Here is a 112,432-nt window from a genome sequence, read left to right on the forward strand (position 1 = left end):
GGATCCGGCTCTTTATAAGGGTCTCGAACTAAAAAAATCGCGGTGCCCCGGCGCCGGATCGGAGTGCGGGCGACGCTGATCGCCGCCCGCCCGGATGGTCTGTCGACCGGCTCAGGACGTCGCCTGATCGCCTATGCGGCCGAGGCTTTCCGTGCGTCCGAGCACGATCAGCACGTCGAAGATCCCGGGCGACGTCGATCGGCCGGTGAGCGCGGCGCGCAATGGCTGCGCAACCTTGCCGAGCTTCAATCCGCGTGCCTCTGCGAAGGCCTTGACCGCGTCTTCCGTCGCTTCGACGGTCCATTCGGAAACGCCGGCGAGAACGCCGGCGATATCGCGCAGCAGGCGACGCGCGTCCGGATCGAGGATCGAGGACGCCTTCTCGTCGAGGGCGAGCGGCCGCTCGGCGAACAGGAACATTGCGCCGTCCTTGAGTTCGACGAGCGTCTTGGCACGCTCTTTGAGCCCGGGGATCGCGGCCTTGAGCTGATCCTCCTTCTCGGGCGTCATCTTGGCACGAAGTGCCTCGCCGCCCGGCAGATAGGGCAGGGTGCTGACAAAGGCGTCGAAGAGCGCCTCGTTGCTCAGCGCCCGCATGTAATGGCCGTTGAGGTTTTCGAGCTTGGCGAAATCGAAGCGCGACGCCGAGCGGCCGACATCGGCGATGTCGAACCACTCGATCATCTGCTCCGTCGACATGATCTCGTCGTCACCATGCGCCCAGCCGAGCCGGACGAGATAGTTCCGCATCGCTTCCGGCAGATAACCCATGGCGCGATAGGCATCGACCCCGAGCGCGCCATGGCGCTTCGAGAGCTTCGCACCATCGGGGCCATGGATGAGAGGAATATGAGCCATGATCGGCACCTCCCATCCCATCGCCTCATAGATGATCATCTGCCGCGCGGCGTTGGTCAGGTGATCGTCGCCGCGGATGATGTTGGTGACGCCCATGTCGTGATCGTCGACGACGACTGAAAGCATATAGGTCGGGTTACCGTCCGAGCGGAGCAGGACCATGTCGTCGAGGTCCTTGTTCGGGATCACGACATCGCCCTGGACCTTGTCGTGAATCACCGTCTCGCCATCGAGCGGCGCCTTGATGCGTATTGCCGGCTTGACGCCGGGAGGCGCCTCGGACGGGTCACGATCACGCCAGGTGCCGTCATAGCGCGGCGCGCGGCCCTCGGCCCGTGCCTTCTCGCGCATCTGCTCGAGCTCCTGCGGCGTGCAGTAGCAGCGATAGGCCTTGCCGGCCGCAAGGAGCTCCTCGACCACCTCGCGATGACGCGGCGCGCGGGCGAACTGGAAGACGGTCTGTCCCTCCCAATCGAGGCCAAGCCATTCCAGCCCGTCGATGATCGCGCCGATCGCGGCATCGGTCGAACGTTCTCGGTCGGTATCCTCGATGCGCAGCAGCATCGTGCCGCCGGTGTGCTTGGCATAGAGCCAATTGAACAAGGCGGTGCGTCCGCCGCCAATATGCAGGAAGCCGGTAGGCGAGGGAGCGAAGCGAGTTACGACCGGTTTTGACATGCAATCTTCTCGGGCAAGGCGTGGAACGGCGAAGCGGAACGTTCGCCGCTCGGCGATGTGCGGCGCGTCATGTAGCATGGAGCGGCGCCGAGACGAAAGGCTGGGGAATGGCCGGGGGCGGTTCGCGCGAAAGATTACGCTGGGGGACGACCCCAGGCGGCAATGAGGCTGGCGAAACGCGCTTTCGGCAACGCGTCGCGGCGGCCGCGCTGGCGCTTGGACGCGTCGAACGCCTCGGCCTCTGGCTCGGTGCCAGCCTCGAACGCGAGATTGACGCCGGGATCGGCTTTCTCTGGTTACCGGTCGGCTTCGCCCTCGGTGTTCTGCTCTATTTCGCGGCACCCTCCGAGCCGTTTGGCCCGGCGCTCTTCGCCCTGTCGCTAGGCGCCTGGGGCATTTCGTGGCGCGCGCGTCATGCTCGGGCTGGCCTTCTCTACACCGCGCTCGGTGTCGCGATGATCGCATCGGGCATGGCGGCGATGAAGTTACGAACCGATCGGCTCGCGACGCCAATGATCGAACGCCAGGTCACCGGCACGCTTTCGGGCTGGGTCGAGCATCGCGATGCCCGGCGCGGTGGCTATCGCCTGACCGTGCGGGTCGCCGCCTTCGAAGGTAGGCGCAGCGTAACCATGCCGGAGCGGGTCACGGTCACTGTCCGGGGCAGGGCGGCTCCCATGGTCGGCGACGGGATATCGGCGCTGGTGCAGTTGCGCCCTCCGTCGGGACCGGCACTCCCCGGCAGTTATGATTTTGGTCGCAACGCGTTCTTCGAGGGGATCGGTGCCACCGGCTTCGCCTATGGCGCGCCGAAGCGCGCGGAGATCGGGCCGGCGCCGTTCGCCATTCGCCTGATGCGGCCGCTCGAGGATCTGCGCGAGGCGATCCGCGCCGAAATCCTCGACACACTACAGGGCGATACCGCGCGGATCGCGACAGCGCTCATCATCGGCGACGCCGGCGGCATCAGCGAGGCGGCCGAGGATGACCTCCGCCAATCGGGCCTCGCCCATATCCTCTCGGTATCGGGGCTGCACATGGTGCTGGTCGCAGGGGCTGTCTTCTGGAGCGTGCGGGCGCTGCTGGCGTTCGTGCCGGGACTTGCGCTTCGGCGGCCGATCAAGAAATGGGCCGCGCTCGCAGCACTCGCCGTGACGGGGTTCTACCTCCTGATCTCGGGGCTCGACGTCGCCGCACAACGCTCCTTCATCATGACGGCGGTTGCCTTCCTTGCGATCCTGCTCGATCGGCGGGCGATCTCGATGCGCAATGTCGCGATCGCCGCACTGATCGTACTCGCGATCGCCCCAGAGAGCATCCTGTCGGCGAGCTTCCAGATGTCCTTTGCGGCCACCATGGCGCTGGTGGCGGGCTTCGAAGCGCTTGCTGCGGCGCGCAGCAAGCGCGTGCTGCCGCGTCCGGAGATGTCGACCATCGGCCGAGGCTTCCGCTGGGCCATCGTTCTCGTCGGAGGGCTCGCGTTGACATCGCTGCTCGGCGGTCTCGGATCGACGCCGTTCGCCCTCTATCATTTCCAGCGCATGGCCCCGCTCTCGATTGTCGCCAATGTGCTCGCCATGCCGCTGACCGACTTTCTCGTCATGCCGATGGCATTGATCTCGGTGATCGTCATGCCATTCGGCTTTGCCGCGCCGCTGCTGCAACTGATGGGTGTCGGCATTGATGGCATGCTGGGCGTCGCGCGCTTGGTCAGCGAATGGTCCGCCGGCTCGGGCGGGGCAGCGATGCCGTCAGCGGTTGCATTGATGATCTTCGTCGCAGGCTTCCTGTGGCTGAGCCTGATGCGACAGCGCTGGCGCCTCGTGGGCCTCGCTCCGATGCTGGTCGGGGGCGCGCTCGCTTTGACGCCGGAGCGGCCGGAGGTCTTGGTCGCCGCCGACGGGCGGATGGTTGGGCTGCGCGACGAGGAGGGCCGCTACCGCCTGGTCGCGAGGAAGGTGGACGATTTCATCGCTGATATCTGGCTGCGATCGGATGGCGATCCGCGCGACCCCAAGGCTCCCACATTAATGCAAGGCACGACCTGCGATGGGCTCGGCTGCGTGGGTCGGCTCGCCGATGGTCGCATCCTGGCACTCACGCTCGATCGTGCGGCGTTCGAGGAAGATTGCCGGCGCGCCCAGCTCTTGGTGACACCGCTGGTCGCACCCGCCGCCTGCTACCAGCGGATCGTGGTCATAGACCGACCCATGCTGGAGAGGACGGGGTCACTGGCTCTCTTGGCCCGCCAAGTTGCTGCAGCGCCAGACGCAGCACGGGAAGCCGATGCCGCGGCTGTAACCGGTGCTTTCGATACCCCGGCAGACGGACCGCCCATCGATATCACCGATCTCGCGGTGAACGATCGCACGCCGCTTGATGAAGACAGGGGCGATGACGCGACGCGCTACGAAGCCCTGGAAACGCCATTACTCGCTCGGCGCACGCCTAATGATGAAGATCTTCCTCCCGTCATGCAGCTGAACCAAGAGGCGCAGCATCAGGACGATCCGGAAACCACACGTCCCGCCATGCAAGCGGCCGAACGAGATTTCATCGGCCGCACCGCCTATCCGGCGACACGAAGACCCTGGATGCCGCCTGTGCCGCAAAGACCTGAGGCGGTCAGTAGCGGCGGATGAGACCGACCAGACGGCCCTGGATGCGGACACGGTCCGGGCCGAAGATCCGCGTTTCGTAAGCCGGATTCGCAGCCTCGAGCGCAATCGATGCGCCGCGACGGCGCAGACGCTTCAGCGTCGCCTCTTCCTCGTCGACCAAAGCCACGACGATGTCACCCGTATCGGCCGTGTCGGTGCGGCGGACGAGAATGGTATCGCCATCGAGAATACCGGCCTCGATCATCGAATCGCCGCGCACTTCGAGTGCGAAATGCTCGCCTGCACGCAGCATCTCCGGCGGCACTGTGATCGAGTGGCTCTGCTGCTGGATCGCGGAAATCGGAACACCGGCCGCGATCCGCCCCATCACCGGAATGACCACCGGCTCGCTAACGTCGTCGGCGCCTTCGACCGGACGCATGCGGCCGAGGCTGCCTTCGATCACGCTGGGCGAGAAGGCCTGCTTCTTCGGCCGCTGCAGCGTGGTCGTCATCGTCTCGGGCAGACGAACCACCTCCAGCGCGCGGGCCCGGTTGGGCAGCCGACGGATGAAGCCACGCTCTTCCAGAGCCTTGATCAGGCGGTGAATGCCCGACTTCGAGCGCAGATCGAGCGCGTCCTTCATTTCGTCGAAAGAGGGGGGAACACCAGCCTCCTTCAGCCGCTCATTGATGAACATCAGCAGTTCATATTGCTTCCGCGTGAGCATGAATGTGTCCGCGCCCCAGACCAACCAACAGAATCATCGGTACAAAACACGAACAAATTACCTGTTCTGTTTGTGTTCCGCAAGGCGCTCGCGGTTCCCGCCCTTGGCTTCCGGGCAAAAACACTGGCCGCCGGACTGTTCGGTCCGGCGGCCATGAAGCTCGAACTTTGGTGGTCGGGTGCGATGCGTCAGCGAAGGGGCGGGGCGTATTGGATGCCGCCCTTGCTCCAGAGTTGGTTGAGGCCGCGCGGAATGCCGAGCTTGGAATTGACGCCCAGATTGCGTTCGTAGATCTCGCCGTAATTGCCGACACTGCCGACAATCTTGATAACCCAGTCATTCGAGAGGCCGAGCTTTTCGCCGAAGCTGCCGTCCGTGCCAACAATGCGCATCACTTCCGGCTTCTTGGAGGCTTTGGCCTCGTCCAGTCGGTCGGAGGAGATGCCGTATTCCTCGGCATTGATCAGTGCGAAGTTGACCCACTCCACGATCTTGCGCCATTGCGCATCGTCGTCGCGTACGGCCGGGGCGAGCGGCTCCTTGGAGATCACGTCCGGCAGGATCAGGCTCTCGCCCGGATCGGGCAATGTGGCGCGCTCGGCATAGAGCTGGGAGACGTCGCTCGTGAGTACGTCGCAACGGCCCGCCTTGTAGTTCTCGACCGATTCGTCTGGCGTCGTGGCGGCGACGACCGTGTATTTCATATTGTTGGTCGTGAAGAAGTCGATGAAGTTCGGCTCGGTGGTGGTGCCGGTCTGGACACAGACCGCCGCGCCGTCGAGGTCGAGTGCCGATTCCTTGCCGCTTGAGCGCTTCACCATGAAGCCCTGGCCGTCATAGTAGGTGACGCCGACGAAGGAGATGCCTAGCTCCGCCTCGCGCTGAAGCGTCCAGGTCGAGTTGCGCGCGAGCACGTCGATCTTGCCGGCCTTGAGCGCCTCGAAACGGTCTGTCGCCGAAACGGGCACATATGTGACCTTCTCCGCGTCGCCGAGGACGGCTGCCGCTACCGCCTTGCAGAAGTCGACGTCGAAGCCCGCCCACTTGCCGGCCTCGTCCGCAAGCGCGAAGCCGAGCAGGCCCTGGTTCACGCCGCAGGCGACCGAGCCGCGCGTCTTGACGGTATCGAGCGTGCCGGCGCTGGCGGCACCGGCGGCGAGCATCGCCGCCACAGAGGCCAGGCCGATGAAGGCAAGGCCGGAAGTCCGGCGTCCGGAACGGAGCGTCATGGGTGGTTCCCCCCGATAGAGACCATGTCCGACCGCGCGCGAGGCAACGATCGTCGAGCCTTTCCGGCTCAGAGCTTGGCGCGTTGCTGCACGATGACCTTCGTCCCGACGGGCACGCGGGCATAAAGATCGATCACGTCGTCATTGACCATCCGGAAGCAGCCCGATGACAGCGCGTGGCCGATCGTCTGCGGCTGGTTGGTGCCGTGGATGCGGTAGACCGTATCGCCGAGATAGAGGGCGCGCGCGCCGAGGGGATTGCCTTCGCCGCCCGCCATGAAGCGGGGCAGGTAAGGTTGGCGCTGGATCATTTCGGGCGGCGGACGCCAATCCGGCCATTCCTGCTTGCGGGAGATCTTCAGCAGGCCCGACCATTGGAAGCCGTCGCGACCGACGCCGACTCCGTAGCGAATGGCGCGGCTGTCGCCCTGCACGAGATAGAGAAACCGCTCATCCGTATTGATGATGATCGTGCCGGGCTTCTCGTTGGTGCGGAAATAGACCGGCTGTGGCTGAAACTCCGGCGGCAGCAGCGAGTCCTGCTTCGTGGGCACGAGGCCGGGCTGGTCGCCGATCGCGAGCGGCGCACGGACATCGGCCGGCGGCGTGGGGGTGGGGGCTGCGGCAGTCGGGCCGACGGCGAGCGCCAGGATGGCGAGCGACGACGAAACGAGCGCCAGCAGTCTTTTCGCTTGGTTGCGCATGAGAGCCTCGTACTTCAAGAGCCTGTTCCGTTTAGGTCTGATGGGGGCGTCAGCCGGTAGCGGGCTTGGCGGCAGGGGCCGGAGTGGCGGTCGTCTTCGTCGTGCCATCCGGGCAGCGGACGAAGACCATGGTGCCATAGCGGGCCGTCACGGTCGGATCGACCCAGGCGGCGACCATGACGCCGTTCTGGAACGAGGTGATCTGGCGGTCCTTGATGACACCGGCGGGGCCGGGCGGTCCGATATAGACACGGCCGGCAGCCGTCTTGACGAAGACTTCCGATGGCTGGGTCTGGTCGGCGAGATACATCATGACACCGCCCGTCGGGCCTTTGGTGATGATGTAGGGATTGTTGCAGAAGCGCCGTGCTTCCTCCGTTGTCCGCGCGAGGTCCGCCTCGTTGCGGAAGGAGCCGAGACCCCATTTGCCGACCAGTTCGTCGGAGGTGATGACGGGGACAGGGGGCGCGGCCGGCACGAGTTGCGGGGTGGCGAGATCGTTCACGCCGGATGTGCACGCTGCGAGCGCCAGAAGCACCGCAAAGCCAGCCGGCGCCACGATGCGCCTGAGCACGGTGGTCTTCGTCCGAATGAGTTCCTCGGCCGCCGAGACAGTTCGTTCCATCCGTTTCCCTCCCGCGGGTACATCACGCTTGACGCGCGATCCCGTACGGCTCGTTGGCCGTCAGCGGATTGCGATACCGGGGCGCATGATGAAGAGGGGCGCGCGCAAACGCAACTGTCTCACGCGAGCTGGAGAGCGGCCGCCTCCCTGGCGCGCATTCCCCCTCTCTGCGGCAGCGTGGTAGGCTACAGCATGATGTCGCCTGCCTCCGCCCTGTTTGATACGGCCATCGGAGCCTGCGCCCTTGCCTGGCGGGGCGATGCCGTGATCGCCGTGCAACTTCCCGAATCAAGCCCCGCCGCGACGCTGGCCTTGCTCGGCGAACGCTGCGGGGCGAAAGAGGGTCTGCCGCCGGATCCGGTTGCCGAGGCGACCATGGCGATGCGCGCCCTGCTCGACGGCGAGCCGGTCGATCTCTCCTTCATCAGGATCGATCTCGGCGACGCGCCAGACTTTGCCCGTGCTGTCTACAGCGTGACGCAGGCCATTCCGCCGGGCGAAACGATGACTTATGGCCAGATCGCGAAGCAGATCGGCCATGCGGGCGAGGCACGCGCGGTCGGCCAGGCGCTCGGTCGCAATCCCGTGCCCATCATCGTGCCGTGTCACCGTGTTCTCGGCAGCAATGGCAAGGTCGGCGGGTTCTCGGCCAATGGCGGCGTCGCAACCAAGCTCCGCATGCTCACCCTCGAACGCGCCCGCACGAGCAACCAGCCGACGCTGTTCGCCGGCGCCGACTGGCCGCTGCAATCGGGGCAAGTGCGCCGTTAGGCGAGCGGGCCGAGCGCGGCTTCGATCTCGGCGCGGCGCGGTTCCAGGAAGGCCGGCAGCTTCAGCGCCTCGCCAAGCGTCGCGCGTGGCTCGTCGACGTCAAAGCCGGGAACATCGGTGGCGATTTCGAACAGGACATGGCCGGGCTCGCGGAAATAGACCGAACGGAAATAGTTGCGGTCCTTCTGTTCCGTGGTGCGGATGCCGTGGTCGCGAACCAGCTTTTCGACCATCGCCGCCTCAGCCGCATCGTCTGCGGCGCGAAAGGCGAGGTGGTGGATCGAGCCGGTGCCGAACTTGCCGGGCGGAAAGTCTCCGACGGTCCTGATATCAACGACGCCACCGATCGTCGTGCCTTTGGCGCGATAACGAACGGTCGTGTCCTCGCGACCGTCTTCGGCAAAGCCGAGCACGTCGGTCAGGATGGCGCCTGTGGGTCCGCCGTCGCGTTCCAGAAGCGTGACGCTGTGGAGCCCGCGCACTGCGTGATCCACGGCGATGTCATTGCCCGCCCAGGCTGGCTCTGCCTCGATGCCGGGGACGCCGATGAGTGCCAGGTGCATGCCGTCGGGATCGCGAAAGGTGAGAACGGTCTCGCCGAAGCGCTTGCTGAGGCCGTCATGATCGACACCCTTTTCCAGGAACCGATGGGCCCAGAAACCGATAGCAGCCGCCGGCGCGCGTAGAGCGATTTCCTGCGTCTCGCCGGGTCCAACCCGGCCCTGCGCCGCATGCGCCCAGGGAAAGAACGTGACGATCGTTCCGGGTTGACCCACTTCGTCTCCGTAATACAGGTGATAAGTCCCTGGATCGTCGAAGTTGACGGTCTTCTTCACGAGACGAAGTCCCAGCACGGCGCTGTAGAAATCGAGGTTGCGGGGCGCGGGACCAGAGACCGCGGTGACGTGGTGAATTCCGGCGTGCGACATTGGATCGTCCCCTTCGCGCATTGATCGTCAAGTACGCAAAGCTAGCCAATGTGGGCCTGCCCGTCTTGCTCGATTCCACGGTCGATTGCACCAACCGAAACGAGCGTCACTCCGTTGTCGCCGGTACCACAAGGGTGTCGCAGGTGAGATCGGTGACGAGTGCCTCGCCGGTGCCGCCGATCAGAAGATCGAGAACGAAGCCGCGACTCTGCGCGCCGATGACGACCAAATCCACATTCCGGGCCTCGGCAAAAGCCGGGATGAGTTCGCTCGGTGGCCCGTATTCCGTCATGACGCCTATGCGCCTGTCGTTCAGCGCGCTTGCGGCGACAAAATGAGCTGTGTCGGCGTCGGCTTGCGTCCGATAGGCCTCGCGAAGGCGGCGCGCGTCGTCCGACAGGCCGGCAAAAGGCACGTCATAGGCGTTGAACAGCGTAAGCGGCGCATCGAACCAGTCGGCCGCGAGCCGCAGGGCCGTACGCGAAGCTTCCGATAGATTGGTGCCGACCACGATGTTGCGATAGGTGCCACGCGGGCGCGCCTTGACGATCAGCACGGGCAGCGATGAACGCCTCATCAGGCGCTGCACCGTATCGCCGACGAATACGCGGCCGAGCGGTTCGTCACGCGCAACGCCGAGAACGATGAGGTCGGCACGGAACGACTGGGCGACTTGAAGGATCGTCTCGGTCGGGTCGCCTTCCTGGACAAGGATCGTGATGTCGAGATCGCTAGCATCGTCTCCGAGTGCCTCGTGCAGCCTCTGCCGCGCGACGCGGAGGGGGTCGAGCGGCTTGTGCCACTCCGGCAGGTGGCGCGCCGCATACCAGCCCCGGATCATCTCCGCGGATTCGATGACATGCAGAACGGCGAGTTCGGCATGCCATGTGCGTGCGAGACCGACGGCGCGATCAAGCGCCCGATCGCAGCGCGCACTGAGGTCGGTCGCGATCAGGATCCGCTTCGGCGTGACGATGCTGTCGTTCATGGCTTCACACTCCCAAGGTTTGTCTCTCCCTGGCGCAGGCTGGAACGGCTCTGGCCGAGCAGGTCGAAGCGTCGCAGCAGCGCCTTTTCGGTTTCGAGGATCACCATCAGCACCACACCCACCGCGATGATCACGACACCATCGAGCAGGGCGATCGGCCGTGTGTCGAAGATCTGGTTCATGATCGGGAGATAGGTGAAGGCCAGCTGCGCAAGGACTACGATCGACACGGCCAACAGGACGGCCGGTGTGCCCAGGACTCCGCGCCAGGTGATCGACGTCATGTGCAGGTAGCGCACGTTGAAGAGGTAGAAAATCTCCAGCACCACGATCGTGTTGACCACGATCGTGCGGGCTGTCGCGAGATCATACCCTCGCCAGAAGGCGTAGCTGAACATGGCGAGCGACGCGCCGAGGAAGAGAACCGAGACGAAGCCGATCCGCCAGAGCATGAAGGGGGTCAGCAGCGCGGCGTCAGACCGGCGGGGAGGGCGGCTCATGACGCCGGGCTCTGATGGCTCAAAGGCGAGGACCAGGCCGAGCGTGATGGTCAGAAGCAGGTTGATCCAGAGAATCTGCACGGGTGACATCGGCATGGTGAAGCCGACGATGATCGCTGCGATCACCGCGAGCACCTCGCCGCCATTGGTCGGCAGCGTCCATGCGATCATCTTGCGAATGTTGTCATAGACGGTCCGGCCTTCCTGCACGGCGGCGACGATCGAGGCGAAATTGTCGTCGAGCAGAACGATCTCGGACGCCTCCTTGGCAGCCTCCGTGCCCTTTCTGCCCATGGCGATACCGACATCGGCCTGGCGCAGCGACGGGGCGTCGTTGACGCCGTCGCCGGTCATGGCAACGACCGCACCGCTGCTCTGCAGCGCGCGCACGATCCTCAGCTTGTGCTCCGGGCTCGTGCGCGCAAAGACGCTCGTTCGCTCGGCCAGCGGGATGAGGTCGGCATCCGAGAGGGTATCCAGCATCGCTCCCGTGACGACCGTGGGATTGTCGGCGAGATTGAGCTGGCGGGCGATTGCGCCGGCGGTCGCGCCGTGATCGCCTGTGATCATTTTCACCGCGATCCCGGCGCTATGGCATTCGGCAATCGCCGCGATGGCCTCCGCACGCGGGGGATCGATGAAGCTCACCAGGCCGACAAGGTTCAATCCTCCGTCGAGATCCGCGAAGGAAAGTTGGTGCGTTGCGGGCACATCGACGCGTTTGGTGGCAAAGCCGAGGAGCCGTTCGCCCTGCGAGGCGGCAGCTGAAATTCGTTCAAGCCAGCGTCCGGCTTCTCCGGTTGCATGCTCCGTCGCGTCGATGCCGCACATGGCGAGGACACGCTCGGGCGCACCCTTGACGATGATGATGGAACGGCCTTCCGGATCGCGGTGAAGCGTTGCCATGAAGCGGTGAGCGGCATCGAACGGGATCTCGTCGAGCCGCGGCCATTCCGAGCGGAGCGCCAGAGAGTCGAGCCCGGCCTTCATGGCGAGCGTGATCAGGGCGCCTTCCATCGGATCGCCTTCGACGCGCCAGTGGCCGTCCGTATCGTGCAGATGGGCGTCGTTGCAAAGCAACCCTGACCGGACGAGCATCAAGGCATCGTCGCCGATAGCATGGCTCGGCGATTCCGCATCGCCTATCCGGCGGATTGCTCCCGCCGGCGCGTAACCGGCGCCGTCTACGGAGAAGTCGGCTTCCGGCGTGATGAGACGCCTTGCCGTCATCTCGTTGCGCGTCAAAGTGCCGGTCTTGTCGGAGCAGATCACCGAGGTCGCGCCCAATGTCTCGACGGCCGGCAGCCTGCGGACGATCGCGTTCCGCCGGGCCATGCGGCGAACACCGATGGCGAGCGTGATGGTGATGACCGCCGGCAGGCCTTCGGGAACGACGCCGACCGCAAGCGCGACCACGACCATCAAGGCCTCGGTCCAACCATAGTCACGCAGAAGCACGGCGAAGGCGAAAAGCAGGACCGATGCGATGATCGCGGTCCAGGTGAAGCGGCGACCGAACTCGTTGATCTGACGCAGGAGCGGTGTTGCCAGCGGTTCTATGCTTGAGAGCATGCGGCCGATCCGGCCGATCTCGGTGTGGGTGCCGGTGGCAACGACGAGGCCCGATCCCTGACCCGTCGAGACCATGGTGCCGGAGAAGGCCATGGAATGTCGGTCGCCGAGCGGCGCATCGGGCCGCACCGGATCCTCATTCTTCTCGGACGCGACGGATTCGCCCGTCAGCGCGGCTTCGTCGATGTGAAGATTGCGGGCCCGATTGAGGCGGAGATCGGCGGGGACACGGTCGCCCGCTTCAAGCAGCACGAGGTCGCCCGGCACGAGATTCTCGGCGGTCACGCTGCTGCGCCGTCCGTCCCGGATGACGTTGGCGCGCGGCGAGATCATGTTGCGGATGGCTGAGAGAGCCTCCTCCGCCTTGCCTTCCTGCACGAAGCCGACGATCGCATTGATGAGGACCACGGCCACGATCACCGCCGCATCGACGTGATGACCGAGCAGAAGAGCCGCCAGGGCGCCGGCGAGCAGGAAATAGATGATGGTGCTGTCAAACTGAGCGAGGAAGCGCAGGAGAGGGTGCTGCTGAACGGCCTGCGGCAGGGCATTGGGACCGTGACGTCTCAGCCGCTCCTCGGCTTCGGAGCTCGTGAGGCCCGCTTCCGTTACATGGAGGCGCCGCGCCACGTCTTGAGGCGGATGGGCATGCCAGTCGTCGGCAACAGGATACGGGTCGACGCGAGGCGTCGGCTGTCGATTGCTCGTCATCAGTCCTCTCGGGCGGTAAAGGATACACCTCGGTTCTGGAGCGCTCGGCTCCTTTGCGCGGCACAATGCGGTCGGCCGTCGAAAGCGCCGGAGCGCAGGTCATCACCAAGCCTGAAGCCGGTGGCGGCCCGCGTTCGGCAATCCCGGTGCGGCCGACCAGCCTGCACCCGTGGCACGCAGCCTGCGTTCAGGCGTTCAGATCGAGGACGACGCGGCCTTCGATCTGGCCCTTGTGCATGCGGCTGAAGATGTCGTTGATGTTCTCGAGCTTGTCCGCCGTGACGGTCGCCTTGACCTTGCCTGCAGCGGCGAAGTCGAGCGCTTCCTGCAGATCGAGGCGCGTTCCGACGATCGATCCGCGAACCGTGACGCCGGAAAGGACCATGTCGAAGATCGGCAGCGGGAAGGAACCAGGAGGCAGGCCGTTCAGCGAGACGGTGCCGCCGCGGCCGACCATGCCGAGCGCCTGTTCGAAGGCCTTGGTCGATACGGCGGTGACCAGCACGCCATTGGCGCCGCCGATCTCCTTCTTGACCACGGCGGCTGGGTCTTCCTTCAGCGCGTTGATCGTGAAATCGGCGCCGAGACGGCGGGCGAGTTCGAGCTTGTCGTCGCCGACATCGACGGCCACGACATTGAGACCCATGGCCTTCGCATATTGGACAGCGACATGGCCGAGGCCGCCAATGCCTGAGATCACCACCCAGTCGCCGGGCTTGGTATCCGTGACCTTGAGGCCCTTATAGACGGTCACGCCGGCGCACAGGATCGGTGCAATGTCGAGGAAGCTGACATTGTCCGGCAGGTGCCCGACGAAATTTGGATCGGCGACGACGTACTGGGCAAAGCCGCCATTCACCGAATAGCCGGTGTTCTGCTGCGATTCGCACAGCGTTTCCCATCCGCCCAGGCAGTGCTTGCAATGGCCGCAGGCGGTGTAGAGCCACGGCACGCCAACGCGGTCGCCTTCCTTGACATGCTTGACGCCAGCACCGACGCCCGAAACGTAGCCCACGCCTTCATGGCCCGGGATGAAGGGGGGATTGGGCTTGACCGGCCAGTCGCCTTCGGCTGCATGCAGATCGGTATGGCAGACACCTGATGCCTCGATCTTGACCTGGATCTGGCCATAGCCTGGCTCGGGCACCGGGACTTCATCGATGGTGAGCTTCTCGCCGAACGCGCGTACGACCGCAGCCTTCATCGTCTTCGCCATTACCGTCTCCATTTCCCGGATTGAGGCTGTCCCGACATAGCCGCGCTGTGCACGTCGACGAGAAAAGCCGCGTTTGCCAAACCAGATGTCTCGCTCCGTGCCTGCTCGCGACCGAAGGAGACTGCCTTGTTTCAAGGTGACCTGCCGGCGCGTCATTCGCCTTGACGTGGATCAAGGGTGGAACTGCTCCAGCGATCTGGCCTGTTTCCGGGGCTTCAGACGTAGAGAGCCGCCATCTTTCGCCAAGCACCGGCGCGATGGGCGCGGCCGTCCCAGACGTGCAGTTGATGGCGGATATTCTTCTCTTCGAGGAGGCGACTGAGATGGCGATTATTGTCGAGGAAGGGATCGGCCTTCCCGATCACCAGGACGATGTCCGTTCGGCGCAGCTCATCGAGCCGCCATGGGCAGTTCAGCTTGGGCAGGAAATGCGTCGGAGTATGGAAATAGACGTCGTCGCCGTAGTAGCCGTCCAGCAGATCATCGAAGCATTCCACCCGCATCGTCAGGTCATAGCGTCCGGAGAAGGCGACGAGCTTCTGGAACAGATGCGGATGTCTGAAGACGAGGCTGGCGGCCTGGAAGGCGCCGAGGCTGCAGCCCATCGCGATCGTGCAGTCATGTGGGTTGGTTTTCGCCATCAGCGGGAGCACCTCGTTGAGGATGTACTCCTCGAACGCGGCGTGGCGGCGGATGCGATCGGCCGGATGGCGACCCTTGTTGTAGAAGGTCTCCCGGGCGAGGCCTTCGATGCAATAGAGCTGCAATTGGCCGGCATCGACCTTTTCGCCGAGGTTCGCGACGATGTCGAGCTTCTCATATTCCCAGAACCCGCCATCGCGGGTCGGGAACATCAGCACCTTGGCGCCGGCATGGCCGAAGATCAGCAGCTCCATGTCCCGATGGAGCCGAGGACTGTGCCAGCTTCGATGATCCCGCCTCATGTCACCCCGAAAAACTGCCTGACCCTTTCTGTGAGGAACGCTTGCTGTTCCTCACTTCCCGGATATTCGAAGTGGCCTGCATCGAGGATGACGGTTTCATGATGAGTTGATGTCGGCAGGGCATTGGCGATCGAAAACTGGCAGGGTGGCGCCACCGCAGGATCAAACTGGGCGACGGCCATGAGCATGGGTATCCGGATGCGCCGCGCCGCCGTTGCTGCATCGAAGAAGCGGAGTGTCTCGATCACGCCCGGATGCGTTTTCAGATAGGCTTGGACTGAATGGCCGCTGCCCAGCGTCGGCAGCGAAAGCCAGAGCGGCACGTTGCCGAAGGTCGGCACGACCAGATTGCCGCGATCGATGCGTGCGTCGTAGGGGATGGCGAGCGCGCCGATGCCGCCGCCGAAGCTCGCGCCGCTATAGCCGATCCGTCCGTCGATCTCGGGATAGAGCTCGGTCAGGACGGAAACGGCCAGCCACAGATCCTCGACGCATCCACCCAGAATGTACCGGTCGAGCTTGTCGATGTCATACAGGACATGCCCGGCGGCTTCGCTGGGGATCGGCGGGCGCTGGCTGCGCGAAAGCCCACGGAAGCAGGGAAACAGCACGGCCGTCTCCGCGACCGGAATGCTGAAATCGGGCGTGTCGCGCCCGCCATAGCCATGACCGACGACAAGGCCACGCTTGATCGTCCCGTTGCGCGGCAACAGGAGCCACCCGCCGATGGCGAAATCGTCGGTCGAGCGATAGCTGATGTCGTAGGTCTCCCAGTCCGGATGGCTGGACTGGCTTGCGGAGAGCTTTGGCTGTGGGTCTAGGCTGCGGCCGGCGACATAGCGCGTGCGCCAGAAATCATCGAATCCGGGCGGTCCTTCGGGTGGTCTGATCGCCAGGAGCTCCTCGACGCCGAAACCATAGGTCGGATCGAAATCGAAGGGGTATTCGGTCGGAATTGACATGGCGCACGTCTCTCGGACGGGGAGGATCGGCAAAGCCGGCACTGCATCCGTCGGGGAATCGCAATCCAGCTGCCGCCCATCCTAGTGCGTTTCCGAGCGAAGCGGGCACCGGCTCGCGTGAAGGAAGCGCGACAAATCAAATAGATAGATCATCTCGTCGTTTCCATGAAACGATGAAATGATCCAGCTGTTTCCACCGACGGCGCTGCGCCAAGCCGGGCGCATTCTTTCGCGGAAAAGGGCAGGATATTGCCGGTTGCCGGCCATTGAGAGTTGGCGGCACACCGAGGCGCCATGCCGAACAGCCTGAGCTGCTGGCGGCCGCGCATCGAGGGCAGCGGACAAGACGATCCTCACCTGGCTGTTCTCCAGGATCTCGGTTCTTGCCGGCGCTGAACGAAAAGGAAGATGGCGCGCCCTAGGGGAATCGAACCCCTCTCTCCACCGTGAAAGGGTGGCGTCCTGACCGATAGACGAAGGGCGCGGCGGGGCGGTTTATAGATGCGATTCCCGGAAGGCACAAGGCCGGTTTGCATCATTGTCACAAGGCTGTGGATGAGCCGCCTGCGACCCGCGCGGCCACGTCGAAATGGCCGCGCGGAAGATCAGGCTACCACTTGCCGGTATTGGGCATGGAAGCCCAGGGTTCCTTCGGCGGCAACGGATCGCCGGCCTGGATCAGCTCGATGGAGATGTTGTCGGGCGAGCGGATGAAGGCCATGTGGCCGTCGCGAGGCGGACGGTTGATCGTCACGCCGGCCTTCTGCAATTTGTCGCAGAGGGCGTAGATGTCGTCGACGCGGTAGGCGAGGTGACCGAAATTGCGACCTTCGCCATATACCTCGGGGTCCCAATTATAGGTGAGCTCGACCTGCGCGCTTTCGTCCCCCGGAGCGGCGAGGAAGATGAGGGTATAGCGGCCTTTTTCGTTGTCGATGCGGCGCAACTCCTTCAGGCCGAACTTGTTGCAGTAGAAGTCCAGTGACTCCTCCACATTCGTGACGCGGACCATGGTGTGCAGATATTTCATGGCGTAGCTGTCCTTTCGGGATTCTATTGAATTTGTTGGCGTGAGACTGCGAGAGCAGGCCGCTGCGGGCCTGGATGGCGGCGACACCATAAGCCGCTGTCGGCCCGAGGCCAATTCAACGGAACGATATTGGTTGGATTTCGCGGAAAGGCTGGATTGTGGCGCGCAAGACACTGGTCAGAGAGAGTTGCGGTGCTATTGTGGCTTCGGGATTCGATCGTGGGCTGCCACTTTGTGGCGGGGGCGAAATTACATCTTGTATGGCCGTTTGAAGGCTGATCTGGGGGCCGTGGATATGGGGTCCAAGAATAACGTCGGCTCGTCGTCGTCTGTCGCCTCCGGCGAAGATGGTGGTGGGTTGGACCTCGTCGAAGTGGTCGGAGCCATCAAATGGTTCGACGCTTCGAAGGGCTATGGCTTCATCATTCCCGATGACGGCTCGCCCGACGTTCTCCTGCATGTGACCTGCCTGCGCCGTGACGGCTTCCAGACGGCATATGAGGGAGCGCGCATTGTTTGCGAGGCGTCGCAGGGGCCGCGTGGCCTCCAGGCGTTCCGCGTGATCAGCATGGACGAGACCACGGCCATTCATCCGGCCCAGGCCGGTCCGCCGCGGACGCACACGGTCATCACGCCGACCAGCGGCCTCGAACGTTGCGTCGTGAAGTGGTTCAACCGCGTCAAGGGCTATGGCTTCGTCACGCGCGGCGAGGGGACGGAGGATATCTTTGTCCATATGGAAACGCTACGCCGCTACGGACTGATGGAGCTCAGGCCCGGCCAGGTCGTGCTCGTCCGTTTCGGACCGGGCGACAAGGGCCTGATGGCGGCGGAAATCCGGCCGGACGGCGCCGCCGGCGGTCCGTCTTCATCACATTGAGCGTGATCGCACAGTCTCGCGGTGGCGCAAGGCAATACTGGCCGCTGCTTGTTGCCGCTATCGTTGCCTTGGGTCTCGGTCTGTTTGCGTTTCAGAGCATGGCGCAAGGGCCGAACGAGCTGGTCGTCACGACCAGCACCGGCAAGCACCGCATCTCCATCGAATGGGCGCGGACGATGGCCGAGCGCGAGCACGGCCTGATGGGCCGCACCAGCATGGCCGATGATCACGGCATGCTGTTCGATTTCGGCGTCGAGCAGCCGGTGATGTTCTGGATGAAGGACACGCCGCTCTCGCTGGACATGGTCTTCATCACGGACGACGGCACGGTCTACCGGATCGAGAAGCGCACGACGCCCTATTCGGAAACCGTGATTCCGGGCGGTGCGCCGGTCCGCTATGTGCTGGAACTGGTGGGTGGCGCGTCGGACAAGATCGGCCTCGTGCCGGGCGATCGTTTCAAGATCCCCCGTGAATAGAGGGTGCACTGCGGCGAAAAGGCTGTTTGCCGCGGCGGATCATCGCCTCGCGGCCTTGATGGCAGTGGTGCGAACGTGTAATTCACGACCATCGATCGTCGGGGCATAGCGCAGTCTGGTAGCGCATCTGGTTTGGGACCAGAGGGTCGCAAGTTCGAATCTTGCTGCCCCGACCACGATCGATATGGGTTTTATCGGAGCCTGGGCGAACAACGATGGTTGCACGTATCTTCAAGCCGGCGCAGAACGCAATGCAGTCTGGCCAGGCGAAAACCGATCGCTGGATGCTGACCTATGAGCCGGAGAGCCCGGTTCTGGTCGAGCCTTTGATGGGCTATTCGTCCTCGGGCGACATGAAGCGCCAGATCAAGCTCTTCTTCGATACGCAGGAAGAGGCTGTGGCCTATGCCGAGAAGAACGGCATCCCCTATCAGCTCTTCGCCGCGCACGAGAATGTCCGCAAGAAGATATCCTATTCGGACAATTTCAAGTTCGGCCGCCTGCAGTCCTGGACGCACTGAGCCGCTGTTTCGTATCGGGACTCGTGGCCCCGTAGCTCAACCGGATAGAGCACCCGCCTTCTAAGCGGGTGGTTGCGTGTTCGAGTCACGCCGGGGTCACCATTCTCCTTCTGGCCATGCGGGCGCGTTTCGCTTTCAGGAGTGCGCGGCATGGTCTCCGGCATCGATCATCTCGTCATCGCGGTCCATGATCTCGACGCGGCGCGGGCCCGGTTCGACCAGCTCGGATTCACCGTTACGCCGCGCGCCCTGCATCCCTTCGGAACGGCCAATGCGCTCGTCCAGATGGGCGGGAGCTATATTGAGCTGCTGGCGCTCAACGACGTCTCGCGCATTCCCGAGCCGACCGAAGCCACCTTCTCCTTCGCCGCGTTCAACCGCGATTTTCTGGCGCGTCGGGAAGGGCTCTCCATGCTGGTCCTCAAGAGCTACGACGCGGAGGCAGACCGGCAGCGAATGGCGGCTTCGGGGCTTCGCACCTACGATATCGCCCATTTCGAGCGGCTTGCGCGCGGTCCGGACGGGGTGGAGCGCAAGGTCGCGTTTTCGTTGGCCTTCACCAGCAGCCCGATGATCGACGATGCCGGCTTTTTCTCCTGTCAGCATCACTTTCCCGAGAATTTCTGGCGGCCCGAATATCAGTGCCACGCGAACGGCGCTGCGCGCGTGGCTGGCGTCCGAATGGTCGCCCAGCATCCCGAAGAGGTTGCGCCATTTCTGTGTGACTTTGCCGGAGCCAATGAGGCCAGGATCGCCGGTGAGTCTCTCTCGATCGCCATCGGCGACGACGAGCTGATCGTTCTGCCGACCGCCGATCAAACGACGCCGCATTTCGCAGCGATCGAGATTGCCGTTGCCGACCTCGACCAGACGGAGCGGCACTTGCTGACCGCCCATATGCCGTTCGAGAGGGTTGGTCAGACGCTGGTCGTGCCCGCCTCCGCTAGCCATGGCGTCGACCTCGTTTTTTCAGATCGAGGCCGCTGACCCGGATGAGCCGCCGGGAGGCGGCGCTTTCAGTTCGCCTCCGCGGTCGCGACGCTGTAAGAAGTGGCCGCAACGACCAGCGAGGCCCAGTTCCATGACGACACTGCCCAACGCCCATGTCCAGGCCGGCAATGCCCTGTTCGGCAATGCCCTGCCGCTGACCCTGATCGCGGGCCCGTGCCAGCTCGAAAGCCGCGATCATGCCTTCGATATGGCGGGCCGGCTGAAGGAGATCACGGGCAAGCTCGGCATGGGTTTCGTCTACAAATCCTCCTTCGACAAGGCGAATCGCACCAGCCTGACGGGCAAGCGCGGCGCTGGCCTCGAGCGCGCCCTGCCGATCTTCGCCGATATCCGCAAGGAATTCGGCGTGCCGGTGCTGACCGATGTGCACGAGCGCGAACAATGCGCGATCGTGGCCGAGGCCGTCGACATCCTCCAGATCCCGGCCTTCCTGAGCCGCCAGACCGATTTGCTGATTGCCGCTGCCGAGACGGGCAGGGTGGTGAACGTCAAGAAGGGCCAGTTCCTGGCGCCTTGGGACATGAAGAACGTGCTCGCCAAGATCACCGAGAGCGGCAATCCGAATGTGCTGCTGACCGAGCGTGGCGCGAGCTTCGGCTATAATACGCTCGTGACCGATTTCCGCGCGCTGCCGATCATGGCGGCGATGGGCGCGCCCGTCGTGTTCGATGCGACCCATTCCGTGCAGCAGCCGGGCGGGCAGGGCAGTTCATCCGGCGGGCAGCGCGAGTTCGTCGCCGTGCTGGCGCGGGCGGCCGTCGCTGTCGGCGTCGCCGGTGTCTTCATCGAGACGCATCAGGATCCCGACAATGCCCCGTCGGACGGGCCGAACATGGTCAAGATCGACGACATGCCGGCGCTGCTCGAAAGACTGCTGGCCTTCGACCGGATCGCCAAGGCAGGCTGAGCGCAACGCGGCCCGTCATCAGGCCGTCGCCTCTCCCGGCTAAGCCGCGACACACGGCCCGGCTGCACAGTTTTCATGTGGCCGGCCTTTCGTCCCGCCCTTCGGCGCGCTAGAAGCGGCAGGATAATCACGCCTCTCCCGCGCGCCACAGAAGGACGTCTTCATGACCGCCATCATCGACATCATCGCCCGCCAGATTCTCGACAGCCGCGGCAATCCGACGGTCGAGGTCGATGTGCTGCTCGAGGACGGATCGCTCGGCCGCGCCGCCGTTCCCTCGGGCGCCTCGACGGGCGCGCATGAGGCGGTCGAGCTGCGCGATGGCGACAAGTCGGTCTATCAGGGCAAGGGCGTCCTGAAAGCCGTCGAGGCGGTCAACACCGAGATCTTCGACGCGATCGGCGGCATGGAAGCCGAAGACCAGAGCCTGATCGATACGACCATGATCGAGCTCGACGGTACGCCGAACAAGGCCCGCCTCGGCGCCAACGCGATTCTCGGCGTGTCGCTGGCTCTCGCCAAGGCCGCGGCCCTCTCGGCTGACCAGCCACTCTACAAATATGTCGGCGGCGTCAACGCCAAGATCCTGCCGGTGCCGATGATGAACATCATCAATGGCGGCGTGCATGCCGACAATCCGATCGATTTCCAGGAATTCATGATCCTCCCGGTCGGCGCGCCGACGCTGGCCGAGGCCGTCCGCTGGGGCTCGGAAGTCTTCCACACGCTGAAGAAGGCCCTGAAGGACGCCGGCCACAACACCAATGTCGGTGATGAAGGCGGCTTCGCGCCGAACCTGCCCTCGGCCGTCGCCGCGCTCGATTTCGTCGCCAAGTCGATCGAGAAGGCCGGCTACAAGCTGGGCGAGGACATCTATCTCGGCCTCGATTGCGCCGCGACCGAGTTCTTCAAGGACGGCAAGTACCATTATGAAGGTGAGGGCGTCGTGCGCTCGATCGACGAGCAGATCGACTATCTGGCCGACCTCGCCTCGAAGTTCCCGATCATCTCGATCGAGGACGGCATGAGCGAGGATGACTGGACCGGCTGGAAGGGCCTGACCGACAAGATCGGCGGCAAGGTCCAACTCGTCGGCGACGATCTCTTCGTCACCAACACGACCCGCCTGTCGCGTGGCATCAAGTCCGGCACGGCTAACTCGATCCTCGTCAAGGTCAACCAGATCGGCTCGCTCACCGAGACGCTGGACGCCGTCGCGATGGCCCACAAGGCCGCCTACACCGCCGTCATGTCGCATCGTTCGGGCGAGACCGAGGATTCGACGATTGCCGATCTCGCGGTCGCGACGAACTGCGGTCAGATCAAGACCGGCTCGCTCGCCCGCTCCGACCGGACCGCAAAGTACAACCAGCTGATCCGCATCGAGGAGCAGCTCGGTATCCAGGGCCAGTATGCCGGCCGCAGCATCCTGAAGGGCTGAGCCCTTTCAAGGCTGGGGCGGGCGCTCGCAAGGCGTTCCCGCCCCATCGCGATTGTGGTCGGCGCGCTGCGCCGGCCAATGTCCTGCCCGGGCGACGAGCGGCCTTGCCCCATCGGCGCCCCTAGACCGGAACCCGTCCATGCCGCTTCGCGCCATTCTCTTCGACAAGGACGGAACATTCCTCGATTTCGCCCGGACGTGGGATACGGCGACGGCCGATGTGATCCGCCTGCTCGCGGCTGGGGATGAAATCATCGCCGCGCGGCTCGCCTCCATCATCCATTTCGACGATGCGACGCAGCGCCTGCTGCCGACCTCGCCTTTCGTGGGCGGCTCGCTCGAGGATATCGGCCCGGATTGGGCTGCAGCGCTCGGCCAAGCGCCGGGTCCGGTCTTCGACGCCCGGCTCATCGATCTCTATTACGAGGCGGCACTCGACGCTGCCGTGCCGATCGGCGATCCCTCGCTGGTCTTTGCGGCGCTGAAAGAGGCCGGTTATCGCCTCGGCGTCATCACCAATGATTCAGAACGCGGGGCGCGCGCCCATTGCGCCAAGCTCGGCTTGACGCATTGGTTCGATGACATCATCGGCTATGATTCAGGCCATGGCCGGAAGCCGGAGGCCGGCCAGATCCTCGCCTTCCTCGATCGCTTCGGCATTCGTCCCGAGGAGGCGGCGCTGGTGGGCGACACGATGCATGATGTCGATGCCGCCCGAGCCGCAGGCGTCACCGCGATCAGCGTCGCGACCGGCTATCTGACGGAAGAACAGCTCACGCCATGGGCGGACTATGTTCTCAGTGATATCATGGCCTTGCCGGCGCTTCTTGAGAAATTGCGCGAGCCATAGGCGTCTGTCTTCTGAATATTGGGCGCGACGACGCCCTCGAAATCCATCTCGAATGCGACCGTGATCGGCGGCGGCGCGTCGCCTGGCAGTCGGCGTTCTGGACTGCGCATGTCCGGGTATGCGGAAGGCCCGATGACGCCATGGATGGCGATATGGGCCTCTGCGCGCTATCTTGACGTTCTGCCGACGGAACGGCCGCAAGCGGCTGCGTTGGCGCGAAGAGACCGTCGAGGACGAAGCCCATGGACACGCCGACCATCACCAAGCTCAAGCTGATCGATCCGACCCTGCTCAAGGATCAGTGCTATGTCGATGGCGCCTGGATCGGGAGCCCGCAGACGGATGTGACCAATCCGGCGACGGGCGCCATCATCGGCCGCGTCCCGCATTTCGGCGCCGACGAGACACAGGCGGCGGTCGACGCCGCCGCTGCCGCCTTCAAGGCCTGGGCCGCCAAGACGGCCAAGGAGCGCTCCAAACTCGTCCGGCAATGGTTCGAGCGGATCATGGCCCATCGCGACGATCTGGCTCTGATCCTTACCGCCGAGCAGGGCAAGCCACTCGCCGAGGCCAAGGGCGAGATCGACTATGCGGCGTCCTATATCGAATTTTATGCCGAGGAGGCGAAGCGGATCGCCGGCGAAACCCTGCCGAGCCACCGCGCCGATGCGCGTATTCTCGTGCTGCGCCAGCCGACGGGGGTCATCGCGGCGATCACGCCATGGAACTTCCCGGCCGCCATGATCACGCGCAAGGCCGGCCCGGCGCTCGCCGCAGGCTGCACCATGGTGCTGAAGCCCGCTGGCGAGACGCCGCTGACGGCGCTCGCGCTGGCCGAGCTGGCCGATCGCGCCGGCATTCCCAAGGGTGTGTTCAACGTCGTGACGGGCGGCGCCAGGGAGATCGGCGGCGTGCTGACCTCGCATCCCGCCATCCGCATGGTGAATTTCACGGGTTCGACCGAGGTCGGCAAGCTGCTGATGCGTCAGGCCTCGACGACCGTGAAGAAGATGGCGCTGGAGCTCGGCGGCAATGCGCCGTTCATCGTCTTCGACGATGCCGATCTCGACGCGGCCGTCGAGGGCGCCATGGTCTCGAAGTTCCGCAACATGGGCCAGACATGCGTCTGCGCCAATCGCCTCTATGCGCAATCGGGCATCTATGACGCCTTTGTCGAGAAGCTGACCGCGGCGGTGGAGAAGCTGAAAGTCGGAAACGGCGTCGAGGCCGGCGTGACGCAGGGTCCGCTGATCAACGACAAGGCGATCACGAAGGTCGAGGAACATCTGAAGGATGCGACGACCAAGGGCGCGAAGATCGTGCTCGGCGGTCATCGCCACGCGCTGGGTGGCACGTTCTTCGAACCGACGGTCCTTTCCGGCGTGACGGCCGACATGCTGGTTGCGCGCGAGGAGACGTTTGGACCGATCGCCCCGGTGTTCAAGTTCGAGACCGAGGAAGAGGTGATCGCGGCCGCGAACGATACCGAGTTCGGCCTCGCCGCCTATTTCTACTCGCGCGATATCGGCCGCATCTTCCGGGTCGGCGAGGGGCTTGAATACGGCATGGTCGGCATCAATTCGGGCCTGATCTCGACCGAACTAGCACCCTTTGGCGGCGTCAAGGAAAGCGGCAATGGCCGTGAAGGCTCGCATCACGGCATCGACGAATTCGTCGAGAAGAAATATCTGCTCGTTGCCGGCCTGGACCGGTAGCCGCCATGTCCCGCGCGGTGCGATGGCAGAGCTGGGATGGGGAAGGGCTGGAACACATGGTGTTCAGCGTCCGGCCGTCCGGCCTGGTCGCCGATGGCGCCATTCTTTCGGGCGGCGAGGCGCACTTTGCGGCCAGCTATCATCTGAGCTGCCATCCCGATGACCGCGTGGCCGAGGCGCGCGTCCATGTCGTGGGTGGGCCATCGATCGTGCTGCAATCGGATGGTGATGGTCTATGGCGCAACAGCGAGGGCAAGCGCGTGCCGTCGCTCGTGGGCGCGATCGATGTCGATTTCTCGGCCAGTCCGCTCACCAACACGCTGCCGATCCGGCGTCTCGGCCTGCAGGCGGGGGAGGCGGCCGAGATCGCCGTCGCCTATATCCGCTTTCCCGATCTCGACGTGACGATCGACCGCCAGCGCTATAGCTGCCTGGAAGTCGGTCGACGCTATCTCTACGAGGCGGTGGACGGGAGCTTCGCAGCCGAAATCGAGACCGACGAATTCGGTATCGTCGAGCAGTATGAAGGCCTGTTCCGACGGGTGCTGTGAGGCTGGTCGCTGCTGCCCGATGACGTAGCCTCTCCGAAATCGGGCCTCACCCGTCATTCGTTTACGTCAGCCGAAGGTCCGCGCCATGTCCCGTGGCGCCAACCCCCTCTTCTCAGCGATAGTCATCGCCGCGGCCGCTCAGCTGTTCTCGGTGCCCGCCAGGAAGGGATCATAGGTGCCGAAGTGCCACTCATAGCCCTCGATGTCGCGGCAGCCATATTCGCGTGAGCCATAGGCCGTATCGGCGAGGGGGCGGGTGACGACCGCGCCGGCGGCGACGGCGCGGTCGTGATGGCCGTCGACGAAGGGCACGGAGGCATAGATGCTCGACAGTCCGCCGCTGACCGTGCGGCCGGTGGCACCGATTTCCGCATCGACCGGACCCAGCATGACCATGCTCTCGCCGAGCTTCAACTCGGCATGAACGATCGCGCCTTCCTGATCGGCATGGACAGCATGCGTGCTGAAGCCGAAGGCCTCGACCAGGAAGTTGATCGCCGCCTTGGGGTCGCGATAGCGCAGGACGGGAAAGAGCCGGGATTGCACTGTCATGGGGCTTACCTCCTCGTCGCCGGTCGAGCGAGGTCGATCTGGTTCAGGCGCCGACGGTCGCGGTCGTGGCCAAAGCCTGCGTGATCGTCCTCTCGAACACATCTTCGGGCTGACAGCCCGAGAGTGCAAGCCTGCGATCGAAAACGAAGAATGGCACGCCGCCGATCCCGCTTCCCGCAGTGCCGGACGCCGCGCGCCGGGTCAGTTCGAGTTCGGCCGGATCGGTGACGAAACGTCGGGCGGCCTCGCCGTCCAGGCCCTGGTCGATCGCGACATCGACGAGCACATCCGGGTCCGCGACATTGCGCGAGGCCAAGAAATGGGCCTTGAAGAGAGCCATGGCGACCGCTTCCTGCCGGCCGGTCTCGCCCGCCATGCGCACGAGCGTGTGCGCCGCTGTCGTCGGCCGCTGGCGCGGCTGCTTCGACAGATCGAGCGGAATACCGCTCTTGCGGGCTTCGGCCTCGACGCGCGCAAACATGGTGGAAGGGTCGCCGCCATACTTCCGACGGAGCATCTCGGCCACGTCCACGCCCTCGGGCGGCAGGTTTGGATCGAGGAAGAAGGGGTGATGGGTAATCGCGGCTTCGACGCCCAGTGCCGCCAGGACCTTCTCGAGGCGCGTCACGCCGATGAAGCACCAGGGACAGACGATGTCGGTCACGACGTCGATGACGAGCTTGGCCATCGGGCCTCCGCTGAACTGGCGGCGCGCGCCGCTCGGGATTCGGTTTTTTCGCCTTGAAGCGCTGGTGACCGTGATCACTGGCAAGAAGGCAACCGAGTGTTACCACTAAGTTAACGAGAAAGAACAGCCAAGTTAACCAGGGGTCCATATCATGCGCACCACTTTTGCTCTGCTCTTCGCCCTCATGTTCGGCAGCCTCGTCGGCACGACGCTGGCAGCCGGCGCGATGATCCTGATCTGATCCGAAGACCACGCTCACCTCTCGGGCCTGCTTGCCTTCGAGTATTGCCGCCGGCATTCCGGCGCAGCCACTGTCCAGCGGCCTGTCATCTGCCAGCGGGATACCGGCCAGGAATTCTCCCCACTTCGCGCGGCCCATCCTGCCGCCGCGCCTTCATCGCACTGTGGTCACGATCTTCTTCGGGATCGTCACTTCAATTCGCGTGTGATTGGCACTAAATCGCGATAGGCATCACCCCTGCCTCGGACGGTCGCAGCGTGTGCGCCGCCATCCTAGCGATTGAAAAGGACTTCACCCAGCCATGGCGAAGCTGATCTCGGTCGTGGTGCCGATGTTCAATGAGGAAGCGGTACTCGACGGCTTTTTCGCCCGGATCGTGCCCGTTCTGGACGGTATCACCGAGCGGTTCGGCCTGAACTGGGAGATCGTGGCGGTCGATGACGGTTCCCGCGATACGACCGCTGACCGGCTCAAGGAGATTGCCGCAGCGAATCCGGCCGTCACCGTCGTCCTGCTCGCCCGCAATTTCGGCAAGGAAGCCGCCATGACGGCGGGGCTCGAACATGCGCGCGGCGACGCCGTGATTCCGATCGACGTCGATCTGCAGGATCCGCCCGAAGTCATGGACGAATTCGTGCAGCGCTGGTTCAACGGCGCCGAGATGGTTGTCGGCATCCGCCTCGACCGCAGCGCCGACACACCGGTGAAGCGCACGACGAGCCGCCTGTTCTACCAGCTCTTCAACCTGCTCTGCCGACCCGGCATACCGGAAAATGCCGGCGACTTCCGGCTCATGGATCGTGTCGTGGTCGACGCGGTCCTGAGGCTCAGGGAAACCAACCGTTTCATGAAGGGGTTGTTCGCCTGGGTCGGCTTCAAGACCGAATATGTCGAGTTCGTGCGCGAGAAGAGAAGCGCCGGCTCCTCGACATGGAGCTACATGCGCCTGCTGCGCTTTGCGATCGACGGCATTACGGGCTTTTCGACGGTGCCGCTGCGCATGTGGAGTTGGCTCGGCTTCACGATAGCGATCCTCTCCTTCGTCTACGGCGTCTATTTTGTCGTTAAGGCGTTGATCATCGGCGACCCAGTCGCGGGTTTTCCGACGCTGGTGGCGGTCATCCTGTTCCTCTCGGGCATGCAGATGATCGGGCTCGGCGTGATGGGGGAATATGTCGGGCGCCTCTATATGGAGGCGAAGCAGCGCCCCGTATACATAGCGCGCGAAGTCATCCGCTCGCGTGCCGAGACAAGCGCATCGAGCGACCCCGACAGGACCTAGAACTGCGCCGGAAGAGCGCGACCGGGAGGAAAGCATGCCGCATGAAATGCCGCGCATCATCCATACGCCGCGCGAAGACGATCTCGGCCTGCGGACGATCAGCAATGCTGCCGGGCTGACCGTTTCGCTGTTGCCGAACGGCGCGATCCTCTCGATCGAACATCGTTCGGCATCCGGCCGCATGATGATCAACCAGATCGCCGGTTCGCCGATCGATGGTGGTATCGGACGGATCATGCTTCGCGTCGCGGGGGCTCCTCCGTTAGCCGTGCCTATTGCCGGCGCCGCAGCGAAGGCTCGCATCGGTGTCGGCGCGCGGTCCATCGCATGGGACGGCGAGACGGACGGAATTGGCCATCGCGTGACGCTCGCGCTGCATCCGAGCGAGCCCGCCTGGTTCTGGACCGTCGCGCTGGTGAACACGCGCGCTGCGGCTGCGGCCTGCGATATCGTCTTCGTCCAGGATGTCGGATTGGGCCCGCGCGGCTTCCTGATGGGGAGCGAGGCCTATGCCTCGCAATATCTCGACCATCACATTGCGTCGCATCCGGATTTTGGCCCCGTCGTGATGACACGGCAGAACCTGCGCCAGGGGGACTGCAATCCCTGGCTGGCACAGGGCTGCGTCGATGGTGCGGTCGCCTACGCGACCGATGCGATCCAGTATTTCGGGCCTTCCTATCGCGATGAGGCGGAGAGCGCTGCCGCCGCGTTTGGTACGGCCCTGCCTGGCGAGCGGCTTCAGCACGAGGTCGCCTGTCCGATGCTGCAGTCGCGGGTGGTCGAGCTCGCGCCCGGGGCGTCGACCAACTGTCGGTTCTTTGGCCTCTATGTCGCCAATCATCCGGAAGCATCGAGCGAGGCCGATCTCCAGAGGCTCGCTTCGATCGCCGATTGGGCAGTTGCGCCGATCGAGGACGATCTGGCGTTCCAGCCGCCGGCCCGCAGCCTGTTGCAGGATGCGCCGCCACTGAGCGTGCGGTCACTGGATGAGGCGACGATCGATCGCCTCTATCCCGATCGTCGGCGCGAGGAGCGGATCGACCGCGTGCTCTGGTCGTTCTTCGTGCCGGACGGCGCGCAGAATCGTCATGTTGTCCTCCGCGACAAGGAGCATGTCGTTGCAAGGCGTCATGGCGCTCTGGTGCGAAGCGGGCAGGGGATGACCCTCGACGAGAACACACTCTGCGCGACGTGCTGGATGCATGGCGTGTTCGCCGCGCAGCTCACCATCGGCAATACCTCGTTCCACAAGCTCTTCTCGGTCTCGCGCGATCCCTACAACATCACGCGGGCGAGCGGATTGCGGATACTGGTCGATGCGGGCGACGGATGGCGCCTGCTCACCGTGCCGTCGATCTTCGAGATCGGCCTCAGCGATTGCCGCTGGATCTATGCCGATGATGAACGGACGATCACGATCCGCGCGATCGCGGCGGGCGATGCAGCCGCCATGAACTGGACGGTGGACGTCGAGGGGGAGCCCTGCCGCTTCCTCGTGATCGGTCATGTCGTGCTCGGCGAGCGCGAACTGGAACAGGTCGGTTCGATCGAGATCGACGAGGCGACCAAGCGCTTCTCGTTTCGCCCTGGCCCGGACTGGCTCTGGGGCCAGCGTTACCCCAATGCCGCCTATCATCTGGTGACGGACACGCCCGACGCCATCGAGGCGATCGGGGACGACGCTCTGCTGTTCGAGGACGGTCTCTCACGCAGAACCGGCCACATCGTGATCCGCTCCGGCTGGACCACCCGGCTATCCTTCTCGGTCGTCGGATCGATGATGGATGTGGAGCAGGGACAGCGCCTCGCCGCCCACTTTGCCCAGCGTGTCGATCCGGCCACCTTGTTGGATCCGGCGCGCCGTTACTGGAGCCATGTCACGCGCGATCTGCGCCTCACGGGTCCTGGACCCGATGTCGAGGCGCACAGCCTGATCCTGCCCTGGCTCGCCCATGATGCGATGATCCACCTGACCGTTCCTCACGGGCTCGAGCAATATACCGGCGCCGCCTGGGGCACGCGCGATGTCTGCCAGGGGCCGATCGAGTTCCTGCTGGCGCTTCGCCACGACGCGACGGCGCGCGCGATCATCACCACCATCTTCGCCGAGCAATACGAGACCCGGGGCGACTGGCCCCAATGGTTCATGCTGGACCCTTACGCCAATATCCGCGCGGGGGAGAGCCATGGCGATGTCGTCATCTGGCCGCTCAAGGCGCTGTGCGATTACGTCGAAGCAACCGGCGATCTCTCCATTCTCGACGCGGCGGTGCCCTACCGCCAGGATGCGTCGCTCGCGCCGACCGACCAGGCCTTCGCGATCCACGAACATCTCGATCGCCTGATCGCGACGGTTCGGAGCCGCTTCATCGCGGGAACCCATCTGATCCGCTATGGCGAGGGCGACTGGAACGATTCACTGCAACCGCACGATCCGGCGCTGCGCGACTGGATGGTCAGCAGCTGGACCGTCGCGCTCCTCTATGAGCAACTCGTGCGCTATGGCGCGATCCAGCGGATTGCGGGGCGCCCTGGATCGGCGGACGAACTCGACGGGCTGGCAGCGGCGATGCGGGCGGATTTCAACCGCCATTTGATCCGCGATGGGGTCGTTGCCGGCTACGCGATCTTTGATCCCGAAAGCGATGATGTCGAGCTGCTGCTCCATCCGAGCGACACCCGCACGGGTCTTCGATATTCGCTGATCCCGATGACGCAGGCGATCATTGGCGGCTTGTTCACGGCGGAGCAGGCCACGCATCATCTCGGCCTGATCCGGGACCATCTACTGTTCCCGGACGGTGCGCGGCTGATCGACCGGCCGGTCACCTATCGCGGCGGCCCGGAGCAGATCTTCCGCCGCGCCGAATCCTCGTCCTTCTTCGGTCGCGAGATCGGGCTGATGTATGTCCATGCGCATTTGCGCTACGCCGAGGCATTAGCGCTTCATGGCGATGCCGATGCGCTCTGGCAGGCGCTGGCGATCGTCAATCCGATCGCGGTGACCGACCATCTGCCGAACGCGTCGCCACGCCAGCGCAACAGCTATTTCAGCAGCAGCGATGCAGCCTTCGCCGATCGCTATCAGGCGAGCGCGGACTGGGACCGGGTCAAGGCCGGCACGATCGCCGTCGACGGTGGCTGGCGGATCTATTCGAGCGGGCCGGGCCTCTTCACCCGCGCTCTCATTGAGAAGCTTCTCGGCATCCGTCGTCATTTCGGCGCGCCTGCCGATGCGCCGCTGCTGCCGCGCTCCGCCGCCGGCACGACCGTCCTGATGGTCATGGACGGCGAGGCCATCGTGCGGCGCCACTGAACGGTCTGCATTGATAACGGGGGCTATCGAAAAGACGGGATCGATTGCCCATCTATGATCCGAGCAGGTGGAACGATGCGGATTTGACCGGTCGCCCAACCTGGCTTTGGAGAATATCTATGTCGAATACCGATCCTCGTTCCTGGATGTGGTCGGATGCGCTCGCCATGCTGGCGCGTGCGGAAAAACTGCATCGCGAGATGTTTCGTCCCGTGCCGCAGCGCAGCCGCGCGATCGCCTGGGAGCCGCCCGTCGATGTCCTGGAGACCGAACACGAGATTCTCGTGCTCGCAGCCCTTCCTGGTGTCGATCCCGATCATATCAAGGTCGCGATCAGCGGCAGTGCCCTGGTGATTGCCGGGGAGCGCATTCTGCCGCCACAACTCCGAACGGCCGTCATCCATAGGCTCGAACTGCCGCAGGGGCATTTCGAACGCCAGATTCCGCTTCCGGCGGGCCGCTTCGAGGTCATGCGGCCGACCGTCGTCAATGGCTGCCTCGCCATCGTCTTGCGCAAGCGCGCTTGATCGGGAGCCCACCATGTTGAAGAACCAGAACAATTTCCGCGCGGCCGATTTCGGCGGTGCACCCGGCGCGGCGGCCACGGTTGATTTGCCCGAGGATGCGCTGATCATCCTGCCGGTCCGTAATTTCGTGCTCTTTCCCGGTGTCGTGATGCCGGTCGCGATCAACCGTCCGGTCTCGATCGCCGCCGCGCAGCAGGCTGTCCGCCAAGGGCGTCCGGTCGGATTGCTGATGCAGCGCGATCCCGAGGATAACGAGCCGAACAGCGGCAACCTGCATCGGATGGGCGTCGTCGCTAACATCCTGCGCTATGTCACGGCGCCGGATGGCACGCATCACCTGATCTGCCAGGGCGAGCAGCGCTTCCAGGTCGATTCGTTCCTGCGCGAGCAGCCCTTCCTGGCGGCGCGCGTGCGGCGGATCGACGAGCCCGATATCCGCAGCTCCGATATAGAGGCGCGCTTCCTGCATCTGCGCGGCGAGGCGACCGAAGCCTTGCAGCTGCTGCCGCAGGTTCCGCAAGAGCTCCTCTCGGCCGTGACCAACGCGCCGTCTCCGGCAGCGCTGACGGATATGGTCGCCTCCTATCTCGATATCGGGCCCAACGAGAAGCAGGAGCTGCTCGAGACGCTCGATCTCGCAACGCGGATGGACAAGGTCGCGCGCCTTCTGGCGCAGCGGATCGAGGTTCTGCGCCTGTCGCAGGAAATCGGTCGCCAGACCAAGGCCTCGATCGACGATCGCCAGCGGCAGATGCTGCTGCGCGAGCAGATGGCGGCCATCCAGCGCGAGCTGGGCGAGGGCGACGAGGGCAGGGGCGCGGAGATCGCCGAACTGACGGCCGCGATCGACAAGGCGCAGATGCCGCCGGAAGTCGACCAGGCCGCGCGCAAGGAATTGCGGCGGCTTGAACGCATGTCCGATGCGTCGGCCGAATACGGCATGATCCGCACCTATCTCGACTGGCTGATCGAGCTGCCCTGGGCTCTGCCCGAGGAAGCGCCGATCGATATCGCCGAAGCGCGGCGCATCCTCGATGCCGATCATTTCGGCCTCGACAAGATCAAGCAGCGCATCGTCGAATATCTGGCCGTTCGCAAGCTGGCGCCGCAGGGCAAGGCACCGATCCTCTGCTTCGTCGGACCGCCCGGCGTCGGCAAGACGTCGCTCGGCCAGTCGATCGCGCGGGCCATGGGCCGCTCCTTCGTGCGCGTCAGCCTCGGCGGCGTGCATGACGAGGCGGAGATCCGTGGCCACCGGCGCACCTATGTCGGCGCTCTGCCCGGCAACATCATCCAGGCGATCCGCAAGGCGGGTTCGCGCAACTGCGTGATGATGCTGGACGAGATCGACAAGATGGGTGCCGGTATCCAGGGCGATCCGGCGTCTGCCATGCTGGAAGTGCTCGATCCCGAGCAGAACGGCACGTTCCGCGACAACTATCTCGCGGTGCCGTTCGACCTGTCGCGTGTCGTCTTCATCGCGACCGCCAACATGCTCGACACCATACCGGGGCCGTTGCGCGACCGCATGGAGATCATCAGCCTCGCCGGCTACACCGACGCCGAGAAGCAGCAGATCGCCAAGCGCTATCTCGTTCGGCGGCAGCTCGAGGCGAATGGCCTCACCGCCGATCAGGTCGAGATCGACGATGCGGCGCTCGCCGAGATCATCCGCGGCTATACGCGGGAAGCCGGTGTTCGTGGCCTCGAGCGTGAAATCGGGCGGGCGCTCCGCCATGTCGCGGTCGGGATTGCCGAGGGCGGCGTGGCGAAGGCTCATATCGGGCGCGACGATCTCGCCGAACTGCTCGGACAGCAGCGCTTCGAGGATGAGGTCGCGATGCGCGTCAGCCAGCCCGGCGTGGCGACAGGCCTCGCCTGGACACCGGTCGGCGGCGACATCCTCTTCATCGAGGTGAGCCGCATGCCGGGTCGGGGCAGCCTGATCCTGACCGGCCAGCTCGGTGAGGTCATGCGCGAGAGCGTGCAGGCGGCGTTGAGCCTGGTGAAGAGCCGGGCAGGGGAACTGGGTATCGATCCATCGCTCTTCGAGAAGAACGATATCCACGTCCACGTTCCTGCCGGCGCGACGCCCAAGGATGGTCCGAGTGCGGGCGTGGCGATGTTCACGGCGCTCGTCTCGGCGCTGACCGGGCGAACCGTCCGCAGCGATACCGCCATGACCGGCGAGATCAGCCTGCGTGGCCTCGTCCTGCCGGTCGGCGGCATCAAGGAGAAGGTGACGGCGGCGGCCCGCGCCGGGCTGAAGCGCGTCATGCTGCCGGCTCGCAATCGGCGCGACTATGACGACATCCCGCAGGATGCCCGCGATCGGCTGGAGTTCATCTGGCTGGAGCGCGTCGATGATGCGATCGCCGCCGCGCTCGAACCGCGCGTGACGGCGGAATTGCCGGAGGCCGTGTCGGCCTGAGTGGACGAAGTTCGAAGGGGCGCTCCGCGGGGCGCCCCTTCGTCGTTTCAGGCGTTGATATCGATCAAGCGCCTTGGGTGGACCCTATGCGAAGGTCTTCCCAGATCCCGAGCGTGGTTCGTCGAGCCCGACGGCGCAATGGAGGAGACGAGAATGGCCGAAGAAATGATCAAGGTTCCGCGGAAGAGCTGGGTCGTGGTGTGCGATGGCGCCAAGGCGCTGCTGTTCGAGAATGACGGCGATGCAGAGCTCATCAATCTGAAGCTCGTCGAGAATCTCGATCAGCCGGATCCGGCCAATCGCGATATCGGCACGGACCGGCCCGGCCGCGTGTACCAGTCCCATGGCTCCGCGCGCAGCTCGGTCGAGGAGCCCGATTGGCACGCCGAGGCGGAGGCGAAGTTCCTCGCGCTCGTCGCCGATCATCTCGACAAGGCTGTCACCGCGCATCAGGTCAAGCAGGTCATCCTGGTGGCGCCACCACGGGCGCTCGGCATATTGCGGCAGCGCCTCTCCGATGGGGTCCGTGCCGTCGTAAAGCACGAGATCGCCAAGGATCTGGCCGGGCTCTCGACGGGCGAGATCGAACGCCATCTCGCCAGCGCCTGAGTTCGGACCAGCCGGTTCCTTCACATCCGGATCGAGCGATGCGCGCCTTCCGGGCGCATCGGTCTCGGATGTGAGCGCCGCCTAGCGGGACCAGGTTCGGTCGAGCACATCGAGCCAGTTTTCATAAGCGATGCGACGGATCAGTTCGTCGCCATAGCCGTGCTCGCTGAGTGCATCCCAAAGCCTCGGCAGATGCGAGACATCCGACAGCGCGCTCGGCACGACGGCGCCGTCATAATCGGAGCCGAGCGCAACACCCTTCTCGCCGAGCCGTTCGAGCATCGCGTCGAGATGGCGGATCATGACGCCGATATCGGTATTCGCGTCCATATGGCCGTCCGGCCGCAGGAATGCGGTGGCGAAATTGAGCCCGACAACGCCGCCGCTGGCCCGGATCGCCTCGAATTGCCGATCGGTCAGATTGCGCGAGACCGGGCAGATCGCATGTACGTTGCTGTGGCTCGCGACCAGCGGCGCATCGCTCAATTCGGCGACCTCCCAGAAGCCCTTTTCATTCAAATGCGACAGGTCGATCATGACGCGCAGGCGGTTGCACGCCCGGATCAGCGCCCGCCCCGTGTCGGTGAGGCCGGGGCCCGTGTCGGGAGAGCTCGGAAAGCGCATCGGCACGCCGTGGCCGAAGATATTCGACCGGCTCCAGACCGGACCGATCGAGCGCAGGCCGGCGGCATGCAGCACATCGAGCATGGCGAGATCGGAACCGATCGCCTCGGCACCCTCGATATGAAGCACGGCGGCGAGCGCGCCGCGCGCATTGGCGGCGCGAATATCCGCTACGCTGCGACAGATGGCGAATGCACCGCCTGACGCCGCTTCGATGCGGAAGAAGATCGCGGCCATGGCGAGCGTCGAGGCCTGGCCCTCCGCCAGCGTCAACGGATCGGGGAGCGGCAGGTCGTAGCCCTCACCCTGCATCTGTTCCATGAAACCCGCCATCGCCGCCGATGGCGGGAAGATCGCGAACAGTCCTCCGGCGAGACCACCCTGCCGCGCGCGCGGCAGATCGATATGCCCGCCGGCGCCCCCTTCGAGAAATGACGGAATCGCAGCATCGCCGCCTTTCATATAGAGGCGCAGCAACGCGTCGTTATGGCCGTCAAAGGTGGGGATCGGCGCCTTGGGCATGGTCTGAGACAGGCTTTCGAAGAGGGGATGAGGCGGGTCGGGAATCTACCTTAGGGCCGAGATTACCAGCCGGGTACCTTGGCGGCGCGATTTTGAATGATTTCTGCCGGGAGCCACTGCGATGACCGACGGCTGGAGCCGCCCGATGCGTGGAAATGTTCCAGCTCTGCGCATGGATGAGCAACACGAGGGATGGCTCATGGCGTGCCGTGAGGGGAATGCCGGCACGTGCGCTGGAGGTCTATGCAACGCTTCGCCAGACGTGGCGGCAAGATGGCTGTGCCAGGCGTTGGGCCGGGGTGGCGCAATCGCATCACCTCGGACAGAGGTCAGGGGTCGGAATGGACGGCCATATTCGACGTCATTTCGGTCATTAGCAGTTCCTCCCGGAAATCCCGAAAGCGGCCATCAATCGCCATGAGGCTGCATCGGCCTCTCACCGCTATTCGGCCGTTCTCGCGCACAGCTGGAGGTTTCCACGCTGGCGAGAACGAGAAAACTTCTATAGCGATTGTTAGTTGGTGATGGAGAATTACGGGGATGGTGAGATACTTCGCTTATGCAGAGAGCATCCGGTCGGTGCTAGGTTAGAGATGACGTACAGCTTTGGTGCGCTCTCTCATCTTGACTTCGAAGATTTGTCACGGGATTTGATTGGCCGGGAGCTCAACATTCGCTTTGAGGCTTTCGTGTCAGGCCCGGACGGCGGGATAGATGGCAGGCACGCGCAAGGCACCGACAAGATCATCCTCCAAGCGAAGCACTATGTGGCGTCACGCTACTCTGATCTAAAACGTGCAATGAAAAAGGAAAGAGCAGCGATCGATCGTCTAGCGCCGACGCGCTATATACTCACCAGCTCTTGCGGATTGAGCCCAAAAAATAAGGCTGAGCTTGCGACCATTGTTGGCGCGTCACTCCAAAGCGAATCAGACATATTTGGACCAGGTGACCTCAATAGCTTGCTGCGCCGTCATCCGGAAGTGGCGAAGTCACACGTTAAGCTTTGGCTCACGCAAACCGCGATGCTTGAGCGCGTGCTTAACGCCGCTGCCCATAGCTTCAATGACATTACTCGCGAGGAGATAGTTGAGAAGCTCAAGGTCTACGCTCCAAACCCCAGCTTCGATGCCGCGCGGGGTGTATTGGAAAGCCAGCACGTGGTCATCATTTCTGGGCCTCCCGGCGTCGGTAAAACGACGCTGGCTGAAATGCTGGGCTATGCGTATCTCGCCGAGGATTGGGAACTCGTTGCTATTCGCAGCCTTGACGATGGCTTGGCGGCGATCTCGGACAGCCGGCGACAGCTCTTCTACTTCGATGATTTTCTTGGCCGAGTTGCGCTCGACAAGAACGCCTTGGCCAAGATGGATTCCGACCTCGCTCGGTTTATCACGCGCGTTCGGAAGTCAAAAAATGCCCGCTTCATCCTCACGACTCGAGCTCCAATTTTCGAGGAAGCAAAGCGGCATTCCGAACACCTTGCAGACCGGCGGCTAGACATCAGCAGATATTTACTCGATGTCGGCATTTACACACGCCGAATTAAGGCCCGCATCCTTTACAATCATCTCTCGACTACTGGTACACCGCGGTCACACGTCGTTTCGCTCATCGATAGCGGTCTGATCACAGAAATAGTCGATCACAAGAACTATTCGCCTCGGCTCATCGCACAGATGACCGAAGGAAGCCGCATATCAGACCTAGAGCCTGCCGCGTATCCAACGGCCTTTATCGCCGCGCTAGACGACCCTTCCCAACTCTGGGATATTCCGTTCCGCAAACATATCCCTCGGACCTGCCAGCACCTTCTACTGACCCTGTTCTTCTGCGGGGAATTCTGGGTTCCAATTGATACCCTAAGTGTTAACTATGCTGCGTATCACGCTGCGCTGAATGCTCATTTCGGCACAGCGCATGACCCCAAAGATTTCGAGGAATCTCTCCGGATACTTGAGGGCGGCTTTGTGAAGATTTCTGGCAGAAGCGTGATGTTTGTAAACCCTTCCGTGCGGGATTATCTTCTGAACTACCTCGACGATCATATTCTGCTGAATCTTGCGGCCAAGGCGTCACTTCGAACAGACTGGACGCAAGCAGTTTGGGAGCACGCGAAGCGCATAAGCCCTCCATGGACCGTGCCCGCCCCGCCCGAACGCGCCGAATTGGCTCGGAGCTTTCTGCCGGTCGCCGAAACATTCTTGACGCAGCCCGTTCGGGTCAGAATCAAGACAGAACATGGCGTTTACCTCCATCCGCATGGACTGTCGAACGTCGACCGGGCGGAACTGCTGATAGATTGGTGGTTCGCCAGCGGCGAAGAGCGATTTTTGGCGCTCCTTCACAGCCTCCTATCGAACCCGATCGACGGATGGGATCCTTGGCGTGACGGAGAAGACCTTATTGCCTTGATCGGGAAATTTCGTGGACCGGGATATTTCGACGAACTGCCTTCTCGTGAAGAACTGGCGAACATTCTCGTGACAGGCGCCATCGCGATGATCGAGAGCCATTCGCTCAACTCGGAAGACCTCACCAAGCTGTCTGATGCCTACGAGGAATGGCCAACGGCGGTGACCGACGAGATGAATACGACCCTTGATGCAGCGATAATAAGGCAATTTGACGAGCTGGACGAAACGCTACGCGGCATGGAATCTGAATCGACCGTGGATGAGTACCTGGAAATGCTGGACAAGCTTGGTGCACGCGCGGGGATACCAAAGTATGTCCTCTCCAGCGCCGCCGAGGCTGCTGAAGAACGTAAGGCGGTGATAGAGCGTAGGAGCGTTGTTTCTCATTCTCCATCGCTGAAAAATGTCGGTGCCCAAGCAAACGATGACTTTGACGATTCCGCTCTCAGGAACCTATTTGCACCACTTCGTGAAGGCCGATTCTAGCACTAGACAGTCGAAAAACTCCCCTAACAAGACAAACGCTGCAACGCAGCTTAGCGGTCTCGTGGCAAAACGCTACCAGGCCGAACTCCACTTAACTCGGACATTCGCTCGCTTCTGACGCTTTGGGTCGATCGGCCATCGGGGGTATCGCTTTGGGTGCCCGCAGCTCTTCGTTTCCCCTGCTGCAGTTGCAAGCTGAGTTCGCCTTTGTCGTCCTGCAGTTCATGGTGAAGCTCGAAAATTCTGCTGCCTGCCTCCCAATGGTTTCAAAGGGTTAGGCGTGGTAGAGAGTGGCCAAAGTGGCCTTTGGCACAAAACTGATGGTTCGGAGCAGTTTTGGAATACCATGAAAAATCAATATTTTAGCGGTCAAAAGATCCTGGCCGTGGCGCCTATGATCGACTGGACGGACAGACATTGTCGGTTCTTTCATCGGCAGTCTTCGGCGCATGCCTTGCTCTATACGGAGATGATCGTCGCCGAAGCCGTCCTGCATGGCGACAGGCAGCGGCTGCTCGGATTCAGCGAGCAAGAGCATCCCGTGGCGCTGCAGCTTGGCGGCTCCGATCCGGCCAAGCTTGCCGAAGCCGCCAGGATCGGCGCGGCTTTTGGGTATGACGAGATCAATCTGAACGTGGGCTGCCCTTCGGATCGTGTGCAATCCGGCACGTTTGGCGCCTGCCTGATGCGTGAGCCGGCGCGCGTCGCGGGCTGCGTCGCGGCGATGAAGCAGGTTGTCGACATACCGGTGACGGTCAAATGCCGCATCGGCGTGGACGACCAAGATACCGAGACAGCGCTCGACGAACTCGCCGACCTCTGCGTTGCCGCCGGGGTCGATGCGCTCTGGGTCCATGCCCGCAAGGCGTGGCTGCAGGGCCTGTCGCCGAAGGAGAATCGCGAGATCCCGCCGCTCGATTATGAGCGCGTCTATCGGCTCAAGGCGCGTCTGCCGAACCTCTTCATCGGCATCAATGGCGGGATCAGGACGATCGGCGACGCCAAGGCGCATCTTTCTCATCTCGATGGCGTCATGATCGGCCGCGCCGCCTATCAGGAGCCTGCCATCCTCGCAGAGGTCGATCGCAGCTTCTATGGCGAGACGGCGGCCCCGATCAGCGCCGGCGCCGTGCTGGAGCGGATGATTCCCTATATCGAGGCTGAACGCGCCGCCGGCACGCCGTTGCACCATATCGTCCGGCACATGCTCGGCCTCTATCACGGCCAGCCGGGCGCCCGGCGCTTTCGTCAGATCCTGACTGTCGAGGGCGCTGCTCGCAATGCCGGGGTCGAGGTCATCCGACAGGCGATGGCCGCGGTCGAGGCGGCGGCGACAGCCTTCGCCGCATGAGACAGGCAAATTTGCCTGCAACGCACTTTATCGCCGGCACGCCGCGCGCTAAGGAGTGGATCGGCATTAATAAGTATACCGCCTTTTCCGGGGCACCGTCCCCGATCCGATCTGGATGCGTCCCCTCATGAAAATTCGCGGCTTTTCGATCGACGGCTTTCTCATCTCGCTCGTGGCGATTGTGGTCGTCGCCATCCTCGTCCCCGGACCCGGCGCGACGGGCGGCGTGCTGCACATGAACCTCGTTGCGACCTATGGCGTCGCGGTGATCTTCTTCCTCTACGGCCTCACATTGGCGCCGGAGAAGATGAAGGCCGGCATCAGGCACTGGCGCCTGCATCTGGCCGTCCAGCTCGGCACGTTTGTTCTGTTCCCGATCGTCGTGCTCGTGCTGGGGACGCCGCTCAAGGGCTTCCTGCCGCCCGAGGTCTGGATCGGTTTTCTCTATATCGCGGCACTTCCCTCGACCGTTTCGTCCTCGGTCGCGATGACGTCGCTTGCCCGTGGCAATGTCCCTGCCGCGCTCTTCAATGCGACGCTGTCGAGCCTGATCGGCGTCTTCGCCACCCCGCTGCTGATGGCGTGGTTCCTGTCGACCGCCGGCCAGTCGCTGCCGCTTCTGCCGGTGATCGGCAAGGTCGTCCTGCTCGTCCTGGTGCCGATCGTGCTCGGGCAGATCGCCCGGCACTGGCTCTATGGCTGGGCAGCGCGCCATATCAAGGCGATCCGGCTGGCCGATCGCGCGATCATTCTGGCGATTGTCTATAATTCCTTCTCGGATTCGATCGTAGAAGGCGTCTGGCACGGCCATGACGCCATCCTGATCGCGGAGATCGTCTTCGGCGTCGTGGCGCTCTTCTTTATCGTCTACGGGCTAATGCTGATCCCGTGCCGGCTGATGGGATTCGATCGGGCCGACACGGTGGCTTGCGTCTTCTGCGCGTCCAAGAAATCGCTGGCGACCGGTGTGCCCTTGGCGAAGCTCATGTTCGGCGCGAGTCCGGCGCTCGGCCTGATCATCGCGCCGATCATGCTCTACCACTTCTGCCAGCTCGTCATCGTCAGCGTAATCGCCAACCGCCAGGCGAAACTGGCGGCGCTCGAGGACGCTACCGTTGCGACGGCGTAGAGCATCGGACCGAAAAGTGGGACCCGGTTTTCGGGTCGATCCGATGCGAATACGAAGAGAGAGATCGCCTCTTTGCGTCCGGTAGGACGCATGGCGATCTAGATCACTTCATCGTTTCACTGAAACGATGAAGTGATCGATCTATTTGTTTTGGCACTTTTCCTTCACGCGAACCGGTGCCCACCTCGCCCGGAAGCGCTCTGAGGCATCGGACCGATAGTCGGATCCGGTCTTGGGGGCGATCCGATGCCAGCACGGAGGGGCAAATCGCCGCGCTGCGGCATGGCGATCCAGGCCGTCATCAAGGCGGCCCGCAGCGCCATCAGCTCTTCGGAGCGGCCGGCTTCGCAGCTGGCGTCGTGGCGGCCGGTGTTGTGGCCGCCGTCGAGGATTTGACCCATTTGAAGAGATAGTTGGACCCGTATTTGCGCGTGATGACCTGCTTGTCCATCGTCTTGGTGTAGGCCGTGAAGACGAAGTTGTTGATGGAATAGCTGGGATAGGTCTTCAGCGGGACGGTCTGACCGTCGATCGTAAACGGGTACGGGCAGGACTTTCCCTCGCCGATCGCAAAGGCCGTGACGCTGGCGGCCTTCTTGTTCCATTGCGTGATCGGCTTCCCGGTATGGTCGGAGTTGAGCAGCAGGCAACCCGTACCGTCCTTGCCGATCTGGACGAGCCGGAACCCGTCCTTGCTGACGGCCGCCGGCTCGCTGGCCGCTTGTGCCAATCCCGCGGTTGCGAGAATGAGCGCCGAGGCAAGAGCTGCGCGAACGCTCATTCGCCCTGAACTGACCATGAGGTACCTCCTAGATTGATCGTGACGGTAGATGCTGCCCGAGAGCGACAGCCAGGCAAACGCAGCCGATGGTGAGTGTGCTGACCCCTATTCCACCTGAGCGGGAGGCTGATGCGCGCGACCCTGATCGCCGCTCCGACCCGCCTCGTGTTGCAGTGCGAAGTAAACCATAATTCGATGCCGCTCCGCATCAGTCATAATCGACCAATTGGCGATTTGTTCGAGCGAGCGGCCGCATCCCTTGCAAAGCCCGGTGGCGGGATTGATCACGCAGACATGAATGCAGGGGGAAATCATGCGAAGGCCACCAGCCCGAGCAGGAAGGCGATAGCGCCCGCCTGTTCCGCGGCGCCCAGCGTATCGCCGGTATGGCCGCCAATCTGTCGGCGGCAGAGCGATTCGAACGCATAGGTGGTGAGCGCTGTCGCTGCGAGGGCCACCAGTGCCGCCAGCGGTCCGGCGGCGATCGTGCCGAATGCGAGTCCGATGACTGTCGCGATCAGGACGGCCGCCCAGGTGGTATCCTTGCCCGGACGGCCCGTGGCTTCCGCCAGCCCTTCGAATCGCGCCGACGGCAGGCTCGACCACGCATGAACGATCGCGGCGCGCCCCACGGTCTCGGCAGCCATGAGTGCGACAGCGGCCGCCCATGGCGCGTAGGGAAGGAACGCCGCCACCAGGGTCACCCGCAGCATGATCGAAAGCACCAGCGCGATGGCGCCAAATGTGCCGATCCGGCTGTCGCGCATGATGTCGAGCTTCGCCACGGCGGTCTGGCCGCCGCCAAAGCCGTCGGCGGTATCGGCAAGGCCATCCTCGTGCAGCGCGCCCGTGAGCAGGATCGTGACGGCAACGCCGATCAGGGCGCTGGCGAGCGGCGGAAGGCGAAGGGCATCGGCCAGCAGAAGCGCCAACGCGCCGATCAGGCCGACGAGGAGACCGACGAGCGGGAATGTCCGGGCGGCACTCGAGAAATCCGGCTTCTCGTCTGGCGCGCCGATGAACCCAGCCGGCAGTCGCGTCAGAAAGGCGGTCGCACTCAGGAATTCGCGGCCGACTATCGTTCGCTGCAGGAAGGATGCAGGTTCTGCCATGATGAGCACTCCATTGCTGCAAGCGTGGCCAGAATCGGCGGCCGCCTTGCGGTCGGCTGAGGGAGGTTTATAGATCGCGCTCGCGGTCGCCTAGCGGCGGCCCGGCTCGATCTTCCAACGAAAGCCCGCACGATCATGCTTCGCTCCGCCTCAGCCCTGCCTTTCGACGATATTCGCGCCCTTGTTGGCGAAATGCCTGGTCCGGACGAGACGGCCGCACTGGCAATCCGCGCGCGCGAGGCACAGCTGACCAAGCCGGCCGGGTCGCTCGGCCGCATGGAGGAACTGGCGGAATGGCTCGGTGCCTGGCAGGGCCGCAGCATGCCCAGCGTCAACAGGCCGCTCGTCGCGATCTTCGCCGGCAACCATGGCGTGGCCGCGCGCGGCGTGTCCGCATTCCCTCCGGCTGTTACCCAGCAGATGGTCGAGAACTTCGCGGCTGGCGGCGCTGCGATCAACCAGATCTGCATCGCCCATGATCTGGGCCTCAAAGTGTTCGATCTCGCCCTCGACATTCCAACGGGCGACATCACGGTCGAGGCCGCGCTCGACGAGGCCGGTTGCGCCGCGACGATGGCGTTCGGGATGGAAGCGACGGCCGGCGGTATCGATCTCCTGATCCTGGGCGAGATGGGCATCGGCAATACGACGATCGCCGCCGCCGTATCGGCCGGCCTCTTCGGCGGTACCGGTTCCGATTGGGTCGGTCCCGGGACAGGTCTCGATGATGCCGGCATTCGGCACAAGGCGGCGGTGATCGACGAGGCGCTCGCCCATCATGCCGGTCATCTCGGCGATCCGCTCGAAGTGCTGCGCCGTCTCGGCGGGCGCGAACTGGCGGCCATTGCAGGCGCGGTTCTGGCCGCCCGCATGAGCCGCATCCCCGTGATCCTGGACGGCTATGTCGCGACGGCGGCTGCGGCCGTTCTCTACAAGCTCGATCCGTCCACGCTCGATCACTGCCAGTTCGGGCATCTTTCGGCGGAGCCGGCGCACGGCAAGCTGCTTGCCGCGATGGGCAAGACGCCTCTGCTCGATCTCGGCATGCGGCTCGGCGAAGGTACGGGTGCGGCACTCGCCGCCGGCGTCGTGAAGGCGGCGGCGTTGATCCATACCGGCATGGCGACCTTCGCGCAGGCCGGCGTCGCCGGAAAGTCCTGACCCGCTATCCGGCGGCTCGCCAGAGGTCGGCGAGACGCCTCGGCTCGGCAGCAGCCGGCTGCTGAGCCTCCAGCACGCGGGCGCTCGGGAAGCAGGCGATGGCCTCGGTGCCTTCGCCGAGCGTCGACTTGAGCTCGAACGTTCCGCCGTGCAAGCGCATCATGGCCTGCACGATCGGCAGGCCGAGGCCGGTTCCTTGCTCGGCGCTCTTGATCGCGATTGCGCCCTGACCGAACGCGGACAGCACGATCGGTATCTCTTCCTCGGCAATGCCGGGTCCGTTATCGCGGATCGAGACATATTGGCCGCCGCCTGCGGTCCATCCCGCCGTGACGGCGATCTCGCCGCCGGCGGGCGTGAACTTGATCGCGTTCGATAGCAGGTTCAGGACGACCTGCCGGATCGCCCGTTCATCGGCCCATAGGCGGGGCAGGCCGGGCTCGAAATTCTGCGTGATCCTGAGCCCTTTGTTCCGCGCTGCGAGGCGCACCAGATTTTCGCAGTCTTCGATCAGTTCGACCAGCGCGATCGGTTCTTCATGGAGCTGGTAGCGGCCGGCTTCCACGCGGGAGAGGTCGAGGATCTCGTTGATCAGCTTCAGGAGATGCTCGCCGCTTGCGTGGATGTCGCTCGCATAGCCGCGATAGGTGGCGTTTGGCATTGGCCCGAGCACCTCGTTCTTCATCACCTCGGAAAAGCCGAGTATGGCGTTGAGCGGGGTGCGTAGCTCATGGCTGATCGTGGCGAGGAAGCGCGACTTGGCGAGGTTTGCCTCCTCGGCGCGACGGCGCGATTCGTCAGAAACGGATTTCGCCGTCATCAGGTCGGCGATGAGCTGATCCTTCTCCGCGCGGAACCTCAGCATGCCGAGCGTTGCCTCGTAGAGCCGTTGCGACAGGACCAGGAACACGATCTCGCTGCCGATCGAGAGAAAGCTCAGCGCGAGATAGATCATGTCCTGCCGGACGGCAAAGAGCACCACCATGGTCAATGCGATCGGGGCGGTCGCAAGGAAAGAGGCGAGCGGCAGGCTCGACGCCAGCAGCGTGCCGACGGCGAGAAGCGTCAGCATGGTGGCGAATTGAAAGATCTCTATCCCGCTGCCCTGGGCGGCTGCGGTTGCGAGCAGCAGCGCGATCCAGACCAGTCCGTTGACGAATTCGAGCGCGGTGAAGACGCCCTGCCAAGCGGCGACGTCGACACGGTTGGCTGGCGTATTGGCCAATCGCCGGCAGATGATCGCGGTGCCAAACTGCGCGACGAGCGCCGTAGCTGCCCACCCAGCCATGACGGGCCGTGGCAGCCAGGCCGATCCGACGAGGCCGACCAGCAGCACCAGGAAGGGCAGGGCATAGGCCGCAGCCAGGCGTGTTGCCGCAAAGTGGCGCAGCAGTTCAAGGTCGAAGCCCGCAGCCGGATCGCTCGCCATGCGGCGTCGTTCGTGCTGTTCCCGCGCCGTGCGTGCGACCGCGCGGCGGCGCTCGGCACGATCGCTGCTCATCACGCTCGTCTCGCTTTCGTCGCGCGCCGGCTCCGGCTGCATGCGGCTCATCCTGGGGGCAGGGCAATCCGCAGCGACACTAGTCGATGAACCTTTAAGAACCGGTTTGGAAGCGAGAAGGTCAGATCTCGGTCCCATTGATATGCGCGGATTGACAGCGCGCGGCGATTTCGGCACATGTCATAGAATATTATTCTGAATTGGCTCGAGTGATCTCGGCGTTTCAGGAACGTGATACTCTCTAGTGCCCGAAATCGGGCAGGGACTTGCGCCATGATCGACAGGCTCGACCGAAAAATCCTCCAGATCCTGCAGGAGGACGCAACTATTCCCGTCGCCGAGATCGGCCGGCGAGTCGGGCTTTCGACGACGCCGTGCTGGCGGCGGATCCAGAAGCTGGAGGAAGACGGCGTCATTCAGCGTCGCGTGGCCGTGCTGGATCCGAAAAAGGTCAACGCCAAGGTGACCGTCTTCGTCTCGATCACGACGAGCCAGCATAATGAGGAATGGCTGAAGCGGTTCGCCGAAGTCATTCGCGACATGCCGGAGGTTGTCGAATTCTATCGCATGAGCGGTCAGGTCGATTACCTCCTGCGCGTGGTGGTCCCCGATATCGAGGCCTATGACAGCTTCTACAAGCGGCTGATTGCGCGGATCGACATTGCCGATGTTTCGTCGGCCTTCGCGATGGAGCAGATCAAATATGCGACGGCGCTTCCGCTGAACTATGTCGTGCTCGAGAAGGACAAAGGCACGGTCTAGCGATTGGCTGGTCGAGGTCGGCGAGACGCCGTGATCTGGATCAATGACAGCCTCTGGCTGCCATGATCCGTCGGCTTGTCGTGCCTTTGCGGAGAGTTGGTGGTCATGGAGCGGGATCTGAAAGTGCGTTCGAGCACGGTGTCATCGGATGATCGGGCCGGGACGGCGTCGATCGATGAGACGGGCATTCGCAAGCTGGTCTATGGCTTCTATGACAGTGTCCGTGGCGATCCGCTGATCGGGCCGGTGTTCGAGCGTGAGATCGAAGCCGATCAATGGCCGGTGCACCTGGCCAAGATGTGCGATTTCTGGTCGTCGGTGCTTCTGCGCACGAGGCGCTATTCGGGCCGGCCGATGGCGCCCCATCTCAGGATGGAAGGCCTCAGCGACGCGCATTTCGAGCGTTGGCTGACGCTGTTCCAGGCGACGGCGCATCGCGTTTTCGACGAGGAGGGGGCTGCGGTGGTCATGGCCTTCGCCGAGCGGATCGCACAGAATTTTCGCCTGTCGCGCGCGCTGCACCGGGGCGAGGACACGACCCGGATGAAGCCACTGCGCGTCGGCGTCTAGCTCAGGCTCAGGCCGAGCGCATGTGGCGCGTCAGCCTGTGCTCGATCTTGTCCCAGAGACGGCGGATGATCTCGACCATGGCGAGATAGAGAACCGCGGCCCAGAGATAGACCTGAAAATCGAACGAGCGGGAATAGGCGAGGCGGGTTACGCCCATCAGGTCGAACACGGTCACGATCGCCGCCACCGAAGAGCCCTTGATCATCAGGATCAGCTCATTGCCGAGAGGACGGAGCGCGATCAGGAAGGCCTGTGGCAGCACGATCTTGCGGAATACCTGTCGGTCCGAGAGGCCGAGCGACATCGCCGCCTCGCTCTGGCCGCGCGGGACCGCCAGGATAGCGCCGCGCAGGATCTCTGCCTGATAGGCGGCCGTGTTGAGCGAGAAGGTCAGCACGCAGCAGAAGAAGGCATCCTTGAACAGCCACCAGAGCCCGATCGCTTGAAGTTCGGGGCGGAACTGCCCCGCGCCGTAATAGACGAGAAAGGTCTGCGCCAGCAGCGGCGTTCCGCGGAAGAAGTAGACGTAGCCGAAGCAGAAGCGCCGGATCCAGCCGCGCTTGCTCATGCGTCCGAGCGCGAGCGGAACGGAGAGCAGAGCCCCGATCGCGACGGAAATTACGACCAGCTGCAGCGTCACAGCGAGGCCGCTCAGCATACGGGGGCCATAATTGGCCAAGAGGTCCCAGTTCATGCTGTCTTCCTCAGGCCGCGATTGGACCATCGCTCGATCGCGCCGATGCCGAATGACGAAATGATCGACATGGCGAGGTAGATCAGGCAGGCGATGCCGAAGAAGAAGAACGGTTCCTTGGTGACGCGGACAGCGATCCCGGTCATCCGCAGGAGATCATCGAGGGCGATGACCGAAACGAGCGAAGTATCCTTGAGCAGGATGAGCCAGAGATTGGCGAGGCCCGGCAAGGCGAGTCGGACGAGCTGCGGGATGATGACGAGACGGAGCGTGGCTGCCGGACGCAGTCCCAGCGCATAGGCCGCTTCGTATTGGCCGCGCGTGATGTTCCTGAACGCGCCGAGAAAGACCTCGGAAGCATAGGCAGAGAAGACGAGGCCGAGCGCAATCATGCCGGCGACGAAGCCGCTGACCTCGATCGCGGTGGTGCCGTCGGAGAGCAGGCCGGCGATCCGCTGCAGCAGGATCTGTCCGCCGAAATAGACGATGAAGATCGTCAACAGCTCCGGCAGCCCGCGGAAGACCGTGGTGAAAATATTGCCGAACGTCTGGGCGAAACGGTTCTCCGACCGCTTGGCGAGCGCGACGACGAAGCCGACCGCCAAGCCGAAGGGCAGCGTGGCGATCGCCAGGCGGATCGTCAGCCATGTGCCCGCGAGGAGCTCATCACCCCACCCGTCGGGTCCGAAACTCAGCAGCCTCAGAAGGTCCAAGCCTTACGTCCCTGTGCGCGCGCCTCACGATGGGCCTTGAGTTCGCCCCGATCCATTATCGGGAGCCGGGGCGAACCGAGGCCTGGCAACGCGACCGCCTCAATCCTTCCAGATCGAGAAGTCGAAGTATTTGGCGTTGAGCTTCGCATAGGTGCCGTCGGCCTTGATCTCCTCGATGGCCTTGGAGATCTGATCGCGCAGATCGGTATCGTCCTTGCGGACGGCCGCGCCCACGCCGCCGCCGAGCGGCACGTCGGCGCCGACCTCTTCGCAGCAGGAACCGTCCTTGGTCTTGAGCCAGTCCGTACCGACGACCTTGTCGACCAGCAGCGCATCAATGCGGCCGGAGATCAGGTCGAGATTGACCTCGTCCTGGGTTGGATAAAGCTTGACGTCGAAGTCCTTGTAATTGCTCTCCAGATATCCCGACTGGATGGTGGAGGACTGTGCGCCCAGTGTCTTTCCCTTGAGGCCGGCAGGGGAGTTATCCGTGATCCCGGAGCCCTTGACGGCGAAGAAGGCCGACGGGGTGTTGTAGTAGGCCCGCGAGAAATCGACGACCTTCTTGCGCTCGTCGGTGATCGACATGGACGCGAAGATCGCGTCGAACTTGCCGGCCTGCAGCGCCGGGATGATGCCGTCCCAATCCTGTGCGACGAAGGTGCACTCCGCCTTCAGCTTCTCGCACACCGCCTTGGCGATATCGATGTCGAAGCCCTGCAGTTGCTGGTTGGAGTCTATGAAGTTGAAGGGCGGATAGGCGCCTTCAGTTCCGATGCGGATCGTCTTCCAGTCTTTCGCTTCCGCGCCCAAAGTCGCGGCCAAGATCGCCGCTGCTGCGAGCGCAATCCGTGTGGCAAAACGCATGCTGACTAACCCTCTGGTGTCTCTTTCGCCTGCCCAGCCCGGACCGGCGCCCCATTGCTAGCATCACGACAGTGGCTCGCACAATGCAAGCCGCAGTCGTTGTGTGTGAAATTTGCTAACTGATTGGGCGTGGCGCGAAAAGCGTCAGGATCGGTTCTTGTCCGCAGCGCGCATTTCCGCTTCGGCGAGTTGGTCTGGCGAGTTGACGTTGAAGAAGGGATCGAAGTCCGGCGCGTCGGTGGCGAATTGCACCACGGTGAAACCCTGCGCCGAGAGAAATCCACGCACGCCCTGGCTCTTTGCCGTTTGTCGCCATTCGGCCAGCCGATCGGCGAGGGTCAGCGGCCAGAGGCCGACGACGGGATGATCACGATCGCCCGAGGCGGCGATGGCGATCATGGGAAGGCCGCCACGGGCCATGTCGAGCGCGCGAACGAGGTCCTCCGGAATGAAGGGCGTATCGATCGGGACGGTCGCAATGAAGGCCGGGCGCGTCGGCAGGGTCTCGGCCCAGCGCATGCCGGCGAGCAGGCCTGCCAAGGGGCCGGTATCGGGCCGGTCGTCGGCAAGTATGGGAAGGCCGAATTTGGCGAAGCGGCTCGGATCGCCATTGGCATTGATGGCAAGCGGCCCGACTTGTGGCGCGAACCGGCGCACGATGTGATCGACCATGGTGGCGCCGGCAAGGGGGGCAAAGGCCTTTTCATGCCCCATCCTGCGTGACGTTCCTCCGGCGAGAACGAGGCCTGCGATCGTCATCGGCTCCAGCGTCTGTTGAGGAGCATGAATGCCCCGCCTGCAATGAGCCCCCAGAATGCCGCGCCAATCCCCAGAAAGGAAAGCCCTGATGCTGCAGTGACGAAGGTAACCATCGCCGCATCCCGCTCTGCGGGAACAGAAACGGCGCCGGCGAGTGCACCGCCGAAGGCGCCGAAGAGCGCCAGACCGGTCGCAGCCTGGATCAGCACGGGCGGCGCCACGCTGACGAGGGCGGCGGCGAGTGTCGCGCCAAGCCCGAGAAAGAGATAGGCGACGCCAGACGCCATCGACGCGATCCAGCGCCGTCCCGGATGGGGATGCGCGTCCGGCCCGGCGCAGAGCGCGGCCGTGATCGCTGCGAGATTGATCGTGTGTCCGCCGAAGGGCGCCGCCAGGATCGAGGCGATGCCGGTTCCGACGAAGACCGGACGGATTGGCGGTTCATAGCCGTTGATCTTCATCACGGCGATGCCCGGCAGGTTCTGCGAGGCCATCGTGACGATGAAGAGCGGGATGCCGAGCGAGATCAGGCCGGACAGCGTGAACTGCGGCGAGACGAATGTGATCTCCGGCGTGACGCGGCCGAGCGTCCAGCCGCCTTCGGGCAGCGTCCAGACGATGAGCGCAACGGCGGTCGCAACCGCGGCCGGCACGGCCCAGATGCGCTTGATCCGCCCGACGAACGCCCAGACGAGCACGACCGGAATGGCGAGCGCCGGTTCCGCGCCAACGGCCTTGGCTGGCGCAAGGCAGAGGCTGAGCAGGATGCCTGCGAGCATGGCACTGGCGAGCACGGAGGGTATCGACGATACGAGGCGCCCGAACGGCTTGATCAGGCCCGCCGCGACGATCAGCAGCCCCGCGATGATGAAGGCGCCAATAGCTGCGGGATACCCGCCATGGATGATGCCCGTCGCGGCAAAAAGGACCGAGCCGGGCGTCGACCAGGCGATGCTGATCGGGATCCGGTAGCGCCAGCTGAGCAGGATCGAGAGCAGGCCCTGCGCCAGACAGATGGCGAGCAGGCCCGATGCCGCCTGGGCCTGCGTCGCGCCGACTGCCACAAAACCCTGCAGGACGATGGTGAAGACACCCGCGAAACCGACGAAGGCCGCGATGATTCCGGCGAGGATCGGCTGGAGAATGCCGCTGCGGGAGAGGCCGTCCGTGTCGTCGAAGGCTTGTGTCTGCATGTTCATGGCGGAAGGCTCGGCGATTGAAATCCAAGCCGGAATTGTTAGATTGGATCCAATCGACAGGCAATAGCCGGGCTGAGGGAACACCATGACCGAGACGCTGGCGGCGATCATTTCCTCGAGCGGGCCGCGCTACAGGACGGCAACCGAATATGTCGAGGCAACGCTGAAGCGCGCGATCCTGGACGGCACGCTGGCGCCCGGGACGCCCCTGCGCCAGGAAGATCTCGCTGCGACGTTCAAGGTGAGTCGCATGCCGATCCGAGAAGCGCTACGGCAGCTCGAGGCGCAGGCCCTCGTCGACTTCGAGCCTCATCGAGGCGCTGTCGTCGTCCAGATCACGCTTCAGGATGCGATGGACAATTATGCGATTCGTGGGGCGTTGGAGCCCCAGGCGCTCCGCCTGTCGATGCCGCATCTCACGGATGAGGACTTTTCCATAGCCGACGAAATTCTGTCCGAGATCGACCAGGAGAGTGATCCGGGGCGCATGGGGGAACTCAATCGACGGTTCCACATGACCCTCTATGCGCAGGCGGGCCTGCCTCGGTTGATAGCGCTGACCGAACAACATCTGGCGACAGCCGATCGCTATCTCCGGTTTCACCTGGCCGCGGTCGGGGACATGGGCCAGGATGAGCATCGGGCATTGCTCGCTGCCTGCCGCGGACATGACGAGGCGAAGGCGCTAGCCGTGCTGGCGACGCATCACGGGCGCGCCGCAGCGGCGCTGCAGGCGTTCTTTCGCGGTCGCTCCGATACCTCCCTGTGAACGAGGTCACAGCGGCGCAGGAACCAAATCGCGGATGAACGATTGTTTTCGTGAGGCTGCACGGCAAGTGGCACTGTGGGCCTCTTTGGAGGATTGTGCATCATGTCAAAGATCATCATGGCGGCCCTCGCCGCGTGCGCGATGATCCCATTGGCTGCATTGCCGGCTAATGCGGTCACGAAGTCCCAGGCGCAGACGATCTGCGTCAACGCCGCTGCCGCGAAGTACAGCGAGCTGCGCGGCAATGTTCAGGTCCGCGAGACGCGGGCGCGGAAGTCCGGCATGGAAGTCCGCATGCAGATCAAGGGGCAGGAGATGAACTGCCTGCTGACCAGCAGTGGCAAGGTCAAGTACATCAACTGACGCTCAAGACGGATCGCGACCGATCGCGGTTTGTGCGAGGAGGCGGCGCGTATTGCCGCCTCTCTTGCATGGCTGCGTTCGTGAGCCGGTTACGGTTCTGGCGACCGGTCTCTCGACCATCTGACCAGCGAATTCTGGAGCAAGGCCGGCGCGATGCCGGCCTTGCTCATTGTTTCAGGCTGCCAGTCCCCGCGCGAGATCCATGGCCTGGCGCTCGAACAGCCGACGATAGATGCCGTCATCGAGCCGCACGAGCTGATCATGCGTGCCCTCTTCGGCGATCTCGCCACGATCGAAAACGAGCAGGCGGTCGAGCGAGCGAACGGTTGACAGCCTGTGGGCGATGATGATCGCCGTCCGGCCTTCCATCAGTCGCTCCATCGCCTCCTGGATCAATGCCTCCGATTCCGAATCGAGGCTCGACGTGGCCTCGTCCAGGATCAGCACCGGCGTATCGGCCAGGAAGGCGCGGGCGAGCGCCACGCGCTGGCGTTCGCCACCCGAGAGCTTGACGCCGCGCTCACCGACCAGCGTGCCGTATCCCTTTGGCAGCCGCTCGATGAAGTCATGCGCGTTGGCGAGCCTGGCCGCCTCGACGATCTCCGACATCGACGCGCCGGGCCGCGCATAGGCGATGTTCTCCGCCAGCGAGCGGTGGAACAGGATCGGCTCCTGCTGCACGATCGCGACCTCCGCTCGCAGTGATGACTGCGTGACATGGGCGATATCCTGCCCGTCGATCAGGATCCGGCCGCCGGTCACGTCGTAGAGACGCTGGATCAGCTTGACGAACGTCGTCTTGCCCGACCCGGAATGCCCGACGAGCCCGATCTTCTCGCCCGCCCTGATCGTCACGTTGAAGTTCTCATAGAGCGGCTTGTCATGGCCGGCATAGTGGAATGTCACGTCGTCGAACCGGATTTCGCCGGCGCCGATCTTCATCGGCACGGCATCCGCCTTATCCTCGATGCCGAGCGGCTGCCCGTTCATGGCGACCAGTTCTTCCATGTCGTTCACCGAACGCTGGAGATTGCGGATATGCACGCCGACATCGCGCAGATAGCCCTGCAGCAGGAAGAAGGACGTCAGCACGAACGTCACGTCGCCGGGCGTCGCATTGCCCTGCCACCAGAAGAGCAGCACCGCGCCGATGATCGCGCCGCGCAGCAACACCAGCAATACGGCCTGAGCCGTGCCGTTATTGGTGCCGCGGATCCAGGTCCGCCGTGTCCGCGAGCGCCATTTGTCGACGACGAGCGCCAGGCGGCCATCTTCTCGATCCTCCGCGCCGAAAGCCTTCACGACCGCGTTGCAGGAGATGGCGTCGGCCAGCGCGCCGCCGAGCTTGGTATCCCAGGCGTTGGCGAGACTCGCTGCCGGCGCGACATAGAAGAGCGACAGCGCCACTGTCATGCCGACATAGAGCACCGAGCCGAGCGCGATGATCGCGCCCATGGCCGGCCAATAGGAGCCGAGCAGGATCGTCGTTCCGACCAGCATGACGAGCGAGGGGAACAGTGCTATCAGCAGCGTATCGTTCAGCAGATCGAGCGCCCACATGCCACGCGTGATCTTGCGCACGGTCGAGCCCGCAAAGGCATTCGCATGCCAGTTGGTCGAAAAGCGCTGCACGCGATGGAACGCATCCTCGGCGACCTGGCTGATCATGACCAGCGTCAGCCGGATGATGCCGAGAAAGGCAAGGTGGCGCAGCACGGCCATCGCGATGCCCAGTACCATGATGATGCCGAAGGATTTGAGCGCCGCGTCGAGCGCGGCCTCGCGATCCGACGTGCCGCCGGCGATGGCATCGACCAGCCGCCCCGCATAAAGGGGCAGCATAACGTCGGCCAGCGTCGCGAGCAGGACGGCAAGCGCGATCAGTCCGATGACGACCGGCTGAAACCGCCAATGGGCAAAGGTGAAGCCGAGAACGGCCGTGAAAGCATTATCGTCCTTGCGCCCGGGCAAGAACTGACGACGAAAAAGGGCCATGATGCCGATCCGGACGCGCCACGCGCGGACCCGGTCCTCAGATCAGAGACAGAAATCCGGCGAACCGAGCGTCGCAAAGCAACAAAACGGATCGCGGCGAAAGTTGTGGGAGTGGGAACGGCGGGTTCTTCATGAACCCCGGATCAATCCGGAGCGTGACCCGCTGGTCGTCCGAACTAGGCCTGGCGTGCACCAAAGGCCGGGTGAACCGGGGCGACGGTCAAAAGCATCGATGCCATGCAAGTCCTCCCGCGTTCGGAGTTGATAGTCCGTCGCTTATAGGCGGGGAGGATCGCTTTGCCAAGATGGCAATGAGGCGAAAAGGAATGGCTGTGTTGATTGCGTCACAGCGCGCGGATCGTCGAGACCTGTCGGCCAGATTCTCCGGAGATCGCTTCGGCCGCGATCAGGATCAGCCCGCGTGGAGGTGATCGTCATCCAGGCGGTCGTGAAATCTCGGTCCGAGGCCGGGTCTGGATAGAGGGAGCCGGATTGCGCCGGCTCCCGATTGTGTGGTGATCAGCCTTCGACAGCCGGAGCTGCAGCCGTCAGCGTCCGGGCCTTGTCCTGAGCGAAGCAGAGGTCGAGAATGCGCTGGATGTCGGCGGCGCGGCGGAAGTCCGGGTCGCCATTGACGCCGGTATTGCAGGCAATGACGAAGCGCTCATAGGTCGTGGCGACCGGCGGCGTTTCCACGTCTTTCCAGATCTGGCCGTCAATGTCCTTCTCGCCGGTGCAGATCCGAAGCGATGAAGCGCGACCGTCGGTCTTGACCTCGAGGGCCCCCGCCGTGCCGAACAGGGCAAGCGACAGATCATTGGCATGGCCCGTGGCGAAGCGCGTCGCCGTGATCGTGCCGAGCGCGCCATTGGCGAATTCGGCGGTCATCACGGCCGAGTCGTTCGCATCGAGCGGATAGTCGCCGATCTTGTCGCCGGGTGCCTTGTGGAAGGTCTTGAGGCGGCTCTCAACGGTCGCGACGTTGCTGTCGGCGGCAAAGCTCGCGAAGTCGACGATGTGAACGCCGACGTCGCCGAGCACACCCTTGGAGCCATGTTCCTCGGACAGACGCCAGAGCCAGCGCGATTCGGTCCGCCAGTCGCCCCACTGCTTGCCGACGAGCCAGCTCTGCAGATAGGAGGCCTCGAAATGGCGGATCTCGCCGATTGCGCCGGAGGCGACCAGTTCGCGCGCCTTCTGCAGCGCGGGCGAATTGCGGTAGGTGAAGTTCACCATGTTGATGACGCCCTTCGCTTCGGCCGTTTCGGCCATTTCGAGGGCGAGCGGATAGTTGGTCGCGAGCGGCTTCTCGCAGAAGACATGCTTGCCGGCCTCGAGCAGGCGCATCGTCGTCGGATAGTGGACCGCATCCGGCGTCACATTGGCTGCAGCGTCGAAGCCGCCCCAGGCGATGGCCGATTCCAGATCGGGGAACAGATTTTCGATGCCGAACTGCTTGCCGAAGGCGGCGCGACGATCGGCGTCCGGCTCGACGGCAGCGACGACGGACGAATTCGGGGCGGCCTTGAAGGCTGCGGCATGGTTGGTTGCCATGCTGCCGGTGCCGAGGATGAGTATCTTGACCATGATGATCGCTCTTGAGTGGTGCGGGGCCGCAGCGGGAGGGCATGTCGCCGCTTCCCGGAGATGTCTATGTGAATTGCTCCCTGCGCCGCAGGCGGCCGCATAGCGCGACCGCCTGACATGTTCGGCGCAAGGTCGACCATTCCCTTGGCAAGGGAGTGGTCGAGCATCGACGGGTCGGGCCCGCCAATGCAGGCCAGGGCCTAGCGGAAGCCCGCTTCGCCCGGGCGATGCAGGCCTTCGCCCTTGATCTCGAGCGGACCATTCGGCGCCTTGTCAGCCGGCGTGTTGGGGGCATTGGTGATGCCGGCCCAGGCCGGAGCGGGGTTGTAGGCCCACTTCACGGCGTTCTTCAGCACCTGCTTGACGTCGGGATTGTAATAGATCGGGTAGGTCTCATGACCGGGCGAGAAGTAGAACACCTTGCCGCCGCCGCGCTGATAGGTGAGGCCCGAACGGAACACTTCGCCGCCCTCGTACCAGGTCACGAACACCGTCTCCATCGGCTCCGGCACCGTGAAGGGCTCGCCATACATTTCGGTCTGCTCGATCTCGAAATAGTCCGAGAGACCCTGGGCGATCTGATGGTTGCGGTTGATGACCCAGACGCGTTCCTTTTCGCCGGCCTCGCGCCACTTGAGCGAGCAGGGCGTGCCCATGAGCTTCTTGAAGATCTTCGAGAAATGGCCGGAATGGAGGACGATGAGGCCCATGCCTTCCCAGACGCGGTTGGCGACGCGATCGACGATTTCGTCAGAGACCTGGCCGTGCGCCTTGTGGCCCCACCAGATCAGGACGTCGGTCTTGGCGAGGCGCTCTTCGCTGAGGCCATGCTCCGGCTCCTGCAGCGTGGCGGTCGACGCCTCGATCACCGGATCCTCCTGGAGGCCCTTGGCGATCGTGGTGTGCATGCCCTCCGGGTAGACCTTCCGGACGACTTCGTTTTCCTGTTCGTGGATGTTTTCACCCCAGACGACAACACGGATCGTCATGACCTCAGTCTCCTTCGACGTTTCCTTGATTTCCACCGATCAACCCGCTTGGGAGGCGGGTCAGTCCATCCTCGTCGGATCGGGAATTGCTGGAAACAATGCCCGTCCAAAGCGCTTTGGATAACGAATAAGAAGCCACCACATCCCGCGCTCGCGATCAAGCGGTAACCAGCGTCTGTGACAGAATGGCGGCGGAAAGCGCAGCCAAGACTCCGCCGTTGGTCAGTGTCCGGTTTCCGCGGGCGCGGCGGTCCGGCCCGCCATGTCGTCGCCGGCGCCCTTGGGAAAGCGCAGGCAGACGATCGCGGCGAGGATCGAAATGCTCGTCACAGTCAGGAAGGCGACGGAGAAATCGGCGAGCGTGGCGGAGGTGCGGCCCTCGATCATGATCGACGCATGCAGCGCGCCCGCCGAGACGCAGATTCCAAGCGAGAGCATCATCTGTTGCAGCGTCGTGTAGAAGCTCGTCGCCGCGCTCATGCGCCGCCGCTCGACATCGGCATAGGCGATCGTGTTGTAGGCCGTGAATTGCAGTGACTGGAAGAAGCCGCCGACCAGAAGAAGGGCATAGATCAGGAAGAGCGGCCATTCGGGCCGAAAGGCGGCATAGAGCGCCAGGAAGCCGCTCGCGATAATGCTGTTCCAGATCAAGGTGTTACGAAAGCCGAAGCGCCGCAGGATCGGCGTCGCGGCAGCCTTCATGGCCATGGAGCCGACGGCGGCGATGAAGGTGACGAGGCCGCTGTGGAGCGCGGAAAAGCCGAATCCGAGCTGCATCATCATCGGCAGCAGGAACGGCATCGCGCCGGCCGAAATGCGGGCGAAGCCACCGCCGATGACCGACAGGCGGAAGGTCTGGATACGCATCAGCGAGAGGTCGAGAATCGGTGCCGCATGGCGACGGGCATGGCGGATATAGAGCGCGCCGGAGATGATGCCGGCGCCGAAGAGAGATGCGGCCACCGCTGGCGATGCCTCGCCGCGCCCGGAGGTCTCGAACGCGAACATCAGCGATCCGAGCGAAACGCCTGACAAGACAAGGCCCGCAAAGTCGAAGGGCTCGGTCTTCTCCTCGCGCGCATTGACGATGAACTGGCTCGCGAGCGCGATGCCGACAATGCCGAGCGGGATGTTGACGTAGAAGATCCAGCGCCAGTCGAGATAGGTGACGATCAGGCCGCCGACCATCGGCCCGAGGATCGGTCCGATCAGGGCAGGCACCAGCAGCCATGCCATGGCGTTGACGAAATCGGCGCGCGGCACCGTCTTCAGGATGATCAGCCGCGCGACCGGAACCATCATGGCGCCGCCCATGCCCTGAAGGATGCGCGCGAGCACGAGGAAGGTGAGGGTGGGGGCCTGCGCGCAGAGCAGGGATCCCACCATGAAGGTCGCGATCGCCGTGCAGAACACATTGCGCGCGCCGAAGCGGTCGGCAAACCATCCGCTGGCGGGAATGAACACGGCGAGGCTCAGCAGATAGCCGGTCAGCGCAATGCTCATGTCGAGCGGCGAGACGCCGAAGCTCCGCGACATGGTCGGCAGGGCCGTTGCCAGCACGGTCGAATCCAGTTGCTCCATGAACAGGGCGCTGGCGACAATCAGGGCTGTGAAGCGAAAGGAAGGGGTATGCGAGCCGGCGCTCGCACCAAGGGATATGTCGCTGGGCATGATGATATTCGTAAGGTGGCAGTTGTATCTGGGCCGGTTCGCCCGGCCGATCAAGTCACAAATCTGTGGTCCACCCGGCGCGCCGCCTTGACGTATCCGGCCGGCCCCGTCTATATCCGCTCCACTTCGCCGGCATCAATCGCCGGTCGATGGGCGGTTAGCTCAGCGGGAGAGCATTCGCTTCACACGCGAAGGGTCACTGGTTCAATCCCAGTACCGCCCACCATTTCACAACACGCAATGGACCGTCGCCGAAACCCTTGCCTCGCGAGCTTCGGATGTTGCCTTTCGTTGACCTAAATGTTCTTCTTTTGTTCTCGTGACGGATGTGTCATGGGAGGGGCAGGGAGGAACGGTCATGTTCAAGAAGATCGAATGCGTCAGCATCTATACGCCTGATATCGAGGCGTCGGCCGCCTTTTATGGCGGGCTCGGCCTCGTGGCGGCCTGGCGGATCGAGCGACCACTTGCAGGTGGCGGCACGGCGACGCTGCTCGGGCTGCGCTTTCCCGATAGCGCCAGTTCCGAACTGGTTCTGAGCGACAATGCCGACGTGAAGCTGACCGAGATCGAGATCCTGGTCGACGATGTCCACGACGCCTATGTCCGGCTGAGCGAGGACCAGCGCGTCGGCTGGATCCGGGAGCCGTTCGCGACAGAATCCGGCCACGTCGCGGTCATGACGGCGCCGGACGGCAACGTCTTCGTGCTGGTGGGACGATAGACATATTGGGTCGCGGCGCGGACCCTCGGTCCGCGCAGGCGGGTCAGGCGCGCTCGCTCACCGCGTGCAACTGGCTCTCGTCGACGACACGCTCGTGCCGCTCCAGTTCGCTCTTGATCCGATACTGCAATCGCCCTGCCGATTCCGGCAGGACAGAGACGACACGATAGGTCCCGGGCGCGGAGCTGAACATCTTGCTCCGGTCCATCGTGACCTGTTGTCCATTTTTGAATTTATGAGCCATCGCTGATTTATAGCACGATACAGGGCGAATTATTCGGCGATCGCGCAAATATTTTGAACGTTGTCGAATGATCGAAAACGAATGGCCCATTGTCGTTCACTTGCGACGTCGCAAAGTTTTTCGATATCAGGGTTTGCGTTTCGCGGTTCGGTACGCTATATGATGTTCATCCCGACGAGACAGAGCGGGTTTCGACAGGCGCGCATGTCAAGCGCAGCCGTCGAGTTTGGACGAAGCGGACGGATGTACTCTGCTTCATATTCCCTGATCTCCTGACAATTGATCAGCAGCTCTGGTTGGGCCTCCGGGCCTTATCGCGGTGTTTCGGCGTGCTCTTCGGAGCCTTGCCTCGGCGCTGCAGTGATGTTCGGTTACAGCTTTGATCGCGTGTCGGTCTGGAAGATATCCAGTTCCTGCGTTGCGTTCTGAAGATTGCTTGAAGCCCGGCTAAACGCCGGGCTTTTTGCGTTTCTGGCCAATGTGAAGCGCTCTGACTGAGTTCGGGCCTTCTGGCTGGAGCGGGCTCTCCGGTTGAAGGCGAGCCTTGGCCCATCTGAAGCCCCTAAGCCCGCGCGCACAGCCATCCGACAGCCTCGGATCCCTCGGGCCGCGTGCCGATCTGCGTGACGGGCTTGGAACTTTCCGGTCGATATGAAGCGATCTGGCTAAGTTTGAGCTTTCTGGCTGGAGCACGACACTCCGGCTTGTTGGGAGCCTCGGGCCCGATGTGAAGCCCTGAAACCCCGCGCGCTGTACCCAACGGGCAGACTCGGAGCTCTTGGGCCACGTGCAGAGCCGCCTGACTGGCTTGGAGCTTCTCAGCCGGTGTGCCGCCTTGCGGCCGGCGTCCTGAGCGTTCTGCTCGGTGTGTCGTGCTTTCGGTCAGCGTGTCACGACAAAGACCGCCGCGAGATAGGCGCCGAGCACAAGCGCGATGAAGAGATCGGAGACCATCGCGATGACCTCGGTCCGGCTGCGGCCCTGGTTCAGCACATGCTTGATCCCCGCCAGCAGGTAGAACAGGCCGCCGACAATCGCGGCCGGGATGGTCCATGGCGCATGGACGATTGACGCAATGCCGAGGACGCCGATCGACAGATTGGCGAAGCCCAACTCCTGCACGATCTTCCGCGGCGCGACCTCCTTGATGCCGAAGATCGTCTCGGCCGTGAAGGCCGGATTGAATATCTGCCGCAGTCCGGCGAGGGCGGGGCGAACGCCGACGGCCCAGAACACGAACCAGATGCCGGTGAGGGCGAGAAGACTGGCGCCCTGGGGAAAGGCGAGGTGCTCGATTGCGATTGAAGCGACCGGAAGGACGAACAACAGAAGCAGGATCATTGCGAGATACATGGCCGCCCACTCCCCGGTTGGCCGATCCCGCGTCCGCTGGACTCGGGACCTCCTGGACGACGTGTCGCCGCGGTGGCCACGATAGGCGACTTCGTCGGCGTGCGCATCTGGCGCGGGGTGCCCGCAAACGCGACCCTTGGCAGGCGCGTATATGGACTATATATGGTCCGTATATGAAGCAGGTACGGAGACGTCCATGGGCATCGTCAACATCGATGACGATCTGCACGATCAGCTGCGCAGGGCGAGCAAGGTGTCGTGTCGTTCGATCAATGCGCAGGCCGAATACTGGATCAAGATCGGCATGCTGTGCGAGACCAATCCGACGCTCTCTTTCGGCGAGATCATCGCGCGCGAGCTTCGCTCCGCCGGCGTTTCGGCCCAGCCGCTGGCCGTGAGCGCAGCATGACGAAGCAGCCGCGTGAGCTGGCGCTTCTGGCCGAGTCGGGCCGGCTGCTGGCGTCGGTGTTCGCCCTTCTGGATCGAACCCCGCTGATCGGCATGTCGACGCTCCAGATCGATGAACTGGTCGAGCGTTTCATCGTCGACGATCTCAAGGCGCGCCCCGCGAGCAAGGGCCAGTATGGCTATGGCTTCGTGCTGAATTCCTCGGTCAACGACGTCGTCTGCCATGGCATACCCTCGCAATCGACCGTGCTTCGGGATGGCGACATCGTCAATCTGGACATCACGCTCGAGAAGAACGGCTATATCGCGGATTCCAGCAAGACCTATCTCGTCGGCGCGGTGAACCCGGCGGCCCGGAAGCTGGTCCAGACCACTTATGAGGCGATGTGGATGGGCATCCAGGCGGTTCGCCCCGGCGCGCGGCTCGGCGATATTGGCTGGGCGATCGAGCGGCACGCCAAGCGGAACGGCTATTCGGTGGTGCATGAATATTGCGGTCACGGCATTGGCCGCGAAATGCACGAGGAACCGCAGATCCTCCATTTCGGCAAGCCCGGAACCGGCCTCGCGCTGCGCGAGGGCATGGTCTTCACGATCGAGCCGATGCTCAATCGAGGTCGCAGGAGCGTGAAGACCGAGGCCGACGGCTGGACCGTGGTGACGAGCGACGGATCGCTTTCCGCGCAATTCGAGCACACCGTGGCCGTGACCGCCTCCGGCGTCCAGGTGCTGACACTGCGGCCCGACGAGGCGAAATCAGGCCCCGCCCGACGGATCGCGGCGGCCCGCGGACACTAGCCGCAACCTCATGGAATCGTCGCGGCTAAAGAGTTCATTCCAAGCACCAGGAACCGACATCGCACTTTGATCATGCGATCGCCCGGTCTCACGCCGGGAACGACCTTCATGCGGCGGACGACGGGAGGGCACGTTTGCCTCCCGTCGCCCTTGTCATGAGCGACGCGCTTCAGTTCGAGACCAACTCGATTTCGCTGGGGCGCCAGGTCTTGTTGAACCACGGCTCAAGAGGGCCGTAGAGCCTCAGGATCGTGAACCAGCCCTTGCCGGGAATGGTCTGCACCCAATTGTGCTCCATGCCTGCAGGAGCCTTCGGACCGAACCAGATGTCGACGGAGCCGTCGGCATTGACCTTGATGCTCTTGTCCTGGCTGCTCACGCTCGGAAACTGCTGATCCGTCTGGAGCATTGAGCGGGTCTGCGTGTCATAGACGATAACCGACCAGAAATCCTTCGCCGGAACATGGGGCGGCAGGCGCAGCCGATAGGTCTTGCCGCCGTCGAAAGGATTGCCGTTCGCGTCGAGGGCGGCCCAGGGATATTGCGAACCTTCGCCGACCATCTTTTCGGCCATGGCCGGCGTCACGCCGGTGGCCAGGTAGTAGAAGAAGGCAGCGCCGTCGAGATTGCTCACGCCTGGAGCGCTCTCGAACTTGTACCCGCCGAAGAAGGGCAGGCGCCAGGCGCTGTCCGGGTAGAAGTATCCGGCCTTGTCGCGCATGCGGTAGGCGATGCTGCGGGCGGTCGCCGCGCCGATATTCGCGGCGTCGGCCAGGATGGCTTTCATCCGCGCATCGGGGGCGAATGGCTTGCCCTTGGTGATGCCGATCGAGGCGAAGAGGCCGAGCGTCGTCGGATCAGAGCCTTGCGGCGGCTCTTCCTGGATGGCCTGGTCCAGCAATTCCCAGAAGGCATAGTCGCCGGGCGGCACGAAATTCGACGGGATGCCGGAGAGATTGGCGAACTTCATCTCGGGAGGATTGGCGGCGTCGCCCAGCTGGTAGACCTTCAGCGTCCGCTTGACGAGATCGACCCCCGGCTTGGGCGAGCCATCCACCAGGAACGAGCGGAACGGCATCCAGTTGCCGTAGGTGCTGGGGCGCACCACGAAATAGCCGTCCGGCACCTTGCCGTCATAGCCGGGGGGCAGAATCAGATACTTGCCGCCCTCGCCGCGATCTTCCCCCGTAAGGCCGACATCCGCCACCCAGCGGTACCACATGTCGTCGATCGCCCCGAGAACCTTCGGCGGGATCTCGACAACCAGCGGCCCCTTGCTCGTGTCGAGCCAGACGAAGCTGTAGACCGTGTTGTCGTTTGCGGTCAGTTCGACGGTCTTGGAGTCGACGAGAGTTTCCCAGATCACGTCCGTCGTGTTGACCGGCCCGTATTCGCGCAGGGCGTTGCGCATGGCGACCTGATTGACGATGGGAAGTCCCAACAGATACGCTTGGAGCGCTCGCGAGCGGTCGAGATTGTCGTAGATCGCCTTGGTCGTGTCTGCGGTCGGAACACCATCATGCAGCTTCAGCGTTCCGATTGACGTCTCGACCTCATTCGGGGTCGCGACGCCGGGCGCTGTCGGCGTGGTCATCTTGTAGGTTTCCGCCGCGGCCGGCATGGCAAGCGCGCCAGCCAGCAGCAGGTGAGCGGCAAAGAGCAGCTTCGTACTCATCTCATCTATCCTCTGTCTCTTGTTTGCGGCACGCAAGTCGGCCTTCGCGCGTGACGGCGCCTTTATCCGTCCCTGCCCAATCCATGAGATGTATCGCGCCAGCGGCGGCCGCGCGCTTTGACCGACCTCAAATTCGTGACGGGAGCCGTTCACGAACTGCCTTGGTCGTCGGGAGGGCGACAGCTGTTTTTGCGCGCTCTTCAGACAAAGGCGAACCGCCCGAGGTTGGTGACGGTCGCGTGATGCAAGCCCCGCGACGGAGGCTGCATTCACGCGATACGCGCTCAGCGAGACGGGATGGAAGATCATCCAACCGATCCTGCCGACCCAATCGCGCGGCGTTCCTCGCGTCGATGACCGGCGTGTCCTGAATGGCATCGTCCGGGTGCCGAGGTCCGGCCAGGAGCATGACAGCCCCAAGGCACGCGATCTCCTGCGCGGCCTGCTCAGGGGGCGTCCAAATCCTCGCGCGGCAGCGACCTGGCGAGCGCTCGAGCCGGCTCCGTCGCCGCCTATTTCAGGCCATCCTCGGCCAGCGTATAGGCGACGATCGCGTTGGCGTGTCCGTGGCCGAGGCCGTGCTCGTTCTTCAGGATCGCCACCAGCTCCATGTGCTTAGCCGGATAAGCGTTGCGAACGAGCTGCTGCCATTCGGAGATCGGCCGCCCATACTTCTTCTCGATCGAGGGGAAGTAAGATGCGGGTCCCTGAACTTTTTGATCGGCCATGGGCGACTCCTAGATCAAGGCCATGGTATCCGGCGGCGTCGGCAGGCCGATCGGCTTGTCGGTGCGCGGCACGATGCGAAGCTGCATCCGCTTGATCGCTTCGTAAAGCTCGATCTCGCGCCGATAGGGGCGCCATTCATAGAGCAGCAACTCGGCCGGGCGCCAGAGCCCGACCCAGCCGGCGATGATGAAGCCCTCCGAGAATAGCCGCCCGAAGCCGCCATGGATCGAGAACAATTGCTCGGAGAGCAGCGACAGCCCCAGGCAGACGATCCAGAACACGCTGCCGATGCGGAGCGCGCGCCAACCTTCCAGCCAGACCTCGCGCTTCTTCTGCACGGCGAGGCGGATCTGCGTATTGCAGTAGATGTCGATCGCGGCCCGCGTGCGGGCCGGCAGATCCGCCATGATCATGGCCGCCGGCAGATGGATGGTGATGCTCGATAGCCGCTTGTGCCCGCGACGACGGGCGTTCAGCGTATCCATCAACTGGTCGATGCCAGACGCCTCGATGTTGTCGCCGAGAAACGGATCGACTTCGGGCGTCTGGAAGAAATTATGGATGTCGCTCAGATAGAGATCGACGTTCTGGTCCGGATCGATCGTCCCATCGGTCGTCGTCATGGCGAGCGGCCTCCATCAATCAGGGGTTCTGTGCCTCGACGGCTGCAAGCGCGGTCATGTTCACGACGCCGCGCGACGTCACGGACGGGGTCAGGATATGAGCCGGCCGCGCCGCGCCGAGCAGGATCGGCCCGACATGCAGCGCATCGGTCATCACCTTGACCACGTTGAGGGTGATATTGGCCGCATCGAGGTTGGGGAACACGAGCAGGTTCGCCTCGCCCGTGAGCTTCGATTTCGGCAAGGCGCGCATGCGGATCGCGTCGGAGAGCGCGGAATCGCCGTGCATCTCGCCATCGACCTCGAGGTCCGGCGCCGTCTGCCAGAGGATCTCCACGGCCTTGCGCATCTTGCGGCTCGATTCGCCGTCGCGCGAGCCGAAATTCGAATGCGAGAGCAGGGCGGCCTTGGGCGTGATGCCGAAGCGGCGGATATGATCGGCCGCGAGGCGTGTCACTTCCGCGATTTCCTCCGCCGTCGGGTCTTCGTTGACATAGGTGTCGGTGAGGAAGGTCGTGGCCTCGGAGCTGATCAGCAGGCTCAGCGCCGAATAGGCGTGGCTGCCGGGCCGCAGGCCGATCACGTCGCGAATGGTGCGAAAATGGCTGCGGAACTGGCCCTCCAGGCCGCAGAGCAGGGCGTCGCCCTCGTTGCGCATCAGGGCGAGCGCGCCGATCACTGTGGTGTTGGTGCGGACCGCCGTGCGCGCCGCCTCGGGGCTGATGCCCTTGCGACCGAGCAGTTCCGAATAGAGGTCGACATATTCGCGGTAGCGCGGATCGTCCTCGGGGTTGATCACCTCGAAATCGACGCCGGGCTTGAACTTGAGGCCGAAGCGGCGGGCGCGGACCTCGATCACCGAGGGGCGGCCGATCAGGATCGGCTGCGCGATGCGATCCTCGAGCACCACCTGGGCGGCGCGCAGCACGCGCTCATCCTCGCCGTCGGCGTAGATCACGCGCTTGATGTTGCTCTTCGCGGCCGAAACCATCGGCTTCATGATGAGGCCGGATTTGAAGACGAACCGGTTCAGCCGGTCCATATAGGCGTCGAAATCGGCGATCGGGCGCGTTGCGACGCCGGTATCCATCGCCGCCTTGGCGACGGCCGGCGCGATCCTGAGGATCAGCCGCTGGTCGAAGGGCGATGGGATCAGGTAGTCCGGGCCGAAGCTGTGCTGCACGCCGCCATAGGCCTGCGCCACCACGTCGGAGGGCACCTCCTGCGCCAGTTCGGCGATCGCCGCGACGGCCGCGTGCTTCATCTCCTCGTTGATCGTTGTCGCGCCGACGTCGAGCGCGCCGCGGAAGATGTAGGGGAAACAGAGGACGTTGTTGACCTGGTTCGGGAAATCGGACCGGCCGGTGCAGATCATCGCGTCAGGGCGGGCGGCGCGGGCCTCTTCCGGCATGATCTCGGGGTTGGGGTTGGCGAGCGCCAGGATCAGCGGCCGTTCGGCCATCTTCATGATCATGTCGGCCTTGAGCACGCCGGCGGCGGAAAGGCCGAGGAAGACGTCGGCACCATCGATGATCTCGCCGAGCGTCCGCTTGTCGGTCTTCTGCGCGAAGATCGACTTGTAGGGATCCATCAGCGTCGGGCGGCCCTCATAGACCACGCCATCAATATCCGAGATCCAGATGTTCTCGCGCTTCGCGCCGAGCGAGACGAGGAGATTGAGGCAGGCGAGAGCGGCAGCGCCAGCACCGGAGGCGACGATCTTCGCCTCCTCGATCGTCTTGCCCTTGAGCTTCAGCCCGTTCGTCACCGCCGCGCCGACGATGATCGCCGTGCCGTGCTGGTCGTCATGGAAAACGGGGATTTGCATCCGCGCGCGCAATTTGCGCTCGATCTCGAAGCATTCCGGCGCCTTGATATCCTCGAGATTGATGCCGCCGAAGGTCGGCTCCAGCGCCGCGACGACATCGACGAACTTGTCGATGTCGCGTTCCTCGACCTCGATGTCGAAGACGTCGATGCCGGCGAATTTCTTGAAGAGGACCGCTTTGCCCTCCATCACCGGCTTGCCGGCCAGTGCGCCGATCGCGCCGAGGCCGAGCACGGCGGTGCCGTTGGAGATGACGCCGACGAGATTGCCGCGCGCGGTATAATCAAAGGCCTTGGCCGGGTCGGCCGCGATCGCCAGGCAGGGAGCGGCGACGCCCGGCGAATAGGCGAGGGCGAGATCGCGCTGGTTGCCCAGCGGCTTGGTCGCTCGGATCTCCAGTTTGCCGGGCTGGGGGTAGCGATGGAAATAAAGGGCCGCCTCGTCGAGGTCGGCGCCTGCCCGGCCGGAATCCGTCATCATCAATGCCTGCGTCTGGAAATAAATAAGGCGACCGTTTTGCGGCCGCCTCAGCGTCATACAAGAGCGGACGCGCGGAAGCGAGCGCGTCCTTGGGCGCCTTCGCCTCAGAAGGCGAGGGGACGGGCTGCCGTCGGGGCGCAGCCAATGCCGCTATTGAGGCAGAGGCCGATCAGCGAGGCGCGCGGATCCTGCAGATCATGATTGAGCGACGGGCGCACCATCTCGGCCAGACCGATGCCGACAAGGGTTGCGAACAGGGTGACGACGAAGAAGGACCGGGTGGCCATGACACAAAACTCCAAATGACCCCTAAAGACAGGACGGACAGTGCACCCCCGTGGCTGAACCGCCTCTGAAATCTGCATTCATCTATCGTTTGGAATGATTGCGATTTGATTAAAATTGATTCGAACGCTTCGCAGGAGCCCTTATGCGACAAGGGTTTCCACAGCTTGACGCTTTCGCGAAAATCCTGCATCACCCTCGCCATGACGGCTCTTTCGCTCCCTTTCGCAGGCTGTTGCCGCGGAACCATCACCAGCCTTTGAGGCCGGCCGAGGCCGTTCCTTCTCGCTCGCTTCCATGGGACGGACGCCCGGCCGGCGCCTTCTCCTGACATCGACGGGAATTGTCATGACGCTCCGCCTCTACAACACGCTGACGAAGGAAAAAGACGAGCTCGCGCCGCTCTTCACGGATGCGGACGGCAAGCCCCATGTGCGGATGTATGTCTGCGGCCCGACGGTTTACGACTTCGCCCATATCGGCAATGCGCGGCCCGTCATCGTCTTCGACGTGCTCTTCCGCCTGCTGCGCCATCTCTATGGCGCTGACCACGTCACCTATGTGCGCAACATCACGGACGTGGACGACAAGATCAATGCGCGGGCGGCGGTCGAATATCCCGACCTGCCGCTGAACGAGGCCATCCGCCGCGTCACCGAGAAGACCGACGCGCAATTCCAGGCGGACGTGGCGGCGCTGGGCTGCCTGCCGCCTTCCGAGCAGCCGCGCGCGACCGAGCATATCGACGCCATGAAGGCGATGATCGAGCGCCTGATCGAGAAGGGCGTGGCCTATGTCGCCGAGGGGCACGTGCTGTTCTCGCCCTCCGAGATGAACCGGCTCGATCACGGCCTGCCGCGCTATGGCCAGCTCGCCCGCCGCTCGCTCGACGAGATGCTGGCCGGCGCGCGCGTCGATGTCGCGCCCTACAAGCGCGAGGCGATGGATTTCGTGCTCTGGAAGCCCTCCGACGACCACGAACCCGGCTGGCCCTCGCCCGCCGGTATTCCCGGCCGTGGGCGCCCGGGCTGGCACATCGAATGCTCGGCCATGTCGATGGCGAAGCTGCTGGAGCCGTTCGGCGGCGGTCTCTCCTGCGACGATCCGCAGAAGAACACCTTCGACATCCATGGCGGCGGCATCGACCTCGTCTTCCCGCACCACGAAAACGAAATCGCGCAGTCCTGCTGCGCCTTCGGCTCGCCCCGCATGGCCAACATCTGGATGCATAACGGCTTCCTGCAGGTCGAGGGCGAGAAGATGTCCAAGAGCACCGGGAATTTCGTGACGATCAGGGAGTTGCTGAACGACTGGCCGGGTGAAGTGCTGCGGCTCAACATGCTAAAGACGCATTATCGGCAGCCGATTGATTGGACGCTGAAGGGGCTGGAAGAGAGCGCGAATATGCTGAGTTCCTGGCACCGACTGGCAGATCTCGCCAAGGATGCCATTGTCGATCCCAGTTTCGTAGAGGCGTTGAAGGACGACCTGAATACGCCAATGGCGATACAGCATGTTTCAAGCTGGACAAAGGCGAAGCCTGGACAGGTCTTCTCCAGCGCTTCTTTTCTCGGGCATGGTTTCTTGATCCCCTCCGATGTCGCCGAGCGCGCTCAGTTAATGCGAGGTGCGCTGGCATTATTGGGTCTGTTGCCGCCCGATCGTCAGGTCGATGTTGCGCGCGTCAACGCGCTCATCACCGCCCGCCTCGAAGCCCGCAAGGCCAAGAACTTCGCCGAGGCCGATCGCATCCGCAACGAACTCGACGCCATGGGCATCGCGCTCAAGGACGCCAAGGATCCGGCCACCGGCGAGATCGTCACGACCTGGGAAGTGAAGCGGTAGCTCGCAGCGTCGCCAATTTATGTTCGCGCTCACTGCGGTAGCCTAAACTCCGTCATGCCCGGGCTTGTCCCGGGCACCCACGCCTTGCTTATGACATAGCGAACCATCGAGCGCCTTAAGCAAGTCGGGGATGGCCGGGACAAGCCCGGCCATGACGGTTGAGTAGGAACGACCGATTGGACAATGGCCGGTTGGACAGGCCTCTGCATAAATCACTGTCATTGCCGGGCTTGACCCGGCAATCCAGACTTTCTCCGTCGGCCTGACGCCCCGCAGACGGTTGAAAGCGAAACTGGATTGCCGGGTCAAGCCCGGCAATGACAGCGGGGCATAGGCAGGGACGTGCACAGGGACGGTCGGCGCCAATGGCTCGCGAGCACCCCTCCGACCACAAAGCGCCCGCCACCGCTATTCGTGCACCCGCCCCACCAAACGCCCTTTCATCCTGCGGCGCACCATGCTAATGACCCGCGCCAACCTCATTCATCGAACCGACTCGCCGAAGGTCTATCGTCCTCCGGTTGGTCGGTCATATTTTTAAGGACGTTGGCATGGCACAGATCATCGAGCTTTCGACCGGGCGCGAGGCGCTCACCTTCGACGACGTGCTGCTGCAGCCGGGTCATTCCTTCGTCATGCCGGGCGAGGTCGATATCCGCACCCGCCTGACGCGGCAGATCGAGCTCAACATCCCGATCATTTCCTCGGCCATGGATACGGTCACCGAATCGCGCCTCGCGATCGCGATGGCGCAGGCCGGCGGCCTCGGCGTCATCCACCGCAACCTCGAGCCGGCCGAGCAGGCCGAGGAGGTGCGCCGGGTCAAGAAGTTCGAATCCGGCATGGTGGTGAACCCGGTCACGATCGGCCCGGAGGCGACGCTCGCCGAAGCGCTGACGCTGATGAAGACCTACCGCATTTCCGGCATCCCGGTCGTCGAGGGCGCGACGTCGCCCGGCCGGCTGGTCGGCATCCTGACCAATCGCGATGTGCGCTTCGCGACCAATCCGAACCAGAAGATCTACGAGCTGATGACCCGCGAGAACCTGATCACCGTCAAGGAGACGGTGAGCCAGGACGAAGCGAAGCGCCTGCTCCATTCCAACCGCATCGAGAAGCTCGTCGTTGTCGATGACCAGTATCGCTGTGTCGGGCTGATCACCGTCAAGGACATGGAGAAATCGCAGCTCAATCCCAACGCCGCCAAGGACGAGCAGGGGCGGCTGCGCGTCGCCGCCGCCACGACGGTGGGCGATAATGGCATCGAGCGCACGGAACGGCTGATCGACGCCGGCGTCGACCTGATCGTCGTCGATACGGCGCACGGCCATTCGCAGCGCGTGCTCGATACTGTCGAGCGCGTGAAGAAGCTCTCCAACCGCGTCCAGATCATCGCCGGCAATGTCGCGACCGCCGATGGCACGCGCGCGCTGATCGACGCGGGCGCCGACGCCGTCAAGATCGGCATCGGCCCGGGCTCGATCTGCACCACGCGCGTGGTCGCCGGTGTCGGCGTGCCGCAGCTCACCGCCATCATGGAAGCCGTCGCCGTGGCGAACGATGCCGATGTGACTGTTATCGCCGATGGCGGCATCAAATATTCGGGCGATCTCGCCAAGGCGCTCGCCGCCGGCGCCAGCTGCGCGATGATCGGCTCGTTGCTCGCCGGTACGGAAGAGAGCCCCGGGGAGGTCTATCTGCACCAGGGCCGCTCGTTCAAAGCCTATCGCGGCATGGGCTCGGTCGGCGCCATGGCGCGGGGTTCGGCCGATCGCTATTTCCAGGCCGAAGTGCGCGATACGCTGAAGCTGGTGCCGGAAGGCATCGAGGGCCAGGTTCCCTATAAGGGCCCGGTCTCGGGCGTGCTTCACCAGCTCGCCGGCGGCCTGCGCGCCGCCATGGGCTATGTCGGCGCCGAAGATCTCGCCGCCTTCCGCGACCGGGCACGCTTCGTGCGCATCTCGTCGGCGGGCCTGCGCGAGAGCCACACCCACGACGTCACCATCACGCGGGAGAGCCCGAACTATCCGGGCATCGGCTGAGCCGGCATCGGGCGGGAACGAGACGGTTCCGCGCAGCGTTCCAGTGAGCGTCACCCATACCGGGCCGGCGCCCGGTATGGGGCCGAACCGTTCCCGACCCCCCTCTCGCCCAACAGGACCCGTCTCCCATGATCAAGACCGTCATCCTCTGGCCAGCCATCGCCCAGTTCGCGCTGATCGCGTTCTGCTATGTCTGGCTCGGCGCGACCCGGCAGAGAGCGGTGGCAAGCAAGGCGGTTGCGAGTACCGATTTTCCGCCCGGCGCCGATGAGCCGCGCGCCTCGGCCGAGGCGCGGCGCCATCTCGCCAACCAGTTCGAGCTGCCGCTCGTCTTCTTCGCGGTCATCGGTTTCCTGTTCATGATCGATGGCGCCTCGATCCTCGAACTGGCACTCGCCTGGGCCTTTGTGATCGCGCGCGTCGCCCACACGATCGGCGCGCTGGCCGGTCCGCTGGCGCTGCGCCATGGCGCCTTCCTCGTCGCATTCGTGCTTGTCGTTCTGCTGTGGGTCGACCTTGCTGTGCGTATCCTCTAGAAGCGCGGGATCATGACACCAGTCGCCCGAATTTCAGCCGCGATCGAAGTCCTCGACGATATCGCGAACCGCCGCCGCCCCGCCGCCGACGCTCTCAAGGATTGGGGGCTCGCGCATCGCTTTGCGGGCTCCAAGGATCGCCGCGCCATCGGCGATCTCGTCTTTGACGCGCTCCGCCACAAGAGCTCGTCCGCCTTCGCCGCCAATGGCGAGGATGGCCGCGCGATCATGCTGGGCCTGTTTCACCAGCATCGCGGGCTCGACATCGCGGCGATCGAAAAGCTCTTCTCTGGCGAGCGCTTTGCGCCCCTGCCGCTCTCCGACGAGGAGCGCGCCGCATTGGCGGAGGACCGGCTCGCCGAGGCGCCCGATTTCATCCGCGGCGACTATCCCGAATGGATCGCGCCCAATCTCGCCCGAATCTTCGGCGCCGAGGTGGTGGAGGAATTGCAGGCGCTCGCCGAGCCCGCGCCGCTCGACCTCCGCGTCAATACGCTGAAGGCCGAGCCCGACCACGCGGCGAAGGAGGTCACCGCCGAAGTCGGTCGCGCGCCCGAGCGCCCGGCGCTTTCCACGCTCTGCCTGCGCTTGCCGCTGGAGCCGGAGCGCGGCGAGCCGCACATCGCCTCGACCGAATCGTTCCTGAAGGGCCATGTCGAGATCCAGGATCTCGGCAGCCAGCTCGCGGCCGAATTCGCCGGCGCGAGGCCCGGCATGCAGGTGCTCGATTTCTGCGCCGGCGGTGGCGGCAAGACGCTGGCGCTCGCCGCCGCGATGCAGAACCACGGGCAGATCTTCGCCTATGATTCCGACCGCCGCCGCCTCGCGCCGATCCATGATCGCCTCACGCGCAGCGGCGTGCGCAACGTTCAGGTCCGCACGCCGCGCCCCAATGGCGACGTGCTCGACGATCTCGAGGGCCGCATGGACCTCGTGCTGATCGACGCGCCCTGCACGGGCACCGGCACCTGGCGCCGCAATCCCGACGCCAAATGGCGCATCCGCCCCGGCAGCCTCGCGGAGCGCAACAAGGACCAGGCGCTCGTGCTCGACGCGGCTGAGCGCTACGTCAAGAAGGGCGGCCGGCTCGTCTACATCACCTGCTCCGTGCTGGAGGAGGAGAATTCCGACCAGATCGCCGCCTTCCTCGAGACCCATCCATCCTTCGGCGTCGTTCCGCCCGCGGAGGTCGTCCATGCCTTCGAAAACGAGGCGATGACGACGATCGGTGGGGCGGCACGACTGCTCGCGCACGGCCTGCTGCTGACGCCGCGTTCCAGCGGGACGGATGGCTTCTTCGTCTCGGTGCTCACGCGCGCCGGCTGATTTCGATTGTGATTTCGGTCACGGCATGGGGCGTCCGCGCCTCGACACATCGGAAGGGCGTCTCTAGAACGGGCCCGTCACTCCGACCGAACAAGGAAACGTGAATCGCTATGGGTGGTCTGGTTAGACTGATCGTTCTTCTCATCATCATCGTCGGCGGCTACTGGGCCTATTACGCCTTTGCCGCCGCCAATCCGAATGACAGCATGGGCGTTGCGATCAACAAGCGGCTACCGGTCGCTGCGCGGCAGTTCGCCTGCCAGAAGCTGAAAGAGCGCTTCGGCGACATCCAGGCGCCGGAAGGCTGCGCCGACTTCGCCTTCTGGGCACCGGTTGCGACGGCTCCGGCCACGACGGCTCCGGCGGCGACGACGCCCTGATCGCCGCGGCGACAGCCGAACGGAAACCTTGCGATGGGCGGCTTGGCCGCCCATTTGCATTCATCGGTCCTCTGCCACGCCTTCGGGCGTCTCTTTGATTGCAGTTTGCGGCCGGATCGCTTAACCGGGGGCCATTCCCCCTCAGATGCCGGGCCGCCCTCATGAACGACAGCATTCTCATTATCGATTTCGGATCGCAGGTGACGCAGCTGATCGCGCGGCGCCTCCGCGAAACCGGCGTCTATTGTGAGATCCATCCGTTCCAGAAGGCGGAGGAGGCGTTCGAGAAGCTCAAGCCGAAGGGCGTGATCTTCTCCGGCGGGCCGGCCTCCGTCACCGATGCCGGCAGCCCGCGCGCGCCGCAGGCGGTGTTCGATGCCGAGGTGCCGATCCTCGCCATCTGCTATGGCCAGCAGACGCTGGCCCTGCAGCAGGGCGGCGAGGTCGAGGGCGGGCATGCGGCGGAGTTCGGCCGCGCAGAGGTCGAGATCAAGGAAGCGAGCCCGCTCTTCGACGGCGTCTGGGAGGTCGGCGGCCGCTATCCGGTCTGGATGAGCCATGGCGACCGGGTGACCGAGTTGCCGCCGGGCTTCAAGGTGGTGGGCACGTCGGAAAACGCGCCTTTCGCCATCGCCGTCAATGAAGAGCGGCGCATGTACACGACGATGTTCCACCCGGAGGTGGTCCATACGCCGGATGGCGCGAAGCTGCTCGCCAATTTCGCGCACCGCATCGTCGGGCTGCAGTCCGACTGGACGATGTCGGCCTATCGCGAGCAGATGATCGAGAAGATCCGCGCGCAGGTCGGCAAGGGCAGGGTGCTCTGCGCGCTTTCGGGCGGCGTCGATTCCGCCGTCGCCGCCGTGCTGATCCATGAGGCGATCGGCGAGCAGCTGACCTGCGTCTTCGTCGATCACGGGCTGATGCGCCAGGGCGAGGGCGACCAGGTCGTCTCGCTCTTCCGCGAGCATTTCAACATTCCGCTCGTCAATGTCGACGCGTCGGACCTCTTCATCGGCCAGCTCGAGGGCGTGACCGACCCCGAGGCGAAGCGCAAGATCATCGGCAAGCTCTTCATCGACGTCTTTGACGACGAGGCTAAGAAGATCGCGAGCGACGGCCGCGGCGCGCCGCAATTCCTCGCCCAGGGCACGCTCTATCCCGACGTGATCGAGAGCGTCTCCTTCTCGGGCGGACCGTCGGTCACGATCAAGTCGCACCACAATGTCGGCGGCCTGCCGGCGCGCATGAACATGCAGCTGGTCGAGCCGCTGCGCGAACTGTTCAAGGACGAGGTGAGGGCGCTCGGCCGCGAGCTCGGCCTGCCCGATTTCTTCGTCGGCCGTCATCCCTTTCCGGGCCCGGGCCTAGCCATCCGCCTGCCCGGCGGCGTCACCCGCGAGAAGCTCGATATCCTCCGGAAGGCCGATGCGATCTATCTCGACGAGATCCGCAAGGCCGGCCTTTACGACACGATCTGGCAAGCCTTCGCCGTGCTGCTGCCGGTGCAGACCGTCGGCGTGATGGGCGACGGCCGCACCTATGACAGCGTCTGCGCGCTCCGCGCCGTGACCTCGGTCGACGGCATGACGGCCGATTTCTTCCCCTACGACATGAACTTCCTCGGCCGAGCCGCAACCCGCATCATCAACGAGGTCAAAGGCATCAACCGCGTCGTCTACGACGTGACGAGCAAGCCGCCGGGGACGATCGAGTGGGAATGAAATGATGTGGTTCGCAGCGTTTCGCGAACTATCGCCATATCCTAATAACTAGCTGAACTAAAACAAAAAATCAAGCCTTCACTATCGGAGCCTATCGCCCTTAAGCGACGGGTTCTGACGGTGCGTGCGACGGTATGCGTTTTTTGCGTCCCGCCAGATTTTCACCCTACCGTCAGGCCAAAAACCGAAGCGATCCGTTAAAAATCAAGCTAATAGTCTGATATACAAGGGTTATTCTCAACGATTGACGGTATCAGATTTGACGGTAAAATTGACCTCGAAAAAGGCATTTTCGATCGTCAACGAGGCCGTACCCATGCTCACTGACATGGCCATCAAGAGGCTGAAACCAAAGGATAAATTGTACAAGGTGGCTGACCGTGACGGTATGTACGTTTCCGTCGCCACGACAGGCCAAATCACCTTCCGGTACGACTACCGTCTGAACGGCCGCCGGGAGACGCTGACGATTGGCCCCTACGGCTCTGATGGCCTCACGCTCGCCGAAGCGCGCGAACGCTGCATAGCCGCTCGCAAGCTGGTGGCGGAGGGGCTTTCTCCGGCTCACGAGAAACAGCGTGACAAGCGGCGCAAGGCCATGGAGCGCAGCTTCGGCGCGGTGAGCGGCATATGGATCAAGGAAGCGCGCATGGCGGAAAGCACCCGCTCGATGCGCAAGGCCATCCTCGATCGCGATATTCTCCCTGCCTGGAAGAACCGCCTTCTGACCGAGGTGACGCCGGACGATCTCCGACAGCTCTGCGCCAAGGTGAAGGAGCGCGGCGCCCCTGCAACCGCCATCCACGCCCGCGACATCGTCAAACAGATCTTCGCCTTCGCCATCCTGCACGGCGAGAAAGTGCCGAACCCGGCCGACGAGGTCGGGCCAGCCTCGATCGCGACCTTCCAGCCGAAGGACCGGGCGCTATCGCCGGCTGAGATCACGATCATGCTGCAGCAGGTCGAGCACGTGCCGACCCTGCCGACCATCCGCCTCGGCCTGCGTCTGATCCTGCTCACCATGGTCCGCAAGAGCGAACTGCAGGACGCCATCTGGGACGAGGTGGATTTCGAAAACGCCGTCTGGACCATTCCGAAGGAGCGCATGAAGCGGTCGAAGGCGCACAACGTCTATCTCTCGCAACAGTCGCTCGACATCCTGATTGCGCTCAAGACCTGCGCCGGCAACTCGCGCTATCTGCTGCCGTCCCGCTACGACGCCGATGCCCCCATGTCGCGCGCGACCTTCAATCGCGTGACCACGGCCGTTGTGGTGCGGGCGAAGAAGGAGGGGCTGCCTCTGGAGCCGTTCACGGTCCACGACCTGCGCCGGACAGGCTCGACGCTGTTGAACGAGATGGGGTTCAACAGCGACTGGATCGAGAAGTGCCTCGCCCATGAGGACGGGCGCTCATCGCGCGGCGTCTACAACAAGGCGGAATACGAACCGCAACGGCGACACATGCTCCAGGAATGGGCCGACATGATCGATGCCTGGGTGAACGGAGTGAAGCGGGCGCCTACGTTGTTACCGCCGTCGATGGTGCTTATAGGGGCGGAAGCGGCGCGTTGATCGATGACCTCCTAGTTGCCGTGCCGAGATCAGCGGTAGGGTCAGAGCCAGATGAGCACGACATGTATGCTATAGCCCTCCAACGCCGCACAACTTCAATGATCGGCAGAACTCGAATGCGCGCTGTCCATCGCCTTCTGGCCGGTCAAACGTAACGCTGCCTGCGCTACGAGGCGGGCGATACGGTCCGACAACTCCGGGTCCGATACGGCTCGGGCAAGCGTAACGCCTCCGCTCAACATGGCGAGCAGCACGATCGCCTGATCTTGTTGCGAGCCGATGGGCGTGCCCGGGGCATCACTTTCCGGCAAACCTGCGGCGAGCTCGTCGACGAGGCGCTTCAACTCCGCCGTATAAGCAGCGCGCGTATCGTCATCGGCGCGCATCACATCGGTGGACAGGCTCGGCAAGGCACAGCTTTCGCCAAGATCGCAGGTCCGTTTGTAACCAAGATAGAAGCCCACGAAGGTCGTCAGCCAATTCGTCCGGTCGCTGCCCTTGAGCGCTGCAATCCCTTGCCGCAACTCTTCCAGGCCCGACAACACGGCGGTGCGGAAGGCTTCGCTCTTGGTCTTGAAGTGCCCATAGAAGGCGCCGTTGGTGACGCCTGCGGCCTTGGTCAAGGCTTCGATGCCGCCGCCGCCATAGCCCTCCTCTCGAAAAACCCGGCCCGCCGCCGCCACGATCCTGGCTTTGGTCTCCTGTTTATGTTCCGGGCTGTAGCGCATGGCCGTCCTCATTAAGAGTGATCGCTCTTTATCTCTTGCATAGAGAGTGATCCATGTTTATGGATAGAGAGTGTTCGGTATATATCAAGTGCCGTTCCCGTTCAAACGAGGAGAACCCTATGCCCATTACGCTCACCGTGCCCGAAGGGCTGCTATCGCCACAGGCCCAGGCCGAGGCCTTTTCCGGGCTGACAGACGCGCTACTCGAAATCTCGGGGCTGACCGGCAATGCCTTCATGACGGCCAACATCGTTGGCTCGATCAATGTGTTGCCCAGGGAACATATACTTGCCGGTGGCAGGGTGGCGGCGGCCGCTTTTGTCGAACTCAAGCTCCCCGAGATCGCGCTGGCGACGCCTGAGGCGAAAAGCGCTTTCATCGAGAGGGCAACGGATATCGTCGAAAAGGCAGCCGGGGGACGGCTGAAGCGGGAGCATATCTGGTCGAACATCGTCTACGCTCCCGAAGGAGCTTGGGGCATCGCCGGCCGCAGCTACGACAATGCCAGCTTGGTCGAGGCCATAGTGGGCGGCGGCATCGCCCCGTAGCGTTTCGCATCGCTGAATTCTCTAGAGCAACGTGCATTCATCGGAGCGCACGTTGCTCTGGACTGCGAGACGCGAAGATTTCGCGGTCCGTTAGCCTAACGGAGGTCCTGCCATGCAGCTTGCCAACTATCTGTTTTTCACGACCCAGTGCGAAGCAGCACTCGACTTCTATACCGCATGTGGCCTTGGTCGGGTCACGGCGCTCATGCGGCATGGCGACCACGGAGTGCCGCTCGCCAGCGACGGTATGCGCGGCAAGGTCATGCACGCCCGCTTCGAGGGGCCTGGGCTTCTGTTCTTCGCTTCGGACAATCACGATGCCGAGCCGATGCGAGGCTCCGCTCACATGCTCATCATGGACGATCGCGCCTCGACAGACAGATTGTTCGCAGCGCTTGCCGATGGCGGCAAGATCACCACGCGGCTCGCAGTGCAGCCGTGGGGGAGTTATTACGGCAAGTTCACTGATCGATTCGGCGTCCAATGGATGCTGGACTGTCCATTGTAGCCTGCCGTGTGATAGCCATGCGGTGATAGGAGTGCATGTAGCTGTCGCGCAGAATATCGCGCTATAGCGCGCAATCGGCGGGGGTGGCGGACTGCGAGGGATTGGAACTTCCACGCATAAGTGGTTCGACTTCCGTTGACATGAAGGAAGGCGTTCGCGCCGGCGCCTCTCAAATCCGATTAAGAGGTGTCTTGACCGGTCGCGTGCGCCGTTGGTGAACATCCGGCGCTGGTGCTTTGCGCACGATATCCGCCTCCGACGCGCGGCGTCGTTCGACGAGCCAAATCTCGACCTCGGACAAATCCCAAACCACGCAGCGCGGCGTTAGGAAGAAGCGCTTGGGAAACTCGCCGCGCTGTTCCATCTCGTAGATCGTCGTGTCAGCGAGTGGCACGACTTTGCGAAGCTCTGGGCGACGGATCACGCGCTTTGACAGATCGGCGGGGGGCCGAAACCGCTTGGAGCTGCTCTCGGCAGGCTCTTTGGCGGGTGGCTGCAAGGTGTCTAAGGCCAGGGTCCGATCTTCTCGAGAAATCGTCTGTTCGCGTTTCATGTCGATCGCCTTCGATTGCAGTGGAATGACTGCGACAAAGGTGAAACATTTTGGTCATTCATTGAAGACTCCGGGCGTTGGCGTGCGGGAAACGGCGGCCATCGCGCGGGAATCGGAAGGCAATCGCGAGCGACACTAGACGCCTTCTTCCCAAAAGCCCGGCGCATCCTTTCCTGAGCGAACTGTGCCTGCGGCCTTCGATCATTCCCTCTCGACGAGTTCCGGTAACGCTGGCCGCCGCCGCGGCGCGGTCAAGCCTGGCCCGCACCAGACCGAGTAGGGCCTGACCGCGCCGCTCGATTGCGCCGGCCGAACGCCTCCTCGCCCTCGATCGGAGGGTGACATCGAATGGAGGCCGACATGGCCGCAGCACTCATCACTGACGAACTTTACGCCCGGCTTCTCGCCAATGGTGCTCGCAGCGCCGCCGGCGAGGACATCGATCCGCGCCCCGTCGTCAAGCTCTTCACACCGGACGCCGGCGCCACCTGGCTTCTCACCGAAGCCGATCCCGAAGACCCCGATCGTCTGTTCGGCCTCTGCGATCTCGGCCTTGGCGAGCCCGAACTCGGCTATGTCAGCCTTGCCGAAATCCGCAGGGTGCGCGGACGGCTCCGGCTTCCGGTTGAGCGTGACCTCCACTTCAGGGCTGAGCATCCCTTGAGCTGGTACACTCAGCGCGCTCGCCAATCCGGCAGGATCGCCACCGACTGACGATCGCAGCCGCGCCCCGCCTTCGGGCCGGGCGCTGGGTCGTGCTCATGAAGAAAGACGGCGATCAGGATGCGCGGCTTTCAGGTTCTACGGCTTTGTACATCCTGATCCGGTCATCATTCCCGGCCCTCGCTTTCGCTCGCACCGGTCGGGTGCTTGGGAGCGCTGCCCCTGGCGCGGTGCAAGGGATCGCTGACGCTCGGCCGAGACGGTTTCCCCGGCCTTCCGCGCGGATGCGTGTTTCGCACCCCGCTCATAGCTTCGATCCGCTTGTGCAGGCCGGGTGATCCCCCTCCGTCCCGGCCGCCCTTGCACTTTACACCCCCGGTCTCGGCGACGGCCAGGGTTGCAGCGCAGCGCTGCGCTCCAACCCAAGCCAAAGGATCAAGACCATGACCGACACAGTCGAAACCATCGCCACGGTTCTCGAAACTTCCGCCACCGAGAATGGCGCGGTGCTGTTCGTGCCGTTGAACAAGCTCAAGAAGTCGCCCCGCAACGCCCGCAAGACCCCGCACGGCGAAGCCCATATCGAGGCGCTGGCGGCCAGCATCGCCGCCAAGGGGATGCTGCAAAATCTGGTGGTGGAGCCTGAGACGAACGCGGGCGGCGAGCCGACCGGCAGCTATTTCGTGACCATCGGCGAAGGCCGGAGGCTCGCGCAAATGCTGCGCGTGAAGCGCAAGCAGATCAAGAAGTCGGAGCCGATCCGCTGCGTTCTGGATACCGAGAACGATGCGACAGAGATCAGCCTCGACGAGAATGTTACCCGCGAGGCCATGCATCCCGCCGACCAGTTCGAGCGCTTCCGAGAACTGGCGGACAATCGCGGATGGGGCGCGGAGGAAATCGCCGCCCGGGTTCGGCGTCAGCGCCCATGTCGTCAGGCAGCGGCTTCGCCTCGGCGCGGTCAGCCCAAAGCTGATGCAGGTCTATCGGGACGGCGGTTTGTCGCTGGACCAGTTGATGGCGTTTGCCATCACCGAGGACCATGACCGGCAGGAGCAGGTCTACGAGACCCTGTCGTGGAACCGTGAGCTTTCCACCATCCGGCGCGACCTGACCAAGATGAATGTCGCGGCGACCGACCGGCGCGCGATCTTCGTCGGCGCGGACGCCTATGCGGAGGCGGGCGGCACCGATTCTCAGCGCCCAGAATGCTGGCCAGCCGGTGCCGACACCGGGGATCGCGGCGCCCAATCCGGGGATCAGTCAGGAAGAGCAGCGCCGCATTCAGGAGTCGGAGGCCGCGCGGACGGCACGTCTCTTTGCTTCGACCGAGACACGACCGGCCAACACCGCCGTGCCGCAGCCGCAAGCGGCGGTCACGCCGCAGGCGGACCTTGCCAGCCTCGGACTCGCGCCACCGCCCGCGACGCCTTCCGCGCAGGATCGTCAGCTCGCATTTCTGAACCAAGCACCCGACAAGCGCACCGTCTCCCCTGATCGTGTCGCCGCTCCCGCGTCGGCCAATGTACTTCAGGCCGGGGCGGTGATCGCGGCTGCGCTCATCACCGGCATCCGCTCCGATCTTCCCGGCCAGATCACCGCGCAGGTGACGGAGAACGTCTATGACAGCCCGACCGGGCGCATTCTGCTCGTGCCGCAGGGCACGCGGATCGTCGGGCAGTACGACAACGGCGTTGGCTTCGGTCAGCGCCGCGTGCTGCTCGTCTGGAACCGGCTGATCTTCCCCAATGGCCGCTCGATCGTGTTGGAGCGCCAGCCGGGCGTGGACGCCGAGGGCTATGCCGGGCTCGAAGATGGCGTCGACTACCATTGGGGTGAGCTGTTCAAGGCCGCGGCGTTGTCGACGCTGCTCAGCGTCGGCGCTCAATCCTGATCGTCGAGCAATGACAGCGACATCATCCGCGCGCTGCGCAACGGCGCATCCGACAGCATCAACCAGACCGGCCAGCAGATCGTGCAGCGCCAGCTCAACATCGCCCCGACGCTGACCATCCGGCCAGGCTTCCCCGTCCGCGTGATCGTCACCCGCGATCTCATGCTTGAGCCCTATGGAGGTTGACATGGCAAAGCTGGAACTCGGCCCGATCGCCGACGACAAGCCGATGAAGGTTACGTTGGGGCTTCCCGCCAGCCTGCATCGCGACCTGACCGCTTATGCTGAGATTCTCGCCCGCGAGGCAGGCCAAGCCGCAGCCGATCCCTTTCGCCTGATCGCACCCATGCTGGAACGGTTCATGGCAACGGATCGGGGCTTCTCAAAAGGGAGAAAAGGGCGGAAGCCCATCGCTTGAACTGGATACTGCCCCTTTCGGCAACGCAACACGGTTGATGCAGATTTTCAGTTTGAGGAACGCTCTAATCCGGTTGACATTCTGTCTGGGGTTTTCTAGTTTGAGGAATGCTCGAACTCAGAGAAATATCCGGCATCTATTCCGGCCTGGCGGTTCAAGAGGGTGGCAGTGGAACCGCGCGCTTTGTGCGGTTATCCGACCTGTCCGACTTGAGGTCTGGCCGTGACGCCAAACTTGCGACCGGCGAACCGCCGGCGGTCGCCAGGGCATTACCAATAGAGGAAGGCGACCTGATCGTCGCAGCGCGCGGTGCTACAACTGACATTTGTCAGGCTGCTCACTCGTGGCTCGGCGCCTTCATTTCCCTGGATCTCTATCTGGTTCGTCCCGACCCCTCGAAGGTTGATCCCGGCTATCTGGCGGCCTTTCTCGATCTTCCCGCGACGCAGGCAGCGTTCTCCGGCAACAAGCAGGGCACCGGGCTCGCTCGGCTGCCCAAGGAAGCTCTCGACAAGCTTGCCGTTCCACTTCCACCGATGCCGACGCAGAGATTGATCGCCGAGCTGGCGCGGTCCTTTCACGACGAGGCCGCCCTTCTGCAACGCCTCGCCAACCTCAATTCCCTTCTTGGTCGTGAGGCCCTTGCGCGCGCCTTCCGCGCGGCCACCACGATCCAAAATTCATAGGAGACGTCATGCCCACCCTTCAGCAAGAAGACATTCTTTCGGCCGTTTGGCGCGCCTGCGACACCTTCCGCGGCGCTGTCGATGCCACGCAGTACAAGGACTATGTGCTCACCGCGCTCTTCCTGAAGTACATCAGCGACGTGCGCCGCAAGCACGTTGAAGAGTTCCGCCGCGAATTTGGTGGCGATGAACTCCGCATCCAGCGCCGCCTGGATCGCGAACGCTTCAAGCTGCCGACCGTGGAGCTGAAGAACAGCAAGACCAACGAGGTCGAGGAAAGCTTTCTAGGTGACTTCTACAGCCTCCATGAACGTCGCGGGCGCGACAACATCGGCGAGCTGATCAACATCGTCTTGGACGCGATCGAAAAGGCCAACGAAGGCAAACTCGGCGGCCTTTTCCGAGCGATCGACTTCAACTCGGAGACGAATCTGGGTCAGACGAAGGACCGCAACCGGCGGCTGAAGACACTGCTGGAGGACTTTGCCAAACCGGGTCTCGATCTGTCGGAGACGTCCGAGGATATCCTCGGCGACGCCTACATCTTCCTGATCGAGCGTTTCGCGTCGGACGCGGGCAAGAAGGCGGGCGAGTTCTTCACGCCGCGCAAGGTGTCGGAGGTCGTCGCCAAGCTCGCCAATCCGAAGTCCGGCGACCGAATTTGCGATCCGGCCTGCGGCTCGGGCTCGCTGCTGCTGCGCGCCGGCGAGGAGGTGCCTGACGGCAACTTCCAGCTTTTCGGCCAGGAGTCGAACGGCAGCACGCGCTCGCTGGCCCGACTCAACATGCTTTTGCATGCTCAGGACAGCGCGCGTATCGACTGGTGCGACACGCTCAACTCGCCGACGTTGATCGAAAGCGATCATCTGATGCGGTTCGACGTGGTGGTCGCCAATCCGCCGTTCAGTCTCGACAAGTGGTGGGGCAATACGGATTCGGAAGGGAATGCGCTTCCCGACCCCTACAAGCGCTTCACCCCGCACATGCCGCCCAAGAGCCGCGGCGATTACGCCTTCATCCTGCACATGCTTGCGATCACGCGGCCGACGGTCGGGCGCATGGCGGTCGTCGCCCCGCATGGTGTGCTTTTCCGCTCCGGCGCCGAAGGCAAAATCCGCGAGAAGCTGATCCGGGACAATCTTCTCGATGCTGTGATCGGACTGCCGGCGCAGCTGTTCCCGACCACCGGCATTCCCGTCTGCATCATGGTGTTCGACAAATCGCGCGAGACGGACGGACTGCGCTCGCACGAGAGAGGCATTCTGTTCATTGACGCCAGCCGAGATTTCGAGCCGGGCAAGAAGCAGAACCGGCTGACCGACGACAACGTGAAGACGATCGTCGAGACCTATCGCAGCCGTGCGGAGATCGAGCGCTATTCGTACAAAGCGACGTTCGAGGAGATCGAGGCCAACGGCTTCAATCTCAACATCCCGCGTTACGTCGATACCTTCGAACCGGAGCCTGAAGTCGACCTCCAGGCGGTACAGGACGAAATCCGTGACCTCGAAGGCCAGCTCGCCGAGACGCGCAAGAAGATGAACGCCTACCTGAAGGATCTCGGCATCGATGTATAGTGGTCGTTCATATGTGCTGAGGTCTTGCCGATGATTACGCATTACGGATTATTCTGGTCGTCAGCTGATGTTTTGTGGGCAGGAAAGAAGGGCGATGCCGGCCATCTCCGGGGGCGAGAACGCGTCCAACTGGAGCGACGGGGGCGGCCTACAAAGGAGGAGTATGACAATTCGAGCGAGTACTCGAATTGGATAGGTGTCTATTGTCTCTACAGAGACTCGCGACTTGTCTATGTCGGTGAAGCTGGGCTTGGTAATGAGGCCAACCTATTTCAGCGCTTAAAGCAACATCGCACTGATCATTTGGCTGAGTGGTGGGATGAGTTCTCTTGGTTCGGGTGCCCGCCAACGTCAAAGACATCAAAAATAACAGTCGGCGATGCATTTGCGCAGCTTGAAGCGGTCTTGATTGCGGTTACGAACCCAGGCTTCAATAAGCAAAGTGGTACGTTCAGGGATGCAATTCAAGTATTTCAAGTACCTCATAAGAACGCGGAAGGTGACATCGTCACCAAGCTGGGTCGGCTGATGGCGAAGCTTGAGGAGATCGAAACCAAGGTGACACCCAGGCCGGAGCCGAAGAAGCGCGGAAGAAAGCCGAAGGCGGCGATCGATGAATGACATCTCACGATCCCGGCGCGGACGCACCTTGAAGCTCTATTTGGTCGACGGCTCGCCATCCGGTGTCATCACGGCTGAACTCGGCATCTCCTCGGTGCGCGCCGCCGTCGCCTCTCGCACGGCTCTGCCTGATCTGATCCGGCGGGAAGAGGCCTCGCGCACCGGAATCTATCTCCTCGTCGGACCGGACCCGGATTTGCCGGGTCGACAGCTCGTCTATGTCGGCGAGGGCGATCAGGTGAAGACCCGTCTGGCCGCGCATGACGGCGACGAGTCGAAGGAGTTCTTTACGCGGGCGGTCTTGGTTGTTTCCAAGGACGAGAACCTGACCAAGGCCCACGGCCGATATCTGGAAAGCCGGATCATCGCCGCTATTCGCAACGCAGGCCGTGCCAAGCTGGTCAATGGTACCGAACCGCCGTTCAAGGGGCTGCCGGAGCCTGAAATCGCTGACATGGAGCGCGTGCTCGACGAGGTCGAGATTCTGTTGCCCGTGCTCGGGTTCGATGTGCTGCGGCCGGCAGGACAGGAGGCAGGAGATCAATCCGCATTGGGAGGGACGCCAGCCAAAGTCCATTCGGTCGAGGCCGACAAGAGCACGGGCCCCCAACTCGGAAACTCGCCTCTGGAATCCGGAGAAGGTCCAACCTTCATTGCAAGCATTAAGAAGGCTCGGGCGAAAGCCGTGGAGCGCGCCGGTGAGTTTGTCGTATTCGCAGGATCAACGGCTTACCGCGACTTTCAGGAGTCGTTGTCGTACCCGCTTCGCAGTCTTCGCCAAGCCCTCCAGGAAAGTGGTGCGCTGACGCCGGACGCCGATCCTGACCTTCTGCGGTTCACACAAGACGTGAGTTTCGGAAGCCCTTCCGCTGCATCTTCGATGATCGGTGGGTACTCCGACAGCGGTCCAAGGACCTGGAAGCTCGAGAAAACAGGGCAGAGCTACGGCGATTGGCGTAAGCGCAGGATCAGCGAAGGGGGTGGAGCGTGAGCGGCATCATCCCGAAAGGCTGGAAAACTCTCGAGCTTGACGAGATAGCCTTTGTTCAGACTGGCATTGCCATCAATGGCGAGCCGGATCGAACCAACCCGATCCGCTTGCCGTATTTGCGCGTCGCAAACGTTCAGGACGGTCATATCGATCTATCTGAAGTCAAATACATCACGGTCAGCGAACATCAAGTCGCGCGGTATGCCTTGCAAGTCGGCGATGTGCTGATGACCGAAGGCGGTGACTTTGACAAGCTCGGTCGGGGAGCCGTCTGGAATGGACAAATTGCGCCCTGTCTCCACCAGAACCACGTATTCGCTGTGCGGCCGGATCAAGCGCAGGTTCTGTCAGCGTTCCTTGCGGCTTATTGCGAGAGCGCTGCCGGGAAGCGGTATTTTTTGAGCTGCTCGAAGCAGACGACGAACCTCGCCAGCATCAATTCAACTCAACTGAAGGAAATGCCCATCGTTGTTCCGCCACTTCGGGAGCAGCAGCGTATCGTTATGGCGCTTAACGCCTGGGATCACGCCATCGATCAAACTGAACGGCTGATTACCGCTAAGCGAATTGAGTTCAATGCGTTATACGAGTCTCTCATCGGAGTGGGGCGCAGGAATGCTAAGCTTGAGACGAAGTGGATCCAGAAGAAGCTTGGCGATGTTATTTTTCTTTCAAGCGGTCAGCATGTTGCGTCAGCTCTAGTAAATGATGCTGGTCTCGGGACGCCGTATCTTACGGGGCCATCGGATTTTGCCATTGCACATCCGCTCGCAACTGCCTGGGTGGAAGTGCCCCCAGTCGTTTGTTCGGAGGGAGATATTCTCGTTACGGTGAAGGGGTCAGGCGTTGGCACGATGTCAATCGCGGATCAAAGCTACTGCATCAGCCGCCAGCTGATGGCCATAACACCGAAATCCGTTGATGCAGGGTTTCTGTTTTTCGTATCAGAGAGAGAGATTTCGAACAGAGCTCGGAATGCGCATGGCCTTATCCCGCAGCTAACAAGACAAGATATTTGCGACATTACGATCGAACTCCCTGATCTGGCAGATCAAGTCCAAATATCTAGGGTCCTATACTGCGTTAGAGAGCAAGTGAACGCCCTCACTCTGCTAGTTGATCGCCTCACTAAACAAAAACGCGGCCTGATGCAAAAGCTGCTCACGGGTGAGTGGCGGCTCGACGAGCGCTTCGATGCTGAAGCCTTGAGCCCGCATGCGTCGAACGTCGGAGGGCACTCATGACATTCGAGGTCACTTGCGACGAAGCCCAATCCGATCTGTTCACGTCGTCCGGTCTACGGCGTTGCGGCAGGCCGGACGGGAGGACGCCGATTTGCTACGCTGGCCCGGCGTCCCAAGCCTCGATAGACGCGGTGCCGCTGGGCACCGGGTTCGAGGCAAGTATATATCCGATACCGCTTGCGGCAACAGGGGAGACGAGGGTTTGACCCATTCCCCCGAGTTCCCCGTCTTGGAAGCCGGTGGAGCCCAGCTTCAGGCGCTGCATACGCTGATCAGCTGCGGCTGGCGCTATGTGACGCGAGCCGAGGCCGATCAGTGGCGTGACGGGCGGCGGACGCTGCCTTTCCTCGAATCTCAGCTCCGGGAAGATCTGGCGCGGATCAATCGCATTCATGTCGACGGGCGCGCCTATCCGTTCTCCGAAGCGAATATTGATGCTGCGGTTCGCCGGCTCGCCGAACGCATCCCGGAAGGTGTCGTGCGCGCCAACGAGCGGATGACCGACGACCTGCTGCTCGGCATCGCCTTGCCGCAATCGATCGGCGCCACGTCGCGCGAATGGCCCTTCAAGTTCATCGACTGGAACGACTGGCGCGCCAACACCTTTCAGGTGACGAGCGAGTATACCGTCAGCGAAGCAGGCGGGCCGACCATCCGTGTCGATCTCGTTCTTTTCGTGAATGGCATTCCTTTGGGGATGATCGAGGTCAAGGCCTCACACGTTTCCGCCGACCAGGGTGTCAGCCAGCAAATCCGCAATCAGAAGGCTGGCGAGGGCGTGCCAGCGCTGTTCTATTCCGCTCAGTTGCTGTTGTCGGCCAATAGCTACGACCCTCGCTACGGCACCGTCGGAACGCCGCGCAAGCTCTGGAGCGTGTGGAAGGAACGCGAAGACCCATCAGGCTTCGCGGTGGACGTGGTCAATCGACCGCTCGACACCGTCGAGGGCAAACGAGTGGCTCTCGATTTCGCGCCGCATATGAAGCGTCATGACGGCCTGATGGAGGAGCACCGGTTCGTCACCCCCTTGGATGAGACGATCGTCGGTCTCTGCCGGCCGGAGCGCTTCATGCGCTTGGTGCGGCGCTACATGTTGTTCGACGGCCCGCACAAGAAGGTCGCGCGTTACCAGCAGGTGGCCACCGTCGAGACGTTGCTGAAGCGCATTGAGGAGCGTGACGCCGCTGGCCGCCGCCAGGGTGGTGTCGTCTGGCACACGCAAGGGTCAGGCAAAAGCCTGACGATGGTGATGCTGGCGAAGTCCATCGTGATGGCGCACGCGACGGCGCGCATCGTCATCGTCACGGATCGTACCGATCTCGACGACCAGATCACCAAGACGTTCCGTGCCACCGGCCAGGAGCCGAAGCGGGCCGCCACGGGCGAGAACCTGCTGTCTCTGATCGAAGACAAGACCCCGGTCGTCACCACGCTCATTCACAAGTTTCGCGCGGGGCTCAACAAGCGGCGGATCGTCGATACGTCGGCTGACATCTTCGTACTGGTCGACGAGAGTCATCGCAGCCAGTACGGCAATCTCGACAGCTTGCACGCTCGTATGCGCGAGGTGCTGCCCAATGCCTGCTTCATCGCTTTCACAGGCACACCGATCGCCAAGAAGGAAAAGAGCACCTTCGCCAAGTTTGGCGAGCTGGTTCAGCCTGCCTACTCGATGCGAGATGCCGTTGATGACAAGGCCGTCGTACCGCTCCTCTACGAAGGGCGGGAAGTCGTCACCGATGTTGACGACGCGCAGATCGACCGTTGGTTCGAGGTCCACACGCGCGGTCTTTCCGACGACCAACGCGCCGATCTGAAGCGCAAGATGAGCCGTGCCCGTGAGATCGAAGGCGTGGATTCCAGACTTCAGTCGATCGCCTTCGATGTTGGTCAGCATTTTTCCGCTAATTTCAAGGGGACCGGGCTTAAGGGGCAGCTTGCGGCGCCCTCGAAGCGGGCCGCCATCCAGCTCAAAAAGCTCTTCGATGACTTTGGTGTCGTCACGACGGAAGTCGTGATCTCCGCGCCGGAAATGCGCGAGAGTGAAGACGAGGTCGACGAGGCTGATGACGACCTCGTGCGCACCTTCTGGCGCAAGATGATGGAGCGGTATGGGGGCGAGGAAGCCTATAACAGAACCATCGTCGAGCAGTTCAAAGGCCCCGGCGATCCCGATATCATCATTGTCGTCGACAAGCTTTTGACGGGCTTCGACGCGCCCCGCAACACGGTGCTCTATGTGGCCCGACGGCTGCGGGAACATGGACTTTTGCAGGCCATCGCCCGCGTCAATCGGGTATTCGACGAGGAGGGGGCGCCGGAGAAGCCCTTTGGCTTCATCATCGACTACACGGGCGTCCTAAAAGACCTCGGAGATGCGCTTGCGAGCTACGATGCATTGCAAGGCTTCAGCCCGGAGGACATCGCCAGCAGTGTCCTGGCTATTCGGGAAGAGGCGAACAAGGTGCCGGGCGCCCATGCCGCTCTGCTCGACGTGTTCAAATCCGTTTCGAACAGCTTCGATGCGGAAGCCTATGCACGTCTTCTGGCGGATGAAGAGATCAGAGCCGAGTTCTATGAGCGCCTTTCGGCGTTTTCTCGGGCTTTCACGGTGGCGCTTGCCTCTCCGGCCTTTATCGAGACGACGAAGCCGGAACTGCTGAAGCGCTGGAAGGATGATCTCGGGCGGTTCGTCTCTCTGCGTGCCGCAGTCACGCTTCGTTATGCCGAGCGCGTTGATTGGCGTGACTACGAGAAACGCATTCGTCAGTTGCTGGATCGCCACGTCATCGCACGCGATGTCGTAACGTTGGTCGAGCCGTTGAATATATTCGACGACATAGCGATTGAAGAGCGGCGGCAGGAAAAGACCGAAAGCGACGCTTCGGTAGCGGATACGATCGCACACCAATTGACCCGATCGATTGAAGAGAAGTGGGATGAAGATCCAATCTTCTTCGAGAAATTCTCAAAACTTGTGCGCGACACAATCGCAGACTTCCACAAAGGGCGGATCGGCGACCTGACCTATCTTTCGAAGATCAAGGCGTTGCGGGACAAGGTGCTTACGCGGCAGGACGAAGCCGATCCGACGCCAGCCTGCCTTCGAGATGACAGCCATGCCCAGGCGTTCTGGGGATTGGCCAAGCGCAACCTGGATAAGGCCGGCATGAATGATCCAGACTTGGCTGCCGATATTGCTCTGCAGATCAGTCAGATCATCCAGCGTCGGCGCAAAGTCGGCTGGCAGTATGACCGCGATGTGGAAAACGCCATTCGAAACGATATCGACGATTTCTTTTTCGAGGAGCTGCGGGGAGAACGGAGCGTTCTGATCGACCCCAGTGTTCTTGATGGCATCGTCGATGATGTTCTGGCATCGGCACGCGTGCGGCTGGCTCAGTGAGGATGGCCATGGCCTTGCCGACAGCCGAGCAAATCGAGATATGTTGGGGAGAGCGCAGGGTCACTGCGGAGTTGACCCGCACGGTGAGGCGGGCACTGCGCATCGATGTTCGCCCGACGGGAGAGGTGACTGTCTTTGCCCCGGTTGGCGAGGGCATTGAAGAGATCCGAACCAGGGCGCACCGGAAAGGCGCTTGGATATTCGCTCAGATCGATACCATTGCCCAAAGACCGAAGGTTACGCCGGAGCGTCGGTACATTTCGGGGGAGACCCATCTTCTGCTTGGTCGGCAGTATCGGCTCTCGGTCGAGGAATCAGGAGACCCTCATGTGCGGATCGATAGTGGCCGTATGGTGATGGCGGCCCGAGCCCCGGAGGACCAACCACATTGCAGGCGTCTGCTTCAGGCGTTTTATCGACTGAGAGCGCGTGAGGTGCTCCGGCAACGGTTCGACATCGTCTTGGAGCCGTTTGTTCGTAGAGGATTGAGGCGGCCTTCGCTCGTCATTCGTCCGATGGCAAAGCGATGGGGCAGCTATACGCCAAGTGGACGTGTCGTGTTAAATATTGACTTGGTGAGAGCGAGCCCGCGGCTGATCGATTACGTGATCTGTCATGAGCTGTCGCATGCGTTCTACCCCGATCATGGTGATGGATGGCGTGCGTTGCTTGAGACGGTGATGCCCGATTGGGAGGAGCGAAAGGAGGCGCTGGAGGCAGCACTTAGGTAGCAATGGTGTACCGGAACTCTGCGTTTTGGGCCTTCCAAGTCGAACAGGGTTGCCTTCGACCGGCCGACATCGGACCCGTCATCCTGGTTTCCTCCTCCTCAGGAATGTGATAAAACCTCTGCTATCTGCAAAATTTGCCGAGGAAACATCACATCGCTACGGCCATGGATTCTCAACGCGCTCAAGCGCTCAAGCTGCTAAAGACGTGCCCGATGATGCGGCTGAAGGACTTTGCCGCCCACGGCATCGGCCCGGAAACGCTGGCGCGTCTTGTCCGGGACGGGGCGGTCGTTCGCCCCGCGCGCGGTCTCTATCAGCTTGCAGATAGTTCGGGGGATGCGGCTCGCATTCTGGCGGAAGCGTCGGTGCTGGTTCCCAAAGGCGTCATCTGCCTGACCTCAGCGCTGCAATTCCATGAGCTGACGCTGCAAATGCCATCCGCCGTTTGGATGGCCATCGATCGCACCGCCTGGCGTCCCAAGATCGACTATCCGCCTATTCGCTTCGTGCGCTTCACCGGCCCCTCGCTGACAGATGGTGTCGAGCGACACTCCATCGATGGCGTCGAGGTGGCGATCACTAATCCAGCGCGGACAATTGTCGATTGCTTTCGCTATCGGGCGAAGGTCGGACTGGATGTCGCTCTGGAAGGCCTGCGTGAGGGACTTCGACAGCGGAAAGTCACGAGCGACCTGCTCTGGACCTTTGGGACGAAGGGAAAGGTCTGGTCGACCATGAGGCCCTATGTGGAAGCGACGGTAGCCGATGGCACGTGAACCCAGGAAAACCGTCGGCGCTTCGGTCCGGGCTCGTCTGCTCGACCGGTCTCGCGTCGAACGCACGGACTTTCAGATTCTGCTGACGCGCTATGCGCTGGAACGGCTTCTGTATCGACTGAGCCTGTCACCTCATCGCGACCGCTTCATCCTGAAGGGTGCGATGCTGTTCGTGACCTGGGTGGCAGATCCTTTCCGGCCTACACGCGATCTCGATTTCCTCGGCTATGGCGAGAACAGCCCGGACGCGATCGGCGCGGTCTTTCGCGAGATCTGCGGGCAGCCGGTCGATGATGATGGCTTGGAGTTCGATATCGGAGCGATTACGGCTGTTCCGATCCGAGAAGACATTGAATACGGCGGCATCCGCGTGCGCACCTCCGCGACGATCGCCGGCGCCCGCGTTCCGATTCAGGTCGACATCGGTTTCGGTGATGCCGTTACGCCGGGTCCCGTCGAGATTGAATATCCGTCACTGCTCGACGCGCCAGCACCCCGCCTGCGCGCCTATCCGGTGACGACGGTGGTTGCCGAGAAATTCCAGGCGCTCGTCCAGCTCGGTATTGCGAACAGCCGGCTGAAGGATTTCTACGATCTCTGGCTGATCGCGCAGACGTTCGAATTTGATCGGGTATCGCTTGCAGAGGCCGTTCACCAGACCTTTGCGCGCCGCGAGACCATGCTTCCGACCGAGAAGCCGATCGGTCTCAGCGATGCTTACGTCGAAGCTTGGGGGCGACAGTGGAGGGCCTTTCTGGGGCGAGAGCGAATGGCCTCGGCGCCGACGGAGCTGACTGCCGTCGTGTCCGACCTCGCCGGATTTCTGCTTCCCCTGATCGAGCCTGCTGAAAGAGATCAGCGTTGGAAGCCCAGTGAGGGCTGGAGTGCATCGAATGCGTAGCCTGCAGAGCAGCAAGGAACGCGCATACGCATCGTTATCTATTGCAGTCAATCGCGAGCTTTTGCGATCGGATCTAGCTAGTTCTCCCGCGATTCGTATATAATACAAACGCACAGATTGATGCCGCGCACCGCACCACATTTATTGTGGAAATTCAATTGCGTATGAATCTGACGGTATATCTGACGATAATCGTCAATTTCTGCGTTTTAAACTCTCTGAAAATTCAAATACTTACCGCTCCAGTTAATCATCGAGTGGGAGTGAAGGGGCGCAGAAACGGCGGCGTTTGGATGCAATCGGCGGCCAGTTACTCGCAAAGTGTCGCTTGACTGCGATTGATTTCCACCAGTCGCGATATGCATCGACACCTCTAGATCGATGGTCGTGCGTCCCAGGGCACAGGATGTTCCCGTGTGCTTGGCGCTGGGATGCGTCCATGCATCGTCACGCTACATGCGCGTGATCGTCAATTTGCCGCCCGCGCTCAAAGATGGCGTAATCTGCGTGAGACTTGGCACCTCCTGTCAATGCCGCGGGTCCGGCGCTGACCTATCTTTCTCACACAAAGGAAGGAAGTCCTTCCTCACACAAGGAAAGAAGGTGACTTATGTTCGATCGCAACAAAAAGTCCGCTCTCGTGACGGGAGCCTCATCCGGCATGCGCAAGGAAATCGCAAAGCGGCTGATTGTCGGCGGCTACCAGGTCTACGTGGCTGCCCGGCGTATGGCCGAGATGGATGATCTGAAGGCGCTCGGGGCGTATCCGCGTCGCATGGACATCGCCAGCGAGGCCGATATCGTTGCGGCGGTCGATACGATGATGGCGCAGACGGGCGGCGTCGACGTGCTGGTCAACAATCCCGGCGTCGGTCTGTATGGGCCGATGGAGGAGATCGGTTTGGACGAGGCGCGGTACCAGTTCGAGGTGAACGTCTCCGGCCCCGGTCGCCTGACTCAGCTCCTGCTGCCAGCGATGCGCGCGAAGAAGGCTGGCCGGATCATCAACATCACGTCGATGGGCGGCAAGATCTACACGCCCTTGGGCAGTTGGTATCATGCCACCAAGCATGCGCTGGAAGGCTGGTCCGATTGCCTGCGTATCGAACTCGCCCAGCTGGGCATTGATGTGGTCGTGATTGAACCCGGCCTGATCGAAACCGGGTTTGGCAATGTGGTGGCGGGTAGCCTCCTCAAGCGTTCCGGCAACGGACCATATGCGGGTCTGACCCGCGCGGTTGCCGCGGGAACCCGCGAGACTTATGCCAAGGGACGCACCAGCCACCCGCGCGTGATCGCGGACGTGGTTGGCACGGCAGTCGCCGCCGCACGCCCCCGCACCCGCTATGTCAAGGGCAAGTTCGGCGCTCTGTTGATCGCAATGCGTTCTTGGCTGGGCGACCGTATGTTCGATCGCATCATCCTCAGTCAGTTGCCGAAGGGCGCTTGAGCGTCATGCGGCCCGCTCCCGCCGACCGGTGCAAGGTGCCCCACGGATTGTGGAATGCCGTGGCGGCGATCGGCATCCCGCCCAAGGCGCTGCTGCGTCAGGCGCGGCTGCCGGTTACGCTCCCCCAAACCGGGCAAGCCGTTACGACCGCGCAGTATTTCGTGCTGATGCGGGCGCTGGAGACGCTGTCCGACGATCCGGCGGTCGGCCTCAGGATCGTGAGCAGCGCCGACACAGCGGTGCATCCGCCGTCCACGCTCGCTGCGTTTTATGCCCGCGATCTGCGCGACGGGATCGAACGGCTGGGTCGGTTCAAGTGGCTGTGTACGCCAGAGATTCTGGAGGTCACCGAAGGCGTGCATGGTGGAGTACGGGGCAGCGCGGTGGGCATGACCTGGCTTCACGCAAGCGAGGCCGAGCCGGCGGCGAGCGTGGACGCGACCTTTGCCACGCTGATGGAACTGGCGCGGCGGGGCACGGGCACCGACGTGCGGCCGTTGCGCGTCGACCTTGCCCGGTCGGGGCTACGAAGCGCCGCCCATGAGGGTTATTTTGCTGCGCCGGTCAGGCTCGGCGCGCCGCGCGACCTGCTCCTGTTCGACGCCGCCGATCTCGACCGACCGTTTCCGGGCCACAATCCCGAACTGCTCGCATGCTGACGCCAGCGCTGGTCAGCGCGCTTGAGGAAATGCAGGCGCGGTCGCTGAGCGAGCAGGTGGTCCTCGAACTCAAGCGCAGCCTCCCCAGTGGTCGACCGGGCGTGAGCGAGATCGCCCGTCGGATGGGCATGAGCGAGCGGACGCTGCAACGTCGGATCACTGAGGAAGGTCACAGCTTTCGCGAGTTGCTGATCGAAGCCCGGCGAGAGCTCGGACACTGTTTTCTTCGCGACGCCGCCATCGACCTCAATGAAATCGCCTTTCTTCTTGGCTATCAGGATGTGATCTCGTTTCACCGTCTAAGATCAACAGCCCGATCTTGTGATCGGCATGCGAGTCAGCATAGCAAAACTGAAGAATTTCTTTTAGGGTGAAGTTCAATAACTTATGATCAATGCGGACAATAGAGTGGGAGTGATTTTTGTCCATCCGAGGATATCCAAAACTACGCCGGAGTTCGACCTAACACACTGATAAAACTAAATATTTTGTTCTCCATCTATCGACGTCTATCGGTTGGCCGAGACCTAGTCGTCGGCCCCCGGTGGCGGTCGTTGCGAGCGATACGTTAGCGCTCTCTCCCCCGGATAGCCACGGGCCTGATCAGAAACGGCCCGAGGCAAACCGCTCTACCATCAGATCAATCAGAACTCTGACTTTTCTCGGCGTGTGCTGACTTGGCGGTCGCACCACGAAAATGCCGACGTCGGGCAATGTGAACCGTGTCATGATCGGCACCAGCCTTCCATCCTGGACATAGGGCTCGGCGATCATAGCCCCCATGGCAAGGATGCCTAAACCGGCTGCCGCGGCCTCCGTAAGGACATAAGCATTGTCGGCCCTGAAGCGCCCTTGCGGGTTCACCGTGAAGCTCTGGTCACCATCGCTGAAGACCCAACTGTTAGTGCCGGCGGTGATGGCGGCGTGTTTTAAGATGTCGCCGGGATACTCAGGCGCACCATTTTCCGCGATATAGTCGGGGCTGGCATAGAGCCGCACCGGCAGCGACCCGATCTTGCGGGCGATGAGATTCGAATCAGGCATGTAGCCGACCCGGATTCCGCAATCGAAACCTTCAGCGGCGAGATCGACATACTGATCCGAAAACCGCGTGTGAACATTCAACGCTGGATGTCGCCGCGCAAGATCCGCGAGCACGGACGCGAAATAGGTGCCGACGGAGGCTGGCCCGGCAATCCGGAGTAATCCCCGGATATCGCCGTTGGGAGACATTTCCTCGCGTGCTGCGTCGATCTTTGCGCAGATGTCCGCCGCCTGGTCCCGGAACGATATGCCCGCTTCGGTCAGGACTGCGCCGCGCGTGGTCCGCGCAAGCAGTTCGGCACCGAGTTCCTCCTCAAGCCGCAGTAGGCGCCGGCTAACGATCGACTTTGCAAGGCCCAGGCGGCGAGCTGCGGAATTAATGCCCCCGGCGTCGGCCACCTCAACAAAGGTTCTCAGATCCTCAATTTCCATGCTTCCTCCTTGTGTTGTGGGCGCCTCCTAGGTTGGATGGTGTTCCCATTTCAGGGACAGAGGGTAGCATCTTCGCTGTCTAGTGGCGATCCGTCGATTGCCGCATTTCTAAGGCAAGCGGATGGCCAATCATCCTGCTTCAGACAGGAGATATCCCATGAATAACGTTCGTTACGTCCCGTTCGCAGGCCGGCTTCTGATCGGTCTTCCGTTCATTCTTTTCGGTCTCGGAAAGGCGACGACCTATGGAGCGACAGTCGCCATGATCGAGGCCGTCGGTCTACCGGTTCCTCCGCTTTCGTTTCTTGGGGCGGTGACGCTCGAGATTGTTGGTGGTGCGCTATTGGTCGCGGGATTCAAGGTTCGTCCGGTTGCTGCTCTGCTCGCCATCTTTTCGATGGTCACGGCCTTCTATTTTCACAGCAATCTCGCCGACCAGAACACCTTCGTTCACTTCTTCAAGAATGTGATGATGACTGGCGGCCTGCTCCAGATCGTCGGTTTCGGCGCCGGCGCCTTCAGCCTGGACGAATATCTGAGCAATCGTCGTGCGTACTCGGACCGGGTGGCCACCGCGCAATAACCGGCCCCTTTGCAACCGGTGCTTCAAGCCGGGCACACGGTTCCGTGTGCCCGGCCTTGCTGTATTTTTAGGCCTGCACAGCCGCCAAGTGTTCCCGAAAGTGCGACCCCGCAGAACGATCTGGCTGTCTAGTGACACCCCCAAGCGTGGGCCAAATTATCCTCAGCAAGAACGAGATTGCCCCCTGCATTCTCGCCAACCGAGCGAAGGAAAACCCGATGTCGACCGTCACCGCCAAGCCCAAGATCGCCCTCATTATCGGTTCGACGCGCACAGCGCGCTTTGCCGACGTTCCTGCGCAGTGGATGCTCAAGCAGGCGCAGGCCCGCGATGACATGGAAGTCGAGCTGCTCGACCTGCGCGACTTCAACCTGCCCCTCTTCGATGAGATTGCGTCGAGCGCCTGGGTGCCGAGCCAGAGCCCGGAAGCCGTTCGCTGGCAGCAGGCGCTCGCTGGCTTCGATGGCTTCATCTTCGTCGTCGCCGAATACAACCACTCGCTCACCGGCTCGCTCAAGAATGCGCTGGATCATGCCTACAAGGAGTGGAGCCGCAAGCCCTTCACGGCGATCGGCTATGGCGGTGTCGGCGCGGCCCGCGCCATCGAGCATCTGCGCCTCGTCGGCATCGAGATGCATATGGTCTCGACCCACGCGGCCGTCCACATCGGCGGCAGCGATTTCTTCACGATCTTCCCGGCGGTCGGCAATCAGCCGATCGAGACGATTGAACAGAATTTGATCCCGTCCGCCACCACCGCACTCGACGAGCTGGTCTGGTGGGCCAAGGCCACCATGGCTGCGCGCGCCGAGACGGCCGCCCGTACCGAAGCGGCGTGACCGCGTAATCCCGATCTTAACCACAACATCAGGACGGGGTGGCTGGCAACGGCTCCCCGATGGAGAAAGCTCGTGTCCACCATCGATGTAACCCGCGATCGCAAAACCAGCACTGCCACAACCGCCGGCCGCGATGTCATCTACCGCACCCGTGGTCGCGGTCATGGCGAGGTGTTCCGCCTCATGAGCCCGAGCGACCTGGGCGAACAGCTCAAGCCGTTCGTGTTCCTCGACAGCTTCGGTGGCGTGATGAGCGAGTTTGCGGCCTCAGGGGGGATGCATCCCCATTCTGGGATCGGCACCGTCACCGTCTTCACCCGCGGCGACGTGCATTTCGACGACCCCGAGGCCGGCTCGGGCTATATCGGCTATGGCGGCGTTGAATGGATGCGCGCCGGCGGCGGCGTCTGGCACGGCAAGGAATTGTCGTCCGGCAAGTCCGAGCGCATCCACGGCTTCCAGCTCTGGTTGTCGCTGCCCGCCGAACTGGAGCTTGCTCCGGTCGACAGCCAATATGTCGAGGCGTCCGACATGCACCAGGTCGGCCCGGCCTATGTCATCGTCGGTACGCATGGCGGTGTCACCAGCCCTGTGCGGGCTCCGGCGGGCGTCAACTACCTGCTCGTCACCCTCGCACCCGGCCAGCGCTGGGATTACACCCCGCCCCCCGGCCACACCGTAGGTTGGCTTGCGCTGTCCAAGGGCAGCCTCGCTGGCTCCGCTTCCGCCTCGAACGGCGAACTGCTCATCTTCTCCGAAGACGATGGCATGATCGCGCTGCAGGGCGGCCCGGACGGCGCGATATTCGTCCTCGGCTCGGCCATTCCCTCTCCACACGAACTGCACCTTGGCTATTATTCGGTCCACGCCTCGGCCGAAGGGCTGGTGACGGGCGAACGCAACATTCAGGTGCTCAAGGAGCAGCTCTTCTCGCTCGGCAACCGCCAGCGCGCGTCGGGCTCGACCCCGATCTATCGCGGCTGACCCCAACCTCTTCGCCGTAGCAGACCCCGCTGACCTAAGTCACATCGCAGCCAGGGCCTGCCCCGGCCTGGCTGCACTCATTTCCACAAGTGAATTTGGAGACCATGCATGCCTTCTATCGGAATCATCGGCACCGGAGTGATCGGCGGTGCCATCGCCCAGCGCCTGGGAGCCAAGAGTATCGCCGCGACCGTCGCAAACAGCCGGGACCCCGAGACGTTGGCGACCTCGTCGCCAAGGCCGGGCCCTCGATCGTAGCGGGCACCCGTGAGGAGGCCGCTTCGAAGGACATCGTCTTCGTATCGGTGAACTGGCCAAAGCTGCGGGGCGCCCTTCAAGGTCTCCCCCAGTGGAACGGTCGGATTCTCGTCGACACCAACAACAACATGCAGCGCCCGCCGCTGCCGCCGATCGACATCGGGGGTCGGGCGTCAACCTCAATCGTCCAAGAATGGGCGCCGGGCGCGCGCGTGGTGAAGGCCTTCAACCACCATTACTTCAAGAACCTCCTGAAGGCTCCGGACGCCGATGGCGGTCGCCGCGTGCTGTTCTACGCCGGCGACGACGAAGCCGCGAAGGCCGAAGTCGCTAAGCTGATCGACCAACTCGGCTTCTTCGGCCTCGACCTGGGCAACGTCGAACATGGCAGCCGCCTGTTCCAGTCGCTGGGCGGCCCGCTCATCGCCCATGACCTTGTCAGGATCGACAGCCCGTTCCCGTAAGACCAGGTCGGGCGGAGGCGCATTGCCGCTTCCGCTGGGTTCGCCAATCGCAACTCGCGGCGCCGAGCGTCAGCGGCCCAGACACAGCGGGCCACGAAATCACGGACATCGATCTATGAGTGACATCTATTCTCCGTTCCAGCTTGGCCGCATCCAGCTGCAGAACCGGTTTGCCATGGCCCCCATGACGCGAGCCCGCGCCAACGCCGACGGCACGCCCGGACCGCTCGCTGCCGAATATTACGGCCAACGCGCCAGCGTCGGTCTTACAGTGACAGAAGGCACGCAACCATCAGACGATGGTCAGGGCTATCCGTTGACGCCGGGCATCTATACCGACGCCCATGTCGGGGGCTGGAGCCGCGTGAACGAAGCGATCCACGCCCGCGGCGGTCACGTCTTCTACCAGCTCATGCACGCGGGCCGCATGTCGCATCCCGACAACACTCCGCATCACCGGCAGGGCGTGGCGCCCTCGGCGATCGCACCGGGCGAGCAAATCTACACGCTGAGCGGCATGAAGGACATTCCTGTCCCCCGCGCGCTCACCACTGACGAGGTGGCGGAGACGGTCAAGGACTACGCCTATTCGGCTCGTCGAGCGATCGAGTCCGGCGCCGATGGTGTGGAGATTCATGGGGTCGCCTATCTGGTCCACCAGTTCCTTGCGAAAAGCGCCAACCAGCGCACCGACCGTTATGGCGGATCGATCGAGAACCGCGCCCGCTTCGCGATCGAGGTCGCCAAGGCCATCATCTCCGAGATCGGCCCCGAGCGGACCGGCATCAGGCTCTCGCCCAGGTTCACCGGCTTTGGCCTGGACGTGGGTCGGGAAGGCCCGGACCTGTTCCGCTATCTGGTCGGCGAGCTGGACAAGCTCGGCCTCGCTTACATCCACATCGTGCACTACGGCGAAGACGACATCCTGAACGACTTCCGCAGGATCTGGAACCAGGCGATCATCCTCAACCGTCCTGCGCGGCCTCGCGAGGACATCGGCAAGGATATCGCATCAGGGCTTGCCGACCTTGAATCCTATGGCGCGCACATACTCGCCAATCCGGATTTTATCGAACGGATCGTCTTGGACGCGCCGCTCAACACGGCCGACCATAGCGTCTTCTTCGGACATCAGCCCGAGGGGCCTGAAGCGGGATATACCGACTTCCCGACCCTGAAGGAGAGCCAGGAAGGAGTTCAGGCATGAACCGCTTCCAGGCTGTGGTTCGCTTCGCCATTCACCCCGGCAAAGGCGACGAGTTCAAGCGCATCGCCGAGGACATGATCGGGCTGACCCGCGAGAAGGATACCGGCACGGTCCGGCTGGACATCTTCGTAAACGACGATGGCTCAGAGGCGGTCTTCTACGAGGAGTTCGTCAGCCCTGAAGCTCGGCTCGAGCACTTGGCGAATATGGGCGAGAATGTCGCCGCGATGCTCGCGATTGGCGATATGCGGGCGGACGTGTGGACACATGCCGACCCGGCGCTACGTGCGTCTGTCGAAGGATATGACGTCAGATTCTACACACCATTTCTTCGCCTCGCACCCTGAGGCCCGATGGCTCGAAAAGGCTCCTCGGCAGAAAGCGAAAGGCCGGCCAAGACACATGCCGATTGGGTGACGCATCTCCTCGCCGGCATCTTGTCTCTATTCTGCTGGCCCAATCGAGAGTGATGGCAATGCCATATATGGCCTTTGATCTCCGCTGTTTACGTTGTGCCATGGTCGTTGCCGAGCGCGGACGTTCTCGCCGGTCGGGGAATCTTTCTCAATCCACGGTCGGTCGCCGCACGCAATCGCCGGAGCGTCGATTGGGAATCCAGCTCTTCGCGCGAGGCCGCTTGCCGTATGGGCACCGACCCATTCGACATGGTGGTCCTCCTGGCATTTTCCCGGCAGGTCGCGGCGACAATGCCTGATCTCGCACTCGACCTGCGATATCTGAGATTCGCGATCGCCGCAGCGGAACATAGCAGCTTCCGTCAGGCAGCAGCTGCGCTCGACGTATCGCAATCAACTGTGAGCCGGCGGGTTCAGCTCCTCGAGCACCGATTGGGATTCGAGATGTTTCGCCGCGACCAGAAGGGAGTACACCTGACGCAGGCGGGCGAAAACTTCCTCAAGGAGGCAACGCTTGGCGTGAATCAGTTGCATCGAGCCATCCAGCTCGCCTCTGCACGTCACCGTGGGGAGCACGGCGAACTTAACATCGGCATTTTGGTGTCCCTGGCGTCGGGCTTTCTCCATCTCACGCTCAAGCAGTTCCGGGAGCGGAATCCGGGGGTGAAGGTGATCCTTCATGAAGGGGCGGCTTGACATCGTCTTCGTCACAGGTCGGCCTGAGCTTCAGGGTCACATTTCCGAGCCTCTGTGGACCGAGCACATTTATGTTGTCCTGCCTGAAGGCCATGGGCTCGCCGCGTTGGATTCCCTTTGCTGGCCTGAGGTCCGACACGAGACCTTCTTCGTGAGCAGCGGCTGACCAGGGCCGGAGATCCAAGACTATCTGGTCGCGAGGCTGGGAGGGCTAGGACGGATCGACATTCATGTCATCCAGATCATTGCGGCGGCGAGGAGAGTGAAGCCTCGGAAGTGGATGGTTCGCCGCTCGTAGCGTGTGGCGAAGCGTCTGAAGTGCTTGAGACGGTTGAAGCAGCGCTCGATGCGGTTGCGATGCCTGTAGAGCGTGGCATCGTGAGGAATGGCGATTTTGCGGGTTCTGTTCGACGGGATGACGGCCTCGGCGCCCATGGCGGCGATGCTGGTGCGTAGGGCGTTGGCATCATAGGCCTTGTCGGCTAGGACGGCGCCACCAGCCTGCCCTTGGAGCAAAGCCTCGGCCTCCAGGACGTCACCACGCTGGCCAGCGGTGATGATGATGCGGAGCGGCCGGCCGAGCGCATCGGCGAGCATGTGGATCTTGGTGGTCAGTCCGCCTCGGGAGCGCCCCAGCGCCTGATCCTTGGCCCCCCTTTTCCGCTGGCCGCGTGCTGGTGCGCCCGCACGATGGTCGAGTCGATCATAGATACTGATTGTCGCGGTCGGCAGTCAGTGCGTCGAACACTCGCTCCCAGACGGCGGAGTGGCACCAGCGGTTGAAGCGGCGGTGGACGGTCTTCCAGTTGCCGTAGCGCTCGGGCAGGTTGCGCCAGTGTGCGCCCGAGCGCAGCACCCAAAGGCAGCCGTTCACGAAGGTCCGGTTATCCGTCGCCGTCCGGCCAGGATCGCTGGCCTTGCCAGGCAAAAGCCCGGCGATCCGCCGCCACTGAGCGTCAGTCAACTCGTAACGCTTCACGCCCATCACAGCCTCCACTCAAAGCGGAGACCTATGAATCACACCTCAGCCGTCCCGTGAATCCTGAATGTCGATCCGTCCTAGCCCGCGGCGCCCGAAAGACCCGCCAGCCGGGATCACTTCAATATCGACCCGTCCTGGGATGGTCAGCGCGACCCGTGCCGCCTGCACCTGATCGACGATCGGCAGATGGGCACCCGACCTGATCGAGACGTCCCAGCCGTCGACGCGGGCGACGCAGTCGAGCGTCACCAGCAATTCCCGGCCACCCCAGCGCGGCTGCCAGACAGGAAGGGCAGGGCACGAACGTCCCTCGCGCCATCATGCTCGGGCACGACGCCGACGCCGATGGCGACCACAGCTTGTAATGCCCCGTCGGCAGGAGCTTCCTGCGCATGCGCGCGGACCTAAGGCAGGGCTATTCCACCGGCAAGCAAGATCGGAAAGACTAGAGTACGCACTTGATTGGCCCGTTCTTGGGGGAATTGTCGGCCACCGAACGCGCCGCGTTGTCAGGCTTCTCCTTCGGTGGCCGGGAGGGGGCCGGGGCGGCAACCCTCCTATTGGTTCGCGGAACGGGCCGGATATTTTGGCGTCAGCCCATCTGCCCGAACGTCACGCCGCCAAGCCGCTCAAGTGTGGCCCAGAGCCTCGCCGCGACTTGCTGGTCGTCGGCTTTTTCGGGAATCCCGGCCCAGCCGGGCAGGCCACCCAACCCCAGAACCCCGTTCGGCCCGTAGTATCCGCCAGCCGCCGCGTGGGGCGACGCCGCCGCGTACAGGGTCGGCAAAGCGCCTTGAGCGGCCGTCTGAAAGAGGAAGGGCATGTACCTGTGATTGCGCCCCTCCAGGCTCTCAGGGCCCGGGCCGTCCAAGACAAGGTTGGTGCGAGCGATGCCCGGGTGGGCCGCTATGGCCGAGACGCCCCAGCCTTCCGCCACGCTGCGCCGTTGCATCTCAAAGGCGAGCATGAGGTTGGCGAGCTTGCTGTTGTCGTAAGCCGCCCCATAGTCATATTTCTGAACCTGTTGCAGGTCGGCAAAGTTGATTGCGCCCATGAACGAACGGCTGCTGGAGACCCAGACGACGCGCGGGGAATCGCTTCTGCGCAGCAGCGGCAGCAGTCGGGCGGTCAACGCAAAATGACCGAGCGTATTCGTGGCAAAGACCCGCTCGAACCCGTTTGCGCTCACTTCGCGGCTTTTCCGTCCCATCACGCCCGCGTTGTTGACGAGAATGTCCAGACTTCCTCCGGATCCGTGCATTCGATCCGCGAAACGCACGACCGAAGCGAGATCCGAAAGATCGAGCGTTTCGAAGCGGATCGAGGCATTGGGAACGTCGGCCTTGATAAACCTGACAGCTTCCTCGCCCCGTTCCTGATTCCGGGACGCTATGGTTACGTCAGCCCCAGCGCGGGCGAGTTCGAGGGCGTCGTGAAACCCCAGGCCGCTTCGGTCGCCCACGGGATAGCCGTTGCCACCGGTGACGAGGACCGAGCGCCCTCGTAGCGAGGGGATGTCGGCCGCCGTCCAATCGGGGAGGTCCGGCAATCCCTGCTGGCGCGGGGATAAGGGCGGCCGGTTCGCCATGACGGCGACGCCGCTACCCAGGATCGCGACGCCGACACCCGCAGCGCCGTATCGAACAAACGAACGACGCGACAATCGCGATGCCGGGGTGTGGGCAGGTGCATTCTCTCCAGTTGCGTCGGTCATTTGCGGATCCTTCCGAGGAGTAGGGGTTCCGAATGGTCAGCCAAGTCGGTGTTGCGAAGGGGCGCGGCGATGCGCTGGTTTGCGATCAATTGGGCGACACCGGTCAGCACGCTGGCGACGGGCACGACGAGCAGGCCGAGCCCAAGACCGTTGGAAACTTGAGCTGCTGTCGCGGTGTCGCTGATCATGCCGACGACCAGAGGGCCTAATGCGGGACCGAGAAGGCCGGAGCCGATCATCGCGAGGCTCGTCGCCATCGCTTCCTTGCCCTTGCCGGCGACGAGATGGGCTGCGCCGAAGCACCACGGCAGCAGAAATGAGAAGGAGAGCATGCCCGGAACGAAAAGGACGATGGAAAGCCATGAGACAGGCGCGAACAGTGCTGCCGATGTCGTCAGGCTCGCGGCCATGAAGAGGATCGCGGGAGGTCCGAGAACCCGGCCTGTGCCCGAGCGCACCGCGCGATCGAACAGGCGCCCGCCGATGAGCGTTCCGCAAATCCCCATCGCGCCTTGCAGCAGTCCGAATGCCAGTCCCGCCTCGCTGGCGCTGAGAGCGTGGGTTCGGATCAGGAAGGGAACCGCGAAAGCGTAGAAAGGTGCTGCGGCGAAGCCGAGCATGACCGAGCCGATGAACAGCCACCGGAATGCCGGGGACGAGAGCAGCCGCAGGCTCGCCTCAACGAAGGGCGCGCTGTTTTCACCTGTCCGCCTGAGCGGCGGGGTCGGTCCCACGACGACGAACGCAAACAGGCGGACCAGCACGCCCATGGCCCCTGCGCCGACGAGCGCTGTACGCCAACCGAGTGCATCTCCGATCGCGCCGCCAACGGCAAAACCCACCATGGTGCTGAGCGGAATGCCCATTGCGAAAATGCCAAGCGCTAGACCGCGACGCTCTGGCGGGATTTTGCGGGCGATGATCGCATGGCCGGCCGGGGTCGCTCCAGCTTCGCCGAATGCGACGCCGAACCGGGTTGTGGCCAGGACCAGGAAACTCATGGCAACACCACCGAGCAACGTCATCGCACTCCAGAGCAGGATGCACAAAACGAGGACGAACCGGGGCGATGCTCTATCGGCGGCGCGGACGAGCGGCATCGACAGCAGCGTGTAGCAGGCCGCAAAGGCAATGCCGGTGAGCAAACCCACTTGGGTATCGCTCAGATCAAGGTCTTCCTTGATCGACTCGGCCAGAACGAACGGAAGCATCCGATCGCTCTTCGAAGTTTCGCTTACCAGTAATAGCGCAAAAAGCAGCACTGGGATGCGCCATACATGGAGTTGTTCAGCGTCGATCGCCTTCAAAATAGTTGGAAATACATCCTGATGATATATTGACGATGCGGCGATTTCTGCCATGTTTGGTGCTTCCCTGGCTGTGATGGCATCACCAAGCTAGAGGAAGTCTCCCATGACCAGAATGCCGGATACGTCGAGAAATTTGCCTATTTCTACGAGGCGGGATATGTTGCCGGTTGAAGGGCGAGTGCTGCGCTGGCCTCGGAACCAATCGGAGGTTCACGTGTCGTCATCGCTGCTTGCCGGGCTCACTGCCTATATCGAAAGCCAAGGCGGCGGTGAGGGCCTGTTTCCGACGCAGATGGAGAGCGTTCACATCAACCGCTCCTATCAGGCACGGACGCCCATACGGCAGATCTACCGCCCTTCGCTGTGCGTCGTGGCCCAGGGGGCGAAGGAAATTCTATTCGGCAACGAGAGGCTCTATTACGGCGCCATGGAGTGTCTTGTGGTCAGCATGGAAATGCCCGCCACCGGTCGGGTCATCGATGCGAGTCCGGAGTCGCCTTATGTCGGCGTCACCATCGATCTGGATGTGACGATGCTGCGCGAAGTGCTGGAGCAGCTGGAGACGCCGCCCGCTCCACCGGCCAGCCCCCGTCCGTGCGTGTTCGTCGGGAAGGTTGATGAACCGCTGGCCGAATGTGTGCTGCGCCTCATCCGGATGTCGCAGACGCCCAAGGCGATCCCGATCCTCTATCCGTCGGTCATGCGCGACATCTGCTACTGGCTCCTGAGCGGGCCATATGGGGGCGAATTGCATAGCCTCACCTCGGCGGAATCGAATTTCATGCGGATCGCCAAGGCGATCTACTTCCTACGCACCAACTTCACCCAGACTCTCCGAGTGGAGCAGATGGCCGAGGTGGCGCGTATGAGCCCCTCTTCCTTTTATCAGCACTTCAAGCAGCTCACCTCGGTATCGCCGCTCCAGTTCCAGAAACAACTGCGCCTTCTCGAATCGCGGCGGCTGATGGTGGCAGATGCTGCAAGCGTCGAGGAGGCCGCCCACAAGGTTGGCTACGAAAGCGCTTCGCAATTCAGCCGCGAATATTCCCGGATGTTCGGAGTTGCGCCAAAGCAGGACGCTCTGAACTACCAGCGTTTGTACAGCCAGTTCGCTAGCCGCAAGGCGCGAACCGCCTAGGCGCGTGTTCCGGGTGGCTGCTCGGTGCCGGTGTGCCCGGACGCCTGCGCCTGCTTGCCTTCGCCCGCCACCAGATGGGCGGCGCAGAAGGCTTTGCGGCGAAGTCACCGAGCGCCGTCATCGGGCTCCAGAGCAGAATGCACGAAACCAGGACAAAGCGAGGCGACCCTCGATCCGAGGCTCGGGCGAGAGGCAACGACAACAGCGAATAGCAAACTGCGAAGGTGAGGCTAGTGAGCAGGCCCATCTGGGTGTCGCTCGGTCCGAGGTCCGCCTTGATAGGCTCGGCCAATTTGACTGCGCATCTGTTGCCTTTGCTCAGGCGTGCGCAGGATCCTTGTGTGATCACACTGTCGAGTATCGCGGTGCGCCGGAATGCCGCCATCCACTTCGATGATCTCCAGGTCCAAAAGGCCTGTCAGCCGATGCCTGCCTACGCGCAGTCCAAGCTTGCTGACGTTGCCGCCATTTTCTTTCCAGCCTCGAGTTCGTTCTGGCGGTTGGTTCGGCCCTCTCGGGCGGGTTGAGCGGCGCGCTCAGACGCGGAGCTGTTCACGTAGCGTAGCGTTTGATCTTGCCGCGGGTGGAGCGTGGTCGTGAGGTCGATTGGCGTCTGCCATGCGAGCTTCGAGTGTGGCCTTGTGGTGTTGTAGTCGAACTGCCACCGCAAGAGCGCGGCTCTAGCCTGGGTCAGGCTGGAGAACAGCGTCTCGTTCAACAATTCGTCCGACAGGCGGCCGTCTACCGCATTCAGCATAGCGAGGTCCGCCGGGTACGCGACACAACCGCGGGCATCCCCTGGCGCAATAAGCCCGTCGCCGTCGTCAGGATCAGGCCTTGTCGTGCATCCCGTGATCAATCGCGGCCGGCCGCTGCAAGCCTGATTGCCTGAGTGGCTTTCAACGTGGACGCCGGCTTCAACGCCTGACGCCAGCCCCACCGTCACGGGCCAGTTGCCGGGGGCGCTGCAATGACGCGGCATAGGCTTGGCAACTGGCCGCTTTGCTTGCGGTCACACCACGAAGTCGAAACGGCCGAACCGTCCGTCGCCGGTTTGCTTCATGTCGAGGAGGAGTGTCTCGTGAAAGAGTCCATCTCCGACATTTCGGGGCTCTCCGGGAAAGTAGAGCTGGGTTGTGAGGACGCGACCGCCCGGACGCTGGACCTTGAAGTGGAAGTGACGCGTTCGGCCGGGATAAAGCGCTGGCACGATGGTGTTGAACCACCAGCGCCCCTGCTCGTCGGTGAACTGGTGTCCGCGCAGGCGGAAGCCGGTGCTGTCATAGTCGCCGTTTTCATCGGCATGCCAGATCTCCACGAGGCTTCCTGCAAGCGGCCGGCAGCGATGGTCGAGGACAAACCCCGCAACGGCGATCCGCTCGCCTCCGGGCGCGTCCACGTGGAGTTCCCGGTTTTGAGGCGAGTTCGGCCTGAAGAACGGACCGGCCTCCCGCTCCAGCGTGACGTCGTCAGCGTCACGACACTCGAGCGTCAAAGGGAGCTCAGAGCCCACTTGCGCATAAGCCCTGGCCCTGGCGGCATGGATCAGTGGCAGCGTCAGAAACGTGATCAACAGGGAGCGTCGGCTTGAGGGCAAGGTCAGTCTCCAACTCTTGAATTCCGTGTTGCGAGATGGGGCGCGAACAATCATTGCAGGCGTCGCACGGCCTTGGCCTGAGCCTCCCGGATCAGTCCGGGATACAGGTTCTCCTTGCCGGGGTACCAAGGCATGGTGCCGATAGAGCCAAAGCCGGGGACTGTCTCCATATGCGCGACCATGCGGGCGCGCATGCGCGCGTCGGGGAGGGGCCCGGTCATCGCCTGGACATTGTCGCTCATGTGGTCGGGATTGGATGTGCCGCACAGCACCGTCGTGACGGCCGGGTGCGCCATGACCCATTTCAGGAAGAACTGCGCCCAGCTGGTCGCGCCGAATTCCTGCGCGAAACCCGGCAGCGGCCGCCCCTCGACCACCTTCATCAGGCGTGCTTTCTCGAGCGGCAGGTTGATGAGCACGCCGACGCCCTTGTCGGCGGCGGCGGGCAACAAGCGGCGCTCGGCGTCGCGGTTGAAGATCGAGTAGTTGGTCTGGATGAAGTCCACATCGTCGCGTTGGACGATCGCCAAGAGTTGGTCCTGCGCCGCCGACTCGTGGTGGGTCACACCCAAATGGCCGATCAGGCCTTCCCGTTTCCACGCCTTCATCAGCGGGATGATGACGGGCGCATTGGTGATGCTGTGGCATTGCATGAGATTGATCGTGTCGCGCCAGGTGCGCAGCCGCGACTGCCGCAAGCTCTCCTCGGCGTGGCTTTCGTCGCCGAGATATTCTCCGGTGGCCCAGACCTTGTTGGCGAGGAACATCCCGTCGGATGCCGCGTACTCGCCCATGAACTGGCCGACGCTGACCTCGGCCGAGCCGTAGAGCGGCGAGGTATCGACGACGCGGCCGCCCGCGGCGACATATCGCTCGAAGACCTGCCGGAGACTGTCGCGGCGCGCGCCGGGTCTCAGGTCGAAGGTCAGGAATGTGCCGAGGCCGAGAGCCGTGAGCCGCTCGCCCGTGCGCGGCAAGGCGCGCGTCAGGACATCCGGAAGAGATGTCGATGCGGGCGCGGCCACTTCAGTCCCCTCAGCCTCTGCCGTCGCAGGGGTGGCGATGCCGAGCCCCGCCGCTGCCGCGCCCATGGTACCGAGGAATCCGCGTCGGTTGATCTTCGATTTGGTCATGAGGTCCTCCTGTTTCCCGAGCGTCAGAACTGCCAGTTGGCGGGGACCCAGGCGTAGGCGCCATCGGTCTTGAGCAGCCGACCGAGGCCCGGGAATGGAAAATGGAAGCCAAGCACGGGTATGCGATCGGTCGCAGCCCGGTCGAAGACGCGTTTGCGGGAAGCAAGCGCCGCCTCCTTGTCGCGGTCCGGGCCCGGAAGCCAGGGTCTGTCCACGTTGACGACCGGGTGATAGGCGAGGTCGGACGTCAGCAGCAGCTGGTCGTTGCCGGAATGGACCAGAAACGTCGCCATGCCCGGCGTGTGGCCGGATGCGACAATCGTCGTGAGGCCGGGCACGATCTCGGCGCCGGCTTCATAGAGCACGACCTCGTTCTTCACCGGCTCGAGACTGTTCTTGATGTTTGCCGCGAAGCGCAGGCGGAAGTCCTGCGGAACCGGCATGTAGGAGAGATCCGGGTCGCCGAGGACGAAGAATTCCCAGTCCGCCTTCGGAACGAACACCGTGGCGCGGGGGAAGGCTTTGCTGCCGTCCGCGGCTCGGAGATTGCCGACATGGTCGGGATGGGTGTGGGAGATGACGATCGTGTCGATGTCGGCGGGACCGAGTCCGACTGCCGCCAGGTTTTCAAAGATGCGGCCGCCATTCGGGCCCATCGCCTTGCCCGCGCCCGCTTCGATCAGGATCCGCTGCCCGCGGGTTTCGATCAGCAGTGTGTTCAGGTTGAGCGTCAGGTGGTCGGTGGGCAGAAATGCGCGCTGCAGCACCGCCTGAAGCTCCGCCTCGGGCGCATCGCTCGCATAGACGCTTGGCGGGCCGCCAATGACGCCGTCGCTCAAGACGGTCGCACGGATGTCGCCGACATCGAAGCGGTAGCAGCCGGAATTGCCGCTCAGCGAGACTGCGGCCTGGGCCTTCGCGCCGCCCGATCCGGCAAGGACCGGGACGAGCATGCTCGATGCGCCCGCGACGGCAGACAGCATGATGGTGCGTCGGTTGAGGGTGAAGGCATTCATCGTTTTTCCCTTTCGTTCGGGGAGGCGCGCTTCGTTCCGGCGGCGAGGTGGGGAGACAAAGCAATCGGTGCGCGGCACCTACCCGTGCGGCAACCATGACACACGGCCATTCAACCGATAAGATGCGCAATCCTTATCGGTTTGATTAGATAGACTTAGCAATGAACCAGATCCGGCTCGACAGCTTCGATGTCTTTGTCTCGATCGTCCGCTGTGGCGGTTTCCGCGCGGCGGCACTCGAACGCGGCGTGTCGTCATCGGCCCTGAGCCAAGCGATGAACGCGCTCGAAGAGGCCCTCGGCATCCGGCTCCTCAATCGCACGACGAGAAGCGTAGCGCCCACGGAGGCGGGGCAGCGGCTCCTCGAACGACTCGCGCCTGCGCTGAATGACATCAGGCGTGCGATCGCGGAGGTCGACGAGTTGAGGGACACGCCGTCCGGCACGCTGCGGATCAATGCCCCTGCGCCGGCGGTCGACCACGTTCTTTGCCCGCTGGCATTCGCCTTCATGGAAGCCTATCGCGAGGTGAACATCGAGATCATCAGCGACGCGGCGGTGATCGACATCGTGGAACAGGGCTTCGATGCCGGCGTCCGGTTCGGCAAGCAGTTGGCGCA

The 112,432-nt window shown here is 63.1% G+C and carries 104 protein-coding genes, 4 tRNA genes and 6 pseudogenes (1 of these 114 running past the window's edge); 66 read left to right on the forward strand and 48 right to left on the reverse strand.

Going from position 1 to position 112,432, the window contains the following annotated elements:
* Positions 1-111 precede the first annotated feature (111 nt).
* Positions 112-1,536: a glutamate--tRNA ligase gene (gene gltX, locus QO014_RS03905; protein WP_266347320.1), complete on the reverse strand. Its 1,425-nt coding sequence runs from the start codon at positions 1,534-1,536 to the stop codon at positions 112-114.
* A 107-nt stretch (positions 1,537-1,643) separates the two neighbouring features.
* Between gltX and QO014_RS03910 the strand changes: the two genes are divergently transcribed.
* The gene (locus tag QO014_RS03910; RefSeq protein WP_266347321.1) at positions 1,644-4,178 is read left to right on the forward strand and encodes a ComEC/Rec2 family competence protein; all 2,535 of its coding nucleotides are present in this window, start codon (positions 1,644-1,646) and stop codon (positions 4,176-4,178) included.
* Here QO014_RS03910 and lexA read toward each other — a convergent pair.
* The 4 genes from lexA to QO014_RS03930 all read right to left on the reverse strand — a co-directional run bounded on the left by lexA (position 4,162) and on the right by QO014_RS03930 (position 7,424).
* Positions 4,162-4,866, reverse strand: coding sequence for a transcriptional repressor LexA (gene lexA / locus QO014_RS03915; RefSeq protein WP_266347322.1), 705 nt, complete (start codon positions 4,864-4,866; stop codon positions 4,162-4,164). The genes QO014_RS03910 and lexA overlap by 17 nt on opposite strands.
* A 188-nt stretch (positions 4,867-5,054) precedes the next feature.
* Positions 5,055-6,095, reverse strand: coding sequence for an amino acid ABC transporter substrate-binding protein (locus tag QO014_RS03920; RefSeq protein WP_266347323.1), 1,041 nt, complete (start codon positions 6,093-6,095; stop codon positions 5,055-5,057).
* A gap of 68 nt (positions 6,096-6,163) precedes the next feature.
* Complete coding sequence (locus QO014_RS03925; RefSeq protein ID WP_266347324.1) at positions 6,164-6,799, reverse strand: L,D-transpeptidase; 636 nt, start codon at positions 6,797-6,799, stop codon at positions 6,164-6,166.
* A 49-nt stretch (positions 6,800-6,848) separates the two neighbouring features.
* Positions 6,849-7,424 (reverse strand): hypothetical protein, encoded by a 576-nt coding sequence (locus tag QO014_RS03930; RefSeq protein ID WP_266347325.1) that lies wholly within the window; start codon positions 7,422-7,424, stop codon positions 6,849-6,851.
* A 192-nt stretch (positions 7,425-7,616) separates the two neighbouring features.
* Here QO014_RS03930 and QO014_RS03935 point away from each other — a divergent pair, with 192 nt between their 5' ends.
* Positions 7,617-8,195, forward strand: coding sequence for a methylated-DNA--[protein]-cysteine S-methyltransferase (locus tag QO014_RS03935; protein ID WP_370877090.1), 579 nt, complete (start codon positions 7,617-7,619; stop codon positions 8,193-8,195).
* Here QO014_RS03935 and QO014_RS03940 read toward each other — a convergent pair.
* The 8 genes from QO014_RS03940 to QO014_RS03975 all read right to left on the reverse strand — a co-directional run bounded on the left by QO014_RS03940 (position 8,192) and on the right by QO014_RS03975 (position 17,047).
* Positions 8,192-9,124: a ring-cleaving dioxygenase gene (locus QO014_RS03940; RefSeq protein ID WP_266347326.1), complete on the reverse strand. Its 933-nt coding sequence runs from the start codon at positions 9,122-9,124 to the stop codon at positions 8,192-8,194. The genes QO014_RS03935 and QO014_RS03940 overlap by 4 nt on opposite strands.
* A gap of 106 nt (positions 9,125-9,230) precedes the next feature.
* Positions 9,231-10,112, reverse strand: coding sequence for a universal stress protein (locus QO014_RS03945; protein ID WP_266347327.1), 882 nt, complete (start codon positions 10,110-10,112; stop codon positions 9,231-9,233).
* Positions 10,109-12,895, reverse strand: coding sequence for a cation-transporting P-type ATPase (locus QO014_RS03950; protein ID WP_266347328.1), 2,787 nt, complete (start codon positions 12,893-12,895; stop codon positions 10,109-10,111). Before QO014_RS03950 ends, QO014_RS03945 begins: the two co-directional genes overlap by 4 nt.
* A gap of 187 nt (positions 12,896-13,082) precedes the next feature.
* The gene (adhP, locus tag QO014_RS03955; RefSeq protein ID WP_266347329.1) at positions 13,083-14,111 is read right to left on the reverse strand and encodes an alcohol dehydrogenase AdhP; all 1,029 of its coding nucleotides are present in this window, start codon (positions 14,109-14,111) and stop codon (positions 13,083-13,085) included.
* Positions 14,112-14,326: 215 nt separating this feature from the next.
* Positions 14,327-15,055: an esterase family protein gene (locus tag QO014_RS03960; RefSeq protein ID WP_266347330.1), complete on the reverse strand. Its 729-nt coding sequence runs from the start codon at positions 15,053-15,055 to the stop codon at positions 14,327-14,329.
* Positions 15,052-16,017, reverse strand: coding sequence for an acetylxylan esterase (locus QO014_RS03965; protein WP_266347331.1), 966 nt, complete (start codon positions 16,015-16,017; stop codon positions 15,052-15,054). Before QO014_RS03965 ends, QO014_RS03960 begins: the two co-directional genes overlap by 4 nt.
* A 409-nt stretch (positions 16,018-16,426) precedes the next feature.
* A tRNA-Glu gene (locus QO014_RS03970) sits at positions 16,427-16,501 on the reverse strand.
* A gap of 126 nt (positions 16,502-16,627) precedes the next feature.
* Positions 16,628-17,047, reverse strand: coding sequence for a VOC family protein (locus QO014_RS03975; protein ID WP_266347332.1), 420 nt, complete (start codon positions 17,045-17,047; stop codon positions 16,628-16,630).
* 295 nt (positions 17,048-17,342) lie between these two features.
* Here QO014_RS03975 and QO014_RS03980 point away from each other — a divergent pair, with 295 nt between their 5' ends.
* From QO014_RS03980 to QO014_RS04030, 11 genes are all read left to right on the forward strand, one after another.
* Entirely contained in the window at positions 17,343-17,927 is a 585-nt protein-coding gene (locus tag QO014_RS03980; RefSeq protein WP_266347333.1) for a cold-shock protein, read from the forward strand.
* A gap of 98 nt (positions 17,928-18,025) precedes the next feature.
* Positions 18,026-18,406: a DUF192 domain-containing protein gene (locus QO014_RS03985; RefSeq protein ID WP_266347334.1), complete on the forward strand. Its 381-nt coding sequence runs from the start codon at positions 18,026-18,028 to the stop codon at positions 18,404-18,406.
* A gap of 99 nt (positions 18,407-18,505) precedes the next feature.
* A tRNA-Pro gene (locus tag QO014_RS03990) sits at positions 18,506-18,582 on the forward strand.
* Between the two features lie 39 nt (positions 18,583-18,621).
* Positions 18,622-18,927 carry an ETC complex I subunit gene (locus tag QO014_RS03995; RefSeq protein ID WP_266347335.1) on the forward strand — a complete coding sequence of 102 codons (306 nt, stop codon included), beginning with the start codon at positions 18,622-18,624 and terminating at the stop codon, positions 18,925-18,927.
* Positions 18,928-18,952: 25 nt separating this feature from the next.
* Positions 18,953-19,029: transfer RNA gene (locus QO014_RS04000), tRNA-Arg, on the forward strand.
* 48 nt (positions 19,030-19,077) lie between these two features.
* Entirely contained in the window at positions 19,078-19,914 is an 837-nt protein-coding gene (locus QO014_RS04005; RefSeq protein ID WP_266347336.1) for a VOC family protein, read from the forward strand.
* A gap of 94 nt (positions 19,915-20,008) precedes the next feature.
* Entirely contained in the window at positions 20,009-20,845 is an 837-nt protein-coding gene (gene kdsA / locus QO014_RS04010; RefSeq protein ID WP_266347337.1) for a 3-deoxy-8-phosphooctulonate synthase, read from the forward strand.
* Positions 20,846-21,008: 163 nt separating this feature from the next.
* The gene (eno, locus tag QO014_RS04015; RefSeq protein WP_266347338.1) at positions 21,009-22,286 is read left to right on the forward strand and encodes a phosphopyruvate hydratase; all 1,278 of its coding nucleotides are present in this window, start codon (positions 21,009-21,011) and stop codon (positions 22,284-22,286) included.
* 139 nt (positions 22,287-22,425) lie between these two features.
* On the forward strand, positions 22,426-23,136 hold the full coding sequence (locus tag QO014_RS04020; RefSeq protein WP_266347339.1) for an HAD family hydrolase: 711 nt from the start codon (positions 22,426-22,428) through the stop codon (positions 23,134-23,136).
* Positions 23,137-23,378: 242 nt separating this feature from the next.
* Complete coding sequence (locus QO014_RS04025) at positions 23,379-24,851, forward strand: NAD-dependent succinate-semialdehyde dehydrogenase (protein WP_266347340.1); 1,473 nt, start codon at positions 23,379-23,381, stop codon at positions 24,849-24,851.
* A gap of 5 nt (positions 24,852-24,856) precedes the next feature.
* Complete coding sequence (locus tag QO014_RS04030) at positions 24,857-25,402, forward strand: putative glycolipid-binding domain-containing protein (protein ID WP_266347341.1); 546 nt, start codon at positions 24,857-24,859, stop codon at positions 25,400-25,402.
* 138 nt (positions 25,403-25,540) lie between these two features.
* Here QO014_RS04030 and QO014_RS04035 read toward each other — a convergent pair whose 3' ends face one another.
* Entirely contained in the window at positions 25,541-25,954 is a 414-nt protein-coding gene (locus QO014_RS04035) for a VOC family protein (RefSeq protein WP_266347342.1), read from the reverse strand.
* A 43-nt stretch (positions 25,955-25,997) separates the two neighbouring features.
* On the reverse strand, positions 25,998-26,642 hold the full coding sequence (locus QO014_RS04040) for a DsbA family oxidoreductase (protein WP_266347343.1): 645 nt from the start codon (positions 26,640-26,642) through the stop codon (positions 25,998-26,000).
* 542 nt (positions 26,643-27,184) lie between these two features.
* Here QO014_RS04040 and QO014_RS04045 point away from each other — a divergent pair.
* The 5 genes from QO014_RS04045 to QO014_RS04065 all read left to right on the forward strand — a co-directional run bounded on the left by QO014_RS04045 (position 27,185) and on the right by QO014_RS04065 (position 35,051).
* Complete coding sequence (locus QO014_RS04045; protein ID WP_266347344.1) at positions 27,185-28,165, forward strand: glycosyltransferase family 2 protein; 981 nt, start codon at positions 27,185-27,187, stop codon at positions 28,163-28,165.
* A gap of 34 nt (positions 28,166-28,199) precedes the next feature.
* Positions 28,200-31,484, forward strand: coding sequence for a GH36-type glycosyl hydrolase domain-containing protein (locus QO014_RS04050; protein WP_266347345.1), 3,285 nt, complete (start codon positions 28,200-28,202; stop codon positions 31,482-31,484).
* A gap of 119 nt (positions 31,485-31,603) precedes the next feature.
* Positions 31,604-32,011, forward strand: a complete 408-nt coding sequence (locus QO014_RS04055) for an Hsp20/alpha crystallin family protein (RefSeq protein WP_266347346.1) — start codon at positions 31,604-31,606, stop codon at positions 32,009-32,011.
* A 13-nt stretch (positions 32,012-32,024) separates the two neighbouring features.
* A complete protein-coding gene (gene lon / locus QO014_RS04060; RefSeq protein ID WP_266347347.1) occupies positions 32,025-34,442 on the forward strand; it encodes an endopeptidase La in 2,418 nt (805 codons plus the stop codon).
* Positions 34,443-34,595: 153 nt separating this feature from the next.
* Complete coding sequence (locus QO014_RS04065; RefSeq protein ID WP_266347348.1) at positions 34,596-35,051, forward strand: host attachment protein; 456 nt, start codon at positions 34,596-34,598, stop codon at positions 35,049-35,051.
* Positions 35,052-35,132: 81 nt separating this feature from the next.
* Here QO014_RS04065 and QO014_RS04070 read toward each other — a convergent pair whose 3' ends face one another.
* A complete protein-coding gene (locus tag QO014_RS04070; RefSeq protein WP_266347349.1) occupies positions 35,133-36,197 on the reverse strand; it encodes a dipeptidase in 1,065 nt (354 codons plus the stop codon).
* Between the two features lie 593 nt (positions 36,198-36,790).
* On the opposite strand from QO014_RS04070, the gene QO014_RS04075 reads away from it, so the two are divergent.
* From QO014_RS04075 to QO014_RS04085, 3 genes are all read left to right on the forward strand, one after another.
* Complete coding sequence (locus tag QO014_RS04075) at positions 36,791-39,100, forward strand: ATP-binding protein (RefSeq protein ID WP_266347350.1); 2,310 nt, start codon at positions 36,791-36,793, stop codon at positions 39,098-39,100.
* A 346-nt stretch (positions 39,101-39,446) separates the two neighbouring features.
* Entirely contained in the window at positions 39,447-40,451 is a 1,005-nt protein-coding gene (gene dusA, locus QO014_RS04080) for a tRNA dihydrouridine(20/20a) synthase DusA (protein ID WP_266347351.1), read from the forward strand.
* A 127-nt stretch (positions 40,452-40,578) separates the two neighbouring features.
* Complete coding sequence (locus tag QO014_RS04085; RefSeq protein ID WP_266347352.1) at positions 40,579-41,580, forward strand: bile acid:sodium symporter family protein; 1,002 nt, start codon at positions 40,579-40,581, stop codon at positions 41,578-41,580.
* A gap of 322 nt (positions 41,581-41,902) precedes the next feature.
* On the opposite strand, the gene QO014_RS04090 is transcribed toward QO014_RS04085, so the two are convergent.
* The 3 genes from QO014_RS04090 to cobS all read right to left on the reverse strand — a co-directional run bounded on the left by QO014_RS04090 (position 41,903) and on the right by cobS (position 43,473).
* Entirely contained in the window at positions 41,903-42,361 is a 459-nt protein-coding gene (locus QO014_RS04090; RefSeq protein ID WP_266347353.1) for a hypothetical protein, read from the reverse strand.
* 105 nt (positions 42,362-42,466) lie between these two features.
* Entirely contained in the window at positions 42,467-42,676 is a 210-nt protein-coding gene (locus QO014_RS04095) for a DUF1289 domain-containing protein (protein ID WP_266347354.1), read from the reverse strand.
* Positions 42,673-43,473: an adenosylcobinamide-GDP ribazoletransferase gene (gene cobS / locus QO014_RS04100; RefSeq protein ID WP_266347355.1), complete on the reverse strand. Its 801-nt coding sequence runs from the start codon at positions 43,471-43,473 to the stop codon at positions 42,673-42,675. Before cobS ends, QO014_RS04095 begins: the two co-directional genes overlap by 4 nt.
* A gap of 135 nt (positions 43,474-43,608) precedes the next feature.
* Here cobS and cobT point away from each other — a divergent pair, with 135 nt between their 5' ends.
* Positions 43,609-44,634: a nicotinate-nucleotide--dimethylbenzimidazole phosphoribosyltransferase gene (cobT, locus tag QO014_RS04105; RefSeq protein ID WP_266347356.1), complete on the forward strand. Its 1,026-nt coding sequence runs from the start codon at positions 43,609-43,611 to the stop codon at positions 44,632-44,634.
* A gap of 4 nt (positions 44,635-44,638) precedes the next feature.
* Here cobT and QO014_RS04110 read toward each other — a convergent pair whose 3' ends face one another.
* On the reverse strand, positions 44,639-46,177 hold the full coding sequence (locus QO014_RS04110) for a sensor histidine kinase (protein WP_307257527.1): 1,539 nt from the start codon (positions 46,175-46,177) through the stop codon (positions 44,639-44,641).
* Positions 46,178-46,411: 234 nt separating this feature from the next.
* On the opposite strand from QO014_RS04110, the gene QO014_RS04115 reads away from it, so the two are divergent.
* A complete protein-coding gene (locus tag QO014_RS04115) occupies positions 46,412-46,897 on the forward strand; it encodes an Lrp/AsnC family transcriptional regulator (protein ID WP_456077694.1) in 486 nt (161 codons plus the stop codon).
* A gap of 123 nt (positions 46,898-47,020) precedes the next feature.
* Positions 47,021-47,467 carry a group III truncated hemoglobin gene (locus QO014_RS04120; RefSeq protein ID WP_266347358.1) on the forward strand — a complete coding sequence of 149 codons (447 nt, stop codon included), beginning with the start codon at positions 47,021-47,023 and terminating at the stop codon, positions 47,465-47,467.
* A 7-nt stretch (positions 47,468-47,474) separates the two neighbouring features.
* On the opposite strand, the gene QO014_RS04125 is transcribed toward QO014_RS04120, so the two are convergent.
* From QO014_RS04125 to QO014_RS04145, 5 genes are all read right to left on the reverse strand, one after another.
* Complete coding sequence (locus QO014_RS04125) at positions 47,475-48,161, reverse strand: ABC transporter permease (protein WP_266347359.1); 687 nt, start codon at positions 48,159-48,161, stop codon at positions 47,475-47,477.
* Entirely contained in the window at positions 48,158-48,874 is a 717-nt protein-coding gene (locus QO014_RS04130; RefSeq protein ID WP_266347360.1) for an ABC transporter permease, read from the reverse strand. The genes QO014_RS04125 and QO014_RS04130 overlap by 4 nt, the downstream gene beginning before the upstream one ends.
* A gap of 99 nt (positions 48,875-48,973) precedes the next feature.
* A complete protein-coding gene (locus tag QO014_RS04135) occupies positions 48,974-49,741 on the reverse strand; it encodes an ABC transporter substrate-binding protein (RefSeq protein ID WP_266347361.1) in 768 nt (255 codons plus the stop codon).
* Between the two features lie 144 nt (positions 49,742-49,885).
* Positions 49,886-50,500 (reverse strand): molybdenum cofactor guanylyltransferase MobA, encoded by a 615-nt coding sequence (gene mobA, locus QO014_RS04140; protein WP_266347362.1) that lies wholly within the window; start codon positions 50,498-50,500, stop codon positions 49,886-49,888.
* Complete coding sequence (locus QO014_RS04145) at positions 50,497-51,699, reverse strand: benzoate/H(+) symporter BenE family transporter (RefSeq protein ID WP_266347363.1); 1,203 nt, start codon at positions 51,697-51,699, stop codon at positions 50,497-50,499. The genes mobA and QO014_RS04145 overlap by 4 nt, the downstream gene beginning before the upstream one ends.
* Positions 51,700-51,784: 85 nt before the next feature.
* Here QO014_RS04145 and QO014_RS04150 point away from each other — a divergent pair, with 85 nt between their 5' ends.
* Complete coding sequence (locus tag QO014_RS04150; protein WP_266347364.1) at positions 51,785-52,468, forward strand: GntR family transcriptional regulator; 684 nt, start codon at positions 51,785-51,787, stop codon at positions 52,466-52,468.
* Between the two features lie 102 nt (positions 52,469-52,570).
* A complete protein-coding gene (locus QO014_RS04155) occupies positions 52,571-52,831 on the forward strand; it encodes a hypothetical protein (protein WP_266347365.1) in 261 nt (86 codons plus the stop codon).
* A 174-nt stretch (positions 52,832-53,005) separates the two neighbouring features.
* On the opposite strand, the gene QO014_RS04160 is transcribed toward QO014_RS04155, so the two are convergent.
* The 4 genes from QO014_RS04160 to QO014_RS04175 form a co-directional block, all read right to left on the reverse strand.
* On the reverse strand, positions 53,006-54,826 hold the full coding sequence (locus QO014_RS04160) for an ABC transporter ATP-binding protein (RefSeq protein WP_266347366.1): 1,821 nt from the start codon (positions 54,824-54,826) through the stop codon (positions 53,006-53,008).
* A gap of 519 nt (positions 54,827-55,345) precedes the next feature.
* Positions 55,346-56,413, reverse strand: coding sequence for a Gfo/Idh/MocA family protein (locus QO014_RS04165; RefSeq protein WP_266347367.1), 1,068 nt, complete (start codon positions 56,411-56,413; stop codon positions 55,346-55,348).
* Positions 56,414-56,613: 200 nt separating this feature from the next.
* Positions 56,614-57,402 (reverse strand): ThuA domain-containing protein, encoded by a 789-nt coding sequence (locus tag QO014_RS04170; protein WP_266347368.1) that lies wholly within the window; start codon positions 57,400-57,402, stop codon positions 56,614-56,616.
* A gap of 222 nt (positions 57,403-57,624) precedes the next feature.
* Entirely contained in the window at positions 57,625-59,073 is a 1,449-nt protein-coding gene (locus QO014_RS04175) for an MFS transporter (protein WP_266347369.1), read from the reverse strand.
* 151 nt (positions 59,074-59,224) lie between these two features.
* Between QO014_RS04175 and QO014_RS04180 the strand changes: the two genes are divergently transcribed.
* Both QO014_RS04180 and QO014_RS04185 read left to right on the forward strand, forming a co-directional pair.
* A tRNA-Val gene (locus QO014_RS04180) sits at positions 59,225-59,299 on the forward strand.
* A 132-nt stretch (positions 59,300-59,431) separates the two neighbouring features.
* Positions 59,432-59,797 (forward strand): VOC family protein, encoded by a 366-nt coding sequence (locus QO014_RS04185; RefSeq protein ID WP_266347370.1) that lies wholly within the window; start codon positions 59,432-59,434, stop codon positions 59,795-59,797.
* Between the two features lie 43 nt (positions 59,798-59,840).
* Here the strand turns inward: QO014_RS04185 and QO014_RS04190 are convergent, their stop codons facing one another.
* Both QO014_RS04190 and QO014_RS04195 read right to left on the reverse strand, forming a co-directional pair.
* Complete coding sequence (locus QO014_RS04190) at positions 59,841-59,990, reverse strand: hypothetical protein (RefSeq protein ID WP_266347371.1); 150 nt, start codon at positions 59,988-59,990, stop codon at positions 59,841-59,843.
* 933 nt (positions 59,991-60,923) lie between these two features.
* Complete coding sequence (locus QO014_RS04195) at positions 60,924-61,394, reverse strand: DUF6790 family protein (protein ID WP_266347372.1); 471 nt, start codon at positions 61,392-61,394, stop codon at positions 60,924-60,926.
* 196 nt (positions 61,395-61,590) lie between these two features.
* Between QO014_RS04195 and QO014_RS04200 the strand changes: the two genes are divergently transcribed.
* Together QO014_RS04200 and map are read left to right on the forward strand one after the other, a co-directional pair.
* A complete protein-coding gene (locus tag QO014_RS04200; protein ID WP_266347373.1) occupies positions 61,591-61,803 on the forward strand; it encodes a ParD-like family protein in 213 nt (70 codons plus the stop codon).
* Entirely contained in the window at positions 61,800-62,600 is an 801-nt protein-coding gene (gene map / locus QO014_RS04205) for a type I methionyl aminopeptidase (RefSeq protein WP_266347374.1), read from the forward strand. Before QO014_RS04200 ends, map begins: the two co-directional genes overlap by 4 nt.
* A 169-nt stretch (positions 62,601-62,769) precedes the next feature.
* Here the strand turns inward: map and QO014_RS04210 are convergent, their stop codons facing one another.
* Positions 62,770-64,275, reverse strand: a complete 1,506-nt coding sequence (locus tag QO014_RS04210; protein ID WP_370877105.1) for a DUF1254 domain-containing protein — start codon at positions 64,273-64,275, stop codon at positions 62,770-62,772.
* A 304-nt stretch (positions 64,276-64,579) separates the two neighbouring features.
* Here QO014_RS04210 and QO014_RS04215 point away from each other — a divergent pair.
* Positions 64,580-64,675, forward strand: a pseudogene (locus QO014_RS04215) (IS5/IS1182 family transposase); the annotation flags it as partial.
* A 112-nt stretch (positions 64,676-64,787) separates the two neighbouring features.
* Here the strand turns inward: QO014_RS04215 and QO014_RS04220 are convergent.
* From QO014_RS04220 to QO014_RS04235, 4 genes are all read right to left on the reverse strand, one after another.
* Positions 64,788-65,003, reverse strand: a complete 216-nt coding sequence (locus QO014_RS04220; RefSeq protein WP_266347375.1) for a DUF4287 domain-containing protein — start codon at positions 65,001-65,003, stop codon at positions 64,788-64,790.
* Positions 65,004-65,012: 9 nt separating this feature from the next.
* Positions 65,013-65,627 (reverse strand): hypothetical protein, encoded by a 615-nt coding sequence (locus tag QO014_RS04225; protein WP_266347376.1) that lies wholly within the window; start codon positions 65,625-65,627, stop codon positions 65,013-65,015.
* A gap of 19 nt (positions 65,628-65,646) precedes the next feature.
* Positions 65,647-67,935, reverse strand: coding sequence for an NADP-dependent malic enzyme (locus QO014_RS04230; RefSeq protein WP_266347377.1), 2,289 nt, complete (start codon positions 67,933-67,935; stop codon positions 65,647-65,649).
* A gap of 104 nt (positions 67,936-68,039) precedes the next feature.
* Complete coding sequence (locus tag QO014_RS04235) at positions 68,040-68,222, reverse strand: hypothetical protein (RefSeq protein ID WP_266347378.1); 183 nt, start codon at positions 68,220-68,222, stop codon at positions 68,040-68,042.
* A 346-nt stretch (positions 68,223-68,568) separates the two neighbouring features.
* Here QO014_RS04235 and cysS point away from each other — a divergent pair, with 346 nt between their 5' ends.
* The 7 genes from cysS (at position 68,569) to QO014_RS04270 (ending at position 77,646) form a co-directional block, all read left to right on the forward strand.
* Positions 68,569-70,065: a cysteine--tRNA ligase gene (gene cysS, locus QO014_RS04240; RefSeq protein ID WP_266347379.1), complete on the forward strand. Its 1,497-nt coding sequence runs from the start codon at positions 68,569-68,571 to the stop codon at positions 70,063-70,065.
* A 551-nt stretch (positions 70,066-70,616) separates the two neighbouring features.
* A complete protein-coding gene (guaB, locus tag QO014_RS04245) occupies positions 70,617-72,107 on the forward strand; it encodes an IMP dehydrogenase (RefSeq protein ID WP_266347380.1) in 1,491 nt (496 codons plus the stop codon).
* A gap of 128 nt (positions 72,108-72,235) precedes the next feature.
* A complete protein-coding gene (locus QO014_RS04250; protein WP_266347381.1) occupies positions 72,236-72,643 on the forward strand; it encodes an MAPEG family protein in 408 nt (135 codons plus the stop codon).
* A 12-nt stretch (positions 72,644-72,655) separates the two neighbouring features.
* Positions 72,656-73,969, forward strand: a complete 1,314-nt coding sequence (locus QO014_RS04255) for an RsmB/NOP family class I SAM-dependent RNA methyltransferase (RefSeq protein ID WP_266347382.1) — start codon at positions 72,656-72,658, stop codon at positions 73,967-73,969.
* 110 nt (positions 73,970-74,079) lie between these two features.
* The gene (locus QO014_RS04260) at positions 74,080-74,349 is read left to right on the forward strand and encodes a hypothetical protein (protein ID WP_266347383.1); all 270 of its coding nucleotides are present in this window, start codon (positions 74,080-74,082) and stop codon (positions 74,347-74,349) included.
* A 161-nt stretch (positions 74,350-74,510) separates the two neighbouring features.
* Entirely contained in the window at positions 74,511-76,073 is a 1,563-nt protein-coding gene (guaA, locus tag QO014_RS04265; protein ID WP_266347384.1) for a glutamine-hydrolyzing GMP synthase, read from the forward strand.
* Positions 76,074-76,389: 316 nt separating this feature from the next.
* A complete protein-coding gene (locus QO014_RS04270) occupies positions 76,390-77,646 on the forward strand; it encodes a tyrosine-type recombinase/integrase (protein ID WP_266347791.1) in 1,257 nt (418 codons plus the stop codon).
* Positions 77,647-77,741: 95 nt separating this feature from the next.
* Here the strand turns inward: QO014_RS04270 and QO014_RS04275 are convergent, their stop codons facing one another.
* The gene (locus QO014_RS04275; protein WP_266347385.1) at positions 77,742-78,374 is read right to left on the reverse strand and encodes a TetR/AcrR family transcriptional regulator; all 633 of its coding nucleotides are present in this window, start codon (positions 78,372-78,374) and stop codon (positions 77,742-77,744) included.
* Positions 78,375-78,493: 119 nt separating this feature from the next.
* Between QO014_RS04275 and QO014_RS04280 the strand changes: the two genes are divergently transcribed.
* The gene (locus QO014_RS04280) at positions 78,494-78,922 is read left to right on the forward strand and encodes a tautomerase family protein (RefSeq protein WP_266347792.1); all 429 of its coding nucleotides are present in this window, start codon (positions 78,494-78,496) and stop codon (positions 78,920-78,922) included.
* Positions 78,923-79,034: 112 nt separating this feature from the next.
* Complete coding sequence (locus tag QO014_RS04285; protein WP_266347386.1) at positions 79,035-79,430, forward strand: VOC family protein; 396 nt, start codon at positions 79,035-79,037, stop codon at positions 79,428-79,430.
* Positions 79,431-79,599: 169 nt separating this feature from the next.
* Here QO014_RS04285 and QO014_RS04290 read toward each other — a convergent pair whose 3' ends face one another.
* A complete protein-coding gene (locus QO014_RS04290) occupies positions 79,600-79,983 on the reverse strand; it encodes a helix-turn-helix transcriptional regulator (protein WP_307257544.1) in 384 nt (127 codons plus the stop codon).
* 360 nt (positions 79,984-80,343) lie between these two features.
* Between QO014_RS04290 and QO014_RS04295 the strand changes: the two genes are divergently transcribed.
* From QO014_RS04295 to QO014_RS04370, 16 genes and pseudogenes are all read left to right on the forward strand, one after another.
* The gene (locus tag QO014_RS04295; protein ID WP_266347387.1) at positions 80,344-80,697 is read left to right on the forward strand and encodes a DUF2958 domain-containing protein; all 354 of its coding nucleotides are present in this window, start codon (positions 80,344-80,346) and stop codon (positions 80,695-80,697) included.
* A 392-nt stretch (positions 80,698-81,089) separates the two neighbouring features.
* A pseudogene (locus QO014_RS04300) lies at positions 81,090-81,837 on the forward strand (ParB/RepB/Spo0J family partition protein); the annotation flags it as partial.
* Positions 81,836-82,726: pseudogene (locus QO014_RS04305) on the forward strand (TraB/TrbI/VirB10 family type IV secretion system protein); the annotation flags it as partial. The pseudogenes QO014_RS04300 and QO014_RS04305, both read left to right, overlap by 2 nt.
* Before the next feature lies 1 nt (position 82,727).
* Positions 82,728-82,958, forward strand: coding sequence for a DUF2274 domain-containing protein (locus QO014_RS04310; protein WP_266347388.1), 231 nt, complete (start codon positions 82,728-82,730; stop codon positions 82,956-82,958).
* Positions 82,959-83,065: 107 nt separating this feature from the next.
* Positions 83,066-83,644, forward strand: coding sequence for a restriction endonuclease subunit S (locus QO014_RS04315; protein WP_266347389.1), 579 nt, complete (start codon positions 83,066-83,068; stop codon positions 83,642-83,644).
* A gap of 8 nt (positions 83,645-83,652) precedes the next feature.
* A complete protein-coding gene (locus QO014_RS04320) occupies positions 83,653-85,221 on the forward strand; it encodes a type I restriction-modification system subunit M (protein WP_266347390.1) in 1,569 nt (522 codons plus the stop codon).
* A gap of 30 nt (positions 85,222-85,251) precedes the next feature.
* Entirely contained in the window at positions 85,252-85,842 is a 591-nt protein-coding gene (locus QO014_RS04325) for a GIY-YIG nuclease family protein (RefSeq protein WP_266347391.1), read from the forward strand.
* Positions 85,835-86,833 carry a DUF4357 domain-containing protein gene (locus QO014_RS04330; protein ID WP_266347392.1) on the forward strand — a complete coding sequence of 333 codons (999 nt, stop codon included), beginning with the start codon at positions 85,835-85,837 and terminating at the stop codon, positions 86,831-86,833. Before QO014_RS04325 ends, QO014_RS04330 begins: the two co-directional genes overlap by 8 nt.
* Positions 86,830-88,077 carry a restriction endonuclease subunit S gene (locus QO014_RS04335; protein WP_266347393.1) on the forward strand — a complete coding sequence of 416 codons (1,248 nt, stop codon included), beginning with the start codon at positions 86,830-86,832 and terminating at the stop codon, positions 88,075-88,077. The genes QO014_RS04330 and QO014_RS04335 overlap by 4 nt, the downstream gene beginning before the upstream one ends.
* A 202-nt stretch (positions 88,078-88,279) precedes the next feature.
* Positions 88,280-91,483, forward strand: a complete 3,204-nt coding sequence (locus QO014_RS04340) for a type I restriction endonuclease subunit R (protein ID WP_266347394.1) — start codon at positions 88,280-88,282, stop codon at positions 91,481-91,483.
* Positions 91,484-91,491: 8 nt separating this feature from the next.
* Positions 91,492-92,214 carry a M48 family metallopeptidase gene (locus QO014_RS04345; protein WP_266347395.1) on the forward strand — a complete coding sequence of 241 codons (723 nt, stop codon included), beginning with the start codon at positions 91,492-91,494 and terminating at the stop codon, positions 92,212-92,214.
* A gap of 212 nt (positions 92,215-92,426) precedes the next feature.
* Positions 92,427-92,990, forward strand: a complete 564-nt coding sequence (locus tag QO014_RS04350) for a type IV toxin-antitoxin system AbiEi family antitoxin domain-containing protein (protein ID WP_266347396.1) — start codon at positions 92,427-92,429, stop codon at positions 92,988-92,990.
* Positions 92,980-93,891, forward strand: a complete 912-nt coding sequence (locus QO014_RS04355) for a nucleotidyl transferase AbiEii/AbiGii toxin family protein (RefSeq protein ID WP_266347397.1) — start codon at positions 92,980-92,982, stop codon at positions 93,889-93,891. The genes QO014_RS04350 and QO014_RS04355 overlap by 11 nt, the downstream gene beginning before the upstream one ends.
* 610 nt (positions 93,892-94,501) lie before the next feature.
* Positions 94,502-95,341, forward strand: a complete 840-nt coding sequence (locus tag QO014_RS04360; protein WP_266347398.1) for an oxidoreductase — start codon at positions 94,502-94,504, stop codon at positions 95,339-95,341.
* A 47-nt stretch (positions 95,342-95,388) separates the two neighbouring features.
* Complete coding sequence (locus QO014_RS04365) at positions 95,389-96,000, forward strand: AraC family transcriptional regulator ligand-binding domain-containing protein (protein ID WP_266347399.1); 612 nt, start codon at positions 95,389-95,391, stop codon at positions 95,998-96,000.
* Positions 95,994-96,374 (forward strand): helix-turn-helix domain-containing protein, encoded by a 381-nt coding sequence (locus QO014_RS04370; RefSeq protein WP_266347400.1) that lies wholly within the window; start codon positions 95,994-95,996, stop codon positions 96,372-96,374. The genes QO014_RS04365 and QO014_RS04370 overlap by 7 nt, the downstream gene beginning before the upstream one ends.
* 229 nt (positions 96,375-96,603) lie before the next feature.
* On the opposite strand, the gene QO014_RS04375 is transcribed toward QO014_RS04370, so the two are convergent.
* Positions 96,604-97,476, reverse strand: coding sequence for a LysR family transcriptional regulator (locus tag QO014_RS04375; protein WP_266347401.1), 873 nt, complete (start codon positions 97,474-97,476; stop codon positions 96,604-96,606).
* Positions 97,477-97,633: 157 nt separating this feature from the next.
* Here QO014_RS04375 and QO014_RS04380 point away from each other — a divergent pair, with 157 nt between their 5' ends.
* The 8 genes and pseudogenes from QO014_RS04380 (at position 97,634) to QO014_RS24540 (ending at position 103,089) form a co-directional block, all read left to right on the forward strand.
* Complete coding sequence (locus tag QO014_RS04380; protein ID WP_266347402.1) at positions 97,634-98,059, forward strand: DoxX family protein; 426 nt, start codon at positions 97,634-97,636, stop codon at positions 98,057-98,059.
* Between the two features lie 218 nt (positions 98,060-98,277).
* Positions 98,278-98,898 (forward strand): NADPH-dependent FMN reductase, encoded by a 621-nt coding sequence (locus QO014_RS04385; protein WP_266347403.1) that lies wholly within the window; start codon positions 98,278-98,280, stop codon positions 98,896-98,898.
* A 72-nt stretch (positions 98,899-98,970) separates the two neighbouring features.
* A complete protein-coding gene (locus tag QO014_RS04390; protein ID WP_266347404.1) occupies positions 98,971-99,882 on the forward strand; it encodes a pirin family protein in 912 nt (303 codons plus the stop codon).
* A 108-nt stretch (positions 99,883-99,990) separates the two neighbouring features.
* A pseudogene (locus QO014_RS24535) lies at positions 99,991-100,205 on the forward strand (NAD(P)-binding domain-containing protein); the annotation flags it as partial.
* Between the two features lie 514 nt (positions 100,206-100,719).
* Entirely contained in the window at positions 100,720-101,811 is a 1,092-nt protein-coding gene (locus QO014_RS04400) for an alkene reductase (RefSeq protein ID WP_266347405.1), read from the forward strand.
* Positions 101,808-102,158: a putative quinol monooxygenase gene (locus tag QO014_RS04405; RefSeq protein ID WP_266347406.1), complete on the forward strand. Its 351-nt coding sequence runs from the start codon at positions 101,808-101,810 to the stop codon at positions 102,156-102,158. Before QO014_RS04400 ends, QO014_RS04405 begins: the two co-directional genes overlap by 4 nt.
* Before the next feature lie 318 nt (positions 102,159-102,476).
* The gene (locus QO014_RS04410; RefSeq protein WP_266347407.1) at positions 102,477-102,923 is read left to right on the forward strand and encodes a LysR family transcriptional regulator; all 447 of its coding nucleotides are present in this window, start codon (positions 102,477-102,479) and stop codon (positions 102,921-102,923) included.
* Positions 102,907-103,089: a LysR substrate-binding domain-containing protein gene (locus QO014_RS24540; RefSeq protein ID WP_370877093.1), complete on the forward strand. Its 183-nt coding sequence runs from the start codon at positions 102,907-102,909 to the stop codon at positions 103,087-103,089. Before QO014_RS04410 ends, QO014_RS24540 begins: the two co-directional genes overlap by 17 nt.
* Positions 103,090-103,151: 62 nt before the next feature.
* Here the strand turns inward: QO014_RS24540 and QO014_RS04415 are convergent.
* From QO014_RS04415 to QO014_RS04430, 4 genes and pseudogenes are all read right to left on the reverse strand, one after another.
* Positions 103,152-103,902: pseudogene (locus tag QO014_RS04415) on the reverse strand (IS5 family transposase).
* A 45-nt stretch (positions 103,903-103,947) separates the two neighbouring features.
* Positions 103,948-104,154, reverse strand: a complete 207-nt coding sequence (locus tag QO014_RS04420) for a hypothetical protein (protein ID WP_266347408.1) — start codon at positions 104,152-104,154, stop codon at positions 103,948-103,950.
* A 343-nt stretch (positions 104,155-104,497) separates the two neighbouring features.
* On the reverse strand, positions 104,498-105,619 hold the full coding sequence (locus tag QO014_RS04425; RefSeq protein WP_266347409.1) for an oxidoreductase: 1,122 nt from the start codon (positions 105,617-105,619) through the stop codon (positions 104,498-104,500).
* Positions 105,616-106,980 (reverse strand): MFS transporter, encoded by a 1,365-nt coding sequence (locus tag QO014_RS04430; RefSeq protein ID WP_266347410.1) that lies wholly within the window; start codon positions 106,978-106,980, stop codon positions 105,616-105,618. The genes QO014_RS04425 and QO014_RS04430 overlap by 4 nt, the downstream gene beginning before the upstream one ends.
* Before the next feature lie 163 nt (positions 106,981-107,143).
* Between QO014_RS04430 and QO014_RS04435 the strand changes: the two genes are divergently transcribed.
* Positions 107,144-108,067 carry an AraC family transcriptional regulator gene (locus tag QO014_RS04435; protein ID WP_266347411.1) on the forward strand — a complete coding sequence of 308 codons (924 nt, stop codon included), beginning with the start codon at positions 107,144-107,146 and terminating at the stop codon, positions 108,065-108,067.
* Here QO014_RS04435 and QO014_RS24545 read toward each other — a convergent pair.
* From QO014_RS24545 to QO014_RS04455, 5 genes and pseudogenes are all read right to left on the reverse strand, one after another.
* Positions 108,042-108,452, reverse strand: coding sequence for an MFS transporter (locus tag QO014_RS24545; protein ID WP_323181205.1), 411 nt, complete (start codon positions 108,450-108,452; stop codon positions 108,042-108,044). The two genes, QO014_RS04435 and QO014_RS24545, sit on opposite strands and share 26 nt — an antisense overlap.
* Positions 108,453-108,500: 48 nt before the next feature.
* Positions 108,501-108,839 (reverse strand): annotated as a pseudogene (locus QO014_RS04440) (integrase core domain-containing protein); the annotation flags it as partial.
* Positions 108,840-109,079: 240 nt separating this feature from the next.
* Positions 109,080-109,664 (reverse strand): dioxygenase family protein, encoded by a 585-nt coding sequence (locus tag QO014_RS04445; RefSeq protein ID WP_266347794.1) that lies wholly within the window; start codon positions 109,662-109,664, stop codon positions 109,080-109,082.
* Between the two features lie 50 nt (positions 109,665-109,714).
* Complete coding sequence (locus QO014_RS04450) at positions 109,715-110,797, reverse strand: aldo/keto reductase (RefSeq protein WP_266347412.1); 1,083 nt, start codon at positions 110,795-110,797, stop codon at positions 109,715-109,717.
* A gap of 23 nt (positions 110,798-110,820) precedes the next feature.
* Entirely contained in the window at positions 110,821-111,813 is a 993-nt protein-coding gene (locus tag QO014_RS04455; protein WP_266347413.1) for an MBL fold metallo-hydrolase, read from the reverse strand.
* Between the two features lie 161 nt (positions 111,814-111,974).
* Here QO014_RS04455 and QO014_RS04460 point away from each other — a divergent pair, with 161 nt between their 5' ends.
* On the forward strand, positions 111,975-112,432 hold the 5' portion of the coding sequence (locus tag QO014_RS04460; RefSeq protein WP_266347414.1) for a LysR family transcriptional regulator. The gene runs 448 nt beyond the window's last position; 458 of the gene's 906 nt are visible here — the first part of the coding sequence; its start codon is at positions 111,975-111,977; its stop codon lies beyond the right edge, outside the window.

This window comes from Kaistia dalseonensis, from assembly GCF_030814715.1.
Lineage (GTDB): Bacteria > Pseudomonadota > Alphaproteobacteria > Rhizobiales > Kaistiaceae > Kaistia > Kaistia dalseonensis.

What these genes read in the sequence shown, in the direction of transcription:
- gltX (WP_266347320.1), bottom strand. Translation starts at nt 1,536, where the DNA reads ATGTCAAAACCGGTCGTAACTCGCTTCGCTCCCTCGCCTACCGGCTTC.
- QO014_RS03910 (WP_266347321.1), top strand. Translation starts at nt 1,644, where the DNA reads ATGGCCGGGGGCGGTTCGCGCGAAAGATTACGCTGGGGGACGACCCCA.
- lexA (WP_266347322.1), bottom strand. Translation starts at nt 4,866, where the DNA reads ATGCTCACGCGGAAGCAATATGAACTGCTGATGTTCATCAATGAGCGG.
- QO014_RS03920 (WP_266347323.1), bottom strand. Translation starts at nt 6,095, where the DNA reads ATGACGCTCCGTTCCGGACGCCGGACTTCCGGCCTTGCCTTCATCGGC.
- QO014_RS03925 (WP_266347324.1), bottom strand. Translation starts at nt 6,799, where the DNA reads ATGCGCAACCAAGCGAAAAGACTGCTGGCGCTCGTTTCGTCGTCGCTC.
- QO014_RS03930 (WP_266347325.1), bottom strand. Translation starts at nt 7,424, where the DNA reads ATGGAACGAACTGTCTCGGCGGCCGAGGAACTCATTCGGACGAAGACC.
- QO014_RS03935 (WP_370877090.1), top strand. Translation starts at nt 7,617, where the DNA reads ATGATGTCGCCTGCCTCCGCCCTGTTTGATACGGCCATCGGAGCCTGC.
- QO014_RS03940 (WP_266347326.1), bottom strand. Translation starts at nt 9,124, where the DNA reads ATGTCGCACGCCGGAATTCACCACGTCACCGCGGTCTCTGGTCCCGCG.
- QO014_RS03945 (WP_266347327.1), bottom strand. Translation starts at nt 10,112, where the DNA reads ATGAACGACAGCATCGTCACGCCGAAGCGGATCCTGATCGCGACCGAC.
- QO014_RS03950 (WP_266347328.1), bottom strand. Translation starts at nt 12,895, where the DNA reads ATGACGAGCAATCGACAGCCGACGCCTCGCGTCGACCCGTATCCTGTT.
- adhP (WP_266347329.1), bottom strand. Translation starts at nt 14,111, where the DNA reads ATGGCGAAGACGATGAAGGCTGCGGTCGTACGCGCGTTCGGCGAGAAG.
- QO014_RS03960 (WP_266347330.1), bottom strand. Translation starts at nt 15,055, where the DNA reads ATGAGGCGGGATCATCGAAGCTGGCACAGTCCTCGGCTCCATCGGGAC.
- QO014_RS03965 (WP_266347331.1), bottom strand. Translation starts at nt 16,017, where the DNA reads ATGTCAATTCCGACCGAATACCCCTTCGATTTCGATCCGACCTATGGT.
- QO014_RS03975 (WP_266347332.1), bottom strand. Translation starts at nt 17,047, where the DNA reads ATGAAATATCTGCACACCATGGTCCGCGTCACGAATGTGGAGGAGTCA.
- QO014_RS03980 (WP_266347333.1), top strand. Translation starts at nt 17,343, where the DNA reads ATGGGGTCCAAGAATAACGTCGGCTCGTCGTCGTCTGTCGCCTCCGGC.
- QO014_RS03985 (WP_266347334.1), top strand. Translation starts at nt 18,026, where the DNA reads ATGGCGCAAGGGCCGAACGAGCTGGTCGTCACGACCAGCACCGGCAAG.
- QO014_RS03995 (WP_266347335.1), top strand. Translation starts at nt 18,622, where the DNA reads ATGGTTGCACGTATCTTCAAGCCGGCGCAGAACGCAATGCAGTCTGGC.
- QO014_RS04005 (WP_266347336.1), top strand. Translation starts at nt 19,078, where the DNA reads ATGGTCTCCGGCATCGATCATCTCGTCATCGCGGTCCATGATCTCGAC.
- kdsA (WP_266347337.1), top strand. Translation starts at nt 20,009, where the DNA reads ATGACGACACTGCCCAACGCCCATGTCCAGGCCGGCAATGCCCTGTTC.
- eno (WP_266347338.1), top strand. Translation starts at nt 21,009, where the DNA reads ATGACCGCCATCATCGACATCATCGCCCGCCAGATTCTCGACAGCCGC.
- QO014_RS04020 (WP_266347339.1), top strand. Translation starts at nt 22,426, where the DNA reads ATGCCGCTTCGCGCCATTCTCTTCGACAAGGACGGAACATTCCTCGAT.
- QO014_RS04025 (WP_266347340.1), top strand. Translation starts at nt 23,379, where the DNA reads ATGGACACGCCGACCATCACCAAGCTCAAGCTGATCGATCCGACCCTG.
- QO014_RS04030 (WP_266347341.1), top strand. Translation starts at nt 24,857, where the DNA reads ATGTCCCGCGCGGTGCGATGGCAGAGCTGGGATGGGGAAGGGCTGGAA.
- QO014_RS04035 (WP_266347342.1), bottom strand. Translation starts at nt 25,954, where the DNA reads ATGACAGTGCAATCCCGGCTCTTTCCCGTCCTGCGCTATCGCGACCCC.
- QO014_RS04040 (WP_266347343.1), bottom strand. Translation starts at nt 26,642, where the DNA reads ATGGCCAAGCTCGTCATCGACGTCGTGACCGACATCGTCTGTCCCTGG.
- QO014_RS04045 (WP_266347344.1), top strand. Translation starts at nt 27,185, where the DNA reads ATGGCGAAGCTGATCTCGGTCGTGGTGCCGATGTTCAATGAGGAAGCG.
- QO014_RS04050 (WP_266347345.1), top strand. Translation starts at nt 28,200, where the DNA reads ATGCCGCATGAAATGCCGCGCATCATCCATACGCCGCGCGAAGACGAT.
- QO014_RS04055 (WP_266347346.1), top strand. Translation starts at nt 31,604, where the DNA reads ATGTCGAATACCGATCCTCGTTCCTGGATGTGGTCGGATGCGCTCGCC.
- lon (WP_266347347.1), top strand. Translation starts at nt 32,025, where the DNA reads ATGTTGAAGAACCAGAACAATTTCCGCGCGGCCGATTTCGGCGGTGCA.
- QO014_RS04065 (WP_266347348.1), top strand. Translation starts at nt 34,596, where the DNA reads ATGGCCGAAGAAATGATCAAGGTTCCGCGGAAGAGCTGGGTCGTGGTG.
- QO014_RS04070 (WP_266347349.1), bottom strand. Translation starts at nt 36,197, where the DNA reads ATGCCCAAGGCGCCGATCCCCACCTTTGACGGCCATAACGACGCGTTG.
- QO014_RS04075 (WP_266347350.1), top strand. Translation starts at nt 36,791, where the DNA reads ATGACGTACAGCTTTGGTGCGCTCTCTCATCTTGACTTCGAAGATTTG.
- dusA (WP_266347351.1), top strand. Translation starts at nt 39,447, where the DNA reads ATGAAAAATCAATATTTTAGCGGTCAAAAGATCCTGGCCGTGGCGCCT.
- QO014_RS04085 (WP_266347352.1), top strand. Translation starts at nt 40,579, where the DNA reads ATGAAAATTCGCGGCTTTTCGATCGACGGCTTTCTCATCTCGCTCGTG.
- QO014_RS04090 (WP_266347353.1), bottom strand. Translation starts at nt 42,361, where the DNA reads ATGAGCGTTCGCGCAGCTCTTGCCTCGGCGCTCATTCTCGCAACCGCG.
- QO014_RS04095 (WP_266347354.1), bottom strand. Translation starts at nt 42,676, where the DNA reads ATGATTTCCCCCTGCATTCATGTCTGCGTGATCAATCCCGCCACCGGG.
- cobS (WP_266347355.1), bottom strand. Translation starts at nt 43,473, where the DNA reads ATGGCAGAACCTGCATCCTTCCTGCAGCGAACGATAGTCGGCCGCGAA.
- cobT (WP_266347356.1), top strand. Translation starts at nt 43,609, where the DNA reads ATGCTTCGCTCCGCCTCAGCCCTGCCTTTCGACGATATTCGCGCCCTT.
- QO014_RS04110 (WP_307257527.1), bottom strand. Translation starts at nt 46,177, where the DNA reads ATGCAGCCGGAGCCGGCGCGCGACGAAAGCGAGACGAGCGTGATGAGC.
- QO014_RS04125 (WP_266347359.1), bottom strand. Translation starts at nt 48,161, where the DNA reads ATGAACTGGGACCTCTTGGCCAATTATGGCCCCCGTATGCTGAGCGGC.
- QO014_RS04135 (WP_266347361.1), bottom strand. Translation starts at nt 49,741, where the DNA reads ATGCGTTTTGCCACACGGATTGCGCTCGCAGCAGCGGCGATCTTGGCC.
- mobA (WP_266347362.1), bottom strand. Translation starts at nt 50,500, where the DNA reads ATGACGATCGCAGGCCTCGTTCTCGCCGGAGGAACGTCACGCAGGATG.
- QO014_RS04145 (WP_266347363.1), bottom strand. Translation starts at nt 51,699, where the DNA reads ATGAACATGCAGACACAAGCCTTCGACGACACGGACGGCCTCTCCCGC.
- QO014_RS04150 (WP_266347364.1), top strand. Translation starts at nt 51,785, where the DNA reads ATGACCGAGACGCTGGCGGCGATCATTTCCTCGAGCGGGCCGCGCTAC.
- QO014_RS04155 (WP_266347365.1), top strand. Translation starts at nt 52,571, where the DNA reads ATGTCAAAGATCATCATGGCGGCCCTCGCCGCGTGCGCGATGATCCCA.
- QO014_RS04160 (WP_266347366.1), bottom strand. Translation starts at nt 54,826, where the DNA reads ATGGCCCTTTTTCGTCGTCAGTTCTTGCCCGGGCGCAAGGACGATAAT.
- QO014_RS04165 (WP_266347367.1), bottom strand. Translation starts at nt 56,413, where the DNA reads ATGGTCAAGATACTCATCCTCGGCACCGGCAGCATGGCAACCAACCAT.
- QO014_RS04170 (WP_266347368.1), bottom strand. Translation starts at nt 57,402, where the DNA reads ATGACGATCCGTGTTGTCGTCTGGGGTGAAAACATCCACGAACAGGAA.
- QO014_RS04175 (WP_266347369.1), bottom strand. Translation starts at nt 59,073, where the DNA reads ATGCCCAGCGACATATCCCTTGGTGCGAGCGCCGGCTCGCATACCCCT.
- QO014_RS04185 (WP_266347370.1), top strand. Translation starts at nt 59,432, where the DNA reads ATGTTCAAGAAGATCGAATGCGTCAGCATCTATACGCCTGATATCGAG.
- QO014_RS04190 (WP_266347371.1), bottom strand. Translation starts at nt 59,990, where the DNA reads ATGTTCAGCTCCGCGCCCGGGACCTATCGTGTCGTCTCTGTCCTGCCG.
- QO014_RS04195 (WP_266347372.1), bottom strand. Translation starts at nt 61,394, where the DNA reads ATGTATCTCGCAATGATCCTGCTTCTGTTGTTCGTCCTTCCGGTCGCT.
- QO014_RS04200 (WP_266347373.1), top strand. Translation starts at nt 61,591, where the DNA reads ATGGGCATCGTCAACATCGATGACGATCTGCACGATCAGCTGCGCAGG.
- map (WP_266347374.1), top strand. Translation starts at nt 61,800, where the DNA reads ATGACGAAGCAGCCGCGTGAGCTGGCGCTTCTGGCCGAGTCGGGCCGG.
- QO014_RS04210 (WP_370877105.1), bottom strand. Translation starts at nt 64,275, where the DNA reads ATGAGTACGAAGCTGCTCTTTGCCGCTCACCTGCTGCTGGCTGGCGCG.
- QO014_RS04220 (WP_266347375.1), bottom strand. Translation starts at nt 65,003, where the DNA reads ATGGCCGATCAAAAAGTTCAGGGACCCGCATCTTACTTCCCCTCGATC.
- QO014_RS04225 (WP_266347376.1), bottom strand. Translation starts at nt 65,627, where the DNA reads ATGACGACGACCGATGGGACGATCGATCCGGACCAGAACGTCGATCTC.
- QO014_RS04230 (WP_266347377.1), bottom strand. Translation starts at nt 67,935, where the DNA reads ATGATGACGGATTCCGGCCGGGCAGGCGCCGACCTCGACGAGGCGGCC.
- QO014_RS04235 (WP_266347378.1), bottom strand. Translation starts at nt 68,222, where the DNA reads ATGGCCACCCGGTCCTTCTTCGTCGTCACCCTGTTCGCAACCCTTGTC.
- cysS (WP_266347379.1), top strand. Translation starts at nt 68,569, where the DNA reads ATGACGCTCCGCCTCTACAACACGCTGACGAAGGAAAAAGACGAGCTC.
- guaB (WP_266347380.1), top strand. Translation starts at nt 70,617, where the DNA reads ATGGCACAGATCATCGAGCTTTCGACCGGGCGCGAGGCGCTCACCTTC.
- QO014_RS04250 (WP_266347381.1), top strand. Translation starts at nt 72,236, where the DNA reads ATGATCAAGACCGTCATCCTCTGGCCAGCCATCGCCCAGTTCGCGCTG.
- QO014_RS04255 (WP_266347382.1), top strand. Translation starts at nt 72,656, where the DNA reads ATGACACCAGTCGCCCGAATTTCAGCCGCGATCGAAGTCCTCGACGAT.
- QO014_RS04260 (WP_266347383.1), top strand. Translation starts at nt 74,080, where the DNA reads ATGGGTGGTCTGGTTAGACTGATCGTTCTTCTCATCATCATCGTCGGC.
- guaA (WP_266347384.1), top strand. Translation starts at nt 74,511, where the DNA reads ATGAACGACAGCATTCTCATTATCGATTTCGGATCGCAGGTGACGCAG.
- QO014_RS04270 (WP_266347791.1), top strand. Translation starts at nt 76,390, where the DNA reads ATGCTCACTGACATGGCCATCAAGAGGCTGAAACCAAAGGATAAATTG.
- QO014_RS04275 (WP_266347385.1), bottom strand. Translation starts at nt 78,374, where the DNA reads ATGCGCTACAGCCCGGAACATAAACAGGAGACCAAAGCCAGGATCGTG.
- QO014_RS04280 (WP_266347792.1), top strand. Translation starts at nt 78,494, where the DNA reads ATGCCCATTACGCTCACCGTGCCCGAAGGGCTGCTATCGCCACAGGCC.
- QO014_RS04285 (WP_266347386.1), top strand. Translation starts at nt 79,035, where the DNA reads ATGCAGCTTGCCAACTATCTGTTTTTCACGACCCAGTGCGAAGCAGCA.
- QO014_RS04290 (WP_307257544.1), bottom strand. Translation starts at nt 79,983, where the DNA reads ATGAAACGCGAACAGACGATTTCTCGAGAAGATCGGACCCTGGCCTTA.
- QO014_RS04295 (WP_266347387.1), top strand. Translation starts at nt 80,344, where the DNA reads ATGGCCGCAGCACTCATCACTGACGAACTTTACGCCCGGCTTCTCGCC.
- QO014_RS04310 (WP_266347388.1), top strand. Translation starts at nt 82,728, where the DNA reads ATGGCAAAGCTGGAACTCGGCCCGATCGCCGACGACAAGCCGATGAAG.
- QO014_RS04315 (WP_266347389.1), top strand. Translation starts at nt 83,066, where the DNA reads ATGCTCGAACTCAGAGAAATATCCGGCATCTATTCCGGCCTGGCGGTT.
- QO014_RS04320 (WP_266347390.1), top strand. Translation starts at nt 83,653, where the DNA reads ATGCCCACCCTTCAGCAAGAAGACATTCTTTCGGCCGTTTGGCGCGCC.
- QO014_RS04325 (WP_266347391.1), top strand. Translation starts at nt 85,252, where the DNA reads ATGATTACGCATTACGGATTATTCTGGTCGTCAGCTGATGTTTTGTGG.
- QO014_RS04330 (WP_266347392.1), top strand. Translation starts at nt 85,835, where the DNA reads ATGAATGACATCTCACGATCCCGGCGCGGACGCACCTTGAAGCTCTAT.
- QO014_RS04345 (WP_266347395.1), top strand. Translation starts at nt 91,492, where the DNA reads ATGGCCTTGCCGACAGCCGAGCAAATCGAGATATGTTGGGGAGAGCGC.
- QO014_RS04350 (WP_266347396.1), top strand. Translation starts at nt 92,427, where the DNA reads ATGATGCGGCTGAAGGACTTTGCCGCCCACGGCATCGGCCCGGAAACG.
- QO014_RS04355 (WP_266347397.1), top strand. Translation starts at nt 92,980, where the DNA reads ATGGCACGTGAACCCAGGAAAACCGTCGGCGCTTCGGTCCGGGCTCGT.
- QO014_RS04360 (WP_266347398.1), top strand. Translation starts at nt 94,502, where the DNA reads ATGTTCGATCGCAACAAAAAGTCCGCTCTCGTGACGGGAGCCTCATCC.
- QO014_RS04370 (WP_266347400.1), top strand. Translation starts at nt 95,994, where the DNA reads ATGCTGACGCCAGCGCTGGTCAGCGCGCTTGAGGAAATGCAGGCGCGG.
- QO014_RS04375 (WP_266347401.1), bottom strand. Translation starts at nt 97,476, where the DNA reads ATGGAAATTGAGGATCTGAGAACCTTTGTTGAGGTGGCCGACGCCGGG.
- QO014_RS04380 (WP_266347402.1), top strand. Translation starts at nt 97,634, where the DNA reads ATGAATAACGTTCGTTACGTCCCGTTCGCAGGCCGGCTTCTGATCGGT.
- QO014_RS04385 (WP_266347403.1), top strand. Translation starts at nt 98,278, where the DNA reads ATGTCGACCGTCACCGCCAAGCCCAAGATCGCCCTCATTATCGGTTCG.
- QO014_RS04400 (WP_266347405.1), top strand. Translation starts at nt 100,720, where the DNA reads ATGAGTGACATCTATTCTCCGTTCCAGCTTGGCCGCATCCAGCTGCAG.
- QO014_RS04405 (WP_266347406.1), top strand. Translation starts at nt 101,808, where the DNA reads ATGAACCGCTTCCAGGCTGTGGTTCGCTTCGCCATTCACCCCGGCAAA.
- QO014_RS04410 (WP_266347407.1), top strand. Translation starts at nt 102,477, where the DNA reads ATGGTGGTCCTCCTGGCATTTTCCCGGCAGGTCGCGGCGACAATGCCT.
- QO014_RS24540 (WP_370877093.1), top strand. Translation starts at nt 102,907, where the DNA reads ATGAAGGGGCGGCTTGACATCGTCTTCGTCACAGGTCGGCCTGAGCTT.
- QO014_RS04425 (WP_266347409.1), bottom strand. Translation starts at nt 105,619, where the DNA reads ATGACCGACGCAACTGGAGAGAATGCACCTGCCCACACCCCGGCATCG.
- QO014_RS04430 (WP_266347410.1), bottom strand. Translation starts at nt 106,980, where the DNA reads ATGGCAGAAATCGCCGCATCGTCAATATATCATCAGGATGTATTTCCA.
- QO014_RS24545 (WP_323181205.1), bottom strand. Translation starts at nt 108,452, where the DNA reads ATGGCGGCATTCCGGCGCACCGCGATACTCGACAGTGTGATCACACAA.
- QO014_RS04450 (WP_266347412.1), bottom strand. Translation starts at nt 110,797, where the DNA reads ATGACCAAATCGAAGATCAACCGACGCGGATTCCTCGGTACCATGGGC.
- QO014_RS04455 (WP_266347413.1), bottom strand. Translation starts at nt 111,813, where the DNA reads ATGAATGCCTTCACCCTCAACCGACGCACCATCATGCTGTCTGCCGTC.